A 112942-nucleotide genomic window follows, 5' to 3' on the forward strand; every position below is an offset into this window, starting at 1 on the left:
TGCGCTGCAGCTCGTCGATCACGCCCTCGGCCTCGGCCGTGGACAGCTCGCGCGGGTCGCGGCGGCCCGAGGAGGACAGGCAGTGCGCGCACGCCAGGTTGCAGGCGTAGGTGAGCTCCCAGGTCAGGCAGATGGGGGCGTCCAGGCCGTACTCGAACTGGTCGATCAGCTTGCCGCCGGTGGGCCGTTGGACCGGGGCGCGCGTGGGGAGGACGGCAGTCACAGCGAGCGACCTTCTTCCGGTTGCTGGTCGGCCTCGGTGCAGGGGCCCACCACGAGCTCGCTCGTGGTGGGGGACACCGAGGTCCTGATCTCGATCATCTGGGAGCGCGAGAGCGTCGCGAGTGCGGTCACGTAGGCCGGGTGCTGGGCCTCCGGGACGTCGCAGGCGCGCAGCGTGCTGGGGACGTCGGGGTGCTCCTCGAGGGCCTTCACGACCGCGACCAGGGGCATCGACTTCAGGAACGACAGCTTGCGGTTGCCGAAGTGGTAGACCAGCGCGCCGAAGGGCTCGGGGCGCAGCGCCACCGACCGGGACTTCCGCCAGGGCAGCGCGGGGTCGAAGGGGCGTTCGTCAGCGGGGACCGTGACCTCGCCCGCGGCCGGCGTGGCGCCGGCCGCGGGGTCGGTGACGAGTGCGGTGTCTGCCAACGGCTCAGTACACGCCGCACATGCCGTCGATGGAGACCTCCTCCACCAGGGAGTCCTCGACGAGGACCTCCTCGGTGGCTGCAGCCTGGGCGGTGGTCTCGGCGGCCTGCGTCTGCTCCGGCACGGGTGCCTCCTGGTGAGCTGGGTCACTGACTCCCCGGACGCTATGGCACCGAGTGTCACCGGGCAAGAGGGGGGCGCCACGGTCGGCGGGTGTCGGCGGCGCCGGTGCCCGGGAGCATGATCTGCGCGTGACCGAAGCAGCCGGGGACGCACGCGAGGCCACCCGGGCCCGGATCGAGGCCGCCGCACTGGAGCTCTTCACCGGCCGCGACTTCGAGACGGTGACCGCCGACGAGGTCGCCGACGCCGCCGGGATCAGCCGCCGGACGTTCTTCCGGCACTTCGCCACCAAGGCCGACGCGGTGTGGGGTGACTTCCACGCCCACGTCGTCCGGCTGGAGGAGCTGCTGGCCGGCACCGACGACGCTCAGCCGGTGCTCGCCTCGATCTGCGCGGCCTACGTCGAGGTCAACGACTACGCCGCCGAGGACCTGCCACTGCTGCGCCAGCGGATGCGGCTGATCCTCACCGAGCCCGCCCTGCAGGCGCACTCGCAGGTCCGGTACGCCGACGTCGACCGGGTGGTCGCCGAGCACGTGGCCCGGCGGACCGGGGACGACCCGCACTCGCTGGTCCCGCGCCTGGTCGCCACGGCCACCCGGGCCGCGGCGACGACGGCGTTCGAGACGTGGCTCATCGGCGAGGGGTCCCTGGCCGAGGACCTGCACACGGCCTTCGACCAGCTGGCCGGGGGCTTCCCGGGACTGCGCCGACCGGACTGACCGGACGGGTCAGGCGGGGACGGGCGAGGTCATCGACAGGACCTGGCTCAGGTAGCCGGGCAGCATCCGGCCGACCTGCTCCAGGGACTCCGCCAGCGGGGTGCCGGCGATGACGCGCTGCCGGTGCTCGTGGGCGTGCACCCGGGTGGTGGCCAGCAGCAGGGCCGCGGTCAGCCGGGGGTGCGAGCTGACCCCGGCGGTGGCCAGGTGCCCGGCCAGGGACTCCTCGGCGCGGGTGTGCACGGCCCGCTCGTAGCGGTTGAGCGCCGGCACCGACTCCACCTGCGCGGCCATGTCCAGGTAGGCGGGGTCGGCCAGGCCGCCCAGGTAGCCCACGGACGCCTCGGTCAGCTGGCGGACCAGCGCCTCGGCCCAGTCCTCACCGGGCGCGGGGCAGGGCGCGGAACCGATCATCACCGCCCACGGCACGCGGTCGGCGAAGAAGAGCTCCTCCTTGCTGGACACGTGGTTGAACACGGTCTGCACGGCGACGTCGGCGGCGCGGGCGACGTCCTCGATCGTGGTGTGCTCGAAGCCGCGGTCCCGGAAGAGCTCCTGGGCCACGGTCACCACGGTGGAACGGGTGCGGGCGCGTTTGCGCTCGCGCCGACCCGGCTCGTCCGTCACACCAGGCTCCCCCCGCGGAGAGTCCGCCCCGGACCACTCGCCGGGACCTGCCCGCACGACTTTAGACCCTTCAGTGCCGCTCCACACCGGTGAAGTCCCGCAGCCCCGCCAGCAGGCGGTCCACGTCGTCGGCGTCGGTGTAGGGCGCCAGGCCGACCCGCAGGCCGCCCGCATCACCCAGCCCCAGCCAGCGGGAGGCCTCCAGGGCGTAGAACGACCCGGCCGGGGCGTTGACCCCCCGCTCGGCCAGCGCCCGGTACGCGTCGCCGGCGTCCCGGTCGGCGAAGGTCAGCAGCAGGGTCGGCGTCCGGTGCGCGGCCCGCGACCACACCGTCACGCCGGGCAGCTCGGCCAGGCCCTCCTCCAGCCGCACCCGCAGGGCGTCCTCGTGCTCCTCGAGGGCGGCCATGGCGGCCAGCAGCCGGGTCCGGCGGGGCCCCTCCGGACCGGCGATGCCGGCCAGGAAGTCCACGGCCGCCGTGGTGCCGGCCAGCAGCTCGTAGGGCAGGGTGCCCACCTCGAACCGCTCGGGGACGGCGTCGGTGGAGGGCAGCAGCTTGTCCGGGTGCAGCGTGCCCAGGAACGCGGGGTCGGCGACCAGCACCCCGCAGTGCGGGCCGAGGAACTTGTACGGCGAGCAGACGAAGGTGTCGCAGCCCAGCTCGGTCAGGTCGACCGGCGCGTGCGCGGTCAGGTGCACCCCGTCGACGTGCAGCAGCGCACCGGCGGCGTGCACGACCTCGGCGATCGCGGCCAGCGGCGGGCGGGTGCCGATCAGGTTGGACGCGCCGGTGACGGCGACCAGCCGGGTGGCCGGGCCGACCTGTGCGGCGACGTCGGCGGCGGTGAGCTCACCGGTGGCCGGGTCGAAGCCGACCCAGCGCACGGTGGCGCCGGCCCGCTCGGCGGCCTGCACCCAGGGCCGGACGTTGGCGTCGTGGTCCAGCCGGGTGACCACGACCTCGTCGCCGGGACCCCAGCCCGCGGACAGGGTGCGGGCCAGGTCGTACGTCAGCGCGGTGGCGCTGCGGCCGAACACCACCCCGCCGGGGACGCCGCCCACCAGGTCGGCGACCGCCTGCCGGGCGGCCAGCACCACGGCGTCGGCGGTGCGCTCGGCGGCCGTCACCGAACCGCGGTTGGCGATCGGGGACACCAGCGTCGCGTGCACCGCGTCGGCCACCGGCAGCGGCACCTGGGAGCCGCCCGGGCCGTCGAAGTGCGCGGTGCCCGACCGCAGCGAGGGGAACGCGGCCCGCACCGCGGCGACGTCGTAGGTCATGGGCCCAGTCTCACCGGCGGGACACCGCGGCCACCACCCGGTCCGGGCGCACCAGCACCCAGTCCCGGTGCAGACCGGGCCCCAGCGGGGGCAGCGCGGACGCGTCCAGGACCCTCGGCCGGACCCCGCGCGGCAACCGCGGCCGGGCCCCGGACCGGGTGAGCAGCGCCCACCCCTCGCCCAGCAGGTCGTCGAGGCGACGGCCGTCGGGCAGGGTCGGCTGGGGCAGCAGCACCCCGACCGGCCCGGCCGGCCCCAGCCGGGGACGGCGGACCAGCGGCCCGCGGCGCAACGCCGGTGTGCGGCTGGCCAGCACCTGGGAGGACAGCCCCGGCACCCGGCGGGCCACCGCCAGCAGCAGCCGGCGCAGCACCGCCGTCCGGTCCCCACCGCCGGTCATCAGCCAGCCCAGCAGCACCGCGAGCCGGACCAGCGCGCGGGCGTGCGGCTCCCGCTCGGCCCGGTGGGTGTCCAGCAACGACCCGTCGGCCCCGGCCAGCACGGCGTCGAGCTTCCAGGCCAGCTGGTGCACGTCCCGCAGGCCCAGCCCCAGGCCCTGCCCGATGAAGGGCGGGGTCAGGTGCGCGGCGTCCCCGCAGAGCAGCACGCGGCCGGCACGCCACCGGGCGGCGACCCGGGCGCCGTAGGCGTACTCGACGGCGCGCAGCACCCGGGTGTCCGCCGCCCCGAAGCGGGCCAGCAGCGCGGGCAGGTCGACGTCGCCGACCTGCTCGCCGTCCCGGAGCCGGAACTCGGCCCGGTACCGGTCGCCGGCGACCGGCATGAAGGTGGCTGCCCGGTGCGGGTCGCAGACCTGGTGCACCCCGGGCCACACGTCCAGCGGGGCGTCGGCCTGCAGGTCGGCCACCAGCCAGCGGTCCGGCCGGCCCAGCGGCACCTCGCCGGCGCCGATCAGCCGGGCGACGGTGCTGCGGGCGCCGTCGCAGCCCAGCACCGCCTCGGCCTCCAGCCGTGCACCGGACCGGTCCGTCACGGTGACGCCGTCCGGGTGGAGCACCAGCCCGGCGACCTCCACCCCGGTGCGCAGCTGCACCAGCGGCCGGCGGGCGACCTCGGCGCGCAGCAGCTCCTCCAGGTCGGGCTGGGAGAACATCGAGGCCTGCGGCCAGCCGTGCACCCCCGCCCCGGGCGCCCGGGCGAACTCGACCAGCACCCGGCCGTCGGCGTCCAGCAGCCGCAGCCCGGCCATCGGACGGCTGACCCGGGCGAAGGCCTCGGCCACCCCGGCGGCCTGCAGCACCCGCACGCACTCGTCGTCCAGGTGCACGGCGCGGGGCAGCCCGTAAGGGTGCTCGTGCTTCTCCAGGACGGTCACCTCGCGGCCCCGGCGGGCCAGCAGCAGGGCTGCGGTGAGTCCCACCGGCCCGGCCCCGACCACCACGATCAACCGGTGACCGCCTGCGGGTGCCGGTAGAGCATCAGCGCGACGTCGTCGTCCTGGTCGTCGCCCAGCAGCTGGTCGACCAGCACCGCGGCCAGCACGTCGGGGGACAGTTCCCGCCCGGCGACGACGGCGGCCACGGCGCGGGCGATGCCCTCGTCCAGCGCCTCGTCCCGGCGCTCGACCAGGCCGTCGGTGTAGGCCAGCAGGCTGTCCCCCGCGGTCAGCCCGACGACGCCCTCGGGCCGCGGCCACCCCGGGACGACGGCCAGCGGCAGCGACGAGGCGCCCTCCAGCAGGCGGCTCGAGCCGTCGGCACCGACCAGCACGGCAGGCAGGTGCCCGGCGCTGGACCAGGTCAGCGTGCCCGCGGCCTGGTCGACGACGGCGCAGAACACGGTGCTGCAGGTGGCGCCCTCGACCAGGCCGGCGAACCGGTCCAGCGCGCCGAGCACCTGAGCCGGGCCGTTGGCCTCCAGCAGCAGGGCCCGGCCGGCGCTGCGCAGCTGGCCCATCACCGCGGCCGCGGCCAGGCCCCGGCCCACGACGTCCCCGACGACGACGCCGAAGACCCCTGCCGACAGCTCGACGACGTCGTACCAGTCGCCGCCGACCTCCAGCGCCGACGCAGCCGGCTCGTAGCGGACCGCGAAGCCCTCGGGCAGCTCGACCGGGCCCAGGATGGAGCGCTGCAGGGTCACCGACACCTCGGTGGAGAACCGGGCGGCCTCGCGCTCGGCCTCGGCCCGCTCGGCGGCCCAGCGGCGCTCGGCGGCGTGCGCCTGCGCGTCGGCGACGACGGTGGCGACCTGGCCGGCGACCAGCTCCAGGAACGCCCGGTGGTCCTCGTCCAGGCGCAGGTGCGGGTCGACCCCGGCGACCAGCACGCCCACCGGACGGGTCTGCCCGGCGACGACGAGCGGCAGCGCCACGGCCGTGTCCACCGGGACCCGGCCCACCCCCGCCGACGACGTCAGGCCGGGCACCCGGTCGATCAGCCCGGTGACGGTGGTGGCCGTGCCGCTGGTGAGGGCGTCCCACACCCAGGCCTCGTCGGGGCCGGCGGGCAGCCGGGGCACGACGCCGTCGGGGACGGTGTCGGGCAGGCCGGTGGCGGCGGCGAGGTGCGCGCCGGCGCCGTCCTCGTCGAGCAGGTAGACCACCGCGAACGGGACGTCGTCCCCGGCGCCGGCCAGGGCCTGCACGGCGGCGGTCGCGGCCCGGTCGCTGTCGCCGTGCCGGCTGGAGCCGATGGCGCCGAAGGCCTGCAGGGCGGTGAGCCGGCGGGCGGTGAGCACCCGGGCGGTGGTGTCGGTCGTCGTGTTGAGGACCCCGGCCACCCGCCGGACGCCGTCGGCCCCGAGCTCGAGGACCGGGGAGTAGGCGAAGGTGAACCAGGTGGCCTCGTCGAAGCCGTGCCGGTGCATGAGCAGCGGCAGGTCGACGTCGTAGGTGGCCTTGCCCTGCAGGACGCCGTGCAGCCGGCCACTGATCTGCGGCCACAGCTCGTCCCAGACGACCTCGCAGCTGCGGCCCATGGCGGCGGGGTGCTTGTCGCCGAGGATCGGGGCGTAGGCGCCGTTGTAGACCATGGTCAGCTCGGGGCCCCACATGAGGAGCATGGGGAACGGGTTGTTCAGGCAGATGCCGACGGCGGTGCGCAGCGTGTCCGACCAGCTCCCGACCGGGCCCAGCGGGGTGGCCGACCAGTCGGTGGCCAGGACCAGCTCGTGCATCGGGTCGCCCTCGCCGACGGAGGTGAAGAGCTGGCGTGTCGCCTCCGGCACACGACCACCTCCCCCGTCAGGTCCGCAGACCGCTCCGGCCCGTTCCGATCATCGTAGGTCCGGTGCCGCGGGTCCCCGTGTGCCGCGGCACCGGCGCGGCGACCGGCCCCGCCGGCCCCGCCGTCCACGCGGGACGACGGGGCCGGTGGGTCAGCCCAGCGAGCGGGCGGTGCCGCGCGGCAGGTCCAGCTCGACCCGGGTGGGCAGCCGCTGCACCTCCAGGGCCTGCCGGGCGTGCTCGAGGACCTGGCCGCTGACGTCGCGGTGCACCTCGGCCGGGTCGACCCGGCCGTCCAGCCGCACCCGCAGGTGCAGCCGGGGCGCCGACGACGTGCCGGACAGGTGCGCGGAGGCCCGGGTGACCCCGGCCAGGCCGGACACCTCGTCCTCGATGGCGCGGGTCAGCGCGGCGCCCTCGAGCATCGTGCGACCGGTGGTGGCGTCGTCGTCCAGGCGGAGCCGGGCGAGCCGGTCGGTGCGGGCCTGGGCGACCAGCCACCAGCCGCTGAGCACGGCCACCAGCAGGGCGACCACCCCGACGACCGGCCAGAACCAGCCCATCCGGGCGACGTCGTCCACGGCCGGGTCCACGACGGTCCGGTCGGCCTGGCCGGCACCCAGCACGCCCAGCCCGAGCAGCAGGGTGGCGACGCCGGCTGCGGTGAGCAGCAGGCCCAGGACGGTGAGCACCGTCCGGTTGGTCCGCACCGCACCGGGGGTGCGGGTGACCGGTGCGAGGGCCGCGGGGCGGCTCATGCCGACACCCGCCGCAGGTCGACGTGCAGCGTGGGGCCGGCCACCAGGTCCAGGCCGGCGAGGGCCTGCGCGGCCCGGTCCCGGACCTGGGTCTCCAGGTCACCGGTCTCGCGCAGCGCGGTCCGCACGGTCAGCTTCGCGCTGCGCCGGCGGACCACGGAGGAGGTGCCGTCGACGCCGGAGAGCCCGGACACCGACTGCTCCAGCGCACGGCCGACGCCGGTGCGGGACACCGCGGTGACCACGTCGTCCTCGGGTTCCCCGTCCAGGACGAGCAGGGTCTTGCGGCGGGGCTTGAGCTCGGCCAGGACGAGCAGCAGGCCGACGGCGACGAGGACGCCGCCGATGGTCAGCACGGCGCCGTCGGACCAGGCGTGCTCGCGCAGCCAGGAGGCGGTGCCGCTGTAGGGCAGGACCAGGTGGCCGGGGCGGCCCAGCAGGCCCTGCACGACCTCGGCGGCCACGACGATGCCGAGCCCGAGGCCTGCCAGCCCCAGCACCAGTGCCAGGACGCGGTCGACGGTGCGCATCAGTGCACCCTCTTCTCTTCGGGGGAGCGCTCCAGGGGGAGCGCGGCGACGTGGACGTCGACCCGCGCGCTGCGCAGGCCGACCAGGGAGACCAGCCGCTCGCCCACGTGCTCGCGGACGCGGCGGGTGACCTGGCGGACCGGGGCCGGCCAGGAGACGGACATGTCGATCTCGACGGTGGCCTCGTCGCCGTGCACGCGGGCGGTGACCCGCGGCCGGTCGGCGCTGCTCACCGCGACGCCGAGCACCCGCCGGGCGGTGCCGGTGGCGGCGTCGACCTCGGCGGCGGCCGCTGCGGCGATCCGCTCGACCACCCGGTCGGCGACGGTGGTGCGGCCGCGGTCCGCACGGGGCGCCAGACCGTCGTCCAGCCGACTGTCCCCGCCGTCGAGGGCCGGGTCGGCCGCGGTGGGGGCGGTCACCGGTCCCGGCGGGATCGGTCGCCGGAGCCCATCAGCGAGGACAGGTCGAGCTGCCCCTCGACGACCTTGCCGGCGACGAAGCCGAGCGCGGCGAGGACGGCGACGAGGACGAAGGCGCCGAAGCCGCCGAAGGCGCCGGCGAGGCCGAGCACCATCCCGACGACGAGGCCGACTGTGCTGGGACGCATGGGTGTCTCCTGGGGTGTGTCGCGGGGGGTCACTGGAGCCGGGTGGAGCGGCGGGAGCGCTGTCGCGCCCGGCGCCAGCGGTGGAACAACCGGGTCGGCGCGCTCCGCAGCCGCCGGGTGGCGACGACGGTCACCGACCCGGGCGGGGTCGGGGTCCGACCGGCCCGGAGGGCGGCGAGCCCGGCGGCGAAGGCCGCCGGGTCACCGCCGACGTCGGGGTGGTGCGCCCGGACGAACGCCCGCTCCGCCGCGCGCCGGGAGCGCTCGTCGTCGGGGGTGTCGGGTCCGGGGGTGCTCACGGGTGGCTCAGACGCCCGGGGCCGGGGGCCCCGCGGGTGGCACCGGGTCCTCGACGGGAGGTGCCGCGTGGTCGACGTCGTCGACGTGCACGTCGACCCGGGAGCCCGGGGCCGCGGCGGTGACCGCGGTGCGGACCTGCCCGGCGACGTCGGCGACGGGCACGCCGTAGAGCGAGACGACGTGCACCGCCACGTCCGGCGGGCCGTCGGTCTCGCGCACGACGACGCCGGTCACCCGGTCACCGGGCAGGTAGGTCGCCGCGGACCCGAAGGGCCCACCGGAGAGCCGGACCACGCCCGGGCACGCGAGGACCGCCGCGGCGACGACCCGGGGGTCGACACCGCCGACGAGGGCGCGGCCCGGGACGGTCACTGGACCCGGCTGGGCGTGGGCTCGGACTCGTCGCCGTTCGAGGACTCGTCGGAGGGCAGGTGGATGTCGTCGACGGCGATGTTGACCTCGACGACCTGCAGGCCGGTCATCGACTGGATGCTCTGGATGACGTTGCGGCGGATGCCGGCGGCCAGGTCGGCGATCGCGACGCCGTACTCGACGACGACGTCGATGTCGATGGCGGCCTGGGTCTCGCCGACCTCGACGGAGACGCCCTGGCTGACGTTCGGGCCGCCGGAACCCGGGATGCGCTCGCGGATGGCGCCGAAGGCGCGGGCGGTGCCGCCGCCGAGGCGGTAGACGCCGTTGACCTCACGCGCGGCCATGCCGGCGATCTTGGACACGACGGTGTCGGCGATCGTGGTCTTGCCCTGGCTGGAGACCAGCTCGGTGCTGCTGCTGGTGCTGGCGGTCTTCGTGGACTCGGTCATCGGACGTCCTCTCGGTTGCCGGCCCGAGCTCAGGCCGTTCTGTGCTGCTCAGGGGGTTGGAGTCGGCCTGCGCCGGATCCTCACGGCCCGTTCAGGTGACCTGCGTCACTCAGCCAGGTCGGTGACGTGCACGTCGACCTCGACCACGTCCAGCGCGGTCAGCTCGCGCACCCCGGTGACCACCGCGCGCCGGACCGCCCCGGCCAGCCCGGGCAGCGGCACCCCGGGCCGGGCGGTGAGCTGCACGGTGACGACGACCTTCCGGCCGGCGACGCCGATGCCCATCGCGCCGGCCCGCTGCGCCGGGGTGGGGCCCGCGTCGGCGTACTCGGCCCGGACCGCGGCGACCGCCGCCGGGGGCGGGGTGGCCTGCCCGCGGACGTCCCCGACGCCGTCCACGGTCAGCGCGGCGCGGCGGGCGACCAGGGCGACGACCCAGGCGGCGATCCGGGTGGTGCCGTCCCGCTCGGGCACGACGGCGTGCCAGCCGTGGGTGGCCATCACCCCGACGCGCTCCATCACCCGGTCGCCCAGCCCCGTGGGGGGCGGCGCCGGCTCGGCGGCCAGCCCGCGCAGCTCGTCGTCCAGCTCGCGCAGGTCGGCCAGGGCCGCCCGGCAGTGCGGGCAGACCCGCTGGTGCGCGGGGTCCTCAGGCCGCCGCCCGTCGGCGACCTGGGCCACCAGCGCGTCGAGCTCCACGCCGCACGGCAGCACGCCCTCGGACGGGCGCGCACTGCTCCCCGGGGTCGTCACTGCCACCCCCGCATGCTCTGCAACAGGGCCCGGCGGGCCCGCGCGACCCGGCCGCGCAGCGTCGGCTCGGGCACCTCCAGGGTGCGGGCCGCCTCCTCGTAGGACAACCCCTCGAACTGGACGAGCACCAGCGCGGCCCGCTGGTCGAACGGCAGTGCCCGCACCGCGGCACGCAGCGCCTCCGTGCGCGCCGCGGCCACCACCCGCTCCTCCGGGAGATCCCGCTCGGGGACCGGCTCGTCGCCGTCCAGGGGCGCGGTGGGGCGTCGGCGGGTGAGCAGCTGGCGGGCGGCGTTGGTGGTGATCCGGTGCAGCCAGGTGCCGAACGCGGAATCGCCACGGAAGCCGGGCAGCGCCCGCCAGGCCGACACGAGCGCGTCCTGGGCGACGTCCTCGGCGGCGGCGCGCTCGCCGATCAGCCGGTGCGCGACCCGGAACACCTGCTCCTGGTGCCGGGACACCAGCACCTCGAAAGCCGCCGTGGACCCCTGCTGCGCGCGCCGCACCAGGTACTCGTCGTCCAGGTGCCGGCCGTCGGTGAAGACCGCGTCCAGGTCCGCCGGGACGGCGGGGCCGGTGTCGGGGGGCGGTGCCGTCATCAGCACGGACCGGTCCGCTCGAGCACACCCGCCCGGACGCCCGACACGCCCTGCACCTGCCCCGATGCGGCCCCTGCCAACCCCCGCGGCCGGGGGCGTCGGTCAGGAGCTGGGGACGGCGACCTTCGCGCCGGACTGCAGCAGCGCGGCCGCCTGGACCAGCGGCACGGGACGGGACCACAGGTAGCCCTGCCCGAAGGTCGCACCCGCCGAGGTCAGCCAGGCCGCCTGCCCCTCGTCCTCGACGCCCTCGGCGACGGTGGTCAGCCGCAGCGAACGGCCCATCGAGATGATCGCCTCGGCGAGCGAGGCACCCTGCTCGGAGGAGACGACGTGGTCCACGAAGGACTTGTCCACCTTGAGGACGTCGACCGGCAGGTCCCGCAGGTAGGACAGCGAGCTGTAGCCGGTGCCGAAGTCGTCGATGGCGATCCGGATGCCGAGCTCGCGCAGCCGGGACAGCTGCGGGGCGACGACGTCCATCCCGGCCAGGACGGCGGTCTCGGTGATCTCCAGGACCAGCAGCCGCGGTGACAGACCGCTCTCGGCCAGGGCGGCGCGGACCAGGTCGACGAAGCCGGGCGCGGTGAGCTGCGCGACGGCGACGTTGACCGACATGGCCACGTGCGGCCGACCGGGCTGCTGGAGGGACACCGCGGCGCGGCAGGCCTCCTGCAGGACCCAGGTGCCCAGCGGGACGATCAGGCCGGACTCCTCGGCCAGCGGCACGAAGTGGTACGGGGCGAGGAGCCCGCGGACCGGGTGCTGCCAGCGGACCAGCGCCTCGAAGCCGTGCACGGTGGGCCGGCCGTGGTCGGGCACGTGCAGGTCCATGGTCGGCTGGTAGTGCAGCACCAGCTCGCCGGCCTCCAGGGCCCGCTCGAGGTCCGCGCGCAGCTGCAGCCGGTCCAGGGCGGCCGAGTGCAGGGAGGGCTCGTAGACGGCGGTGCCGTGCTTGCCGCCGTCCTTGGCCATGTACATGGCGACGTCGGCGTTGCGCAGCAGGTCCGCACCGGTGATCCCCTCGGCGGGCACCTCGGCCAGCCCGATGCTGGCGCTGACGGTGAGCGAGTGACCCTCCACCAGCACCGGCCGGGACAGCCACTCGTGCACCCGGGCCGCCACGGCGCGGGCCTCCTCGACGTCGGAGCCCTCCAGCAGCAGGGCGAACTCGTCGCCCCCCAGCCGGGCCACGGTGTCGCCCTCGCGGGCCACGGTGCGCAGCCGGGTGCCCACCTCGGTGAGCAGCTGGTCCCCGACGTCGTGGCCGAGCCGGTCGTTGACGTCCTTGAAGTCGTCCAGGTCGATGAACACCAGGGACAGCCCGGCGGCCTGCTGTCCGCGGCGGCGCAGCGCGTGCTCGAGCCGGTCGCCGAACAGCCGGCGGTTGGACAGCCCGGTGAGCGGGTCGTGCAGGGCCTGGTGGGTCAGCTGGGTCTCCAGCTCGACGCGGGTGGTGACGTCGCGGACGGTGAGCACCAGCCCGGCGACGGCGGGGTCGTCGAGCAGGTTGCTGAACACGCCCTCGACGTGCACGACCCGCCCGTCGGGGCGCTGCAGGCGGAAGCCCACGTCGGAGTCGCCCTCGGGGCGGGCGTCCAGCAGCGCGACGAGTGGTTCGACGTCGGCCGGGTGCACCCGGCCGTGCACGGTGGAGCCGACCAGGGACTCGACCTCGGCGTCGAAGAGCCGGACGGCGGAGCCGCTGGCGTAGGTGACCCGCGCGTCGGTGCCGAGCACCACGATGACGTCGGAGCTGCGGCGGACCAGGCTGGCGAGCCGGCTCTCGCTGACGGCGAGGGCCTGCTGCTCGGTGACCTCGGCCTGCAGCCGGCGGTGCCGGGAGACCAGCCGGCGGAACCAGGCCATCCAGCCCACGGAGGCGACCACGAGCATGCCGGCGTAGATCAGCCCGGCCTGGACGTCGAGGACCGCGGCCCGGTCCGCCAGCTCGGTGGACAGCTCGGCGACGGCATCCCGCGCGGCGACGGGGGAGTCCACGCCGAGCGCCAGGGAGGTGGCGGCGGAGGTGAGGCTCGCCGCCTGCTCCGGGGACGCACCGAGGTCGCGCAGCTGCGCGGCGGCGTCCTGCAGCGAGCGGGACAGCGCGGCGGTGTCCGTGGGGGTGGCCATCGACAGCTCCCCGGCGACCCGGGAGACGACCTCGCGCTGGTCGGCGACCGGGCTGGACCGGACGTAGACGCCGAAGAGGAGCAGGAACTCCACGCCGATCACCGTCAGGGTGCCCAGCAGGGTGAGCACGACGCGCACCCTGGAGGCGCGGGGTGCGCTCTCGTCGACCGACCTGCTCATGCTGCCCTCCGCTGGGCGCACCGGTGGCGCCGTCGCGGAGGACATCGGGCGGTCGGCCGGCGGACTGCACCCCGGCGCGGACGGGATGCCCCGGCCGGGTGAGACGGATGCGTTCCGGTGTGTTCCGGATCAGGTCCGGTGCCGGAACGCTCCCGCCGGTTCCACGTGGAACGGTCTCAGCCGCGCAGGTCCGGGAAGTCGGTGTCGCTGAACTCCCGGCTCCCGCCGGCGCCGGCCTCCTCGCGTTGCCGCAGCTCGACCCGGCGGATCTTGCCCGACACGGTCTTGGGCAGCTCGGCGAACTCGATCTTGCGGACCCGGAGGTAGGGGGCCAGGTTCGCCCGGGCGTGGGCCAGGATCGACCTCGCGGTCTCCGCCGTCGGCTCGTGCCCCGCCGCCAGCGCCACGTACGCCTTGGGGACGGCGGCCCGCACCGCGTCCGGAGCCGGGACCACCGCGGCCTCGGCGACGGCCGGGTGCTCGATCAGCACGCTCTCCAGCTCGAACGGGCTGATCTTGTAGTCGCTGGCCTTGAAGACGTCGTCCGTGCGCCCGACGTAGGTGATGTAGCCGCGGGCGTCCCGGGTCGCGACGTCCCCGGTGTGGTACCAGCCGCCGGCCATCGCCTCGGCGTTGCGCACCGGGTCCCCGGCGTACCCGGTCATCAGCGGGAGCGGGTGCGCCGAGAGGTCCAGGCAGATCTCGCCGTCGTCGCCGACCTCGCCGGTGACCGGGTCGACCAGCACGACCGGGCAACCCGGCAGCGGCCGGCCCATCGACCCCGGGGTGACGTCGGAGCCCGGCGTGTTGCCGACGACGGCGGTCATCTCGGTCTGCCCGAACCCGTCGCGCAGGGTCAGCCCCCACGCCTGCTGCACCTGGGAGATCACCTCGGGGTTCAGCGGCTCCCCGGCTGCGATGACCTCGCGCAGCGAGCCCGGCCCGCCGGACAGGTCGGCCTGGATGAGCATCCGCCACACCGTGGGCGGGGCGCAGAACGTGGTGATGCCGGCCGACCGGATGCGGTCCAGCAGTGCCGCCGCGTCGAAGCGGGCGTAGTTGTAGAGGAACACCGTGGACTCGGCGATCCAGGGGGCGAAGAAGCAGGACCAGGCGTGCTTGGCCCAGCCGGGCGAGGAGATGTTGAGGTGCACGTCGCCGGGCTGCAGGCCCAGCCAGTACACCGTGGACAGGTGCCCGACCGGGTAGGAGACCTGGGTGTGCTCGACCAGCTTGGGCCGCGACGTCGTCCCGGAGGTGAAGTACAGGAGCAGCGGGTCCCCCGGCGCGGTGCCCGGGTGCTCGACCGGGGCGTCGTCGGCGTCGGCCGCGTCGGCGTAGGACAGCCAGCCCGCGGCGCCCCCTCCGACCGCGATGCGGGTGTAGTCGCCGTCGACGCGCTCGAACTTCGCCACGTCGGCGGCGTTGGCCACCACGTGTGCGGCCCCGCCCCGCTCGATCCGGTCCGCCAGGTCCGCCGGGCCCAGCGCGGTGGTCGTCGGCATGATGACCGCGCCGATCTTCATCACCGCCAGCATCGACTCCCACAGCTCGACCTGGTTGCCCATCATCAGCACCACCCGGTCGCCCCGGCCGATGCCGACCGAGGAGAACCAGCGGGCCACCTGGTCCGAGCGGCGGACCACCTCGGCGAAGGAGAACCGGGCCTCGCTGCCGTCCTCCTCCACGATCCACAGTGCGACCCGCTCGTTGCCCCGGGCGTAGGTGTCGAACCAGTCGTGCGCCCAGTTGAAGCGGTCACCCAGGTCCGGCCAGGAGAACTCCGCGACCGCCCGCTCGTGCTCGCCCCGCAGGCCCAGCAGCTGGTCGCGGGCGGCGCGGTAGACGTCGGTGACGCTCATCGGCGGTGTCCTCCTGGGGGCGGTCGGGACGCGATCGTCACCCGTCGTGGGGAGCGCCACCACCCCCGGACGTGCCGGACGGTTGCCTGCGCCCTGGCCCGGGTAGAGAGGGTCCACCCGCGCGGCCGCACTCCCGGCCGCCGCCTCACGACAGGAGCACCACCCCATGGGGATCATCGGATTCCTCGTCTTCGGACTCGTCGTCGGCGCCGTGGCCCGCCTCATCAAGCCCGGCAAGCAGAACCTCTCGATCCTGGCCACCCTGGGCCTGGGCGTCGTCGGTTCGCTGATCGGCGGCGTCGTCGCCACCCTGCTGGGCACCGGCCGGTTCACCGAGCTGAACATCCTGGGCGCGATCGTCGCCATCGTGGCCGCCGTGCTGCTGATCGGCGTCGCCGAGAGCGTCACCGGCAAGCGCTCCGTGCGTCACTGACCCACCCCCAGCCCGACGGGCCCGGACACGTGCTGGTGTCCGGGCCCGTCGTCTGCCCGGGTCCGGCCGGGATGGTCTCGTTACGCCTCGGGGACGGCGGGTAGGCGGCGGTCTCACCCCGTCCGCGACACCCCCGGAGGTCCCCGTGGCCCGCAACACCCTCTCCCGCTCCCTGCACGACGTCGGCCTCGCCGCCTGGTTCGGCGGCACCCTCGCCAACGCGGTCGCCCTCAACGCCGCCGCCTCCGAGGCCGGGGGTGACCAGGCCACCGGCGACGTCGCCAACGCCGGCTGGGACCGCTGGACCCCGGTCAACGCACTCGCCATCGGTGCCCACCTGGTCGGCAGCATCGGCCAGCTGGCCGGGAACAAGGGGCGGGTGGCGAACCAGCAGGGCGTGGCCGGCATGTCCACCGCCAAGACGCTGCTCACCGCCGCCGCGCTGGGCGTCACCGGCTACAGCCGGCTGCTGGGCCAGAAGGTGTCGGCCGCCGGCGCCCCCGGCCGCGCGGGCACCAAGCCCAGCAAGAAGACCCGGTCCGACGCGGCCGCGGCCCAGCTGCAGCTGGACCGGCTGCAGTGGGTGGTGCCCGCCCTGACCGGCGCCCTGGTCGTGGTCAGCAGCTACGCCGGGGAGCAGCAGCGGCCCTCCGAGGTGTTGAGCGGCACCCGCGCCTGAGACCCGCAGCCGGCGGACGGGGCCCACCTGCCCCGTCCGCCGGGCCTGGAACCGGACCGGGCGACCACACAGTTGCGCGGTGCAACATGTGGGTCGTGTCGACGACGATCCCGACCCGCCTGGCCCTGGCCCTGCCCCTGCTGGTGACCGGTGGTCTGCTCCTCAGCGCCTGCTCCTCCGGGGGTGACGGGACGGGACCCGCGGCGAGTCCCACCAGCTCGTCGGTGGCCACCCACGCGGCGACGGGCACGACCGGCCCGGCCACGGCACCCGCTCCCACCGCCGCCCCCGAGCCCAGTGGCGCGGACCCGACGGCCGCCGGCGGTCCGGACCGCTGTCACACCAGCGAGCTCACCGGCCGCCTGACCCCGGGCGACTCGGGCGCCGGCCACACCGGCGCGACGCTGACGCTGACCGACACCGGCGGCGAGGTCTGCACGGTCTACGGCTACGGCGGCCTGGGGCTCATCGCCCAGGACGGGGCCGCCGCCCCGACGGTGCAGGACCGGGTGGCGAGCCCCGCACCGCGGACGGTGACCCTGCAGCCCGGGGACGCGGTGTCCTCGACCCTGTACTGGAGCGACGTCGCCTCGGGCTCCGAGCCGACCACCGGCGACTGCGAGCCGCAGCCGGGCCAGCTCACCGTCATCCCGCCGGACGAGACCGACGCGCTGTCGGTGACCTGGCCCGGCGGCCCGGTGTGCGGGGGCGGGGAGATCCAGCAGACCGCCTACGTCGCGGCCTGAACGGGCGGGCGGGGTTGCACCGACGTGGCACCCGGTGCCGCCCGGCGTTGACCCGCCGGGACCACGCGTGGTCCAGTGACCGTGGTCACTGCTGGTGCCGACGACGACGTCGGCGGGTGGAGAGGGGTGCCGGTGCGGTCCAGCGCCACACACGGGACGGACGCCGGGGTGCACCCCGACAGCACGCGGCCGCACGACCGGGACGCGCTGCGCGCCGTGCTGCGCGACGTGGTGGGCAGCTCGGGGATGGCCATCGCCTTCGGCGGGCAGGTCGCGACCTCCCGCGGTCAGGTCGCGGCGTCCGGGGTGCGGGACGCGGTGGTGATCAGCGAGCTGCTGGGCACCCGGACGGCGTCGCTGCGCGGGCTGGCGGTGCACGCCGGCGCCGGGCTCGGCGGCCGGGTGCTGGCCGAGGGCCGGCCCGCGGGCGTCGAGGACTACGGCGTGGCGCGCGGCATCACCCACGACTACGACGTGCCGGTGCTGGCCGAGGGGTTGTGCACCGTCGTCGCCACGCCGGTGCTGGTGCAGGGCCGGCCGCGGGCGGTGGTCTACGCGGCCAGCCGGGAGCGCGGGTCGGTCGGGGACCGGGTGCGCGACTCGCTCACCCGCGCCGCCGGCCGGATGGCCGCCGAGCTCGCGGTGCGCGACGAGGTGGACCGCCGGGTCGAGATGCTGCAGGCCGTCGCCGTGACCGCGCGGTCCGACGGTGCCGACGCCGCCCGCCTGGAGGAGGTGCGCGCCGTGCACTCGGACCTGCGGCTGATCGCCCAGGACCTCACCGACGACGCCCTCCGTGATCGCGTCCACGCCGCCTGCTCCCGGCTCGCCGCCCTCGGCTCGCCCCCGCGGAGCACCGTGCAGCTCAGCGCCCGCGAGACCGACGTGCTGGCCCAGGTCGCGCTGGGCTGCTCCAACGCCGAGACCGCCCGCCGGCTGAGCATCCGGCCCGAGACCGTGAAGAGCTACCTCGGCTCGGCGATGGGGAAGCTGGACGCGCACACCCGGCACGAGGCCGTCGTCCGGGCGCGGGCGGCGGGGCTGCTGCCCTGAGGGCGGGCGGCAAGCCAGCGCAGCCGACCCCCGTTCAGGCGAGTCGACCTGGCCGGCCGCGCGATGAGCTCCCTCGTGGAGCTGGCACCGGCGTTCACCTTCCCTCGGCACCACGGGGCCAACTGGGACGCCTTCGACGACTGCACCGACGACCTCGTGGAGCCCCTGTAGGCAGCTGGGTGTCGTGTGGGACATGGTCACCGAGAACGAGCTCACCCCCGTCGCCGCGGGTGGAAACTGTCGAGCGTGACCAGGCACCCGAGCACTGCCCAGAACGTGGTCGGCATCGTGGGCCTGCTGATCATCGCCGCCCTGAGCTTCGTGTTCGACGGCCCGTGGTGGCTCCTCGGCCTCATCGTCGCCGTCCCCTACGGCCTGGCCCTGTGGCTGGCCGGCCGGCATCGCAGGAGTGCCGGTCCCACCGCCGACCTGTGAGCATCGGAGCGGTGGTGGCACCCACCCGGACCGCCACCACCTCACCGATGCTTCCCAGCCACAGGCCGCCGCGTCTGGGTCGAGCCCGATCCCAGAGCTCGAGGCTCACCGCGCGACAGAGGGAGTGGGTTACCGGACAGTCGGTCGGGGCAGGGTCTACTGCAGTCCCCGAAGACTCTGAGATCTTTTTCGGATGATCATCTGGATCAACGGGGCTTTCGGCGCCGGCAAGACAACCCTCACCGAGCGACTCCTGTCGGCCATCCCGCACGCGATGACATTCGACCCGGAGTACGTGGGGTTCATCCTCACCCGATGGGTGCCCGCGGCTGACAGCGGCGACTTCAGGGATCTACCCGTGTGGCGCCGACTGGTCGGCGACTTCGCCATCGGGCTGTGCCAGGAGTACCGCCGACCTCTTATCGTGCCTATGACCCTGGTCAACGGCGAGATCCGCGACGACATCTTCGATCGCATCCGTGCCAGCGGAGAAGACCTCTTGCATGTCTGGCTGGACGTCTCCGCCTCCGTGCTTCGTCGGCGGATCGAGGAGCAGGTCCTGATCACAGACGACGCAGCCGCCGACCAGGAGGCAAGGCAGTTTCGACTGGCCGCTGTGGATCGCTGCAGCGCAGCGGCTAACCAGTTGCCCCCATAGACGATCGTCCTGGACGCGGAGCATCAATCAGCAGCAGCGTTGGCCGACGGCCTCCTGACCCGCCTCGCACTGCCACCAGTCAGCTAGCGACCAGTTGCGTTGACCCAAAGCCGACCGTCTACCGGGACGCCGGCGGGTCGTCCTCGTCGAATGACAGGTGCAGCCGACTCATGTAGGCCTCGGAACTCGCCTGGGAGACTTGCTCGCCCTCGGCGTCGAAAGAGACCCCGACAGGGCAGCACCGCGTCGCGCGGAAGTCGTACCCGTCCTGCTCCCCCACCTCCGCGACCAGCCAGACGGTGTCGCCCGCAGTCAGGCGACGGAAGCCGGGGACAGCAAGGACGGAGTAGTGCACCCAGCACCCGCCCGGGAACTCCTCGGCCGAACACACGCCCCAACCCTCAACGTCATCCCACGTCTGCACGACGGCGAGCACTGCGTCCATAGATGGAGCCTGCCCCAGCGGGGGTCCCGGAAGCCACCGTCCACTGGACACTGCACGTCCACCGACTCGAGGCGAGGCAATGCCTTGGGCAGCGAGCATGACAAGATCCACGTGTGCCCAATGCGAAACAGGCTGCGATCGCACAATGCCTGGAGACCATCCGTTCCGCGGGGGGAGCCTGGGCTTGGGGCTCTGAAGGCGGCCTGATCCCTTGGGAAGACTCGCAAGGGCACATGATCGCTGTCCTGTGGTCCACCGCCTCAGCTGCCCGAGCAGAATCCTGGGATGGGCAGGCCCGTGACGAAAGCGCGATCTTTAAGACCCTGGGGGAGATCTGGGCTCGATATGACCGTTGGCATGAGGCCGGCGTCGAAGAGATAGGTCTAGAACCCACAAACGGACGGATTCTGCTGACGTGCTCCTTGGACGAGTTTCGACAGGTCGTCACGACAGGGCGCATGCGCAAGGATTCGTTGCCCTAGCAGCGTCCACCGTTCGCTGATGACCGTCTACCGGGGACGGAGCGTCGCCGTCGGGTGGGCGGACAGGACGCTGACCGCCGCTCTCGACCGCACCGAGGCTGCCGCCAGCGATGGCGACACTCGCCGACCGCGCGAGTGGCGGCCACGCCCCGCCGCCTCGGTGCGGCATCCGGCCGTACGGATCCCCTCCGCACTCGTGATGAAGTGAGGTCATGAAGGTCATGACTGCCGCCATGGCGGAGGCCCTGTCTGAACGGGGTTTCGTGCAACGGAAGAGACGGTGGGTGGCGCTGCGTCCCACCTTGCCGGTCCAGGTCTACGACGAGAAGGCGCGGTTTGGGCCCCACCATGGGATTGGCGTTCTCTTCGGCGGTCCAGGTATCAATGACCACGTCGACGAGAACGTGTGCCTACAGATCAGCCAGCGCGAATCCGCGGGTGACCGCCTAACCTTCTACTACGACTTCGCCGACCCTCAAGGGGCTGCGCGATGCGAAGGGACTGCTGCACAAGGTGGTGACATCTGATCTGTGGTGCCGAGAGGTGCCGCTGGAAGGATGTTCACCGTGCCTAAGCCTTACCCGCAGGAGTTCCGCGACGACGTGGTCAACGTCGCCCGCAACCGTGAGCCCGGCACCCATCTCAAGCAGGTCGCCGCGGACTTTGGGATCAGCGAGTCGTGTCTGACCAACTGGATGAAGGCCGCCGATGTCGAGGCCGGGATCAAGCCCGGGACGACCGCGGCGGAGAACACCGAGCTGCGTGATGCCCGCCGGCGGATCCGGCTGCTGGAGCAGGAGAACGAAGTGCTGCGCCGGGCGGCTGCCTACCTGTCGCAGGCGAACCTGCCGGGAAAATGATGTACCCGCTCGTCCGTGAACTGGCCGCGGTCGGCACCCCTGTGCGGGTGCCGGTCACGGTGACGTGCCGGGTCCTCAAGCTGGCCCGCCAGCCCTACTACCGGTGGCTGGCCGCCCCGGTCACCGACGCCGAGCTCATCGAGGCCTACCGGGCCAACGCCCTGTTCGACGCCCACCGCGATGACCAGGAATTCGGCTACCGGCTGCTGGTCGATGAGGCAGCAGATGCCGGACAGCCGATGGCAGCCCGGACCGCATGGGCGATCTGCTCGGCCAATGGCTGGTGGTCAGCGTTCGGCAAGCCCCGCCGCGGCAAGTCGAAGAGGCCCGGCCCGCCGGTCCACGACGACCTGCTGGCCACCGTCGATTCCCACGGGGTGACCCGGCACCAGTTCGCCGCCGAGGCACCCAACACCGTGTGGTTGACCGACATCAGCGAGCGCAAGACCGGCGAGGGCAAGCTCTACCTGTGCGCGGTCAAGGACCTGCACTCCAACCGCATCGTCGGGTACTCCATCGACTCCCGGATGAAGTCTCGACTCGCGGTCACCGCCCTCGCGAACGCGGTCGCGATGCGTCGCACTGCCGGTGCGGACGTGGCCGGCTGCATCGTGCATAGCGACCGCGGATCTCAATTCCGGTCCCGAAAATTCGTCCGGGTCATCGGCGCTCACCAGATGGTCGGCTCGATGGGCCAAGTCGGGGCCTGCGGGGACAACGCGGCCATGGAGAGCTTCTTCGCGCTGCTGCAGAAGAACGTCCTGGACCGCCAAACCTGGACCACCCGCCAGCAGCTGCGAATCGCGATCGTCACCTGGATCGAACGGACCTACCACCGCCGACGACGACAAGCCGCCCTCGGCCGACTGACACCCATCGAGTACGAGATGATCGACCCCACACAGGCAGCTCAAGCCGCCTGACCCAACCTGTCACCTATCCGTGCAGCAGTCCCGAGGTCTTCGACCGAGCGTCCGAGTCGGTCGATTCGCCACACCGCGAGGGTGTCGCCGGAACGCAGATACTCCAGGCAGGCGATGAGTTGCGGCCGCCGCGCCGTGGCACCGGACGCGAAATCCGTGAAGACCTTCTCGGCGCCGACGGCGGCCAGGGCATCGTGCTGGAGCGCAGGGTCCTGCTCGAGAGTGGACACCCGCGCGTACCCGACGATCGTCATGCTCCGACGCTAGCGGATGCGTCGATCCACAAGACGTCGCGCACGGGTTTCTGGGCCGTTGATTTCGGAACGGGTTTCGGGCCTAGGGCGCGGGCAGGTGGCCTGGGGTTCTTCGGACCCTCGACTGCGTGCGACACGTCGTTTCACAAACGGGGGTTTCTGGTCCTACGTCAGTGCGTGTAACAACGTCCTCCCTGTGAGTAGCAGCGAAGCATGGCGGCAGGTCAACAGACCTCGGTGGCGGGGTTCAGCTTCCTGACTTGGTCGTGGAGCCCTGCCCGAACCGCAGGACTCCGGTAGTTAGCGAACTGCGCCAGAACGGATTGCCGGTGGCATACGTGGTCTAGGTGACGGAATGCCGGTGGGCCGCAGCCATGCGCGTGATGGCTTCGCGGAGAACGTCAGGGTGGCAGGCAATGTTTAGACGGATGAAGCCGTGCCCGGCTGGCCCGAAATCCGCACCAGCGCTGACCGCTACTCGGCCGTGGTCAAGGAAGACAGGAGCCGGATTAGATCCCAACCCCAGATCGCGACAATCAAGCCAAGCCAGGTAGCTGGCCTGCGGAACGCCGAAACGAACTTGAGGCAAGTGCTGCTGGAGCAAATTTGCCAACAGTAGGTAATTGCTTGCAAGGGCGCCCAGTAGGCCGTCCAGCCACGACTCACCCTGCTCGTAGGCTGCGGCTGCGGCCAACATCCCGAAGTGCCCCACTGACCACGGAACCTCGTGCGGGAGAGCGCCCAACCGTTCCAGTTGCCTAGGGTGGGCCGCGGTGATGAGCGCGCTCTTGAGCCCAGCTAGGTTCCATGCCTTGGACGCGCTGTGAAAGGCGATGCCAGTCGCAGCAGCGTTGTCCGAGACGGCTAGGTAGGGACTGTACGAGGATCCGGGCAGGGTCAGCGGGGCATGAATTTCATCGGCCAGAACGGTGACATCGTGACGAGCGGCGAGGGTGGCCAGTGCGCGCAGATCGTCAATTTCGTGTACCAGCCCCGTGGGGTTGTGGGGGGAGCAGAGCAACATCACTTTGGAGCCCGCGGCCATTGCTTGATCAATAGCGGCCAGATCTAGACGCCCGCCGTTGAGCGACTCAAGCAGAGGTACCTCTACTGGTGTGGCTCCGACGGCTTGCAGCCAGCTCCAGAAGGGGGGATAAACCGGCGGTGTCAGGATGACCTTGTCGCCCGGAACGGTCAACAGCCGCAGAACCTCAGTAACCCCGGCCGCCACGTCTGCGCATGTGCGCACAGAGGACGGGTCTACATCCCAGTGCCACCGACGAGCCGCGAAGCCAGAAAATGCCCCACGAAGGGCGGTCGCGTCGCCACAGTAACCAGTATCAGACTGTTGGACTGCTGCATGCAGCACGGCGGCGATCGGCGGGGCCAGATGGACGTCCATCTCGGCGACAGGTAACGGAAGTACGTCGACCGGGTAAGACGTCCACTTCGCACTGCGACGAGTACGCAGCTCGTCTAGACCGACATCAAGCGGCGCGCTCACAAGGTCATACTGCCATCCCCCACTCGCCCGCCACACCACCTCGCGGATTGAACGCACACGCCAGCAGCGGCCGGTGAACTCCCAGTGGCCTATACTAACGTTTTCGCTACAAGCTGCTGAACCGGCGCGTTCGAGCTCATCCAAGCAGGACGATTTGTAGCGGAACCCAGTCCCGCTATCTACGTGCCAGGACTACCTCGGGCGGATGGGTTTCGCTACGTTCTGGGGGTGGGTCATCTGCTGGGGTAGGCCCGGGTGTCGACAACCGATCAGGACGCGGCGCTGCAGCTGGACGCCCTGACTGGCGCCGGTTGCTACCGGGTATTCGTCGACACGATGTCCGGGTCGCTGGAGCGGCGCCCGGAGCTGGACAAGCTGCTCGACCAACTTCGGCCCGGCGACACCCTGGTGGTGTGGCGGCTGGACCGGTTGGGTCGCTCCATCCGGCACCTGATCGACCAGCTGCAGGCGCTCGCCGACCGCGGGATCGGGTTCCGCTCCCTCCAAGAGACGATCGACACCACCTCGCCGGGCGGCCGGCTGGTGTTCCACGTGTTCGCCGCACTCGCCGAGTTCGAGCGCGACCTGATCCGGGAGCGCACCAACGCGGGCCTCTCTGCAGCCCGGGCCCGCGGCCGCAACGGCGGGCGGCCCCCGCAGCTGAGCGCCGATCAGGTGAAGACAGCTCGGCGGATGTATGAGCAGCAGGACATGACCGTCGCCCAGATCGGCAACGTCCTGGGCGTCAGCCGCACCACCATCCACCGCACCCTGAACCGGCAACCCGAACCCACCGCACCCCGGCGGGCGTCCCGGACCGGCACGGCCGGGTAGCGGTCGTGGACGCCGGTCAGCGGTGGCAGGTCCTTCGACTGCACGTCGAGGACCGGATACCGCTGACCACCCTGTCCCGGGACTGCGGCATCGGCGAGCGCACCCTGCAGCGCTGGCACGCCCGCTACCGAGCCGGCGGGTACGCCGCACTGGGCGATAGACACCGGGCTGACCGCGGCCGTCGGCGCACCGACCCGGAGCTGGTGCAGCTGGTCGAGCGTGTGGCGCTGACCAGGCCGCGCCCGACCGCGGCGACCATCCATCGCGCCGTGCTGGAGCACTGCGCAGCCACCGGGACGCCCGCGCCGTCCTACTCCACCGTCCGGTCGGTAATCGCTGGGCTGGACCCGGGCATGGTGACCCTGGCGCTGGAGGGGCCAGCCTCCTACCGCAACCGGCACGAGCTGGCGCTGAGGCGTCGCGCTGACCGGCCCAATGCGCTGTGGCAGGCCGACCACACGATGCTCGACATCCACGTCCGCGACCAGCGCGGTGACCCTGTGCGGCCGTGGCTGACGATCGTGCTCGATGATCACTCGCGGGCCGTGTGCGGTTACCTGCTCGCCACCGGCGCACCGTCGGCGGCCAACACCGCGCTGGCACTGCGGCAGGCGATCTGGCCCAAGACCGAACCCGACTGGCCCCAGTGCGGTGTGCCCAACGCGCTGTACACCGACCACGGCTCGGACTTCACCAGCCACCGCATCGGCGACACCCTTGCTGCCTTGCACGTCAGGGTCATCCACTCCGCCGTCGGCCGGCCCCAGGGCCGCGGCAAGATCGAGCGGTTCTTCGGCACCGTCAACACCGAGCTGCTCGCCCGCCTGCCCGGCCACATCGCCCCGCGCCGGCCGCCAGCACCGACCCTCACGTTGACCGAGCTCGACGCCGCCCTCACCACCTGGCTGCGCACCTACAACGCCAGACCCCACCGCGAACTGCGGCAACCCCCGAACACCGCGTGGGCCGCCGACGGGTGGCTGCCCAGTCTCCCCGACACCCTCGAGGAGCTCGACGGGCTGCTGATGACGGTGCCGACCTCCCGGGTCGTGCAGCGCGACGGCATTCACTTCCAGGGCCTGCGCTACACCGCAACCACCCTGGCCCCCTACGTCGGAGCCGCGGTCACCATCCGATACGACCCCCGCGACATCACCGAGGTGCGGGTCTTCCACCAAGACGCATTCCTGTGCACCGCCATCGACGTCGAGCACTCCCGGCAGACGATCAGCCTCCGCGACATCCAGGCCGCCCGCACCGCGCACCGACGCCGGCTCCGCGAGCAGATCCGCGAGCGCGTCACCGTCGCTCCCCTCGGCGCAGACAGGTCCCCAGGTGGTGAGGAACCTGCGGCGTCTCGCCCCGGCCCGCGGCCCAAGCTGCGCACCTACCAGGAGGGCTGATGACAGAGCACTTCATGGCCACCCGCGAACACCGCCGCTTCGCCGAGTTCGCCGGGGCCGTCCGCAAGCAACGCACCATCGGGATCTGCTTCGGCCCCGCCGGAGTCGGCAAGACCGTCTCGGCCCGCCGCTACGCCCAGTGGGAAGCCGTCGGCCCCGTCGCCGACACCTGGGGTCCACGCAGTCGCGACGTCGACCAGAAGGCCTACACCGCCGCCAGCCGAGCCCGCACCGTGCTCTACACACCCCAGGTCGGCGGCACCCTCAAGGCCCTACGCGAGGACATCCAACGCGGCCAGCGACGCGTCGACATCTGCATCGGCGAAGCCCTTGCCGACCAGAGCCAGTCCATCCAGACCACCCACGCGGGGTCGTCACAGGTCGAGATGATCGTCGTAGACGAAGCCGAGCGCCTCAGCTCCACCGGCATCGAATGGCTCCGCGATCACCACGACCGCACCAGCATCGCCCTCATCCTCATCGGGATGCCCGGCATCGAGAAACAGTTCGCCCGCTATCCCCAGCTCTACAGCCGCATCGGGTTCGCCCACCAGTACCGGCCCCTCGGTAACGATGAACTCCTCTTCGTTCTCGACCGCTACTGGCGCCGCCTCGGCCGGACCCTGAACCCCGAGGACTTCACCGACGCGCAAGCCGTCGCCGCCATCCAACGCATCACCCGCGGCAACTTCCGACTCCTCGAACGCCTCCTGCCCCAGATCCAACGCATCCTGAAGATCAACGAACTCGACACCATCACCGACGACGTCATCGAAGCCGCCCGCAGCACCCTCGTCATCGGAACCACCTAACGACCCGCCACCCACCAGTGCCGAGACGCCGCCACGCATCGCTGCTGCTCACACCTACGGGTCGACGTCGGCCCGAGGTGCGTCGGAAACGACGGTTTATGATGACCGCAGGTTGATCAGGTGCGCCCGATCATCGAGCGAACGCAACGTTCGATTGCCGAAGGGCCCCCCATCGACGAGGGTCGTTATCCCTCCCGATCCCAGCTCGAAATGGGCGTAGCTGCAGGCCTCTACAGGCAGGCGCAACCACGCCGCGATGACCCAGTTCGCCGTCCCGGCGTGGGTCACCACCACCCGTTGCTCTGCGCCATCGCGCTCGATTTCCTCGAGAGCTCGATAGGCCCTGGTGACCCACTGCAACTTAGTCTCCGCCCCCTCGATGCCCTCATCGTGGGCCATGCGTTCACCCACCTCCGGCGGAAAAATAAAACGCTCATCAAGCCACCGCTGGGGTCGACCTCCGGCGACCCCGTATGACTTCTCCCGCAGGTCGGCGAGCTCCACCACCTCGACGCCCAGCCGCTCACCAATTGGGGCCGCGGTCTGCAACGTGCGGGTGAGCGTCGAGCTGTACAGCGTCGTCTGCCGCCCCTCGAGCAGCTCTACGAGACGCCGCGCAATGGATTCGGCTTGCCGATGACCGCGGGTAGTCAGTGTGGAGTCGAACCAGCCGCCCACCAGCCCATCGGTGTGATGACTGGCCTCGGGATGGGTCACGACATAGACGGTCGACACGCATCTAGCTAACCCTGGGACCCAAACCATTAGAGAGCCCGCCATCAACCGCTGGCAGAACACCGCCACCAGGCGCTGCTGCCCACATCCTCCCCGACACCGCCAAGGCCGCCCTCCACGCCCAAGGTGCGAGGCCCGGCCTGGCCTCGATCTGACCAAAGCCCCGCTGCGCCCCCACCTGGCGACGTTGTCCACCGCTGTCGCCCCGCGGCGACCAACGCCCGCGGAATAGCCTGCTGACGTGCGGTTCGCTGATGCCGGGGTCGAGGTGGCCGTCCACCACCCCACCTCCGGAGGCTTCACCAGGCACAGCCACGACGAGTTCGTGATCAGCGTCAACCTCACCGGTTCCGAGCGGGTCCGGCTCGACGGGCGCGTCTTCGACGTCGGCACCGACGCAGTGACCACCTACAACCCCGGACAGGTCCAGTCCTGCACGACGGACGTGGCCGACGGCCAGCGGTGGGGCTGCGCCTCCATCTACGTGGACCCCGGCGCGGTGACGCGATGGACAGGCCGGGACACCGTGGACATGCCGACCGCTGTCCTCCCCTCGGCCCAGCTGCACACAGCCGTCGTCCAGTTCGTCCGCCACTGGCGGACCCAGCCGCAAGGCCAGGAATCCGAGGAACGCCTGGCCCAGGACACCGTCGCGCTCCTCGCCCGCCTCATCCCTGCTGACGCGGCCAGCCCCGGCCCCGTGCCGCCAGGCGACGCGCGCGTCCAGCGCCTGCTGGACCGGCTACGCGGGGATCTGGCCAACCCGATCCGCATCGCCGACCTGGCCGACGAGGAGGGCTGCAGCCGAGAGCAACTCATCCGAACCTTCACCGCCGCCACGGGAACCCCGCCCTACGCATGGCAGCTCCAGACCCGCCTGATCGAGGCACGCCGACGCCTGCGAGCCGGCGGCCACATCGCGACGATCGCCGTGGACCTGGGATTCGCCGACCAAGCGCACCTGACCCGTCACTTCACGTCGGCCTACGGCCGGAGCCCCGCCCGCGACCGGCGCGGCTGAAGCCACCCCCGAACGTCAACAACGGACAAGACCGCTCCCCCGACCAGCCCGCAGTCTTCCCACGCCGGGCACGTCGCCCGGGAGACGGGGGTTGTCGATGGGCGAGGTCTTCCTGCTGGCGATGGGTATCGGGCTGATCTTCAACGCAGCCCCGGGAGCAGTGTTCACCGAGTCCCTGCGCCGCGGTGTCCGCGAGGGCTTCCCGGCCGCCCTGGCGGTCCAGCTGGGCTCCCTGGTGGGCGACGCGGCATGGGCAATCGCCGGGCTGGCCGGCATCGGTGCACTGTTCACCGTCCCCGGCGTCCGGGTCGGTCTCACCGTCACCGGCTGCGCGCTGCTGTGCTGGCTGGGCATCAGCAGCATCATCGGTGCCCTCCGAGCCCCAGCGCCTGCACCAGAGCAGCAGTCGGGGCGCGGTCGGGGCGGGGTCCGTGAGGCCACCGTCGTCGGGGTCACCATGTCCCTGGCCAACCCCTGGAACATCGTCTACTGGGCGGGGGCAGCCAGCGCCGTCAGCGGCCTGTCGGACACCGGCGGGAGTCCGGGCTGGACGGCCCTGTCTGTCTTCTTCGCCGGGTTCATGACCGCCTCGGTGGGCTGGGCCGTCATCTGCGCCGCTGGCATCGCTGTGCTCCGCCGGGCCCTCAACCCGACAGCGGTGCGGGTCGTCGAATTCACGTGCGGCATTGCCCTCCTCGGGTTGGCCGTGGCCCTGGCACTGCGCTCAGCATCGGGAGGGTGAGAGATCCTTGTTTGCCGCCTCAAGGGACCTGGCCGATAAGGCGCGGTCGCGTGCAACCCGCTCCAGTACCTCCAGGCCCGCGTCGACCCAGGCCCGCCTTCTAGGCGACCAACGACCGACGGCTGATGTCGTCCGGCCAGCACCTATCGATACCTCGCAGCACACCAAGCCTTCTCCGCTCGTTACCAGGTCTGGTTGACAGCCCATTGAGTGCCACCTGCGTCACTCGACAGCCTGGGGTTTTGGAACTGCTTTCGACACGGATTCCGTCGATCCGCATACGGGGGTTTGTGAGCCTCTACGCCACCGGTGGTGCCAGCGGTCCATCGATGGCAAGTCCCGGAAGTCGATGCTCTGGCCTCCGGGACCTACCCGGCCGTCGGACGGTGCCGCTAGCTGCGGACGGAGCGCTTGCCGCTGATGGTCTCGGCGACGCCGATGAGCAGGACGGCGGCGACGATGGCGACGATGGCCCCGATGATGTTGAGCTCGAAGATGCCGCCGGTGCCCAGCAGGTTGGCGACCAGGCCGCCGATGATGGAGCCGACGAGGCCCAGCAGCAGGGTGGCCACGATGGACAGGTTCTGCTTGCCGGGCTTGATGAGGCGTGCCACGGCGCCGACGACGAGGCCGAAGAGGATGAACCCGATCATGGGGTGCTCCTGTCGTGAGGTCGCCAGCCGGGATCCCGGTTGCGCTGAGATTGGCTGGTACCCGATCCGGTGGTCCCCAACCGGACCCGTGACCCTGCCGAGTGATCTCTGAACGCTGACGAGTGCTTGACAAGCCTCAGGAAGTGAACGGTTCCGTTCCGGGTAGCCCCCGGGCATGAGTGCACTGGACAAGATGAAGAACAAGGCCGAAGAGCTCGTCGGAAAGGGCAAGGAGGCCGCCGGTGAGGCGACCGACAACCCCGACCTCAAGGCCGAGGGTCAGACCGACCAGGCCAGCGGCAACGTGAAGCAGGCCGGCGAGAACGTCAAGGACGTCTTCAAGTAAGACCCCCCGGGGCCCCAGTAGCCCCGTCGTGTCGAGCCGCAGCGGGCCTCCGTTGCGGCTCGACGCGTTTCTGGTCCCCCGGCTGTGGGGCGGCTGGGAACGAGGTGCCCCGGCGGTTCGTTGCCCAGGCGATCTCCGCAGTCCTTCCGTGCCGGCCATCCCCCTCTTGAAGAGAGTCATGAGCGAACCTCACAGTCCTTGCACCGGTCACCAGCCCGTCGTCTGGCTGGTGGGTGACCGGTGATTTCGGCGGTTCTGACTCTCCTGCTCGGGGTGCTGGTCGTGGTGGCCATCACCGCGGTGACCGGCTACTTCGTGGCCCAGGAGTTCGCGTACATGAGCGTGGACCGCTCCCGCCTGGCGGCGCGGGCCGAGGCCGGGGACGCCGCGGCGAAGCGGGCCCTGACGGTCACCAAGCGGACCTCGTTCATGCTGTCGGGCGCCCAGCTGGGCATCACCGTGACCGGTCTGCTGGTCGGCTACGTCGCCGAACCCCTGATCGGGCAGAGCCTGGGCACGCTGCTGGGCGGGGTGGGTATCCCCACCGCCGTCGGCATCGGCGTGGGTGCGGTCGCGGCACTGTTGCTGTCCACCCTGGTGCAGATGCTGTTCGGCGAGCTGTTCCCCAAGAACCTCGCGATCGCCCGCCCGGAGCCGGTCTCCCGGTGGCTGGCCACCTCCACGGTGCTGTACCTGAAGCTGTTCGGCTGGCTGATCTGGTTCTTCGACCAGTCCTCGAACCTGCTGCTGCGGGCCCTGAAGATCGAGCCGGTGCACGACGTGGAGCACGCCGCCACCGCGCGGGACCTGGAGTCGATCGTGGAGGACTCCCGGGACAGCGGGGACCTGCCCGGTGAGCTGTCGGTGATGATCGACCGGATCCTGGACTTCCCGCACCAGGACGTCGAGCACGCCATGATCCCCCGGCCCCGGGTGGACGTCGTCGCCGACACCGACACCCTGGGCGACCTGCGCGCCCAGATGGCCCACGGCCACTCGCGCTACCCGGTGCTGGCCGACCAGGGCGGGGACGTCGTCGGCGTCGTACACCTGGAGGACCTGCTCGCCACCGAACACGGCGACGACGCACTGGTCACCACGATCACCCGCCCGGCACTCGTTGTCTCCCACCTGACCTCCCTGCCCGACCTCGTCCGCGAGCTGGCCGCGACGAAGAACCAGCTGGCGTGCGTGGTCGATGAGTACGGCGGGTTCGCCGGTGTCATCACCGTGGAAGACCTCGCCGAGGAGCTCGTCGGGGAGATCACCGACGAGCACGACCCCGACGTCAGCCCCCAGTACGTGCCCGTGGAGGGCGACGGGGTGTGGGAGATGGCCGGTGACGTGCACGTCGACGAGGTCGAACGCGCCGTCGGGGTGGACCTGCCGACCGGTGACTACGAGACCGTGGCCGGCCTGGTGATCGCCGCCCACGGCGGACTGCCCGAGCAGGGCACCCGGCTGCGCATCGAGCTGCCCCCGGACCCCGCCGACCTCGTGCATGACGACAAACCGACCGTGCGCCACATCGACATCGAGGTTCTCGCCGTCGACCGGTACGTGCCCTCCCGGGTCCGCATCGAACTGCCCGACCCCCAGAAGACCACCGGGGACGGCGCGACCGATGCCACCGCCGATGGCGCGACCGAGCACACCCAGACCGTGGAGCAGGCCCGATGAGCAGTAGCGCGATCACCACCATCGGCCTCACGATCCTGTTCGTTGCCCTCAGCGCGTTCTTCGTGGCGGTGGAGTTCGCCGCGCTGGCCGCCAAGCGGCACCGCTTGGAGGAGGCCGCGCCGCGCAGTCGCAGCGCCCGAGCAGCATTGCGCAACTCCTCCGAGCTGACCCTGGTGCTCGCCGGCTCGCAGCTGGGCATCACCGCCTGCACCCTTGCCCTGGGCGCGATCAGCAAGCCCGCCGTGCACTACGCCCTGACCCCGGTCTTCGAGACCTGGGGCATCCCCGAGGTCGCCGCCGATGTCGCCGGGTTCGTGCTGGCGCTGTTGTTCATCACGTTCATCCACCTGGTGGTCGGGGAGATGGCCCCCAAGTCCTGGGCGATCGCTCACCCGGAGAAGTCCGCGACCCTGCTCGCCCCGCTGATGCGGGCGTTCATGGCCCTGTTCCGCCCGGTGCTGCGGCTGCTCAACGCCTCGGCCAACGCCATGCTCCGCAAGGTCGGGGTGACCCCGGTCGATGAGGTCGCCTCCGGACACAGCCCGGCCACCCTGCGGCACCTGGTCGAGCACTCGGTGAACGTCGGCGCCCTGGACCCCGGGTTCTCCACCCAGATCTCCGGTGCACTGGCCATGCAGGACCTCACCGTCGCCGAGCTCGTGCGGCCCGGCGCGCAGGTCGCCTCCGTCCCGGCCGACGCGACCGTCGGTGACGTGCGCGCGGCGACCCGGGCCACCGGACACCTGCGGATCCTCCTCGGCGACGCCGGGGCGTTGGGCACCGTCGTGCACGTCCGGGACACCCTGACGCTGCCCGATGACGCCCCGGCCGCCCCGGTCGGCCGACCGGTGTACGCGCTGGCTGCGGGTACGACGATGCACCTGGCGCTCAAGCAGATGCGCGAGACCCGCAACCACCTCGCCGTCGTCACCGAGGACGACCGGGTCGTCGGGGTGGTCACCATGACCGACGTGCTGCGTCGGCTGTTCCCCCAGCCCGAACCGCAGCCCGAGCCGGTCGCCTGAGCCGGTCGCCTGACGTGGGCGGCTCCCTGCAGGACTGGTGGCCCCGGGTGCCCGCGGAGACCCGGGCCTGGCTGGTCGAGCACAACGGGGAGCCGCTCCCGCCCCGACGTGGTCGCAGCCATCGTGGGTGCAGGTGGTCTCGTCACCACTGATGCATGGTGGGTGGGGTCGACCGGCCCGACCGGGCTTGCCCTGTCCGACGCTGCGGTCGACTGGGTGGAGGCCATCGCCAACGGGGAGGACCCACCCGCTCCGAGCAGCTGAGCGGGTTCGCCCTCGGCGGCCGTGGCCTCGGCGGCCTCGCCGAGGCCCCGGCTGAGTCGGACTAGAAGTCCCCGAAGTCGCCTCCGCCGAAGTCGCCTCCACCGGAGAAGTCCCCGCCCTCACTGCCGGAGTCCATCCCCGGGTCCCCGCCGCCGTCGGCGTAGGACTCCTCACCGCCGAACTCACCGCTGTCCCCGGCGCCGGTGTCGAACAGCGCGTCGGCCACCGCGGTGCCGACGACGACCCCGGCGACCGTGCCCAGCAGGCTGGCCCCGAGCATCGACCCGAAGCCGGCCCCACCGCGGCCGCCCATCGGACCACCACCGGAGAAGGACCGCTCCAACGTGCCGGGCTGTCGCACCTCGGCGCGGGTCGCGGCCCGGGCGAGCTGCTGCGGGTCATCCCCGGTCGGGCGCTCGTGAGCGGGGACCGCGTCACCGAGCTGGGTCAGCACCTGCTGCCGCTGCTCGGGGGTGAGCTGGGCGAAGGCCTCGGCGTGCGCGGCCTCGACCTGGTCCGGGGGTGCTGTGCGCAGCAGGTAGCGGTAGCGCTCGACGGCCTGCTCATCGGTGCTGGGAGCCGGCCGCGGCGCAGCTGTCTGCTGCGCCGGGGCACTGGCGGTCGGCTGGGGGTCACGGCCCAGGAGCCGGTCAAGGAATCCCATGTCGTCCTCTCATCTGCCGCGTTGATCACTCCGGATGACACTTCCCGTCCCGCACTCTCCCGACACTCGGGTTCGCGCTGCGCCCCGGTCAGCGGGCTCCGACGCCAGCCAGCCCGTCGTCGTCATCGTCGTCCCGGCGGGACCGCCCGTGCTGCGGCCGGTCGTCGGGGTCGGTCGCTTGGCGGTGGTCGTCCTGGGTTGGTGGGGCGTCGGCGACGCCGGTGCCGTACAGCCAGCGGGTGAGGCGGTCGCGGATGCTGCTCATGGCGGTCTCCGGGGTAGCTGCGGCCCGGCGAGGTGCCGGGTCGTGCACAGCCAACGCTCAGCCGCCGGACGCTGTCCCCCACACGCATGCTCTACTATCCGCGAATGGATGCAGATAGCGGGGCAGGGCGACCGGTGTTGCCAGGCGAGCAGGTGGACTTGGCGGTCGAGGTGTTCCGGATGCTGTCCGATGCCACCCGGATCCAGCTGCTGTGGGCCCTCATCGACCGTGAGCTGTCGGTCAACGAGCTCGCCGCGCAGGTGGGCAAGACCCCCGCCTCGGTCTCCCAGCACCTGGCCAAGCTGCGGATGACCCGGCTCGTGCACACCCGGCGGGAGGGGACGTCGGTGTACTACCGGCTCGAGAACGACCACATCGCCCAGCTGGTCACCGACGCGGTCTACAACGCCGACCACGCCACCGCCGCCGTCCCCGACCACCACCGCCCCGACACCGGCCTCACCGCTCTCCCCACCCACCGGGGCGAGGTCACCTCGTGAGCACACCAAGCGAGTACCGCTACGACGGCGTCGAGGACCCCACAGGCCCCCCGGTCTCGAGACGACACGACCACGGGTCGCACGACCACCCCCACGACCGCTCTCACCAGGCAGCCGGGCACGAGGACTACGACCACCCTCACCCGCATGCCCCGGGGGCAGGCCACAGCCAGGACGACCCGCGCAGCGGCGGCGACCACGACCACCCGCACCACGGTGGCGCCGACGACCACGGGCACGACCACCCCACCGGCCTCAAGGGCTTCGTGCTCGGCATCGTCCGACCACACAGCCACGACTCCGCCGACTCCATCGACACCGCCCTGGAGTCCAGCGCCGAGGGCATCCGCGCGCTCAAGATCAGCCTCGTCGTGCTCCTACTGACCGCCGTCGCCCAGGCCGTGGTCGTCTGGTTCACCGGATCCATCGCCCTGCTCGCCGACACCGTGCACAACTTCTCCGACGCACTGACCGCCGTCCCGCTGTGGATCGCGTTCGTGCTCGGCCGCCGCGCCGCCTCCCGCCGTTACACCTACGGCTACGACCGGGCCGAGGACCTCGCCGGGGTCTTCATCGTCGCGATGATCGCCCTGTCCGCCGTGCTGGCCGGCTACGAATCCATCCGCCGCCTGCTGGACCCCCAACCCATCACGAACGTCGGGGTCGTCATCGCCGCAGGCCTCATCGGCGCCGCCGGCAACGAGCTCGTAGCCCTCTACCGGATCCGCGTCGGGCGCCGGATCGGCTCCGCGGCACTGGTGGCCGACGGCCTGCACGCCCGCACCGACGGCCTCACCTCCCTCGCCGTCGTCGTCGGCGCGCTGGGGGTGCTGGCCGGGTTCCCGCTCGCCGACCCCCTGGTCGGGCTCGCCATCACCGTGGCCATCCTGCTGGTGCTCAAGAGCGCAGCACGCGACGTCTACCGGCGCCTCATGGACGCCGTCGAACCCGAAGTCCTCGACACCGCCGAAGCCACCATCCGCGCGACCCCCGGAGTCCTGGACGTCGAACGGCTCCGGGTGCGCTGGACCGGCCACCGCATCCGCGCCGAGGTCGCCGTCACCGTCGACCATGCCCTCACCGTCAGCGCCGGCCACGACATCGCCGTCGACGTCCACCACCGACTGCTTCACGACGTCCCCAAGCTCGTCGACGCCACCGTCCACATCAGCCCAGCCACCGCAGATCACGACCCGCACCACGCCCTCGCCCACCACCACAGCGGCACCTAAAAGACGCCAGTGACCCCCGTCGAACTTTCAGAACGACTTGTGGGCCGGAATCCGTAGAACCGGATACCGGGGTTTGTGGGCTGCTCTCATCAGCAGCTTGCGTCCACGGCACCACTAGATGGCGGGGCTACTACCTCGTGGGGCACGTCCAGGTCGTAGAGGCCGCTGTGCCATCGCGGGGTGTGGTCACAACCACCGTGAGGGCCGGTGGTCCGTCGGCCCCACCGGTGGGCTGTCCACCCAGCCCACCCACGGTCCGATCGTGGCCAGCGAGGCCCGCCCCTCAAGGAGACGAACTCCTCGACCACGACGAGTCGGCCTCCACCGGGTCCGCTAGGGCTCAAGATCGACGCGGTGCGGTCCGTCATCACCGCGACGGTGGCCGAGACCACGGGTACCAGGACGCCCTGACCGTGAGGGTCACCCGCAGGTCATGCCGCCGAGGTACTTCCACCCCTTCGAACGCGGCGGCCGACCCTCGCCGCCGTTCTCTGCAGAAGACGGGAGCTGCGCCTGCGCATTGGACGGTCTTCAGTGGTGGCCGACGGAGATGGCTCGGTCAGCCGGCAGCCGCGATGTGGCGCACGTCGTCCGCGGTCAACCGTGCCTCGTACGGGTCGCTCATCGAGCTTGGGATCGTCGGGCTCGCCCAGTCCATGATCTGAACCCAGGTCTCGTCATCGGGGTCGTCAGACCGCAGGTGGTCGGGAAGTTCGAGGGCGTCGAGGCCAGCGGTCGCCATCTCCCGGTCAGGTAGGAGCAGGTAGTAGGCGGTCCACGCTCGAAGGAACGCATTGAGGTCTTCCCCGACGATGCTCATGCAGCCGGGCTCGAAGATCGCACCGATTCTCACGACGATCGGCCGTGTCGGGGAGGCCGGTAACCACAGTCCCACCGGGTCTCCGCCCCCGTCGCTCCCGAACAACACCAGCTCGTCTGGGACCGGCCAGTCCCATTCGCGATGCGCTCCCGATGCCTGAGCGACGCTGAGCTCACCGCCGGTCTGCAACGGCAGCAGGACGCAATCGCCCCCGAGCCAGGAACCGCCGTCGTGTCGCTGGTACAGCTCTCGGAACGCGTCCGGCAGGGGGCGCCCGATCGACTGCTCGACGGAATCCAACTCGTCGGGTGACGCGGGCGGCCGAGGCTCGTGGAGCCACCCGGTCGCCATCCAGGCCCGCCAGACGCGGTCGTCGAGGTGGGACATGCTGGGACCCTAGGCCGACGCGACCCCGCTCGCGCGCGAGCCATCACGTCGCCACGGGCTACATGAGCGACGCCTTCCGGAACCCGCGCAGAAGCCGTTCCAGTTTCGAACCAGGTTCTGAGCCGGGTTCATCAGGACCGCACATGGGGTTGGTGAACTGACCGGGGCCACGTGGTCAGCCGCGGCCGCTGCCTGGAGAGGCGGCGGCCGCTACTCCACGAGCGTCCCGCACGCCGCCCCCGGGCAGCAGCGCTGCAGGTCCAGGTCACGTCGGTGTCACCCGGGGCCAGGGAGCACCCGGTGTGCCAGAACGCGTCGTCGGTGTCACCCCAGGGCAGTTGGCCCAGAGCAGCGCCGCGATCGGGCCAGCAGGAGCAGGGCGGCCCCACCCACGCCGGCCTGCAGGCGGCGGTGCAGCGGCGCCAGGCGCTCCGGCTTCCCAGCGGACCGTGGTCCTTCGTCGGGCACGGTCACAATCGATCTGCAGATGGCATCTGCCGCCCCGTCCAGGCCGGCGCCGGGTGGTGGGGCTCGACACGGGGCCAACGCAGACCTGGTCCGGCCCCCGGGCCTGCTCGCCTGCCGTGGGGGGTCAGGGGCGGATGAGGACCTTCAGGGCCTGCCGGTCGTCCATGAGGCGGTAGGCCTCGGCGATGTCGGCCAGCGGCATCTCCCGGTCGAAGACCCGGCCGGGCTCGATGGTGCCGTCCAGCACCTGGGGCAGCACGGTCTCCAGGTAGGCGCGCACGGTGGCCGGCCCGCCGGTGAGGGTGGCGTTCTTGCCGAACAGGCTCATGAAGCCGACGGGGGCGTCCTCGTACTGAGGGACGCCGACCCGGCTGATGGTGCCGCCGGGACGGACGACGCCGTAGGCCTGCTCGTAGGCCGGCATGTGGCCCACGGCTTCGAGGACGACGTGGGAACCCTCACCGCCGGTGATCTCCATGACCTCGGCGATGCCCTGCTCCCCGCGGGCCGCGACGACGTGGGTGGCGCCGAACTCCCGGCCCAGGTCGGTGCGGTCGGTGTGCCGGCCCATCAGGACGATCGTCTCGGCGCCCAGCTGGGCCGAGGCGAGGACCGCGGACAGGCCGACGGCGCCGTCCCCGATGACGGTGACCGTCTTGCCCGGTCCCACGCCACCCTGCCGGGCCGCGTGGTAGCCGGTCAGGTAGACGTCGGACAGGGTCAGCAGCGAGGGCATCAGGGACTCGTCGGTGCCGGCCGGGATGACGACGGCGGTGCCGTCGGCCTGCGGCACGAGCAGCTTCTCGGCCTGCGTGGCCGAGGGGGCGCCGTCGAAGAAGCCCCCGTGCACGCAGGAGGTGGTGATGCCGTCCCGGCAGAACGCGCAGGTGTTGTCCGACCAGGCGAAGGGCACGATGACCGTGTCCCCCACGGACAACCGGGTGACCGCGGAGCCGATCTCCTCGACGACGCCGATGGCCTCGTGACCCATCCGGCGACCGCCCGGGGTGTCCTCCAGGTCGTGGTAGGGGTGCAGGTCCGAGCCGCAGACGCAGGCGAAGGTGACCCGGACGAGGGCGTCGGTGGGGGCGGTGAGAACCGGGTCGGGGACCTCCTCGACCCGGACGTCGCCGGCGGCGTACATGACGGTGGCGCGCATGGTGGTCTGCTCTCTCTCGATGGGTGTGCCGGTGCCCGGCTCAGGCCGGGTAGCTGTACTCGTCGTCGGTGACGTGATCGCCCCAGGCGGTCTCGTCGCCCTCCCACAGCGCCTGGTGCGCCATGGCGTGGTCGGGGGCCGCGCCGTGCCAGTGCTCCTCGCCCGGCGGGGTCCACACGACGTCCCCGGGGCGGATCACCGTCACCTCACCGCCGCGGGACTGCACCAGGCCGACGCCGTCGGTGACGATGAGGACCTGTCCGCGGGGGTGTGAGTGCCACGCGGTGCGGGCGCAGGGCGTGAAGCGGACCAGGTTCATGCGGACGGCCGAGGGTTCGGGGTTGCGGACGACGACGTCCATGTGGACGTCACCGGTGAACCACTCGGCGGGGCCCTCGGCGGTCGGCTGGGGGCGGGAGAGTTCCATGGGGGTGCTCCTGGTGGGGTGGGTGGGAGACGGTGCCCGGGAGGCGGCCGCGAACCCGCTCGACCGCCCGCGGACTCCACGTCATGGCGCGCGGCAGACCTGGTCAGGGCCACAGAGGGGGGCGCTCGTCCCCCCTTCAGCACTCCCTCTGATCAGTCGGTGAGGCGTTCGTAGGTGACGCGGAACCCCTCGCTGGGGTCGGTCGGGGTGAGGACCAGTTCGTCGTCGATGACCTCGAACGTGCGGGTGAGGGTCTGGCCGACGAGGTCCCGGGCCGCGGCGGACTCGACGTCGATCGCGAAGACCCCGGCGGCGTCGTCGACACTCAGGCCGCCGTAGTAGGCCTCGTAGCCGGCGACGGCGTACGGGGTGTCGGGGGCCGCGGTGTCGGGGTTGCTGGCCTGGACGGCCACCGTGTCCGCGGTGAACGCGATCTGCCCCGAGTAGGGCACCGGCTCCCCCGCGACCGTCAGGGAGGTCATCTCCCACACCCCGGTGAGCGGGGAGCTGTCGGCGGACGGCACGGCGTTCGTGGTGGCTGCGGCGCTGGAGTCCTCCACCGGTTGCGAGCAGGCGGACAGGACGACGGTGAGGCCGAGGACGGCGGCGCCGAGGAGGGACTTCTGCTGCACGGGGCGGACTCGCTTCCGTTCGGGGTGGTCGCTGCTACATGCCAGCCAAACCCACCGGGGCCCGTCGCGGCAGGGCGCGTCGATGGGGGGATCGGCTCCACCCCCCTGCGCGCCTGGACCCTGGGTGACTCAGTGCCGGGTGACGTCGTGCCGGATCGCGAGGATGGCCAGGTGCACCCGGTCGGGGCTCCCGGCGCGGTCCATCAGGTTGCCGACGTGGGTCATCACGGTGGTGACCCCGATGTGCAGGCGGGTGGCGCGTCCCCGACCGCGGGGCGCACCCCGTGAGGGGACACCGGCGGACCGGTCAGGCCCGCTCGTCCTGGGAGGTGACGGGTCCGCTGACCCGTCCGGGCTCGGTGACCGCCCAGCTGGCCAGCATCGCCAGGGTGTCGGCGGCCGCGGACCCCGGCTCCCCGGTGTAGGCGGTGAGGTTCAGGCCCCACAGCTCGTCGGTGGGCAGGTCGAAGGCCTCGAAGGCCAGGTCCATCGTCCCGACCACCGGGTGCACGAAGGTCTTGGTCCCGGTGTGGTGCAGCCGCACGTCGTGACCGGCCCAGCGGCTGCGGAACTCCTCGCTGCGGGTCGCCAGCTCACCGACCAGGTCGGTGATCGCCTTGTTGCCCGGGTCCCGGCCGGCCGCGGTGCGCATGATGGCCACCGTCGTGCTCGCCGCCGCCGGCCAGTCGGCGTGGAAGTCCTGCGCCCGGGGGTCCAGGAACTGGAACCGGGCGATGTTCACCGGTCCTCCCTGGGCGAACGCGTAGACCGGTGAGTACATCGCCCGGCCCAGCGGGTTGGCCGCCACGATGTCCATGCTGCCGGTGCGCACGATGGCGGCCGCCTTCGTCATCGAGTCCAGCATCCACTGCACACTCGGGCGGATCTGGGTGCTGGCCCGGCGGCGCGGAGCCCGGGTCGGGCGGGCAGCGCGAGCCAGGTCGTCCAGATGGGACCGCTCGGCCTCGTCCAGTCGCAGCGCCCGGGCCACCGCGGCCAGCACGTCCTCGGAGACCTCGGCGATGTGCCCGCGCTCCAGCCGCACGTACCAGTCGGTGCTGACCCCCGCGAGGACCGCGACCTCCTCCCGGCGCAGACCTGGCACGCGGCGACGCCCGGAGGTCGGCAACCCGACCTGCTCGGGTGTCAGCCGCCCGCGGCGGGTGGCCAGGAAGTCACTGATCTCGGCCCGGTTGTCCATGTCCACGACCGTAGGACGCCCCCTGCTCCGCGTGGAGTCTCGACGGGGGGAGAGCTCCTCCCCCTGTGGACCGCCCCTCCCTCACGCCCCGCCGACCAGCTTGGCTGGGCGGCGACCCGCCCGAGACGAGAGGCCGACTCGTGGACCAGTGCCCGCGCCCCCATCCGGCAACGGCCGTCGTCCTGGCCGCAGCCGCACTCCTGTCCGGCTGCTCCGCCGACCCGAGCACCCCGGCAACCGCGACGGCAGCACCGACCGCGTCGCCGTCCGGCATTCCGACCGTCGAGGTCAGCGACCCGGCTGCTGACCCCTCGCCCGCCCCCATCCAGGAAGGCAGCACCGTGCAGATCCGACTCACCACCAGCGACGTCGTCCTGACCGCCACCCTGGCTGACAACCCCACCGCGGAGGCCTTCGCGGCCCAGCTCCCCATGACGGTGCCGATCAGCGACCACGCCGACACCGAGAAGGTCTTCCACCCACCGTCTGGACTGACCACCCAGGGCGCCTCCGATGGCTACGACCCCTCGGCCGGCGACATCGCCTACTACGCCCCCTGGGGCAACGTCGCCGTCTACTACCGCGACTTCTCCTGGTCGGCCGGTCTCGTGCCTGTGGCCCGCCTCGACGGTGACCCCACGGTGCTGGCCGCACTCCCCGATGACACCCAGATGCGCATCGACCTGCTCTGAGCGCGGCGCCCAGAGGGGTGGAGCCCCTCCCCCCATGAGCTCGCCTCCCCCAGGCAGGCGTGGCTCGTCGGGTCCGGGACACCTCAGACCCCAGCAACGGCTGCACCCAGCCGCCCCCCACCCAGGAAGAGGACACCGTGTCCGAGTCAGCAGCGCAGCGTTTCACCGACAAGGTCGCTTTCGTCACCGGCGCGGGCACCGGCATCGGTCGGGCCACGGCCCTGGCCTTCGCCGCCGAGGGAGCCCGGGTCGCGGTCGCAGGACCGGCCGACAGCGGCATCACCGAGACCGCCGACCTGATCACCGCGGGCGGTGGGCAAGCCCTGGCCCTGACCCTCGACGTGACGGTCGAGGCCGACGTGCAGGCCGCCCTGCAGCAGACGGTGCAGACCTTCGGCCGCCTCGACCTCGCCTTCAACAACGCCGGCGTCGAGCAGTCCCGGACCCCGCTCGCCGAACTGCCCACGACGGACTGGACGCGACTCATCGCCGTCGACCTCACCGGGGTCTACCACTGCATGAAGCACCAGATCCCGCTCCTGAAGGCCGCAGGCGGCGGGTCGATCGTGAACACCTCCTCCGGCGCCGGCGTCATCGGCATCCCCGGCCAGGCCGCCTACGCCGCCGCCAAGTGGGGCGTGATCGGGATGAGCAAGTCCGTGGCCCTGGAGGTCGTCACCGACGGGATCCGGGTCAACGTGGTCGCCCCCGGGATGATCGACACCCCGATGATGGGTCGGGTGTCCGGTGGCACCGACGAGGGCTACGCCCACATCGTCAGCCAGGAGCCGATCGGCCGGATGGGCCGCCCCGAGGAGATCGCCTCGGCCGTGCTGTGGCTGTCCTCCGACCTCGGCGCCTTCACCGTCGGCCACACCCTCGTCGTCGACGGCGGCCAGACCGTCGGCTAAGCCTCCGGCCCGAGCCGGATCTGTGGCCGAGTGACGGAGCCACCACCCAGGGCCAGCCGGGCCGGCGCCAACCGATCTGCCGCGGTGCTGCCGGCGGGCGACGCCGGTTTCGGGACGAGTCGTGGGACGAGATCTGCAGGACCGGACATCGGGGTCGGTGGTCCAACAGGTCTCCGCGGCCGTGGCGCAGGAAGGCCCCCGACCTGCAGCAACGTCGTCAGGTGGGGGCGCGCCTCCCGAGCGCGCCATGGCATGCCGGCCACAGACCGATGGCGGGGTCGGACGCTCCCACCGCACACGACTGACGGCTGGGCCACGCCCACGGCCACCACCCCCCAGGAGCAGCCGGCGCGACGCACTGACACGGTGGCTGCACGGGTACGACCGCCACCGACCCCGGACGCCTGCGGGAACGAGGTCACTCCACGACGAGGTCCAGGGCGGTGACGCTCCCCGCACGCAGGGTGGCCGTGGTCGATCCGCTGCCGCTGTCGCACGTGGCCGTCACCTCGTAGGTGCCGGGCGGGAGGGGGTAGGAGAACCGACCTCGACCGTCGGTGACCGCAGCGAACTCGGGGACCGGGCCCTCGACGTCGGTGCCGGCGACCACGTTCACGCGTCGGGCGACGTACCCGCGACGGCCCCGGCGGCCGCCGTCGACGAGGCGTGTTCCCTGCTCGCAGCGCGGCTGGTCCTGATCACGACGACGGCGATGCCCAGCGAGACGGGCACCGTCATGAGGCCCTGCACGGCGACTCCCCACAGCGCTGACCGCTGCTCGGCGACGGTCCAGGGGAACCGCAGGGCGACGAGGGGTGCCAACGCACACGCCACCACGCCCCCGTACACCAGCGGCCCCCGCCCCGGGAACCGACCCCGGCTCCTCAGGGCGTGCATAACGACACCGGCGAGGACGGCGTTCCCCTGGGCGGCCACGCCGGGCATGAGGGCGACGCCGGACTGCCCGCGGGCCCGGCGGACGAGGGGCACGGCCAGCTCCGCAGGGGCCGCCAGCAGCCGGGCCACCTGGACGACGGCGAGCTGCACCCCCACCCGCTCCGTGACGGCGGCCTTCGCGGCATCCCGCTCGGCCTCGCGGCCACCGGACGGGGAGGCGGGTCCACCGGGTGCATCCACCGCCCCAGCCTGGCATCCCCGCGGGCGCTCGAGCCACGCGCGCCGGTCCCGTGACCGAGCTGGCAGGACGGCAACGGCGACGCGCCGGCGCGCGGGGTGTCGGCGTTGCCGATGTGCGATCTCGGCCGGCGGGAGGGGCTCAGCCCAGCAGCCGCGTCAGCGCCGGCCCGATGTCCAGCAGCGTCCGCACCATCTCGGCCCGTCCGGCGCCGCGCGCGGCGAGCGCCCGGGCCGCGGTCTCGGCCTCATCGGTGGGCAGCGGGCACAGCACGTGCAGCCGGTCGATGCCGCCCAGTGCGGTCTCCGGCGGGGCGCCGGTGGTGTGCAGGCAGTCCGACAGCAGGACGACGACGCGCTCGTCGGCGACCGCGGGCAGCAGCTCGGTGCGGGCGGCCTTGAGGGCCCCGGCGAGGTCGGTCATGCCGTGCCCGCGCAGGCTGACCAGCTGCCCGACGAGGTCCTCGGCCGAGCGGCGCTGGCCCAGCCGCTGCAGCTGGGTGACGTCGGAGGCGAAGGTGATGACGCTGGTCTCCAGCTTCTCGTCCGAGGCCAGCACCACCCCGGCCGCGGCGACGGCGGCGATGGCGACGCCCAGGCCGTTCATCGACCCGGAGCTGTCCACGACCAGGCAGACCGCGCGCCGGTGGCCGGTCCAGGTCCGGGTGACCAGGTCCTCGGTCGCCGGGGGCCACTGACCGGTCCAGCGGTCCAGCGTGCGGTCCAGGTCCAGGTCGCCGTCCGAGCGGCGGTTGTGCGCCAGCCGGCGGGTGCCGCGCGAGCGCGTCGTCCCGACCCGGCCGACCTGGATGAAGACCCGGCAGGCCAGCCGCTTGGCCGCCGCCCGCAGCTCGCGGTCGGTGGCCAGCGCCATGTCGGCGAGCATCGCGGCCGCGGCGTCGGGGTCCTCGGCCATCAGCTGGGCGAAGGCCTCCTCGTCGAGCTCGCCCACCTCGGGGCTGACGTCGTCGAAGGACTCGTGCTTGGCCTGCATCTCCCGCCGGCCGTTCTGCCGGCGGGACTGGGAGCCGCCCTTGCGGTCGCGCCGCAGGGAGCTGGCCGACTCCGGGCCCGCAGGCTGCTCAGCCTGCGGGCCACCCCCTTTTGGGTCTGCCCCACCCTGCTCGTCCTGGTCGGGGGAGTCCGGGTCCGAGGACTCGTCCGGTGGTGGCGCGTCCTCGGGCCAGACGTCGTCCAGGATGTCGTCGATCACCGACTCCGGTGTCCGCTCGACGCCGTCGACGACCTTGATCCGGCCCGACAGGGCGGCGTGCGCGGCGTCCCGGGCGGTCTCGCGGGCGCCCTCGGCGCTCAGGCCGTAGCCGCCGCGGACCCGCAGCAGGCCGCCCAGCAGCAGCACCAGGTCGATCGCCCCGCGCACCGAGGAGCCCATCCGCAGGTCGCGGTGGTCCCGGGTGGCCCGCACCATCCGCACGCTGAGGCCGATCGGCGAGGGGTCGGCGCCGGTCACCTGGGCGACGATCGCCCGTTCGGCCGCGGCGTCCTGGTAGCCCAGCACGACCCGGCACATCCGGTCGGCGATGGCCTGCCCGACCCGGGCGGTGCCGATCGCGTCGAAGGGGTTCATCGCGGCGATCAGCCGGAACCCGGCGGCTGCGCGCACCCGGCCCAGCCGCGGGACCGCGATCTCGCCCTCGGTGAGGACGGTGATCAGGACGTTGAGGGTCTCCTCCGGGATCCGGTTGAGCTCCTCCAGGTAGAGCAGGCCCGAGCCGCGCATCGCCGTCAGCAGCGGACCGTCGGTGAAGCTGGAGGGCACGTAGCCGTCGGTCATCACCGCGGCCGGGTCGTACTGGCCGACCAGCCGGGCCGGGGTCAGCTCGGCGTTGCCCTCGACGAAGACCACCTCGGTGCCGACGTCGGCGGCGATGGAGCGCAGCAGGGTGGACTTCCCAGTGCCGGGCGGGCCCTCCAGCACGACGTGCCGGTTGGTCTGCAGGGCGACGGTCAGGACCTCCCGTTCCTTGCGGAGCCCGATGACGGCGCTCACGGGGGCGGGGGGTGTGTCGAGGTCGGTCACGTCGCTCCAGGTCAGAGGGGGCCGGACGGCGACCGTGGCCGCACCCCCGCAGGGGTACGGCCACGGCTGGTGCTGGGTCTCAGGCGCTGGCGCCCTCGAGCGGTGCCGTGTCGAACCGGATCACACCACGGATGTTCTTGCCGTTCACCAGGTCGTCGTAGCCCTGGTTGACCTCGTCGAGCGTGTAGTAGGTGGTGATCAGCTCGTCGAGCTTGAGGTCGCCGGACTGGTAGAGCTCGACCATCTTCGGGATGTCGTGGAAGGGGTCACCGGAGCCGAACAGGCTGCCCTTGACGGTCTTCTCGAACAGGGTGAGGGCCGCGCTGTTGAGCTCGATGTTGTTCTTGGTCGGGTCGGCCAGCCCGGTGATGACGACGGTGCCGCCCTTGCGGATGGTGTTCACCGCGTTGCTCACCACGGCGGAGTCGACGACGCCGACGGTGATGATCGCCTTGTCCGCGCCGAGGCCGTTGGTGAGCTGCTGGATGAGCTCGTGGGCCTCCTCGGCGGTCTCGCAGGTGTGCGTGGCGCCCATCTGCTCGGCGGCCTCCCGCTTGTTGGCCAGCGGGTCGATGGCCACCACGTTGCGGGCCCCGGCCAGGGACGCGCCCTGCACCGAGTTGATGCCGATGCCGCCGATGCCGTAGATCGCGATGGTGTCGCCGGCCTCGGTGGCGGCGGCGTGCACGGCCGACCCCCAGCCGGTGGGGACGCCGCAGCCGATGAGCACGACCTTCTCCAGGGGCAGGTCCTTGTCCACCTTGACCGCGGAGTTCTCGCTGATGACGGCCCGCTCGGAGAACGTGCCGAGCATGCACATGCCGCCGAAGTCCTCACCGCCCTCGCCGTGGAAGCGGTAGGTGCCGTCGGTGAGGCAGCCGTCGAGGATCGTCGCGCCCATGTCGCAGAGGTTCGACTTGCCGGTGGAGCACCAGCGGCAGTGCCCGCAGACCGGCAGGAACGAGCAGATGACGTGGTCGCCGACGGCGAGCCGGCTGACGCCGGGGCCCACCGCCTCGATGACGCCGGCACCCTCGTGGCCGCCGACGATGGGGAAGCGCGGCACGATGTCGCCGTGCCGCAGGTGCTCGTCGGAGTGGCACAGACCTGCGGCGACGAAGCGGATGAGCACCTCGTTGGCCTTGGGCTCGTCCAGTTCCAGTTCGACGATCTCGAACGGGGTCCCGGTCTGCTTCAGCACGGCTGCTCTGGTCTTCATCGACCCTCCAGGTGTGCGCAGCCCCCGGAGGACTGCTACGGCGGAACGCCCCACCGTCACCCGACTGTCGCAGATGCTGGGCCGCGATGGCCGGGAGCGGGGCGCCCAGCCATCGTGTCCCGCGCATGTGAGCCCGGCCACCCCCGGTCGGGGGTGCCCGCGCAGCCCGGCTCAGACGCGGGCGAGCCGGGGGCCCAGCAGGGCCGGCAGCAGCACCTCGTCGGCGAGGTGCTCGGTGCAGGCGGCCGGCAGCGGGCCGGTCGCCAGCCGGTGGGCCAGCAGGGCGCGCAGCGCCCGCGAGGCCGGCGCGGTCAACCGGACGGGCTCGTCGCGGGCCAGGGCGCGGGCGGCCAGCTCGCCGAGGAGCGCCTGCAGGGCGCGGTCGAGGGCGGCGGTGAGCTCGGGAGAGCAGTGGCGGTCCCCCAGCAGCGCGGCGACCGCCTCCTCGGTGGCGCTCAACGGCCGGCCCAGGCCCTCGGCGACGGCGACGAGGTCCGCCCGGAGGGAGCCCCGGTCGGCGGGGGCGGGCAGCAGGTGCGCGGTCGCGACGACCTCCACCGCGAGCGCGCTGCGAGCCGGCCACCGGCCCAGGACCACGTCGGGGGTCACCCCGGCGCGGCTGGCGAGGAGCCCGGGGGTCACGACGGACCAGCCCTCCTCGGCCGCCAGCCGCACGGCGGCGGCACGGAGGGGGTCGGGCGCACGGGAGGTCATGAGCGGGTCTCCGTTCCCGGGCTCGCTACTCGGCCCGTGTGGTGCCGGAACGTACCGGATCCGCAACTCACCGTCCGGACCTCAGACCGGCGTGGCGCACAACTCGGCGGGGCCCAGCCGGATCGTCCCGGTCGACTCCGGCCGGCACCGCACACCGCCGCGCCCGCGCATCCCGCGGTGCGCACCCGGTGCCAGCACGACGTCCATCCACCGGCACGGGTTCGCCGCCCGCCCGCCGACCAGCCGGACCACGCCCAGCCCGCAGTCCAGGCTGAACTCCCTCCCCCGCAGCGCGTCGACGTCCACCCCGCGCAGCACCACGTTGCGCCGGGCCAGCACCGGGTCGAAGGGCGGGACCCCCAGCTCGGCGGCGAGGGCGTCCAGCGCGTCGGCCGAGACGACGGTGACCGAGGCGTCCCGGTGCGCGGGCCGCCCGGCGTACCGGTCACCCACGACGCCGTACCCGGCCCGGACCTCCAGCTCGGTGCGCCGGTCCTCGGCCTGCTCGGGCGTCGTCGTCCCGGGGCGACCGTCGTACCGGTGCCCCGGGGACGCCACCAGCGCCACGACCTCGACCTGCACGGCGACCCCGGTCAGCGGTCGGCGGTCGCGTGGATCGGGCCCTCCGCGCCGGTCAGCCGCTCCCCCGACCCACCCCAGCGCCCGGCGATGATCTCCGCCGCGATCGAGATGGCGGTCTCCTCCGGCGTGCGGGCACCCAGGTCCAGGCCGATCGGCGAGGACAGCCGGCCGAGCTGCTCGTCGGTCAAGCCCGCCTCGCGCAGCCGGTCCAGCCGCTCGTCGTGGGTGCGCCGCGAGCCCATCGCACCCACGTAGGCGACGTCGAGGTCCAGAGCGACCTCCAGCAGCGGGACGTCGAACTTCGGGTCGTGGGTGAGCACGCAGAGCACGGTGCGCTCGTCGATGCGCCCGGCGTCGACCTCGGTCTGCAGGTAGCTGTGCGGCCACTCCACGACGACCTCGTGGGCGTCGGGGAACCGGCGGGCGGTGGCGAACACGGGCCGGGCGTCGCAGACGGTGACCCGGTAACCCAGGAACGCCCCCACCCGGGCCACGGCGGCCGCGAAGTCGATGGCGCCGAAGACGACCATCCGGGCCGGCGGTGCGAACGAGGAGACGAACAGCGTCAGGTCGTCCCCGCGGCGCTCGCCGTCGTGCCCGAAGTCCAGCGTGGTGGTCCGGCCGGCGGCCAGCATGCCGCGGGTGTCGGCGGCCACGGCGTCGTCCAGGCGCTGGGAGCCCAGCGTGCCCGAGGTGCGGTCGTTCCAGACCACCAGCCGGTTGCCCAGCCGGTCGTCGGCGCCCTTGACCACCGTGACGACGGCGACCGGCTCGTGCCGGCCCACCGACTCGGCGACCTCACCCAGCTCCGGGAAGGACTCCCGGGAGATGGACTCGACGTAGACGTCGAGGATCCCGCCGCAGGTCAGCCCGACGGCGAAGGCGTCGTCGTCGCTGACGCCGTAGCGCTCCAGGGTCGGGGCGCCCGACGCCACGACGTCCTTGGCCTCCTCGTAGACCGCGCCCTCGACGCAGCCGCCGGACACGCTGCCCACCGCGGTGCCGTCGGGGCCCACCAGCATCGAGGCGCCGGCCGGGCGTGGGGCCGACCGCCAGGTGGCGACCACCGTGCCCACGCCGACGGTCTCCCCCGCCTGCCACCAGCCGACCAGGTCGTCCAGGACATCACGCATGGGTCGTCTCCTCCGAGGGGTCGTGTGGTGGGCAACACTCAGGCACGCTCGATCACTCCCGCGAGCTGCTCGAACGCCGCCAGGCTGTGGCCGGCGACGAAGTGGTCGACGGCCGGGAGCGCGGCCTGCATGCCGCCGGTGAGCGGCTGGTAGCCGACCCGGCCCTTGTGCGGGTTGACCCACACGACGCTGTGCGCCAGCCGGTGCAGCCGGGTCATCTGCTCGCCCAGCAGCTCGGTCCCGCCGCGCTCCCAGCCGTCGCTGCACACCACGACGACGGCGCCGCGGGCCGTGCCGCGCTGGCCCCAGCGGTCCAGGAAGGCCTTGAGCACCTCGCCGATCCGGGTGCCGCCGGACCAGTCGGGGATGGCGTGCCCGCTGGCGGCCAGCGCCTTGTCCGGGTCGCGCAGCCGCATCTCCCGGGTGACCCGGGTGAGCCGAGTGCCGATGGTGAACACCTCGGTGGACGCCGGCCGGGCGCGGACGGCGGCGTGCGCGAAGCGCAGCAGCGCGTCGGCATAGGGGCTCATCGACCCCGAGACGTCGACCAGCAGCACCACCCGGCGCGGCCGCGGCCGGGCACGGCGACGGGCCAGCGAGGTGATCTCCCCGCCGTCGCGCAGCGCGTGCCGGATGGTGCGCGCCATGTGCACCTGGCCGTGCAGGTCGGGACGGCGACGCCGGGAGGGCCGCATCGGCGCGGCGGGCACCAGCAGCGCGAACAGCCTGCGCAGCTGGTCCCGCTCGGCGATGGACAGCTCGGAGACGTCCCGGTGGCGCAGCACCTCGGACTCGCTCGCCGCGGCCTTCAGGTCCGGCGCCTCCTCGGAGTCCTCACCGGCACCCTCGTCGGACGCCGACAGCGGCGCCGACTCGGCCATCCGCTGCTCCTGCTGCGCCGAGGACTGCGGGCGCCGCGGCGCCTCACCGGCGAAGTAGGCGGCGAAGGCGGCGTCGTAGCGGTCCAGGTCGTCCGGGCTCGCGCACAGCGTCAGCCGGCCCGACCAGTAGACGTCGGTCGGGTCCAGCACCCGCAGGTGCGCGACCGCGGTCAGCATCGCCTCGACCCGGTCCGGGGACGCCCCGACCCCGGCGTGCCGCAGCGTGCGCGCGAACCCCAGGACGACGTCGACGACGTCCCGTTGCCGGGGAGGTGCGGTGGCTTCAGCCGCCACCGAAGAGGGCTCCCCGGGTCAGCGCGTGCACCCGGTCGGTGTCCTCGCGGTACTTGAGGACCGCGCCCAGGGTGCGCGCAGCGGTCTCGGGGTCCAGCTCGCGGGCGCCCAGGGTGTGCAGCGCGGTCGCCCAGTCCATGGCCTCGGCGATGCCGGGGGGCTTGAGCAGGTCCAGGCTGCGCAGCTTCGCCGTCGCGCGGGCGACCTGGCGGGCGAGGTCCTCGGTGACCTGGGGCAGCCGCTGGCGCAGGATGGCGACCTCGCGCTCGAAGTCGGGGTGCTCCAGCCAGTGGTAGAGGCAGCGGCGCTTGAGGGCGTCGTGCACCTCGCGGGTGCGGTTGGAGGTGAGCACCACCAGCGGCGGGGTGGTGGCCCGGATGGTGCCGAGCTCGGGGATGGAGATGGTGAAGTCGCTGAGCAGCTCGAGCAGGAAGGCCTCGAACTCGTCGTCGGCACGGTCGATCTCGTCGACCAGCAGCACCGAGGGCGCGTCCTCCAGGGCCTGCAGCAGCGGCCGGGCCAGCAGGAAGCGACGGTCGTAGAGGCCGGCCTCGAGCGTGGCGGTGTCGGCCCCGGAACCGGCAGCCTCGGCGGCGCGCAGGTGCAGCAGCTGGCGGCCGAAGTCCCAGTCGTAGAGCGCCTGGCTGGCCTCCAGGCCCTCGTAGCACTGCAGCCGGTACATCGGCCGGCCGGTGACCTCGGCCAGCGCATGGGCCAGCGCGGTCTTGCCGACCCCGGCCTCGCCCTCCAGGAACAGCGGCCGGCCCATCGCCAGGGCGAGGTAGGCCGCCGTCGTCAGGCCCTCGTCGGGCAGGTAGCCGGTGGCCTCCAGGGCGACGGCCAGGGCCTTCGGGTCGGCCGGGAGCACCTCGGCCGGACGGGGGGTCGCTGTGGGCTGGCTCACCGGCCCACTCTCCCACCTCGCCCAGCAGCGCGCGTTGCAGCGTGGTTGCACACCGGGACTGCTAGCGTCGCTCGTCTCATCGAAGTCACTAGCACAATCGGAGCACCCGTGTTCATCGCCACCGTCGCGGTCAGCGTCCTGCTGTCCCTCGCCCTGCTCGCCTCCGCCGCGGGCAAGCTCACCAAGAACCCGGGTGCCACCCAGGCGGTCCTCGGCGTCGGCGTGCCGGCCGGGCGGATCCCCGTCCTGGCCGCGCTGGAGATCGCCGGCGCGCTCGGCCTGCTGGTCGGTCTGGCCTGGGCACCGCTGGGCATCGCCGCCGCCGGGGGCGTCGTCCTCTACTTCGTGGGCGCCGTCGTCGCACACCTGCGCGTCCACGACAGGCAGTTCGGGCCCGCGGCCGGGCTGATGGTCCTCGCCGTCGTCGCCCTGGTCCTGCGGGTGCTCACCGCCTGACCCGGCACGTACGAGAGGCCCAGGACCGTCGCGGTCCTGGGCCTCTCGTCGTCCTGGATCAGCCCAGCGGGGCGTTGGTCCAGTCGCTGGAGTACTCCAGGCCCGAACGCTGGAACATCTGGGTGACCGGGCAGCGACGCTCGGTCTCGGCCTGGAACCGGGCGAAGGTCTCGGCGTCGGCGTCGGTCTCGACGGTGGCCCGCACGGTGACCGCGTCGAAGTTCGCGTTGCCCTCGGCCCCGGTGACCATGACGGCGGTGTCCAGGTCGCCCTGCACGTCGAAGGTCCAGGCGCCGGTGGTGATGCCCAGCTCCGCAGCCACGATCGAGGCGGTGACCTGGTTGCAGGAGCTCAGGGCCGCCAGCAGGTAGGACAGCGGGCTCGGGGAGGCGTCCTGGCCGCCGAACGCGGGGTAGGTGTCGACGTCGACGACGTGGCCGGCGTCCCCGCCGACCGTGACGCGCTGCGCGACGCCGGTGCCCTCGGCGTGGTGGGTGAACGGGACGACGGACGACTTGGGCCGGGTGGCCATGCGGTTCTCCTCGGGTGGGCGGGACGGGTCTGTCCCGGTGTTCGGGTCGGGCTGGTCCACCGGTCGGGGTGACGGTGACCACCGCGACCAGCGACGGTCGGCGTGGGCAGCGGGCCCACCACCGAGCGGGTGGACCAACCCCACCACTCCGATCGAGATGGTGCACATCGGAGCGCCGACCGGACTGTCGGTGCTCCGGGGCAGACTGCGCGGCGTGGAGGTGTCCCCGGAAGCCGTGCTCTCCCGACTGCGCCCACTGCTGCTCGCGGTGCACGAGGCGCTGGCGGCCGGGGTGGCGGTGAGCCACCAGATCCACCGGCAGCACGGCTGGCAGCCCTCGGCGGACCCGCACCTGGACCGGCAGCTGGTCCGGCGGCACGCCATGGAGCAGCTGCGGCCGTGGGCGGCGTCGGTGGGCGAGCAGCTCACCTTCGACGTCGGGGACAGCGGGGCCGAGAGCCTGGGGCTGCCGATGTCCGGGCTGATCGTCACCACCGACACCGACGTGCTGCGCGTGTGGCACTCCGAGGACGGCGAGCTGCCCCCGGGGGACACCCGGGCCCTGCAGGCCTACTACGACCAGTCCCCCACCCGGCAGACGCAGCTGGTGCTGGAGGGCGCACCCCCGGCCGGCAACCACCTGGCGCTGCTGTGGGCCGACCGCGCCGGCGCACTCAGCCGGCTGGAGCTGGTCCGGCCCTGGTGGCGCGGGGGCCGACACCCCGAGGCCGACTGGCGGGTGGACCTGCTCCGCCAGCCGGCCTGAGGACGCGCCGGGAGGTCAGACCACGTGCGCCTGGTCCGGGGTGCCCAGCACCCGCGGCCAGTTCGCCGGGACGACGACGTCCTGCGGGCGGAGGTCCTTGACGTCGCGGTGGCCCAGGCCGAGCACGGCCGAGTCGATGCCGCTGCGCAGGATGTCCAGCACGTTCTCCACCCCGGCCTGCCCGTTGGCCGCCAGGCCCCACAGGTAGCCGCGGCCGATCATCGCGGCCTTGGCGCCCAGGGCGAGGGCCTTGACCACGTCGGAGCCGCGGCGGATCCCGCCGTCGGTGACGACCTCGACCTGGTCGCCGACGGCCTTGGCGATCGCCGGCAGCGCCCGGATCGAGGCCGGGGTGCCGTCGAGGTTGTTGCCGCCGTGGTTGGACACCGAGATCGCGGTGACCCCGGCGTCGACGGCGCGGTGCGCGTCGTCCACGCGCATGACGCCCTTGAGCATGAACGGGCCGCCCCACTGCTCCCGCAACCACTGGACGTCGTCCCAGGTGGGGAGGGGGGTGCCCATCCACTCGCCGTAGGCGCCGAAGAACGTGGGGGCCTCGCCGCCGCCGGGCGGGGCCAGGTTCGGGGTCTTCAGGTCCGGGATCCTGCCGGTCTTGGCGAAGGTGTAGAGCCACTGCGGCCGGAGCAGCACCTCGGGGGCGAACTTGACCGCCGTCTTCAGGTCGATCTTCTCCGGGATCGAGGGGCTGCCCCAGTCCCGGCCCATGGAGAACGACCAGTCCAGGGTCATGATCAGCCCGACGCAGCCGGCGGCGCGGGCGCGCTCCATCCGCTGCACCAGCACGTCCCGGGACCCGACCCAGTACATCTGGAAGAAGGTCTGCGGGCTGGCCGCGGCGACCTCCTCGACGGACTTGGAGGCGAAGGAGCTCAGGCCCATGGTGATCCCGCGGGCCGCGGCGGCACGGGCGACGGCGACCTCGCCGTCGGGGTGCACGGCCTGTACGCCGGTGGGGCTGATCATCACCGGCATCGACAGCGGCTGGCCCATGACCGAGGTGGTCAGGTCACGCTCGCCCTGCAGGCCGGCCACGTGCGGGGCGAAGCCCAGCTCGGAGTAGGCGAGGGTGTTGTCCTCGACGGTGGTGCCGCGCTCGGAGCCGGCGATGAGCGCGCCGTAGACCGAGGCGGGCAGGCGCTTCTTGGCCCGGCGCTGGGCCTCGGCGACGGTCTCGAACCACTGGTTGGCCATGGGGTGTCCTCCTCGAGCGGCTGCGGTGCCGCTGTGCTGTGGGTCTCAGGATGCCCTGTGACACTCAGTGCCACCACCCCTCGGGCGGACCGTCCTCCCGCGTCCGCGGACCGGCCCCCGTCCCGGCGCAGGCCAGGCCGGGGGCCGGGGGTCAGCGGCCCTTCTGCGAGATGGCGTCGACCGTGGCCTTCGTGCTCGGTGCCGAGGCGTTGGTCTTGGCCTTCGCGGCCTTGGGCTTCTTGGCCTCGCGGCCGCCCTTGTTCTTGCCTGCCATGGGGACTCCTCACCGCCGGCGCACCGGCGGGGGTCGCGGAGCGCGGTCCGTCGGCGGGGTGCACCTGCGGTTGGAGTGCGGACGGTACGCCCGCAGACCACGAGGCCGGGGGCCGGTGACCCTGCTGACGCCGGCGCCCGCCCCGACACGAGGTCGGGACGGGCGCCGGCGGGTGGTGCGGGGGGTGGGTCAGCGGGTGGTGTCGCGCCCGGTGACGCCGGTGCCGCGGGTCGTGTCGCCCTCGACCTGCTCGATCTCCTCGTGCGCGACGGTCTCGTTCACCGTCTGCTGCTCGGTGACGGTCTGGGTGTCCAGGCGGACCCGCTCGACCGGCACGGTCTCCTTCTCCACGACCGGGCGCTCGGCGTGCAGCGTGACCTCGTGCTCCTCCTCCGACAGCGCGGGGCCGTCGAGGGCGTCGCCGCGGTTGGCGTCGGTGATCGGCTCGCGCTCGATGCGGACCTCCTCGTGGGAGACCGGCACGGTGCGGGTCACGTTCTCGGTGACGACCTCCTCGGAGCGGGTCATCGCGTCGTCCGTCGTGGGGCCGGAGGTGTCCCGCCCGACGGTGCCGCGGGAGTCGTCGTCGCGGGTGTCGGCGCTGTGCTGACCGGTCAGCGTGGCGTCCCGGTCACCCGTGCGGCCCACGCCCCCGGCGGCGGGGCCGGCGGCAGCCTGGCCGGTGGTGGTGGTCTCGGCGGTCGTGGTGGTGTCGCGGCCCGTCAGGGTGTCCTGGCCGGAGACGCTGTTGCCCTCGAAGCCGTAGTGCCGGTACAGCTCCTGCTCCTCCTGCGGGGAGAGGTGCTGGTCGGCGTCCACCTTGGGGGCGTCCTTGACGGCGGCCTTGGACACCGGGACCCGCAGGCCCTCGCCGGTGAGGTCGGCGTCGCGCAGGGGCACGAAGGTGGACTTGGTGCCGAAGAGGCCGGTCTTCACGGTGACCCACTCGGGGTTGCCGGACTGGTCGTCGAGGAAGACCTCGTTGGCGGTGCCGATCTTGTCGCCGTCGGCGTCGTAGACGTCGCTGCCGATGACCCGGTCGATGCTCTCGGTGGTGATCACGGTGGTGTGCTCCTCAGCTCGGGGCGGTCTGTGGTCGTGCAGGGGTGGTGCGAAGTCGTGACCCCCAGGTGCCCCGCCGAGCCGGAGGTGGAAACAGGATCGCGGAACTCGAACTGTCTAAACACCGTCCGGGCGTGTCGTTCCCGCGGCCCCGCGGGGGTCGTGCGCAGACTCGGTCGGTGCCTCCCCGCTCCCCGTACGACTCGCTCGTGCACCCCCGGACGCAGAAGAAGCCGCTCCCGCAGGTCGAGGCGGACAAGGACCTCGTCGTGGAGGACCCGAGCTCGGGCTTCGTCGGCGCCGTCGTCCGCTGCGAGAAGGACGTCGTCCACCTCGAGGACCGCTTCGGCCGGGTGAAGGGCTACCCGCTGGGTCCCGGCTTCTGGGTCGAGGGCCGCCCGGTGGTGCTGGTGCGCCCGAAGCAGCAGGGCCCGGCCGGCCCCTTCCGCAGCGCGTCGGGCTCCACGTACGTCGCCGGTGCGCGGGCCCGGGTCGCCCGCGAGGGCCGCGTGTACGTCGAGGGCAAGCACGACGCCGAGCTGGTGGAGAAGGTGTGGGGCCACGACCTGCGCATCGAGGGCGTCGTCGTCGAACCGCTGCACGGCGTCGACGACCTCCCGGCGATCGTCCGGGAGTTCCGCCCGGCGTCGGGACGACGGCTCGGCGTGCTGGTCGACCACCTGGTGACCGGGTCCAAGGAGTCCCGCATCGCCGGGCAGGTCACCGGCGCGCACGCCCTGGTCGTCGGGCACCCGTTCATCGACATCTGGCAGGCGGTCAAGCCCTCCGTCGTCGGCATCACGGCCTGGCCGACGGTGCCCCGGGGCGAGGACTGGAAGACCGGCGTCTGCCGCCGGCTGGGCTGGGAGGACGACACCGGCTACGTCTGGGCGCAGCGCATCCTCGCCCGCGTGCAGACCTGGACCGACCTGGAGCCCGAGCTCATCGGCCGCGTCGAGGAGCTCATCGACTTCGTCACCACCGACTGACCCTCTCGGCCACCTCCCGGCCACCCCCGGCCGTGATCATGGGGTTGGTGCACGACGACACGCCGGCCCCGGCGTGTCACCGTGCACGAAGCCCATGATCACCGCCGGCGGGAGGCGGGCCGGGGACGACGGAGGGCCCGCCCCCCGTGCGGGGAGCGGGCCCTCTGGGCGTGCGGTGTCAGCTGGGGATCATGTTGAACGTGTCCGGGTCGGGGCCGGTGCGCTCGTTGCGGTCCAGGGCCGAGATCGCCGTCATGTCGTCCTGGGACAGCTCGAAGTCGAAGAGCGCGAAGTTCTCCTCGACGCGGCTGCGGGTGACCGACTTGGGGAAGACGATGTCGCCGCGCTGGACCGCCCAGCGCAGGGTGACCTGGGCCGGGGTGCGGTGCACGCGCTCGGCGACGCGGACGATCGCCGGGTCGTCGAGGACCTTGCCCTGCGCGATGGGCGACCAGGCCTCGGTGAGGATGCCGCGCTCGGCGTTGTAGGCGCGCAGCTCGTCCTGGGCCAGGTAGGGGTGCACCTCGATCTGGTTCACCGCGGGGGTGATGTCGGCCTGGTCGCGCAGCCGGTTGAGGTGGTTGGTCTGGAAGTTGGAGACGCCGATCGCGCGGGCCTTGCCGTCGCGGTACAGCTGCTCCATGGCCTTCCAGGTCTCGACGAAGTCGATGTCGATGCCCGGCAGCGGCCAGTGGATGAGGAACAGGTCCAGCTGCTCGACCTGCAGGTCGGCCAGCGACTGGTCGATGGCCTTGGCGACGTCGGCCTCGGCGTGGAAGCCGTTGTTCAGCTTCGAGGTGAGGAAGACGTCCTCGCGGGCGAGCCCGGAGTCGCGGAAGCCCTCACCGACCTCCTTCTCGTTGCCGTACATCTCGGCGGTGTCGATGTGCCGGTAGCCGACCTCGAGGGCCACGCGGACGGCCTCGCGGGTGTTCTCGGGCTCGATCTGGTAGGTGCCGAAGCCCAGCTGCGGGATCTCGACGCCGTTGTTGAGGGTGATCGTGGGGACGGTCATGGAGCTCCTCCTCGTGGTGGTGCGGGGTGTGTGGGGCACACGCCATCGGCGCGGCCGCTCCCTCCCGCCCTACCCGGTGGTGTGCCGCTCAACCAGCGAGGAACCCCACATGACCTGTGGGAACACCCTCAGAAGTAGTCGCGCAGCTCGGCCCGCGGCCCGGAGGCGAGCAGGTCCAGGGCGGCGGGGTCCCCGGCGCCCCCGGTGAGGCCGGTCTGCGCCAGCGCCCGGCCCGACGTCGCCGAGCAGTAGAGGACGGCGAACCCGCGGACGTCGAGCCACCGCTCCGGCTCGGTGCCGGTCCGCCGCAGGGTCGCCGAGCCGCCCTCGACCTCGAGCTGCCAGTCCCCGGCGTTCCACGGCGCGACGTCGTCCCGGAGCCGGAAGGCGACCCGACCGGTGACGTGCGTGGGCCAACCGCGGTCGGCCACCGCCCGGACGACGTCCACCGGCCGGTGCATCCAGGGCACGGCGGACCCCTCACCGCCGGGCCAGGAGGACCGCTCCAGCGGCAGCACGGTGGAGAACACGTCACCGGCCAGCAGCGGGACCCGCACCGATCGGGTCACCGTCGTCCAGCCGGCGAGGACGCCGACCAGTGCGCGGGCGGCCGCCGGGGTGGTGGCGAGCAGGTCGTGCACGGTGAGCCGGGCGTCGGTCCCGTAGCCCTTGCCGCGGCCGAAGACGAGGGCGCCGACCAGCCGGTCGCCCTCGTGCACCAGCGAGAGCCCGTCGACGCCCTCGGGCAGCGGGGTGTCGGTGGGGGCGTCGAAGAACCCGCCGCGGCGGGTCAGCAGGCCCTGCCGGTCCCGGGCGACCTCCTCGTACAGGCCGGTGACGGCGGCCAGGTCGTCGGCGCCCCCGGGCCGGACGACGAGCCCGTCCCCGGCGCGGGTGCGGGGCAGCGCGGCGGTGTCCAGCTCGGTGGCGGTCAGCGTGCCGGCGACCTCCCAGCCCAGCGACCGGTACACCGCGGAGACCGTCGGGTACAGCGCGCTGACCGCGGCCCCCCGGTCGCGGGCCCGGACCAGCAGCTCGGTGAGCAGCCGCCGGGCGTGCCCGCCACCGCGGGTCTCGGGTGCGACGGCCACGCCGCTGACGGCCGCGGTGGTCACCCGGCGGCCGCCCCACCAGGACTCGAGTGCGTGGTCGGTGACCTTGCCCAGCAGCCGGCCGGCGTCGTCGAAGGCGCCCAGCCGGTGCACGCCGGGATCGGCCCGCAGGGCCCGGGCCGGTGCCTCCGCCGGGCCGCCGAAGGCCAGCCGGCCCAGTTCCCAGGCGTCGGGGAGGTCGTCAGCGGTCAGCTCGCGGATGGTCGTGGGCACGACGTCGACCCTCTCAGGCGGCCCGGTCAGGCGGCGGTGCGGGCGGCCCACAGGTCCGGGAACACCTCGCGGGCGGCGCTGCGCTCCAGCCACGCCAGCCCGGCCGAGCCGCCACTGCCGGGCTTGGCGCCCATCGCCCGCTTGACGGCGGTGACGTGCCGCTGGCGCCAGACGGTGAACTCCTCGGCGACGTCGGTCAGCGTCTCGGCCAGCACGAAGAGCTCGTTGCCCGGCCGGGGGTCGCGGTAGACCGTGGCCCACGCCGCGGTGACGGCGTCGTCGGCGGGGTGCGTGACGGATCGGTCCCGCTCCAGCACCGCCGGGGGGACGGCGACGCCGCGGCGGGCCAGCAGGGCCAGCACGTCGTCCTCGACGGAGTCGGCGGCCAGTGCGCGCTGCAGGTCGGCGTGCACGGCGGGCAGCCCGCGGTGCGGCCGGACGACGGACTCGGCCTTGAGCCCCAGCAGGAACTCCACGTGCCGGTACTCGTAGGACTGGAAGCCCGAGGCCTCCCCGAGCTGGTCGCGGAAGCCGTTGAACTCCGCCGGGGTCAGCCAGGACAGCGACCCCCAGCAGGCGTTGAGCGCCCGCAGGTGGTGCACCGAGCGGCGCAGCGAGGCGATGGCGCCGTCCAGGTCGTCGGCCCGGAACTGCCGCTGGGCCAGCTCCCACTCCCGGCGCAGCAGGGTGAACAGCAGCTCCATCACCTGGGTGACGACGAGGAACGCGGGCTCGGCCGGGGAGTCGGTGACCGGCCGGACGAGCGCCTGCAGCTGCCGCACGCCGACGTAGGACTCGTACGGCGTGGCCTCGGCGAACTCCAGCGTGGGCTCCCCGGCGTTGGCCGCGGCCCGGGTGAGCCGGGTGCCGGCGTCCAGCGGGCGGGGGGCGGTCGGCACGGTGCGGGTGGTCACCGGGAGATCGTCGTCGCGGCGGGGGGTCCCCCGGAACGGCCGAGCGCACCCGGCAGCGCCGTGCCGCCTGACGGGTGCGAGGGATCTGCGGGGGTCAGCCTGACAGCGGCCGCACCGGCGCCGCAGGCAGTGGGCTGGCCAGCACCATCGTGGAGCTGGGCGGCCCGAAGACGGCGAGCCGGTCGACCAGGGCCTCGAAGCCGGCCATGGTCGCCGTCCCCACCTTGAGCAGGGAGCAGGCGTCGCCGGTGACCCGGTGCAGCTCGAGGACCTCGGGCCAGCCGGCCACCTCGGGGTCGCGCAGCACGCAGCGCGGGCCGTAGCAGGACAGCCGCACGTAGGCGACGACGCCGCGACCGGCGGCGGCCAGGTCGACCGTGGCCCGGTACCCGGTGAGCACCCCGGTCTCCTCCAGCCGGCGCAGCCGGTCGGCGACCGAGGGCGCCGACAGGTGCACCCGGCGGGCCAGCTCGCGCAGCGAGAGCCGGGCGTCGTCCTGCAGCTGGGCCAGGATCGCCCAGTCGGTGGCGTCCAGCGGGCGGGTCACCGCACCGCCTCCGCGGGCGCCGGCTCCACCAGCTCGGCGGGGCGGCGCAGCAGCAGCGCGCCGGCCAGCGCGAGCACCCCGGCGGCAGCGGCACCCAGCGCGGGCACGAGGAAGGCGTCCTGCGCGCCCCAGGAGTCGACGGCAGCGCCGGCCAGCGCGGCACCGGCGGTGACGCCCAGGGTGAGCCCGGTCGACGTCCAGGTCAGGCCCTCGTTGAGCGCCGAGCGCGGTACCCGGGACTCCACCAGCGACATGCCCGAGACCAGCACCGGGGCGATGGCCAGCCCGGCCAGGAACGCCGCCGGCACCAGCCAGGCCAGCGACCCGACCAGCAGCAGGCCCTGGGCGGCGAGGCCGAAGAGGACCGCGCAGCCCACGAACCGGGCCAGCAGCGTCCCGGGCAGCCGGACGACGCCGTAGGCCAGCCCGGACACCAGGCTGCCCCCGGCGTAGGCGGCCAGCGCGACCCCGGCCATCACCGGGGCACCCTGCAGCTCGGCGAACCCGACGACCACGACGTCCATGGCGCCGAAGACGGTCCCCACGGCCAGGTAGGCGGTGGCCACGACCAGCAGGGTCGGGCTGAGCACCGAGGTGCGCGGGCGCGGCTCGTCGGAGGTGTCCCGGTGCACGGGGGGCTGGGTGGCCTGCTGGCGGGCCAGCCAGACGGCGCCGGCGACCCCGACGACGAGGCCGACGACGAACCCCGCCGGCGGGGCGACCAGAGCGGCCAGGAAGGTGATCGACGGGGGCCCGACGACGAAGACGACCTCGTCGACGACGGACTCGAAGGCGAACGCGGTCTGCCGGTCCTCGGCGTCGGGCAGTGCGTTGGCCCACCGGGCCCGGACGGCGGCACCGACGTTGGCCCCGCACGCGCCGGTCAGGGCAGCGAGCACGAACCAGGACCAGCGGGGGCCGTCGAGCACGACGGCCGCGACGAAGACCAGACCCAGCAGCAGGTAGGCCGCCGAGGACACCACCAGCACCCGGGCCTGGCCGACGCGGTCCATCCCGCGGGCCCACTGCGGGCTGCCGACGGCGAAGGCCAGCGCGAGAGTGCCCGCGACGGCACCGGCCAGGCCGTAGCTGCCGGACTCGCCGGCGACCATCAGCACCGAGCCCAGCCCGACGGTGGACATCGGCACGCGGGCCAGCCAGCCGGCGAAGGAGAAGGACCGCGAGCCCGGGACGGTGAAGATGCGGGCGTAGGGCGAGAGGGGGTTGTGCACGGGGATCGATCTCGACTTCCTGGCCACAGGCGGAGACAGGGGGGCCTGCCGTGTTCCCGGGTGGCAGCCCGATCCTAGGAGAGGTCCGGGGAGGATGCCCCGGTGACCGAGTCCCGGGTGTGGCGCCCGCTCACCCGCCGCCGTGACGACGTCGACCCGCACCGCGCGCAGAGCCGGGTGGCCGCCTACGTCTACGGGAACGTCCTGGTGCTCGCCGCGGTCGTCGGCACGTCGCCGGCCGCGGTGGACTCCGGTGCCGCCGTGACGATCGTCGTGGGCACCGTGCTGTCGACCTACGTGGCCCACGTGCTGGCCCACTCGGTCGGGGCGCTGTTCACCGGCGGGGAGCGACGCGAACTGCGCGACGCCGCCCGGGACGCGACGCCGGTCCTGAGCTCGGGTGCGCTGCCCGCCGCGGTCCTGGCCGCGACCGCACTGGGCTGGCCACCGGAGGTGTGGGGCCAGTCGCTGGCGGCCGCGGTCGGGCTGGTCCGGGTGGCCGGCATCGGGCTGGTGTACCGCCGGCTGCAGGCCGACGTGCCGCTGGGCCGGGCGCTGCTGGTGGGTGCCGTCGCGGCGGCGGTCGCGCTGGTCGCCGTCGTCCTCAAGCTGGTGCTGACGCACTAGCGCCCCACGGGTGCTGACGCACCGGGGCAACCTCGTGCAACCCGCTCGTGCGGCGGCGCACCGACTCTGGACCCGCAGGCGCGGGAGCGCGGGTGACGACGGCCACAGCCGCCGGGGGAGCCGCCCGGCGCGGCTCTACAGTCGGGAGGGTGACGACGCCGAGCCCGCTCCCCGACCCGGTGGTCCGCGTGCCCGAGCCGGCCCCGGGTGCGCCCGGCAGCGGCGGGCTCGTCGACCGGCACGGGCGCACCGCGACCGACCTCCGGGTCTCCCTGACCGACCGGTGCAACCTGCGCTGCAGCTACTGCATGCCGCCCGAGGGCCTGGACTGGCTGCCCAAGGTCGAGCAGCTCACCGACGACGAGGTCGTCCGGCTGGTGCGCATCGGCGTCGAGCACCTGGGCATCCAGGAGGTCCGCTTCACCGGCGGCGAGCCGCTGCTGCGCCCGGGCCTGCCCGGCATCGTCGCGGCCACCACGGCGCTGCTGCCCCGTCCCGAGGTCAGCCTGACCACCAACGCCGTCGGGCTGTCCCGGATGGCGCCGGCACTGGCCGCCGCCGGGCTGGACCGGCTCAACGTCAGCCTGGACACCCTGGACCGGGACCGGTTCAAGCAGCTGACCCACCGCGACCGGCTGCCCGACGTGCTGGCCGGGCTCAAGGCCGCCAAGGAGGCCGGGCTCACCCCGGTCAAGGTCAACACGGTGCTGCTCAAGGGCATCAACGAGGACGACGCCGTCCCGCTGCTGGAGTACTGCCTGGAGCACGGCTACGAGCTGCGCTTCATCGAGCAGATGCCGCTGGACGCCCACCACGCGTGGACCCGCGCCGAGATGGTCACCGCCGAGGACATCCTGGCGAAGCTGTCGGCCACCCACACCCTGGTGCCCGACGTCGAGGAGCGCGGCGCGGCCCCGGCCGAGCGCTGGCTGGTCGACGGCACCGGGCTGACCGTGGGCGTCATCGCCTCGGTGACCCGCAGCTTCTGCGGCGCCTGCGACCGGACCCGGCTCACCGCCGACGGCCAGATCCGCAACTGCCTCTTCGCCCGCGACGAGTCCGACCTGCGGACGGCGATGCGGGACGGCGCCACCGACCAGGAGCTGGCCGACCGCTGGCGGATCGCGACGCTGACCAAGCTCCCCGGCCACGGCATCGACGACCCGTCGTTCCTGCAGCCCTCCCGCCCGATGTCGGCGATCGGGGGCTGAGCGTGACGACCACCGAGGCCGGCACCGAGACCGGCACCGTGACGGTGCGCTACTTCGCCGGTGCCCGCGCCGCCGTCGGCGTGGACACCGAGACCCGCCACGCCGGGTCGCTGGAGGAGCTGGTGGGCCAGATCGTGGCCGACCACGGTGAGAAGCTGGAGCGGGTGCTGACGGCGTGCTCGTTCCTGGTCGACGGAACGTCCACGCGTGATCGTGCGTTGGTGCTGTCGCCCGGGGCAGTCGTCGACGTGCTGCCCCCCTTCGCCGGAGGTTGATCCACCCCGCTCGTGAGCTCGCTGCCTCACCTACCTGAGACACCTGCCCGTCCCCAGCCGGGGTGCACGCCGTGATCGAGTGGCTGCTCGTCCTCGTCGGCGTCCTGCTGATCGCCGCCTGCGCCGCCTTCGTGGCCTTCGAGTTCGCCCTGGTGACCGTGGACCGGGCCACCGTGGAGCGCCACGCCGCCGACGGTGAGCGCGGCGCCGACGGCGTGCTGGCCGCGATGCGCACGCTGTCCACCCAGCTGTCGGGTGCCCAGCTCGGCATCACCGTCACCAACCTGGCCATCGGCTTCGTCGCCGAGCCCTCCATCGCCGCGCTGCTGGCCGGGCCGCTGGAGTCCGTCGGGCTCTCCGGCGGCGCCGCCCGCTCGGTGTCGATCACCCTGGCGCTGGTCCTGGCGACCGCGCTGACCATGGTGTTCGGCGAGCTGGTGCCCAAGAACCTGGCCATCGCCGAGCCCTTCCGCGTCGCCAAGGCCGTCTCGGGCTTCCAACGCGGGTTCACCAAGGGCACCGCCTGGGTCATCCGGGCGCTCAACGGCTGGGCCAACGCGATCCTGCGCCGGCTGTTCAAGGTCGAGCCGCAGGAGGAGCTGGCCTCGGCCCGCTCGGCCGAGGAGCTGACCTCGCTGGTCCGCCGCTCGCGCACCACCGGCACCCTGGAAGCCGGCACCGCCGCCCTGCTGGAGCGCGGGCTGGCCTTCGGCGAGCTACGCGCCAGCGACGTCGCCACCCGGCGGGTGCAGATGTCCAGCGTGCAGGCCACCGACCCGGTCGCCGTCGTGCTGGCCACCGCCCGCGACTCCGGGCACTCCCGGTTCCCGGTGCTGTCCGCCGACGGCGTCGACGACGTCGTCGGGTTGGTCCACGTGAAACACGCCCTCGGGGTGGAGCGGGCCCACCGGACCACGGTGACCGTCGCCGACGTGATGGTCGAGGCGCTCTTCGTGCCCACCTCCCGCCAGCTCGACGACCTGCTGGTCGACCTGCGCCGCGGGTCGCTGCAGATGGCCGTGGTGGTCGACGAGTACGGCGGCACCGACGGCGTCGTCACCATCGAGGACCTGGTCGAGGAGCTGGTCGGCGACCTGACCGACGAGCACGACGACGACGCCGACGAGGTCGACGTCGAGGACCTGGGCGACGGCACCTGGTCGGTGTCGGGCCTGCTGCGTCCCGACGAGGTCGCCGCGGTCACCGGGCTCACCGTCCCGGGCGACCGGCACTACGAGACGATCGGCGGCCTGGTGCTGCACCAGCTGGGCCGCATCCCCGAGGTGGGTGACCGGGTGGAGGCGCTGCGCCAGCTGCCGCCCGAGCTCGCCGAGGAGGCCGAGGGCCACCCCGGTGGCGTCTGGGTCGAGGTGACCCTCGTCGACGGCACCCGCGTCGAGCGCGCCCGCCTGGGCGAGCTGCTGCCCGAGACCGCCGACGACGAGACCGAGGTGTCCGCGTGAGCGACTGGATCGGCGTGCTGGTGGCCGTCGTGCTGCTGGGCGCCAACGCCTTCTTCGTCGGCGCGGAGTTCGCCCTGATCTCCGCCCGGCGCTCCTCCATCGAGCCGCTGGCCGAGGCCGGCAGCCGCCGGGCCCGGACCACGCTGGGCGCGATGGAGCAGGTCTCGATGATGATGGCCGGCGCCCAGCTGGGCATCACCGTCTGCTCGCTGGGCCTGGGCGCCATCGGCGAGCCGGCCGTGGCACACCTGCTGGAGCCGGTGTTCGACGCCGTCGGCGTCCCCGAGGGCGCGGTCTACCCGATCAGCTTCGTGATCGCGCTGACCGTCGTCGTCGCGCTGCACGTGGTGATCGGCGAGATGGTGCCCAAGAACCTGGCGCTGGCCGGCCCGGACAAGGCCGCCCTCGCCCTGGCGCCGCCGCTGCTGCTGGTCGTCACGGTGCTCAAGCCGGTGATCTTCGTGCTCAACGCCCTGGCCAACGCCGTCCTGCGGCTGCTGAAGGTGGAGCCCAAGGACGAGGTGACCAGCTCCTTCACCCGCGACGAGGTCGCCGGGCTGCTGGACGAGTCCCGGGCCGGTGGCCTGCTCGACGACGCCGACCACGACCTGCTCACCGGCGCGCTGACCCTGGAGGACCGGGAGACCCGGACCGTGCTGATCGCCCGCGCGGACCTCACGGTGCTCAGCCCCGACGACGACGCCCTCGCCGTCGAGCGGGTCGCGGCGCAGACCGGGTTCTCCCGCTTCCCGGTGGTCACCGACGGTGAGCTGTCGGGCTACGTGCACGTCAAGGACGTGCTGGTGGCCGACGGCGAGCCCGACGTGCGGGTCGCCGACATCACCCGTCCGCTCCCCCGGGTCGAGGCCTCGGCGGACCTGCGGAGCACCCTGCAGACCATGCAGGCCGACCGCGCCCAGTTCGCCGCCGTCGTCGACGGTGGTGCGGTGCTGGGCGTCGTGGCCCTGGAGGACATCCTCGAGGAGCTGGTCGGCGAGATCCGGGACAGCGTGCACCGATGAGAGCGACACCGACCAGGAGGACCGTGCGATGAGCGTGTTCGACAAGGCGAAGGCCAAGGCCGAGGAGCTGCTGGGCCGGGCGACCGAGGTCTACGGGGAGTCCCACGGGGACGCCGCGGCCGAGGTGGCCGGCGAGGCCCGACGCCTGGAGGGCGAGGCCGAGGAGGAGGCGCTCGAGCGCGCCGAGGGCCGCGAGTCCGGGCACCGCGACCCCGACGACGACGGGCTCGCCGGCGCCCGCTGAGCCCCGCCCTGCGGCTCAGGGTCCGGCGGGGTCACCCGGGACCTCGTCGGGCACCCGGCGGGGCCCGGCCTCCGGCGGGCGAGGTCGGTCCTGCGGGTGCAGCCGGACCGCGACCAGCGCCACGTCGTCGTCGGGACGGCCGTGCACGAGGCGCTCGACCAGCTCGTCACAGAGCACGGTCAGCGGCTCGTCGGCCAGCTCGGCGACGACGGCCCGCATCCGGGCGAGCCCGGTGTCCAGGTCCTCCCCGCGCCGTTCGATGAGCCCGTCGGTGAACAGCAGCACGGTGGACCCGCGCACCAGCACCAGCTCCTGCTCCCTGCGCAGCGCGGTGCTGTCGACGCCGAGCAGCAGGTCGCCCTGCCAGCTGGCCGGCTCGGTGATCGAGCCGTCCGGGCGCAGCACCATCGGGTCCAGGTGGCCGGCATTGGCCCAGCGGAGCACGGTGCGGTCGGCCGCGACGTCCTCCGGGGTCTGCTCCAGCCGGGCGACCGCGGCGGTGGCCAGGGTCTGCAGGTCCAGCAACGACATGGCGGCGTCCAGCCCGCGGAGCACCTCGGCGGGCCCGGCGTCGGAGTAGGCGGCGATGCCGCGCAGCAGGCTGCGGAGCTGGCCCATCATCGCGGCGGCCGCGGTGTCGTGGCCGACGACGTCGCCGATGACCAGCATCATCGTGCCGCTGGGCTGCAGGAACGCGTCGTACCAGTCCCCGCCGACCCGGGCCGCCTCGACGGCCGGGGTGTACCGGACGGCGACCTCGGCGTGGTCGGGCTGGAAGGGCTGGGTGAGCAGGCTGCGCTGCAGCTCCTCGGCCAGCTGGGCCTGCTGGCGGTAGAGCCGCCCGTTGTCCAGGGCCAGGCCGATCCGGTCGGCGACCTCGCGGGCGGCGGCCAGCTCGTCACCGGCCAGCGCCCGGCCGGACTGGCACCACAGGGTCAGCAGGCCCAGGGTGCGTCCGCGACCCAGCAGCGGCAGGTAGACCCCGGTGCCGTCGGCGAGCTGGCGCTGCAGGTCCCGGGCCTCGCCGGGGGCGAGCGTCTCGGCCACCTGCTGGCCCGTGACGTGCACGGGCGCCTCGGTCGTGAGTGCCTGGATCAGCGGTGCGGTCACCGGCAGCGCGGACAGCCGCAGCTCCACGTAGCGCGAGAGCACCTCGCGCAGCCGGGCGTCGGCGTGCCAGCTGCCCACGTCGGCGGGCCGGCCGTCGTCGTCGATCACCGTGACGACGGCCCAGTCGGCGATCGCCGGGACGACCAGCCGGGGGATCCGGGCCATGCTGTCCACCGGGTCGGGGTTGCCGGCCAGCTCGGCGCTGACCAGCGCGAGGACGGCGAGCCGCTCCTGGGCCCGGCGCCGCTCGCTGACCTCGGCGAAGAACAGGTCCAGCCCGTCCCCGGCCGGGACGGCGGTCACCTCGAACCAGGTGTTCAGCGGCTCGGGGTACCAGGCCTCCAGGGACTCCGCGACTCCCGTCTCACGGACCCGGCGGTAGCTCTCGCCGAACGCGTTGTGCCGGTTGTCCGGGAAGGACTCCCAGTAGTCGGCGCCCAGCAGCTCCTCGCGGGTCTTGCCGATGACCCGCAGGCCTGCTGCGTTGACCCCGCGGACCACCCAGTCGGCGTCCAGCGCCAGCCAGCCGACGGGCATCCGCTCGACGACCTGGTCCCTGCAGCCGTCCACCGGTCCGACTCCCTGCCGCTCGTGGGTCGTCCCGTCCTCGGACCCGCCCGGACGAGTTGTGTCACACCGGGGCGCCCCGGGGCAAGCACCGCAGGTCAGCGCCCCGTCACGGACAGGCGACCCACTCCTCCTGCCCGTCCCCGAACACCTGCCGCTTCCAGATCGGCAGCCGGGCCTTGACCTCGTCCACCAGCTCCGCGCAGGCGGCGAAGGCCTGCCCCCGGTGGCTGGTGGCGACCGCGCAGGCCAGCGCGACGTCGCCGATGGCGAGCAGGCCGACCCGGTGGCTGACCGCGACGCTGTGCACCTCGGGGCGGGCGGCGAACTCGGCGGCGATCTCCTCGATCAGCGCCTGGGCGGTGGGGTGCCCGACGTACTCCAGCTCGGTGACCGACCGGCCGCCGTCGTGGTCGCGGACGACGCCGGCGAAGGACACGGTGGCCCCGGCGGCGGGGTGCGCGACGGCGTCCTCGTGGGCGGCGACGCTGATCGGCTCGTCGGTGACCAGGGCGATGGCGGGGGAGACGGTGGGCGCGCTCACGTCTGGACGCTACCCGGCGGGACGTCCCAGTCGGTCGGGTCGGCGAGCCCGGTGCAGTCGACCTCCACCACCTCCGCGGCGTGCTCGGCCAGGTAGGTGCGCGCACCCTCGTCCCCGGTGGCGCCGGCGAGCACCCCCGCCCAGTGGTCGCGGCCCAGCAGCACCGGGTGCCCACGCACCCCGTCGTAGGTGGGGACGACGAGCGCATCTGCCGCGGCGTGCCCGGCGAGGCGGTGCAGCGTCTCCGGCGTCATCCCGGGGACGTCGACCAGCAGCACCAGCACGGCCTCGATGCCGCTGCCCAGCGCCTGCAGGCCCTGGATGCCGGTGCGCAGCGAGGAGGCCATCCCGGTCTCCCACTCCCGGTTGCCCACGACGGTGGCGCCGTCGAGGTCGGCGCGCTGCCAGACCTCCACCATGGCGGCGCCGAGCACGACCAGCACCGGGTCGCACGCCGCGCGCGCCGTCCGCACGGCGCGTTCGACGAAGAGCGACCCCTCGTGCTCGACGAGGGCCTTGGGCATGCCGTACCGGCGGCCGCCGCCGGCGGCCAGGACGAGGGCTGCGACGGACACGCCCCCCACCCTCTCAGGAGGTCCCCGAGGCCACCTTGCCCACATACTCCTCGAAGGTGATCACGCCGCCCTCGCCCTGGGTGCGGTCGGCGTCGGGCAGCACGTCCTGGACGACGTCGAGCCGCTTCCACGACGGGCGCGGGGCGCTGCCCCCGGCGTCCGGGACGTACTCGCTGGCCCGGACCCGCTCGTGCACGTGCACGTACCGGCCGCAGTTGGGGAACACCTCGTCGACGACGGCCCGGGTGACCAGGGTGGCGCCGGGCCAGCGGGCGAGCAGCTCGTCGTCGGCGCTGACGGTGGCGGTGGCCTGGACGCGGACCCGGTTGGGCGTCTCCAGGTCGATGAACAGCAGCCCGACCTGCCCGGTCTCGGTGGCGTTGCCCATCGACAGGAACATGCCGTTGCCGTCGTAGTGCGGGAAGGCCAGCGTGCGCTCGTCCAGGACGGCGACGACGCCGGTGGGACCGCCCTTGTAGGACACGGTGGGCCGGCCCGCCCCGTCGACGGTGGACAGGAAGAAGAAGTCGCGGGAGGCGATGAAGGCCGCCGACCCGTCGTCGAGCCGGTCGGCGACGATCGCGGCCTCGAGCCGGTCGGCCAGCGGCCGGGAGTCGAAGTGGTCCTGCCAGGAGCGCTGCTGCTCGGTGTAGAACGCGGTCACGGGTGCCTCCGTCCGCGGCCCGCGACGCTGCGGACCGGCTCCTGCGCACCCTGCCCCAGCGGCAGGGGCCCCGCCCGGTGGAGGGGGTCAGGCGTCGGTGCGCGAGCGGGTGCGGTGGTCGGCGTGCGACAGGGCCTGGCGGACGAGCTCGCCGATGTGGGAGTCGGCGAGAGCGTAGAAGACGAAGGTGCCCTCGCGCCGGTTGGCGACCAGGCCGGCCAGGCGCAGCTTGGACAGGTGCTGACTGACCGCGGTGGGGCTGGTGCCGGCCAGCTCGGCCAGGCAGGCCACCGACGTCTCGCCCTGCATGAGGGCCCACAGGATGTTCAGCCGGGTGGGGTCGGCGAGCATGCGCAGGGCGTCCGCCGCCCGACGCACGTCGTCGGGGGCGGGCATGTCGAAGTCGTCGATGCCCTGGTGCACCCCCGCAGCGTACCGACGTGGTCCCGGAACGGACGCCGACCACCTGCACACCTTCACGCATGCGCAGGTAGTGTCCCGTCTGTGACCGCCCCGACCCTCACCCGGCCCGTGCGCGCCGCCCTCCCGCCGCGGCTCACCGTGGCCTGGACGCTGCCCGAGGTCCGCTGGGCCGCGCTGTCCCTGGGCCTGTTCGCCCTGGGCGGCCTGCTCCAGCTCGGCGGGGCCCCGACGCCCCTCTACTGGGCCGTCCACCTGGCCTGCTACGCCGCCGGCGGCTGGGAACCGGCCGTCGCCGGTGTGCAGGCGCTGCGCGAGAAGACCCTGGACGTCGACCTGCTGATGGTCGTGGCCGCGATCGGGGCCGCCGCGATCGGGCAGGTCGTCGACGGGGCGCTGCTGATCGTCATCTTCGCGACGTCGGGTGCCCTGGAGGCCTTCGCCACCCGGCGGACCCGCGACGCCGTCCGGGCGCTGACCGAGCTGGCCCCCGAGCAGGCCTGCCGCCTGGAGGACGGCGTCGAGGTCGTCGTCCCCGCCGCCGAGCTCGCGGTGGGCGACCGGGTGCTGGTCCGGCCCGGCGACCGGCTGCCGGCCGACGGCGTCGTGGTGGACGGCGCCTCGGAGGTCGACCAGGCCTCGGTGTCCGGCGAGCCGCTGCCGGTGGACAAGCAGCCCGGGGGCGAGGTCTTCGCCGGCACCGTCAACGGCACCGGCACGCTGACCGTGCAGGTGGCCAAGGCAGCGCACGACAGCGTCGTCGCCCGGATCGGTGCCCTGGTGGAGCAGGCCTCGGAGACCAAGGCCGGCACCCAGCTCTTCATCGAGAAGGTCGAGCAGCGCTACTCGGTGGGCGTCGTAGTCGCCACGCTGGCGGTGTTCGGCATCCCGCTGCTGCTGGGCGCGGACCTGCAGAGCGCCCTGCTGCGGGCGATGACGTTCATGATCGTGGCCTCGCCCTGCGCCCTCGTGCTGGCCACCATGCCGCCGCTGCTGTCGGCGATCGCGACCGCCGGCCGGCACGGCGTGCTGGTCACCTCCGCGGTGGCCATGGAGGGGCTGGGCAGCGTGACCGCGGTCGTGCTGGACAAGACCGGCACCCTCACCGACGGCACCCCGACGGTCGTCGCCGTCGGCGCGACCGGCCCGCACACCGAGGACGAGCTGCTCGCCCTGGCCGCCGCGGCCGAGGGCCCCAGCGAGCACCCGGTCGGCCGGGCCGTCGTCGCCGCCGCCCGGGAGCGCGGCCTCACCGTCGCGTCCTGCACCGGGTTCCGGGCAGCCGTCGGCCGCGGGGTCACCGCCACCGTCGGGGGCCGGGTCGTGGCCGTCGGCTCCCCCGGTGACGCCTCGGGTCCCGACGTCGCGGCCGAGCAGGCCCGCGGCCGCACCGTCGTCGTGGTGACCGTGGACGGCGTCCCGGCCGGCCACCTGTCACTGGCCGACCGGCTCCGCCCCGCCGCGGCCGACACGGTGCGCGCGCTGCGCGACTCCCTGGGCCACTCCCCCGTGCTGCTGACCGGCGACAACGCCCGCGCGGCCAGCGCCCTGGCCGCCGAGGTGGGCATCACCGACGTCCGCGCCGGGCTGCTGCCCGAGGACAAGGTGGCTGCGGTCCGCGAGCTGCAGGCCCAGGGCCACCGGGTGCTGGTCGTCGGCGACGGCGTCAACGACGCCCCGGCCCTCGCCGCCGCCGACGTCGGGGTGGCCATGGGCGGGATCGGCTCCGACCTCGCCGTCTCCAGTGCCGACGTGGTCGTCGTCCGGGACGACCTGGCCACGCTGCCGGCGCTGGTCGACCTGTCCCGCCGGGCCCGGCGGCTGGTGGTGCAGAACCTCGTCGTCGCCGGGACGGTCGTCCTCGCGCTGGTCACCTGGGACCTGGTGGCGCACCTGCCGCTGCCGCTGGGGGTGGCCGGGCACGAGGGCTCGACGATCCTGGTCGCCCTGAACGGGCTGCGACTGCTGCGCCGGGGCGCCTGGCGCTGAGCGCCGCGACCGGCGCAGCGGCTCAGTCGGCCCGCCGGGCCGCCCGCCGGTCGGCGAGCAGACCACGCAGCTCGTGGCGACGCCGGGACGTGCGGGCGTGGTCGGCGGCCGACCGCCGGGCGTGTGGCTCGGCCTCGTCCAGCAGCTGCCGGGCCGCCAGCAGGGACGGCGAGGGCTGACCCACCGCCGCCGCGCGCGTCACGGTCACCAGCCGGTCCTCGGCCCCGTCGGTCAGGGGGTCGGGCACGGGCGGCTGGGCCACACCGGTCTCCGGGAGGGGGGTGGACGCGAGGGTGGTGCTCATGGGGACCGGCCTGACCGCAGCGGTCCGGCGCGGCCGAGGGCCGCACCACAGAAGACCGGAGACGCCTCCGAACGTACGCGCCCCGTGGTCAGGAGCGGACGAGCCGGTCCGCACCCGGGAGCCCGGAGACGGCTGCGTCCAGCGCCCCGGGGACCGCGGAGTACCAGGCCCACACCCCCCGCTTCTCCCGGTCCAGGAGACCGGCGTCCACCAGCACCTTGAGGTGGTGGGACACGGTCGGCTGGGACAGCCCCAGGGGCTCGGTCAGGTCGCAGACGCACGCGGCGGCGGTCGGGCTGTCGGCGATCAGCGACAGCAGCCGCAGCCGGGCGGGGTCGGCGAGGGCCTTGAGGACGTGGGCCAGCTCGGTGGCGGCCTGGGCCGTCATGCCCCCGGTCAGCGGCCCGGCCGAGCAGCCGGCGTCGGGCAGGACGGCGAGCCCGGGGTGTGCCGACGGGGTCCTCCGGCTGCTGTCCACCGGCCCATCGTGGCGCAGTGATTGACGTCTGTCGATGCCTGCTGCACAGTGGCGACCGCATCGACGTGTGTCGATCCCCTGTCGTGCCCCCGTCGTGTGGAGGACCCGCAGCATGAGCGACCCCGTCGCCGAGACCGCCCGCCCGGGCACGGACCTGGACACCCCGGTGCTGGCCAGGCTGTCGACCCTGGACCGTTTCCTGCCGGTGTGGATCGTCGCCGCGATGGCCGTGGGCCTGCTGCTGGGGCGTTTCGTCCCGGGCCTGGCCACGGCCCTGGAGGCGGTGACGGTCGGCGACGTCAGCCTGCCGATCGCCGTCGGCCTGCTGCTGATGATGTACCCGGTGCTCGCCAAGGTCCGCTACGACCAGCTGGACCGGGTCACCGGCGACCGGAAGCTGCTGCTCGCCTCCCTGGGGCTGAACTGGGTCCTCGGCCCGGCGCTGATGTTCGCCCTGGCCTGGCTCATGCTCCCCGACCTGCCCGAGTACCGGACCGGGCTGGTCATCGTCGGGCTGGCCCGCTGCATCGCGATGGTGCTGATCTGGAACGACCTGTCCTGCGGGGACCGGGAGGCCGCCGCCGTCCTGGTCGCGATCAACTCGGTGTTCCAGATCGTGGCCTTCGCCGCCCTGGGCTGGTTCTACCTGCAGCTGCTGCCCGGCTGGCTGGGCCTGTCCACGACGTCGGCGGAGTTCAGCGTCTGGGCCATCGTGGTCTCGGTGCTGGTGTTCCTGGGCATCCCGCTGGTGGCCGGGTTCCTGACCCGCACCATCGGGGAGCGCACGAAGGGCCGGGACTGGTACGAGAGCCGGTTCCTCCCGACGATCGGGCCGGTCGCGCTCTACGGGCTGCTGTTCACGATCGTGATGCTCTTCGCCCTGCAGGGCGAGGCCATCACCTCCAAGCCCTGGGACGTCGTCCGGATCGCGCTGCCGCTGCTGGCCTACTTCGCGCTGGTGTTCGGCGGGGCGTTCCTGCTCGGCATGCGGCTGCGGCTGGGCTACGCCAAGACCGCGACCCTGGCGTTCACCGCCGCGGGCAACAACTTCGAGCTCGCCATCGCCGTGGCCATCGGCACCTTCGGCGTCACCTCCGGCCAGGCCCTGGCCGGGGTCGTCGGCCCGCTCATCGAGGTACCGGTGCTGGTGGCCCTGGTCTACGTGTCGCTGTGGGCGGCGCGCAGGTGGTTCCCCGGCGACCCCACGGTCCCGGCGCCCACCCCCACCCGTCGAGAGGCCCGGTCGTGACCCCCAGCGTGCTCTTCGTCTGTGTCCACAACGCCGGTCGATCCCAGATGGCCGCCGGGTGGCTGACCCACCTGGCCGGGGACCGGGTCGAGGTCCGCTCCGCCGGCTCGCTGCCCGGCGACCGGGTCAACCCGGCCGCGGTCGCCGCGATGGCCGAGGTCGGCATCGACATCTCCGCCGCCACCCCGAAGGTCCTCACCACCGAGGCGGTGCAGGCCTCCGACGTCGTCATCACCATGGGCTGCGGCGACGCCTGCCCGGTCTTCCCCGGCAAGCGGTACCTGGACTGGGCCCTCGAGGACCCGGCCGGGCAGGGCGTCGAGGCCGTGCGACCGATCCGCGACGACATCGAGGGCCGGATCCGCGGCCTGCTCACCGAGCTCGGCGTCGCACCGGCCTGAGGCCGTCCGCGCTCAGCGCAGGGTGGTGTCGTGCCCCAGCTGCTCGGCGAGCGAGGCGATCTCGGCGGCGTCGTCGGCACGGACGACGACCAGCGGGTAGGCGTCGGAGTCCTCGTCCAGGTACACCAGGCACAGCCCGGCCGGGGCCAGTGCGGCGTCGGCGGCCCGGACGGCGGTGGGGACGTCGCCGTCGGTGTCGGTGACCGGCCCCAGGTCGACGCCGGCCGCGCGGACCCGCGGGATGCCGGCGAGGGCGTCGGCCAGCTCGGAGCCCTGGTCGGCCCGGTCCAGGTAGGCCAGCGCCCCGGCGTCGTCCAGGCCGTCGACGAGGGTCACCCAGGGGTCGATGGCAGCGGGGTCCTCGATGCCGCGGTCGGCCAGCGCCTCGGCGTGCTCGGCGAACGAGGACGCCGGGTCCAGCAGCGCCTGGCGGACGGCGGGCCACAGCTGCGGGTCCTCGTCGAGCAGGGCGCACAGGCGTTCCCAGAGGGCGAGGGTGGCGCCCTCGGGGGGCACGGGGAGGGGTCCGGACACCTGGACGACGGTAACGGCCCCCACGTTGGCTAATTGTGATAGCTTCTGGCTAACGCACTGAGCCGGTGCGTCCGACACCCGGAGGACCCCGTGACCCAGTTCCTGACCACCGAGGGCGGCACTCTCGCCTACGACCTGACCGGCACCGAGGGCCCGCTGGTGGTGCTGGCCCACGGCATGGGCGACACGCGCCGCGCCTACCGCTCCCTCACCCCCGCCCTGGTCGCCGCCGGGTACCGGGTCGCCGCGGTCGACCTGCGCGGCTGCGGGGAGTCCAGCGTCGAGTGGGACTCCTACTCCCGCACCGCCATCGCCGGGGACCTCGTCGCCCTGGTCGCCCACCTGGGCGGCCCCGCCGTCTTGGTCGGCCACTCCATCGCCGGGGGCGCCGCCACCATCGCCGCGGCCACCGCGCCGGAGCTGGTCAGCGCCGTCGTCGAGCTCACCCCGTTCACCCGCGCGCAGAGCATCGGGCTGGGCGTCCTGCGGGTGCCCCGCGTCCGCCGCGGCATGACCCGCCTGCTGCGCGCCACCCTGCTGGGCAGCATCCCGCAGTGGGTCGCCTACCTGGACGTGGCCCACCCCGGCGCCAAGCCGGCCGGTTGGGAGGCCCGGATCGAGGAGATCCGCCGCTCGCTGGCCGAGCCCGGCCGGATGGCCGCGCTCAAGGCCATGGGGGCGTCCAAGCCCACCGACGCCGGCGCCCAGCTCGCGCACGTCACCTGCCCGGTGCTCGTCGTGCAGGGTTCCGAGGACCCCGACTGGGTCGACCCGCGCGCCGAGGGCGAGGCCATCCTGGCCGACCTGCCCGCCGGTCTGGGCCGGCTCGAGGTCGTCGAGGGGTCCGGGCACTACCCCCACGTCCAGCACCCCGACCGGGTCGCCGCACTGATCGTGGACTTCCTGGCCGACGCGCGTGCCTAGGGCCGGCCTGCACCCCGACGCCGTCGTCGGCGCCGGGGCGGCGCTGGCCGACGAGACCGGGTTCGCCGCCCTCACCATGGGCGCGCTCGCCGAACGCCTCGGGGTCCGGACGCCGTCGCTGTACAAGCACGTCGCCAGCCAGGAGGACCTGCACCGCCGGATCGCCGCACTCGCCCTCACCGAGGCCGGCGACGCCGTCGGCGCCGCCATCCAGGGCCGCTCGGGACGGGACGCGCTGGCCGCGGCCGCGCACGCGCTGCGCGACTTCGTCGTGACCCACCCCGGCCGGTACGCCGCCACCGTCGGCCTGACGCCCACCGGCCCCGACGACCCGGTCGCCGTCGCCGCCGCCCGCGGCCTGGCCCCCTTCGAGGCCGTCCTGCGTGGTTACGACGTCGCCGCGGAGGACCGGGTGCACGCCCTCCGCGCGCTGCGCAGCGTGTTCCACGGCTTCGCCACGCTGGAGGCCGACGGCGGCTTCCAGTTCTCCACCACCGTCGACGACAGCTTCGACTGGCTCGTCGACCTGGTGCACCGGGGCCTGGTCGCGGCGGGCGGCACGGCACAGGTGCCGCAGCACGGGGCCTGAGGGCACCCGGCAACACCGGTGCCGACCCACTCACCAGCGGACGGGCAGGGACTCCAGACCGAAGACGATCGACCGCTGGCGGAACGCCGGCCGGCCGGCGGGATCGGCCAGGGCCAGGCCGGGGAACCGGTCGAGCAGCGCGGGGAGTGCGATCTGCAGCTCGAGCCGGGCCAGCGGCGCCCCCAGGCAGTGGTGGATCCCGTGGCCGAAGGCCAGGTGCTGCAGGACCGGGCGCCCCAGGTCCAGCGTCTCCAGGTCCGCCGCCCAGCGGGGGTCCCGGTCGGCACCGGCCAGCGAGCACAGCACCAGCTCGCCGCCGGCGATCGGCTGGCCGGCCAGCACCGTGTCCGCGCGGGCGAAACGGGGGAAGGCAACCTGCACGACGCTGAGGTGGCGCAGCAGCTCCTCGACGGCCCGCTGCACCGCCTCGGGCCCCTGCCGAAGCCGGTCGGCGGCCGCGGGATCACGGAGCAGCACCAGGCTGGACAGCGCCAGCATGCTCGCCGTCGTCTCGTGCCCGCCGACGAGCAGGCCGTCGACCAGACCGGCGAGCTCGGCGTCGCCGACGGTGTCACCGTGCTCGCGGACCAGGTCCCCCAGCAGGCCGGGCCGCGGCTGCTGGCGCACCCGGGCCACGAGCTCGCCCAGCACCACCAGCGACCGTGCCGCGGAGTCCAGCGGGGCCACCACGGACTGCAGCAGGTCGAAGCGGCCGGCGGCCAGGGCCGCGACGTCGACCCCGTCCTCCGGGGTCAGCCCCAGCAGCTCCCCGATGACCAGGGCCGGCACCGGTTCGGCGAACCCGGCGACCAGGTCGGCACCGGGCCCGGCGGCCTCGAGGGCGTCCAGCCGGGCCTCGACGACCCGCCGGACGGCCGGTGCCAGCGCGGCGACCGATCGCGCGGTGAACGCGGGGGCCAGCATGCGGCGCAGCCGGGTGTGGTCCGGCGGGTCCCGGAACCCGAGGCCACCGGGGTCGGCGAGGCCCAGGTCGCCGTCCTCGTCGGCCGCGGCCAGGTGCGCGAAGTCGTTGCTGAAGGTCGCGGTGTCGGCCAGCACGGCCCGCACGTCGGCGTGCCGGGTGACCAGCCAGACCGGGTTGCCGAAGAGGTCCAGCCGGGTGACGGGCCCGGCCTCCCGGTGCCGGGCCAACCAGGGCAGCGGGTCGACGTCGGTGCGGGTGAGCGGTCCGAAGACGTCGTCGGGCGCGGGTCCGGGCAGTGCGGTCGGACAGCCGGTGGTGGTCAGGGTCGGGCTCCTCGGGGTGTTGCGCGTGGTGCGGTCCGGACGGGTGGGCCGGGGCGTGCTCGGTGACGACCGCCGTGGTGGCGGCCCGGGTCAGGTCCCCTGGGCCGCGTCCACCGCAGCGGTCAGCCCGGCCGCGGTCCGGTCCGTCAGCGGCCGGCCGTCGACGAGGACGGTGGGGGTGCTGCTCACCCCGTCCTGGCTGGACTGCTCGGTGACCCGCTCGGTCCACCCCTCGAAGCGCAGGTCCCGGATGCCCTCCTCGACGGCGGTCCCGGTGGCGCCAGCCTCGGCGGCCAGCTCGACCAGGCGGTCGTCGCTCAGGCCCGCCCCGCCCTCGGCCGGCTGCTCGGCGAACAGCGCGTCGTGCAGTACCGGGAACGCCTCCGGTCCCGCGGCGTCGACGACCACCGCGGCGGCGTTCAGCGACCGGGTCGAGTAGTCGTCGGTCGAGGCGCGGTCCAGGATCGCGATCGGCTGGTAGCGCAGCTCGATGTCGCCGTCGGCGGCCAGCTGGGTCAGCGTGTCGCCCACCGTGGACTCGAACTGCCGGCACGCCGGGCACAGGAAGTCCTCGTAGACCTGCACGACGACCGGGCCGCCCTCGTTCACGACGACCGCACCGTCGGTCACACCGGCGGGCGAGGCCGCGTCCTGCTGGCCGGAGGTGCGGGCGGTCTGCACGACGATGACCACGATCATCGCCACGGCCACGACCACGGCCGCCGTGGTCGCGCCGATGATCCCGCGCCGCTTGCGGGCCGCGGCGTCGGCGGCGGCCCGCTCGGCCGCACGCTTCTGGTCGATGCGCTGGCGGGCAGCGGCGCGCTTGCCGGGGGCGGGCCGGGCGCCGGGCCCGCGGGTGGGGTCAGAGCTGGGAGACACGGACGTGGTCCTCATCGGTCGGGGACGCGGCACCGGGGCCGGCGTCGTCGGGGTCGGTGTCATCGGGGTCGGGGTCATCGGTGCCGTGGTGGATCGGGGGCCCCGCCAGGACGGAGCGCAGGGCGAGACGGGTGCGCGGCCACCGGGCCAGCGCTGCCGCGACGGCGAGGAGCGCCACGTCTCTCAGCACCTCGCTCAGGTACGCGGTCTCACCGGCCTCCACCTGACCGCCGCCGCCGAAGCACCCGCAGTCGATCTGCAGGCCCCGGGCCCAGGCCGAGGAGACCGCGGCGATGAAGACCACCAGGACGACGGCCGACGTCACCGCGGCTGCGCGCACGGCCACCCCGGCGACCAGCGCGAGGCCGACGAGGACCTCCAGGGCCGGCAGCCCGAAGGCCACCGGACCGACGAGGGCCTCGGGGAGCAGCTGGTAGGCGCGGACCGCTCGTTCGGCGGCGGCCGGGTCGGGGAACTTCAGCGCGCCGGCGACCAGCCACACCACGCCCAGTCCGATGCGGGCCGTCGTCCCCAGCCAGGGGGTCGCTCTGCTCAGGTGCACGGTGGAGTGGTCGTCGGCCGGGGCCCAGGAGTTCCCGGCGATCGGTCGTGTGCCCCTCGGGTCGCGCCTCCGGGGTCCTCGGCCCGGATCGGGGCGCCAGCACCCCGGCAGTGCACCCCACCAGCATCAGTGCACTTGACGTAACCGGTGCATGGCATGCACCAATGGTGGCCATGACCTACATCGTGCACGGCGCCACCGGCGCCCAGGGCGCTCCTGTCCTCGCCGCCCTCACCGCCGCCGGACTGTCGGCCACGGCCGCCGTCCGCAACACCGCAGCCGTCCAGAGCCACCCCGCCGTGGCCGTCGACAGCACCTCGGCGGACTCCCTCGTGGCCGCCTACACCGGCGCCGACGGCGTCTTCGTCCACCTGCCCGTCGGCTCCCCCGAGCAGCAGATGGCGGCCGCCCGGGCCATCGGCGAGGCCGCCACCCGGGCCCGCCCCGGACGCGTGGTCTTCTCCACCAGCGGCTTCCCGATCGGCGTCCCCGGCCAGGAGGGCCCCGGTGACGTCCTGCTCGGCCTGCTCGCGGCCGGCGGGGTGTCCCACGCCGTCCTCGCCCCCAAGCTCTTCCTGGAGAACCTGCTCCTGCCCGTGGTCGTCGGGCCCGCCCGCGAGGAGGGCGTCCTGCCCTACCCCCTGCGCGAGGACTACGCGGTCTCCTGGTGCTCCCACCTGGACGTCGCCGATGCCGCCGTCGCCCTGCTGACCGACACCTCGGTGTCCGGGACGATCGGGGTCGGCGCGCTGCCCGCCCTCCTCGGTGCCGACCTCGCCGCCGGCTTCGCCGGCCACCTCGAGCGCGACGTCCGGTTCTCCCCCGTCACCCCGGAGGAGTTCGGCCGGCAGATCATCCCGATGTTCGGTGAGGCGGGTGCACGCCCCGTCATCGACTCCTACGTCTGGCGCGCGACCCAGTCCGGCGAGGTCATCGACACCGCCACCTCGGCGCAGACGGTCCTGGGCCTGACCCCCCGCACCGTCGGGCAGTGGCTGCGCGACCTCGGCCTCTGAGCAGCGGCCGCCGTGGGCACGGGGCCCACGGCGGCACCTCAGTGCGCCGAGCCCAACTCGATGAGCAGCACACCGCTGACGATGACCGCGATCCCGGCGACCATCGTCCGGGTCAGCGGCTCGGCGAAGAGGACCCGGCCGGCCACCGCGGTGAGGGCGACGCCCGAGGCCGCCCAGATGCCGTAGGCCACGCCCAGGCCGATGCCCTCGCGCAGCACGAGCGCGAGCAGCCCGAAGGCCACCACGTAGCCGACGACGACCGGCACGTACCACCGCCGGCTGCCCCGGGACGCCATCCGCAGCGACAGGGTGGCGCTGACCTCGGCCACGATCGCCAGCACCAGGAAGAGGTACCCCATCAGGCGGTCCCACCCGGGGCGCGGGCGGCCTGCTGGCTGCCGATCTCGACGGTCAGCACGCCGACGACGACCAGGCCGATGCCCACACCCGTGAGCGCGGACAGCGGCTCGCCGAAGACCGCGGCCGACAGCAGCGCCGTCGCCACCACACCCGAGGCCCCCCAGATGCCGTAGGCCACCCCGACCGGCATCTGCCGGCGCAGCACACCGACGAAGAACGCGAAGGACACCAGGTACCCGAGCACGACGGCGGCGTACCAGCCCGGGTGGTCCTGGGCGGCCTTCAGCGACAGCGACGCGGTCACCTCGGCGGTGATGGCGCCGACGAGGAACGGCCAGGCGCCCATGCGGTCCCTCCTGGTGGTGGGGTCCTCAGCTGGTCGCCGAGACGACCAGGTTCGAGCCGGCCAGCGCGCTGCCGGTGCCGAGGGCCGCGGTCCAGCCGTCGGTGTCGGTGACGGCGGCCCAGTTGGAGTTCAGCAGCGCCATCAGCGTGGTGTGCACGGTCCGCGCGTCGACCGAGCCGGCCTCGTTGCGGATGTTGATGGCGCCGGTGGCGTCGGAGAGGACCTCGACGGACAGTCCGTGGGTCTCGGCCTCGGCGGCCGAGGCGAGCACGCAGTTGTTGGTCATGTAGCCGACCAGCGTGATGGTGTCGACCTCCCGCTCGCGCAGCCAGTCCACCAGGCCGGTGCCGGCGAACACGGTGCCGAACTGCTTCTCGGAGTGGAACGACCCGGCCGGCACGCGCTGGGCGACCTCGGGGTGCAGCTGCCACTCGGGCGTCGTCGGGTCGAAGACGGGGGCGCCCTCACCGGTCGTGTGCTGCAGCACGGCGACCGGGACGTCGGCGGCGGCCGCGGCGTCCAGGGCGGCGGCGATGCGGGGCAGCGACTCGGCGTGCGGCGGGAACTGCACCTCCAGGGGGCCGGCGAAGTACTGCTGCTGGACGTCGATGACGACGAGGGCGCGGCGGGGCTGGGTCACGGGGTGCCTCCAGGGCTGGGTGGACGGTCGGGACCCACTCTGCGGTCGTGCCACCGATCCGACCACTGGCACGGCGGCAGTCTTACGATGGTTCCGTGCCAACCCCCACCCGGGTCGCCGTCTACGCCTTCGACGGCGTCACCACCTTCCACCTCGCCGTCCCCCAGATGGTGTTCGACGAGGTCCGCCGCCAGGGTCTCGGCGACTGGGAGACCGTGCTGTTCGGCGACCGGCCCGGCAGCATCCGCACCGACGAGGGCCTCACGCTGGGCGAGGTCGCCGGCCCGGAGGCCGCCGCCGGCGCCGACCTGGTCGTCGTCCCCTCGTGGTCCGCCGACGGCCGCCGAGCCCAGCCGGACCTGGTCGACCTGCTGGTCACCGCCCACGCGCGCGGGGCGACCGTCGTGGGGCTGTGCCTGGGCGCACTGGTCGTGGCCGACACCGGCCTGCTGGCCGGGCGCAGCGCCGTCACCCACTGGCAGGCCTTCGACGCGATGGCCCGCCGGCACCCCGACGTCGCCCTGGACACCTCGGTCCTCTACATCGACCACGGCGACGTCCTCACCTCGGCGGGCACCGCCTCGGGCATCGACGCCTGCCTGCACCTGGTGCGCACCCGGCTCGGTGCCACCGCCGCCAACCAGGTCGCCCGCAGCCTGGTGGTCGCCCCGCACCGGCTCGGCGGGCAGGCGCAGTACATCGAGCGGCCGCTGCCGGCCTCCACCGAGCGCGACCCGATCGCCGACGTGCAGGAGTGGGCGCTGACCCGGCTCGAGGGGTCCCTCACGGTGGCCGAGCTGGCCGCGGCCGCGCACATGAGCCGGCGCACCTTCATCCGGGCCTTCCAGGCCTCGACGGGCACCACCCCGGCGGTGTGGGTCCGCTCCCGCCGGCTGGACCTGGCCCGGCGCCTGCTGGAGAGCACCGACCGCCCGGTCGACCAGGTCGCCACGGCGTGCGGCTTCGGCAACCCGGTGACCCTGCGGCAGGCCTTCGCCGCGGCCTTCCGCACCTCGCCCTCGGAGTACCGGCGGCAGTTCAGCACCCGGGCCGGGACCGGAGCGGCCTGAGCAGGCACGGTCGGGCGTCGAGCGGTCAGGCGTCGGGCGGGCCGACCAGCCGGCGGGCCGTCCGCACGCCGGGGTGCAGGGCCTGCAGGTCCCGCTCGAGGGCGTCTGCGGCCGCGGTCAGCCCCTCGACCCCCAGCGGTCCCAGCCCGTCCAGGACGAAGACGGCGCGGGTGGTCGCGTGCGTGATGCGGGTGCGGGTGCCCTGGCGCCAGTTCCACCGCCGGCAGGTCACGCCGGCGTCGTCGCGCCAGACCACCTCGCCGGGCTCCGGGTGCTCGACCACGGCCTCGCCGCCGGCCGTCGTGTCGAAGACCTCGGTCCCGTCGGCGCGGACCAGCGCGGCCGGGCCCTCGTAGTGGTCCAGGTCCTCCCCACCGATCGGCAGCAGGTGGGCGATGGACACCGCGTTGTAGGCGTCGGTGACCCGGTCGACCCGGGGCAGACCCGGGTCCAGCCGCCGCAGCAGGGCCTCCACGCTGGGTCGGGTGCGCTGCGGTTTGGCACCGAACGCGCGGTAGGCCTCCCGCCAGGCGGCCGGGTGCGGCAGCGCCTCGGGCGCCCCCTCCCCGACCAGCGCCCGGGCGCGGGCCTCCGCGGCGCCCAGCAGCCGCTCGCTGTCCTCGTCCGGGGGACCGCCTCGCAGTCCCTCCGCGACCAGCAGCAGGGCGCGGTAGTCCGGGCGCAGCGCGAGCACCGCGTCGTCCACCGAGGCCGCCGCCAACCAGTCCGCGGCCGCGGTCACGACGCCACCCCCGCACCGACGCCGGGCTGGAAGACCGTCAGGGTGAACCGGCAGCCGTCCCCGTCGGCGGGCGCGGCGTACCCGTGCGCGACGTCGCCCGGGAAGGCCGCGGAGTCGCCCACGGCCAGCCGCTCGACCCGCTCGCCGACGTGCAGGTCGACCGCCCCGTCGCGGACCAGCAGCAGCTCCTGGGTGCCGGCGCTGTGCGCCTCGCTGCGGTGCTCCTCCCCCGGCTGCATCGACCAGTCCCACAACTCGACGACGTCCGGCGGGTGCGTGCCGGCGACCAGCACCGCACGGCCGCCGCGGGCCCCGCGCCACAGCACGGGGGCGTCGCCGTCCCGGGTGACGGTGGTCGTGCGGGCCTGGTCGACGTCGACCAGGACGGGCAGGCCGACGCCGAGTGCGTCGCTGAGCCGCAGCAGGGTGGCGATGCTCGGGTTGCCCTCGCCGTGCTCGATGGTGATCACCATCCGACGGCTGACGCCCGACCGCTCCGCGAGCTCGTCGAGGGTCCAGCCGCGGGCGGTGCGGTGCCGCCGCACCCGGTCCCCGATGAGCTCGTTGACCACCAGGGTGTCCTTCACGCCGACGCCGCCTTACGCTGCCTCATGTGGTGCAACATAATGCACTCACCGGACGGACGTCGAGGAGATCGCGGATGGACACCGAGCAGCCCCACAGCCTCCGGGTCGAGACCCGGCTCGTCGGCCTGGGACGTGGACAGCACCGGGCCGGCCAGCCGCTCAACGTGCCGGTCGTGCTCGCCTCCACCTTCCGCGCCCCCGGCTCCAGCGAGGTCGGCCGCGAGTACGCCCGGGACGACGGCACCCCCGGCTGGGAGGCGCTGGAGGAGCTGGTGGACGACCTCGAGGGCGGCCCGGCGGTCGCCTTCTCCTCGGGCATGGCCGCCATTGCCGCCGTGCTGGAGCTGCTCCCGGTCGGCGCCCGCGTCGTCGTCCCCCAGGACAGCTACACCGGACTGCGGGGACTGCTCGCCGACGGCGCCGCGGCGGGAGGGCGCTGGGACGTCGTCGAGGTCGACGCCACCGACACCGACGCCCTGCTGGCCGCCGTGGCCGAGGCGGACCTGGTGTGGGTGGAGAGCCCCAGCAACCCCCTGCTGCACCTGGTCGACATCGAGGCCGTCACCCGTGCGGCACACGCGGCCGGCGCCCGGGTGGCCGTGGACAACACCTTCGCCACCCCGCTGCTGCAGAACCCGCTGCAGCTGGGCGCCGACGTCGTGGTGCACAGCGCCACCAAGGCCATCGGCGGCCATTCGGACCTGCTGCTGGGCCTGGTCGCCGTACGCGACCCCGCCGACCGCGAGCGGCTCACCCGCCGCCGGGAGGTCGGTGGCGCCACCCCGGGATCGCTGGAGTGCTACCTGGCCCTGCGCGGCGCCCGCACCCTGGCCCTGCGGGTGGAGCGCGCCCAGGCCTCCGCCGGCGAGCTCGCCCGGCGCCTGGCCGCCCACCCGGCCGGCCTCCCGGTGGGCTACCCGGGCCTGCCGGACCACCCTCAGCACGCCCTGGCCGTCCGGCAGATGCGCGGGCCGGGGATCGTGCTGACCCTCGAACTGCCCGACGCCCGGCTCGCCGATGCCTTCTGCGAGCGCGTCACGGTGGTCGCCCACGCCACCAGCCTCGGCGGTGTGGAGTCGACCCTGGAACGGCGCGCCAAGCTCCCCGGCCAGGAGCACGTGCCCGCTGGACTGGTCCGGATCAGCGTCGGGTGCGAGCACGTCGAGGACCTGTGGGCCGACCTGTCCGGGGCGCTGGACGCCGTCCTCGGGGAGCAGACCCCCCGCCACTGACCCGCCGCCGAACCGCCCCAGCACCCCCAGGACAGCCCCGGACCGACGCCGTCGGCCCGGGGCTGTCTTCGCTGCGGGCACCGTCGGTGACGGCGTCACCCGGCCACTCCCTCTGTCGCGGTCATCTCCGGGAAACGCTTTCGGTGTTGCACAGGTCACTGCTAGGTTCCGCTGACCTGCACTTACTCGTGCACGTGCCCCGCCTCATCAACGACGAAGAGAGCTCCGTGAAACTCTTTCGGTATCGACCCGTGATGGCCACGGCCGCCGTGACCGCCGTCCTCGTGACCCTGACGCCGGCGTCCACCGCCTCCGCAGCCGACCCCTGGGACCCCTACGGCGAGGGGCTGTCCAACACCGTCGCCGACCTCGACTACCCGGTCTTCGTCAACGGCGACCAGGCCGTCCCCGACACCGGCCTGGACATCGACCCCTCGACGTCCTACCTGCGGGAGGTCTTCGACGCCGACGTGGCCGAGGGCGCCGGTTCCCGGCCCGGGCAGGACTTCTGGGTCGACGAGATGCTGTCCCGGGACGGGGCGCCGCCGGACGAGCCCGGCGGGCTGTCGTTCAACACCAGCCAGCCGGAGAACATCAACTACGACAACAACGCGGTGCTCTTCTCCCGCGGTCGTGCGCTGTACATGGAGGACTCGACCGCCGGCCTGGGCTTCCAGGGCGACGTCGCCTACATCGAGAGCCTGGGCAACCGCTCCGCCTACACCCTCACCCTCACCCTCACCGTCGGCGGCCAGACCGTCACCCTGACCGAGGACACCGCGAAGCGGCACAACACCCCCAGCTACTGGTCCGGTGAGTTCACCGGGTCCGGGCTGCGCGTGGTGCAGGCCAAGTTCATCGATGCCGAGAACGTCCTGGCCGAGTGGGTCTCGATCAGCACGACCGACGGCAGCACCAGGGACGTCACGCTGACCGCGGCCTCGCCCTTCACCGACCGGGCCGAGGGCGACGAGCTGCGCGGCAGCGTCACCACCCCGCACAACGTCACCCGGGTCGAGACCCGACTGTCCGGCGACGGGTTCACCGCCTCGGGCAACCAGCTCACGCGCACCGTCCAGGCCGGCTCCACCGGCACCGACGTCAAGGTGCAGATGGGCTTCCTGACCACCGAGATCCCCGCGGCCGGGCAAGCCTACGACCGGATCCGCGCCGCCGCCCCGCAGGCCGCGTACGCCGCGCAGACGACGTCGTACAACGAGTGGTGGGTGGAGAACGTCCCCTACCTGGAGACGCCGTCCCCCGAGCTGGACAAGTCCGCCTTCTACCGGTGGTGGCTGCTGCGCACCAACTACCTGGACGCGAACGTCTCCGGCAACGACTTCCAGTTCCCGACCGCCATCGAGGGCGTCTTCGGGCAGGCCTACAACAACGCCATCGTGCTCACCACGGGCATGTTCGTCGACGACCTCAAGTACTTCCGCGACCCGGCGTCCTCCTACGGCTCGTGGCTGTCGGCAGGTGAGGTCGCCCGGCACCAGGCCTTCATCGACAACCCGGGCAACCCGGTCAACTGGAACGCCAACTACTCCAACTACATCGCCGAGTCCGCCTGGGAGAGCTACCAGGTGCACGGCGGTGACAGCTCGATCGCCGAGCAGATCGCCGACTACGCCCGCGACGACGTCACCGGGCAGCTCGCCCGCTTCGACAGCAACGACAACGGTCTGATCGAGTACACCAGCCCGGCCTGGCCCGGCAACGACACCGACGCGGTGTCCTTCTCCTGGCGCGGCCCCGACCCGTGGCACTCGACCGCGATGGACCGCCCCGAGAGCGCCTACGTCTACGCCGGCGCCATGTCCGCCGCCGAGGCCTACGAGCTCGCCGGCGACACCGCCGCGGCCGCCGAGATGCGGGCCCAGGCCGAGCAGATCAAGGCCTCCGTGCTCGACGTCCTCTGGGAGGACCAGCGGACCACGCCGGACGAGGCGGGCCTGTTCGGCAACCTGGTCAAGGCCTCCTACGCGGCCAGCGACTACGGCGCCGTCGCCGGGGAGCAGATCCCGTGGAAGGAGGTGAACATGTACTACCCGTACACCGTCGGCCTGATGCCGCAGCCCGGTGACGCGGACTTCGACCCCAAGTACCTGGAGTCCTTCCGGCTCTTCGTCGACGAGGCCCAGTACTCGCCGTTCCCCTTCTACACGGCCAACCAGGTCGACGCGCAGGCGCGAGCCGAGCGCGACCCCGGCCGGGTCTACTCGAACAACTTCTCGACCATCAACTCCACGGTCATGTTCCGGCTGCTGTCCTCGACGATCCGGGACTACCCCAACCACTACCTGACCTCGGAGTACTACAAGAACCTCCTCTACTGGAACGCCTGGGCCTCCTACGAGGAGGGGGACGTCACCCGGCAGAACGAGAACGAGTTCTGGGCGCACGGTTCCACCGAGGACGGCGGGTCGATCCAGTACCGCTCGTGGATCCACCAGACCCAGCTCGGGACGACCAACTTCACCCTGATCGAGGACGCGATGGGCCTGCAGACGCGGGCCGACGACCTGATCGAGGTGTCCCCCATCGACATCGACTGGGACCACTTCGCGGCGAACAACATCCGGTACCACGACCAGGACCTGAGCATCGTCTGGGACGCCCCCGGCGGCGAGGACCACTACGAAGCCGCACCGGAGGGCTACTCCGTCTACCTCGACGGGGAGCTGGCGTTCACGCTGGACTCCCTCCAGCCGGCCGTCTACGACCCCTCGACCGGTGAGGTGACCACCGAGGCCGGCGTCACGACCTCGACCACCAGCACCCTCGCCAGTGCCGACGACGTGCGGTTCGACTCCGACGACCGGGTCGTGGACCTGATGGCCCTCGCCGGTGTCGACATCGACCCCGCGACCTCCGAGGCGCCCGACCTGGCCACCGGCCGGCCCGTCACGGCCTCCTACTCCGCCGGGGGCAACACCCCCAGCGGCAAGCCACTGGCCCCCGCCGGTGCGGTCGACGGCTCCACGGTCAACGAGCCCTTCTGGGGCACGGCCGGCTCGCCCGACGAGTCCGACTGGATCCAGATCGACCTCGGTGAGCCCACCGCCGTCGACGAGGCGCAGGTGCACTTCTACCGCTCGTCGTCCTCGACCACCGTCCCGGGCTACGCGGCCCCCAGCCGCTACGCCGTGCAGTACCAGGACGCCACCGGCGCCTGGGTCTCGGTGGCGAACCAGGCACGCACGCCGGTCACCCCGCAGGGGAACCTGAACACGGTCAACTTCGAGGAGGTCACCGCCCAGCAGTTCCGGGTCCTGGCGTACCACGCCCCGGGTGCCCGCACCGGTGTGAAGGAGGTGCGGCTGCGCGACACCGGTGCCGAGTACACGCCGGCGACCAACGCCGCACCGGTCGTGAGCTTGGACCGCGACGCCGCCGAGGGCTCCCCGCGGGTGCGCTTCACCGGCAACGTCACCGACGACGGGCTGCCCTCGGGCGCGCTCACCTCGTCGTGGACCGTGGTGAGCACGCCCTCCGACGACGCCCGGGTCTCCAACACCAACCCGACCAGCCCCAGCACGGTGCTGACGTTCTCGGAGAAGGGCGACTACCGCCTGGAGTTCACCGCCACGGACGGGGAGTCCACCACCACGGTGCCGGTCTCGGTCACCGTCAGCGGCGACCTGCCCCCCGGCCCGGACATCAGCGGGACGTCGCAGGCCACCGCGAGCCACACGGCGGCGTGGAACCGGCTGGCGGCCCTGGCCGACGGCCGGGTCGTCTCGGCCACCGACCCGGCACAGACCGAGCTCTGGGGCACCTACCGTGACGGGGCCCGCCCCGCACAGGACACGGTGACCCAGACCTGGGCCTCCCCGCAGCGGGTGTCCGGCGTCTCGGCCTGGTTCTGGAACGACACCGCACCGGGCACCGGTACCGGTGTCGCCCTGCCGCAGAGCTGGCGGGTCGAGCACCTGGCCGCCGACGGGTCCTGGCGGCCCGTGGACGCGACCACGTACCCGACGTCCCCCCGGGGACAGGAGAGCCGGGTCGGCTTCACCCCCGTGGAGACGACGGCCCTGCGCGTGGTGTTCACCGCGAGCCCGGGCAACGGCAACAACGCCGCGATCGCCCTGTCCGAGCTGGACGTGTTCACCACGGCCGTCGACGAGGTGGAGCCCATCGCCCTGCGGACCGCCGCGGGGACGCCGGCCACCCTGCCGGCGACCGCCGTGGCCGTGTACGCCGACGGTCGGCGGGTCACCGTGCCCGTCGACTGGGAGGCCGTCGACGCCTCCCGGTACTCGGTGCCCGGCCAGCTGGTCGTGAACGGCACCCTCGCCGGGTCCGCCACGGCCGTGACGGCCACCGTCAGCGTCGGTGCCAGCTCCAACGACATCGCGTCGCTGCAGCCGGCCACCGCGCGGACGTACGTGGGTTCGGCCCCCGACCTGCCGCGCACCGTCGTGGCGGTCTTCGCCGGGGGCAGCGGGGCCCAGGAGAGCCGTCCCGTGGTCTGGGACGCCGTCGACGCCGCGCGCTACGCCCAGGAGGGCACCTTCGACATCGCGGGCACCGTGGCCGGCACCGCCGTCCGGGCGCTGGTCACCGTGACCGTCGAGCAGAACCCGGACGGTGTCGCACCCGCGGCACCCGAGGGGCTGCGGGCCGACGTCGCCGGCACCGACGTGACGGTCTCCTGGACCGCCCCCGCGGCGGACTCCGGCGTCACCTCCCACGAGGTCGTGCTGACCTCGCTGGCCGGCGGCACCCCCGTCGTCCGGACGGTGCCCGCCGACGCCCGCCAGGTGGTCTTCACCGGCACCGCGGTCGGTGAGTACACGGTCGCGCTGCGGGCCCAGGGCGAGAAGCTCTTCTCGCCGGTGGTCTCGGCCCCGGTGGGCGTCGTGGCCCGGCCGGGTGCCCCGGTGGCGACGGTCGCGCCGGCCGCCGCCGACGGAGCGGCCGGGTGGTACGTCACCGCCCCGACCGTGCAGGTCCGTCCCTCGGCCGGTGCCCTGGCCGGCACCGCCGCGCCCGCCGCCGCCTACACGGCCCCGTGGAACACCCTCGCGGCCCTGGCCGACGGCCGGGTGTCCTACACCGGCGCGACCAACCCGGTCTGGGGCACCTGGTCCCCCGACCGACCGGCCAGCCGGACCGTGGAGTACCGCTGGGCGACCCCCAAGGTGCTCACCGGCTCGACGGCGCACTTCTGGAGCGACACGACGGCGGCCTCCCCCGGTGACGGGGTCGGCCTGCCCGCCGGCTGGTCCCTGCAGCAGCTGGACGCCGCCGGCCAGTGGGTCGATGTCGAGGGGGCCTCGGCCTACCCGGTCGCGGCCGGCCAGCCCAACACGGTCGCGTTCCCAGCGGTGACCACGACCGGGCTGCGGATGGTCCTGCAGGCACGCGGCAACGGCACCTCATTCGCCGGTCTCGCCCTGAGCGAGTGGACCGTCGAGGGCTGGGACGCCGGGACCCGGGTGCAGCAGCTGCGCGAGGGAACCTGGACCGCCGTCACCGACGGCGCCGTCACCCTCGACGGCGCACCGGGCCCGCAGGAGCTGCGGACCCGCTCCGTCGCCTCCTCCGGGCTGGTCTCGGAGGAGACCACGACGACGGTGCAGGTCGACCGGGTCGCCCCGGTGTCCTCGGCCAGCACGAACCCGGCCGGCGGCTCCGTCCCCGAGGGCACGACGGTCACGGTGACGTTCGCCGCGACCGACGCCGGCTCCGGGGTGGACCGGGTGGAGTACTCCACCGACGCCGGGACGACGTGGCAGCCGGCCACGGCGGCCGGGGTCGGCTTCACCGCCGTCGGCCCGCACGTGGTCCAGTACCGGGCCGTCGACACGGCTGGGAACGTCGAGGCGGCCAAGCAGGTCACCGTGACCGTGACGGCGCCGCAGAGCGCTGCCGCGACGGTCGCGATCACCTCGGCGGACCAGCCCAGCGACGCCGGGTGGTACCAGCAGGACGTGCTCGTGCGGCTGACGCCGCCGGTCGCCGGCCAGCGGGTGCAGTACCAGGTGAACGGTGGGGCCTGGCGGACGGTGACCTCCTCGATCACCGTCAGCAGGAACGGCACGACGGTCATCGGCCACCGGGTACTGAGCTCCAACGTCGTCGTCGCCGGATCGGAGGCCGAGACCGTGGTCAAGCTGGACAAGGTGGCGCCGACGGCCGCGGTCACGCGGACGCCGACCAGCGGCACCATCACCCCGCGCAACCCGCTCTCGGCGGTCTTCGCCGCGACGGACGCGCAGTCCGGGGTCACCCGGGTCGAGTACCGGGTCAACCAGGGTGACTGGCAGGCCGCGACGGCCGACCCGGTCGTCTTCGACCGGGTCGGGGACTTCGTGGTCACCTACCGGGCCACCGACGCCGCGGGGAACACCTCCACGGCGAAGGCCTTCACCCTCACGGTGAAGGAGGACGTCCCGACCCGGGTCACGACCAGCTCCAGCCGGGTCGCCCCCGGGGCGGCGGTCACGCTGAGCCTGACCGGGCACGCCCGCTGGGACGACGTGGCGGTGACCGTCGGCGGCGTCGAGGTCGCCCAGGTCCTCACCGACGTGAACGGTGCGGCCCGGGTGACCGTGCGGGTGCCCGCGACCGCTCCCGACGGGGCCACGACCGTGGTCACGACGGGGACGACCACCACCGCCCAGGTGGTGATCACCGTCCGGCGCTGACCCGGCGCCCCCGACCGGGGCGACGAGGAGACACCTGCTGCAGCCCCTGGCCGACACCGGCCAGGGGCTGTGGCGTTCCTGGGGGCTGTGACGTTCCCGGGGGCTGTGGCGTTCCCGGGGTCAGCCGACGGGCACCCCGGCCAACCCCGCCGCCAGGCCCAGGACCGCACACACCCCGAGCGTCGTCAGCACTGACGTCCGGACCCGGAACAGCAGCACGGCGGCGACGACGACCAGCGCGACGGCCAGCGGCCGCAGGGTCGACAGGTCGGGCACCTCGAGCGCCACCGGCCCCCAGGAGGTCTCGCTGCTCTCCCGGAACAGGGTGTGCACCGCGAAGTAGACGCCCAGGTTCGCGATCACCCCGACGACGGCGGCGGTGATGCCGGTGAGCGCCGCGGACAGACTGCGGTTGCCGCGCAGCCGCTCCATGTAGGGGGCACCGAGCAGCACGAAGAGGAAGCTCGGCACGAACGTCACCCAGGTGACCAGGAGGGAGGCCAGCACCGCGGCCACCCAGGGGTCCAGGTCGCCCGGGGACCGGTAGGCGCCCAGGAACGCCACGAACTGCACCACCATGATCAGCGGCCCGGGCGTGGACTCCGCCAGCGCCAGGCCGCGGACCATCTCCCCCGGTCCGAGCCAGCCGTAGACCGACACCGCCTGCTGCGCCACGTAGGCCAGCACCGCGTACGCGCCGCCGAAGGTGACCACCGCGGCCCCGGAGAAGAAGAGGCCCTGGTCGGTGAGGGTGCTGCCCGCCCCGGTGAACGCCGCGACCAGGGCGATCGGCACGCCCCAGGCGACGAGGCCGACGACCAGCACCCGCAGCGTGCGCCGCCACGAGGGCGCCTCGGTGTGCAGCACGTCGTCGGACACCACCGGTGGCGGCCCGTCGTCGACCTGGGCGGCCTTGGGGCGCTCGGCGAGCAACGCGGGCCGGAACCGCCCCATCGCCCACCCGACGGCACCGGCCAGGCCGACCACCACCGGGAAGGGCACCGCCAGGAGCGTCAGCGCCAGGAAGGCGCCGACGGCGACCGCCACCAGCGCCGGGCTGGTCAGCGCCCGCTTGCCGACCCGGGTGACGGCCTGGGCGACGACGGCGAGCACCGCCGGTGCGAGCCCGGCGAACACGGCCAGCACGGCCACCGTGGTGCCGAAGGCGACGTAGACCGCCGACAGCCCCAGCAGGGCCAGCAGGCCCGGCAGCACGAAGAGGCCACCGGCCACCAGCCCGCCGCGGGTGCCGTGCAGCAGCCAGCCCACGTAGGTCGCCAGCTGCTGCGCCTCGGGGCCGGGCAGCAGCATGCAGTAGTTCATCGCGTGCAGGAACCGCCGCTGACCGATCCAGCGCTTGTCCTCCACCAGGCTGCGCTGCATCACCGCGATCTGCCCGGCCGGCCCGCCGAAGGTCTGCAGGGAGATGGCGGCCCAGGCCCGGACGGCGGTCCGGAAGGGCACCACCTGCCCGACCGGGTCGGGCGTGCGGTCGTCGACGTCGTCCATGGGGTCCCCCGTCACGTGGTCAGGCCGGCTCGTGGCCCGCGGAGCAGCCGCTGGTGGTGGAAGGCGTACAGGCCGTCGAGGACCGCATCGGTGACGGCGAGGGTGGCGGGGTCGGTGCCGGTCATCGTCAACCCGCGGACGACGGCGTCCAGTCCGGGGGCCTCAGGGGCGTCGAAGAGGTCGTCGTCGAGGTCGGCGACGTGCACGACCTCGGCGATCCGCCACAGCACCGGGTCGTGCAGCTGGTGCAGCCGCAGCAGGGTCTCGAAGGTGCAGTCCCGCCCGCGGTGGCCGATGCCGACGCCGGGGACGTCGAAGAGCACCAGGTCCGCCGGCAGGCTCGCCGGGTCCGACCAGTCGTCGAGGAAGACGAACTCGGCCGCGGGGTCGATGTGCCGGCGGACCAGCCAGGCACAGGCCGCCCGGTCCACGTGCACCCCGGCCCGGGTCGCCCACCTCACGGGGCACCCCCCGCGGGCGCGGTGGCCCCTCCCGCGGGCGCGGCGGCCTCGTCGGCCAGGGTCTCCGCCAGGTCGGCCAGCGCCCGCTCCGCGGCGTCCCGGCCGGGCGGTGCGGTGAAGTCCCGCCGGGTGACGGCGCGCAGCTCGCGGCGCAGCCGGCGCAGCTCGCGGACCCGCTCGTCCCGGCCCCCTGCCCACGTCAGCGCGGCGCGGGCGGCGGCGGCCAGCTCGGCGTACTCGGCCTCCCGGGCGGCGCCCATCTCGGCCAGCAGCGTGCGCTCGTGGTCCGCGGTGACGGCCCGGGCGACCCAGACCCCGGCCCGGCCCCCGCCGGCGACGACGTCGGCGGCCAGCCACTCGAACTCCTCACGGGTGCGGGGGTCGGCCGGCAGCGCGACCACGCCGTCCCCGAGGGCGGCCACCCCCAGCCTGCGCAGCCGCCGCCACAGCGTGGTGCGCGGTCCGGAGGGCTCGCGGGGCAGCCGGTGGCTGAGCACGACCCACTCACGGGTCGGGACGTCGTCGGGCACGGCGGGATGCAACCACGGTTGCATCGCCGACGTCCAGTTCGCTGGGGCTGGGCTCAGCCCAGGGTGGACTCGCGCAGCACCAGCCGGGTCGGCAGCCGCTGCACGCCCGCGCGCGGAGTGCCTTGGACCGCCTCCAGCAGCGCCCGCGCGGCGGTCTGGCCGACGGCCTCCAGGTCGGGGTCGATGCTGGTCAGCGGCGGGCGCGACCCGGTGGTCATCGCCTCCCAGTTGTCGTACCCGACGACGGCGACGTCCTGCGGGATGCGCAGACCCCGGTCGCGCAGGGCGTCGGTGACGCCGCGGGCGATGGCGTCGCTGCCGCAGAAGACCGCGTCGACCTCCCCGGCACGCAGCACCATGTCGGTGGCGACGCGGCCCCACTGCTCGGTCCAGTCGCCCAGCAGCGGCCCGGGAGGGACCAGCTGCAGCCCCTGGGCGGTGAGGGTGCGCTCGACGGCGGCCGCGCGGCGGCGGGTCGCGGCGAAGTCCACCGGGCCGGTGACGTGGGCGATCCGGCGGCGGCCCAGGGCCAGCAGGTGCTCCACCGCGGTCGCCGCCCCGGCGTCCTCGTCGGGGACCACGGAGAAGTCGGCCGGGTCGGTGGAGGCGCCGTAGGCGTAGACCACCGGGACCCCGATGTCACCCAGCGAGGGCTGGTCGTCGGTGGTGGAGGCCAGCGTGATCAGCCCGTCGATGCCGTGCTCGAGCAGGGTGTGCAGGTGGTGCCGCTTGCGGATGTCGTCCCCACGGGAGTCGCACAGCAGCACGGACATGCCCTCCGCGCCGACCGCGTCGCCGGCACCCAGCAGGACCGGGGTGCTGAACCGACCGACGCTGTCGCTGGTGAGCATCCCGACCGTGCGGGAGTACCCGCTGCGCAGCCGCCGGGCGTTCCCGTTGGGCCGGTAGCCCATCTCCGCGGCCAGTGCCCGCAGGCGGTCCCGGGTGGCCATGCTGACGTCGTTGCTGGACCCCAGGGCCTTCGACACGGTCCCGACCGACACCCCTGCGGCCTGGGCGACGTCGCTGAGCCGGACGCTCACCGGCGCCGTCGGGCCGGGGGGTGGGCGGGGCGGTGGTCCCGGCCGCCGGCGGTGCGTGCGGCGCCGTCAGCGACCGGGGACATGGTCCCGCCAGGTGTGGGCCGGCACCCAGCCCAGCACCCGCCGCGCCTTCTCGGTGCTCATCAGGGCGGTGTGCTGACCCAGCTCGCAGTGCACGGGGACACCGGGGAACTCCAGGGCAGCGAGCTCCGCGGTGGGCCGGCTCATCACGGTGTCGCCGTTGGCGATGACGAACACGTCGGCGCCGCGGTCGGGGTGCCGCAGCCCGGCCGAGATCGCGCGGGCGGCGTCCCGGGCGTCGATGTAGCTCCAGCCGTTCCAGCGGCGCAGCGCCGCGTCGGCGTCGAAGGAGGGGAAGGCCGCGTAGTCCTCGACGGCCATCACGTTGGACAGCCGCAGCCCGACCAACTTCATCTCCGGGCACCACCGGGCGAACTGCCGGGCCATCTCCTCCTCGAGGGTCTTGGACAGCGAGTACGAGGTGGTGGGGGTCGGCCCGGTCTCCTCGTCCAGCGGGAACGAGGGCGGCGGCACGTCCAGCGGCAGCCCCAGGACGGTCTCGCTGGAGGCCCACACGACCTCGGTGATGCCCACCCGGCGCGCGGCGGCGAAGACGTTGTAGGTCGTCGTGATGTTGGTGGCGAACAGGGTGGCGTCGGGCAGCAGCCCGGGCGCGGGGATCGCCGCCAGGTGCACGACGGCGTCCGGGCGCTCCCAGCGGTCGTCGATCCCGGACAGCACCTCCAGCGCCTGGCCGGGGTCGGTCAGGTCCGCCCGGGTCCACGGGACGTCGGGCCGGTGCGGGGCCACCAGGTCCACGACGACGACCCGGTGGCCCTCGGCGAGCAGGTGGTCCACCGTGGCCCGTCCGAGCTTGCCGCTGCCGCCGGTGACCAGCACCAGCGACGACGGTCGGGTCCCCCCGGCCGAGGCGTCGTCGCCAGCCCCGGCCGGGGTGGTCTCGTCGACGTCCGCGGTCCCGTCGAGGGACGCGGGGGTCGGACCGGGCGCGGCCGACACCAGCACCGGTCGCACCGCGCCCGGGTTCTCTGCGCCCGGGGTCTCCGCGCCCGGGGTCTCCGGGACCGTCCGTCGTCGGCTCAGCGACTGGGCCGCCTCGTTGGGTGACCACCCGAGCACCTCGATCGCGGCCAGCACCCGGGCGCGGGTGCTGGCCCGGACCGGACCGGAGGCGTTGATGACCCGGGAGACCGTCTGGTAGGACACCCCGGCCTCCCGGGCGACGTCGGTGATCACGGGGAGGTCACCGTGCTGCGCGGCGGTCACCGGGTCAGCCCAGACGCAGGCCGGAGGCCGGGTCGAAGAGGTGCACCTGGCGGGGGTCGACGTCCAGGTGCAACGTCTGTCCCGCCCGGGGCACGCCGCGACCGGGCACCCGGACGACGAAGGGGGTCTTCTGGTCGGTGGCGTGCTGGGGGCGCCCGTAGACGAAGGCGTCCGCGCCGATCTCCTCGACCACGTCGATCTCGACGGCCAGCCCGGTGGGTGCGTCGGCGGGCCAGACGGCCTCCGGGCGCATGCCCAGCAGGACCTCACCGGAGGCCTGCACACCGGCGGGCAGCGGGATCGGCAGACCGCCGACGACGACCTCACCGCCCTCGACCCGGGCGGGGAGCAGGTTCATCGCCGGGGAGCCGATGAAGCCCGCGACGAAGGCGTTGTCCGGGTGGTCGTAGAGCTCGCGGGCGGTGCCGACCTGCTGCAGGACGCCGTCCTTGAGCACGGCGACCCGGTCGCCCATCGTCATCGCCTCCACCTGGTCGTGGGTGACGTAGACGGTGGTGACCCCCAGGCGGCGCTGCAGCGAGGCGATCTGGGTGCGGGTCTGCACGCGCAGCTTGGCGTCCAGGTTGGACAGCGGCTCGTCCATCAGGAAGACCTGGGGGTTGCGGACGATGGCCCGGCCCATCGCGACCCGCTGCCTCTGACCACCGGACAGCGCCTTGGGCTTGCGGTCCAGGTACTCGGTGAGGTCGAGGATCTCAGCGGCGTCGGCGACCCGCCGGGAGATCTCGGCCTTGTCCATCCCGGCGATCTTCAGCGCGAAGCCCATGTTCTGCCCGACGGTCATGTGCGGGTAGAGGGCGTAGTTCTGGAAGACCATCGCGATGTCGCGGTCCTTGGGCGGCAGGTCGGTGACGTCCCTGCCCCCGATCAGGATGCTGCCCTCGGTGACGTCCTCCAGGCCGGCCAGCATGCGCAGCGAGGTGGACTTCCCGCAGCCCGACGGGCCGACGAGCACCAGGAACTCGCCGTCGGCGATCTCCAGGTCCAGCCCGTCGACGGCCGGGCGGTCCGACCCGGGGTAGCGCTGGGTCGTCTGGGCGAAGGTCACTGCGGCCATGTCAGGCCTCCTGGGGGGTCGTGGTGGCGGGAGCGGTGGTGGAGGCCGCGGGCAGGAAGACGCGCATGGTCGTGGGACCGCGCTCGGCCCAGTCCGCGTAGGGGGCCAGGCGGACCGGCTGCGTCGGGGTCGACGCGGCGGGCGCCGGCTCCCCGGGCGTCCCGTAGGGCCAGGCGGCGTCGGCGTGCGGCCGCAGCCAGCCCTGCACCTGGACCTCGCCGTCGACCTCCACCGGGGGCTGGGAGGTGTCCACGACGAGCTCGTCGACGTGCACCCGGCCCGGCAGGTCGACGGACTCCACGCAGAGGACCTGCGGCCCGCGCTCGACGGCCACGGTGCCCCGGACGGCGTCGATCCGGCCGTCGGCCACGGTGAACCGCGGGGCGACCGGCAGGTCGAGGCGGACGACGTCCCCGGCGGCGAACACCCGGGTGACCGCAGCCGACCCCGGCGCCACCGGGGAGGTGGTGCCGCCGTCGGACAGCGTCGCGCCCACGGCCCAGGACGGCACCCGCAGGGTGAGCGTCACCGGGGTGCCCGGGGCCTCGTCGACGACGACCTCGACCCGACCGCTGCGCGGGTAGTCGGTGACCACCCGGACGGCCATGCGCCGGTCACCGGGCAGGTCGGCGGTGAGGGTGGCCGGGGCGTACTGGTGGACCTGCACGCCCTCGTCGTCGGTGGTGGCCAGCAGGGTCTGCAGGCTGGCGAAGGTGCGGGCCACGTTGGTCGGGCAGCAGGACACCGCGAACCAGGGGGCACGCAGCGAGGAGGCCGCGCGGGGCACCGCCTGGTCGGGGTCCGGGACGGTGCCCAGGACCCGCTGGTGCAGCGTGTTCGTGTAGAAGAACGCGGTGCCCGAGGCCGAGGGACCGGCGTCCACGACGTTGTAGAGGGTGCGCTCGATCAGGTCGGCGTAGCGGGGGTCGCCCTGGGCCAGCAGCAGGCGCCAGGCCAGCTGGACCGAGCCGATGCCTGCGCACGTCTCGGAGTACGCCCGGTCCGGGGGAAGCACGAAGTCCTCGCCGAACGCCTCGTCCTGGTGCCGGGAGCCCATGCCACCGGTCAGGTAGGTGCGGCGGGCGACGGTCGCGTCCCACTGCCGCACGACGGCGGCCAGCAGCTCGTCGTCACCGGTCTCGACGGCGAGGTCGACGGCACCCGAGGAGAGGTAGGTGGCGCGCACGGCGTGCCCGCGCAGCACCTCGGCGTCCCGGATCGGCTCATCGTCCTGGAAGTAGGAGCGACCGAACTCGATCTCGGAGAGCACCTGGTGGCCGCGGCGTTCCAGGAAGAGCCGGGCCTGCTCCAGGTAGCGACGCTCACCGGTGACCCGGTAGAGCTCCACCAGCGCCGGCTCGATCTCCGGGTGCCCGCAGACCGACTCGATGCCGCCGGGTCCGAAGACGTCGCACACCAGGTCGGCGGCGCGGGTGCACACCTGCAGCAGCAGGTCCGGGCCGGCCGTCCGGGCCCGGGCGACACCGGCCTGGAACAGGTGGCCCAGGCAGTAGAGCTCGTGGCCCCACTCCAGGTCGGTCCACCGGTCGGGGGTGCCCGGGCGCCCGAAGGCGGTGCTGAGGTACCCGTCGGGGGCCTGCGCGGCCGCGACCCGGGCGACGATCGCCTGCAGTCGCGCGTCGAGCTCGGCGTCACCGGTGCGGCCGTGCTCCCAGGCCATCGCCTCGAGGAGCTTGTAGGTCTCGCTGTCGGCGAACTCGCGGCCGGCCCGGTCGGCGCCGGAGGCACCGGCGGCGGTGGCGTCGAAGTTGCCCAGCCAGCCCTCGCGCTCGAGCCAGTGCTCGACGTGGGCCAGCGTGGCATCCGCGTTGACGTCCTGCCGCCGGCCCCAGGGGCCGCCGGTCACCGCGACCTGGTCCAGGCGCAACGGCTGCAGCGTGCCGCGGGAGGGGGCCACCGGTCCGCGGGCGGACGGCGTCCGGACGACGTCGTCCGATGTGGTCGTGGAAGTGAGGGTCACGGTCATCCCTTGAGTGCGCCGGACATGAAGCCGCGCACGTAGTGGCGCTGCAGGAGGAGGAAGATCAGGACGCAGGGCAGCGCGAGGACGACGACGCCGGCCTCGGTGGCGCCGTAGTCGACGATGCCCATGGTCTGGCCGCGCAGGTTGGCGACTGCCAGCGGCAGCGGCACCTTGGTGGAGTCGGAGATCAGGATCAGCGGGGTGATGAAGTCGTTCCAGGCCGCGAGGAACGCGAAGATCCCCACGGTGATCAGGCCGGGCCGGACGGCGGGCAGGAGCACCCGGACGAGGGCGGTGAAGCTCCCGCAGCCGTCGACGAGGGCCGCCTCCTCCAGCTCCTTGGGCACGGCCTCGAAGGAGATCCGCATCATGAAGGTGGCGAAGGGGAGCTGGAACATCGTCAGCACCAGCGCCAGGCCGACCAGCGAGTTCTGCATGCCCAGGTCGTTGAGCAGCACGTAGAGCGGGATCAGCAGGGTCGCGTAGGGGACCATGAGGATCGCCAGCGTGCCCAGGAAGAGCAGGTTCTTGCCGGGGAACTGGAAGCGGGCGAAGGCGTAACCGCCCAGCAGCGAGACCCCGACGGTGAGCAGCACGGTGAGCACCGAGACGATCGTGGAGTTGAGCAGGTACTGCCCGATGCCCGCCTGGTAGTTGGCCAGCGTCTCGTAGTTGGCGAAGCCGTAGCCGTCGGTCTGCGCGGTGCCGCCCTGCGGGGAGACCGAGGAGACGGCGGCCCACAGCATCGGGAAGAGGAACAGCAGCGCGAGCCCACCGGTGAAGGTCCGCTGGCCCATGCTGGCCAGCGAGGCCGAGGGACGTCGGGGGCGCCGGCCCATGCTGGCGGTGGTGGGGGTGGCGGCCGGGTCGGCGCCGTCGGTCAACGGCGCGGCAGAGGCCACGGGTGTGGTGGTCATGCGTCCTTGTCCCCTCGCAGACCGAGGAACTGGACGGCGTTGAGCACGATGAGCCCGCCCAGCACGACGATCGACAGGGCCGCGGCGCGGCCCAGGTCGTTGGAGCCCTGGAAGGCCATGGAGTAGACGAGCTGGACGATGGTGACCGTGCTGTTGTCCGGCCCGCCCTTCGTCAGGATGTAGAACTGGTCGAAGGCCAGCAGCGAGCCCGTGACGCACAGGATCGTGCAGAGCGCCAGCGAGGGCTTGAGCAGCGGCAGGGTGATGCGGCGGAAGGTCTGCAGCGCGCTGGCGCCGTCGAGGCGGGCGGCCTCGTAGACGTCGCCGGGGATCGACTGGAGCCCCACGAGCAGCAGCAGCATGTAGAAGCCGGCGAAGCGCCAGACCACCAGCGCGACGGTCGACCACAGCGCGCGGTCCGGGCTGCCCAGGAAGGACACCGGGTCCTCGCTGATCCCGGTCCACTCCAGCACGGCGTTGAACGGGCTGGCCTGCGGTGAGTACAGCGCGTAGAACAGCAGCGACGCCGAGGCCAGGCCCAGCGCGCTGGGCACCAGGAACGAGGTCCGCACGAAGGCCGACCAGCGGCCGGACTCCTGGACGACCAGGGCCATCGCCAGCGCCAGGCCCAGCAGGATCACGGTCGTCACGACCGTGTACTTCAGGGTGAACCAGACCGCCGGCCAGAAGAGCCGGTCGTCGAGGGCCTTGGTGAAGTTCTCGGGCGCGTTGAGCCCCAGGTCCCCCGTGAACAGGCCCCAGTCCGAGACCGACATCCGGAACACCAGGATGACCGGGACGACGAAGAAGACGATGAGGAACAGCGCGGTCGGGGCGGCGTAGAGCGCGCCCTGACGTCGTCGCGCACGGGCCCGGCGGGTGACGCGCGGGCGCACGGCCGGACGGCGGGGACCGTCCTCCGTGGGGGGAGGGGCCGTGCTGTGGGTGGTCGCCATGGAGTTCTCCTCGTCCAGGTCGGCGCTCGGTGGGGCTGCAGGGTGCCGCCGGCCCGGAGGCCGGCGGCACCGTGGGAGCGCTACTGCTGGAGTGCCTCGGTGATGGCCTCGTTGTCGGCCTCGAGGGTGGAGGCGTCGCCGAAGACCTGGTTGCGGAACAAGGTGCTCCACGGGCTGCCGACGGCGTTGAAGGCCTGCTGGAAGTTCAGCGCGATCGGGGTCTGGCTGTCAGCGGCGGTCGAGACCTCGTTGATCAGCTGGACCCGGGGGTCGGTCGCGTAGGAGTTGTCCAGGAAGTCCGCGCGGGCCGGGGTCACGTTGTTCGCGGCCAGCACCTCGACCTGTGCGTCCTCGCTCATCAGCCACTGCATGAAGTTCCAGGCCTGGTCGGGCGTGTCGGAGTCCTTGCTGATGCCCAGGCCGTCACCACCGACGAAGGTCGAGGTGCCACCGTCGATCCCGGGGATGGCGGTCACGCCGACGTCCACGGTCTCGTCGGCGGTCTGCAGCAGGGTGGCCGGGTACGGCATGACGCCGATCTGGCCCTCCTGGAACGCGGCGGTCCAGGTCGCACCGGTCTCGTCGGCGGCGCCGGGCGCGATGGCGCCGGCGTCCTCGAGGTCGCGCCAGATGCCGTACACGTCCTGCGCGGTGTCGCTGGCCAGGTTGGCCGTGGTGCCGTCGTCCTCGAGGACCTCCTCGCCACTGGCCCAGAGCATCGGGAACCAGGTGAAGACGCCGCAGCCGCCGCAGTTGCCACCGAAGTAGGTGCCGTAGGTGTCGGGCTTGTTCAGCGCCTGCACGGCCAGCGCCTGGTCACGGAACTCGGTGAGGGTCGTGGGGCCCTGCTCGGGGTCCAGACCGGCCTCGCGGTAGAGGTCCTTGTTGTAGAACATGACCGAGAGGTCCAGCACGAAGGGCAGCACGTACTGCTGGTCCTCGTAGGTGCCGGCGTCCAGGACGGCGGGGTTGATCTGGTCGGCGTAGTCCAGGTTGCCGATGCGCTCGGTGATGTCGCTGAACAGGCCCGCGGAGGTCCAGTTCGGCAGGTAGACGACGTCGGCGGCGAACAGGTCGGGCAGGTCGCCGGAACCGGCGGCCGCGCCGACCTTGGCGACGTAGTCGTCGTTGGGGACGACGGTCAGCTCGACCTGGTTGTCGTGGCTGGCGTTGTAGGCGTCGACCAGCAGGTTGGCCTGGGCCTCCAGCGGGGCGCGCGTCCAGAGCGTGAGGGTGGTGCCGTCGTCGACGCCCTCCACGTTGGAGGCGTCACCGGTGGCGGCGGGCCCGTCCGAGCCACCTCCACAGGCGCCCAGTGCTGCGGTCATGGTGGCCACAGCGAGCGCTGCGGCAACCCGGGTGGTGCGGCGGCGTGGTGTCCACGTCATCGTGTCGTGCCTTCCTGTCAGCGGCGTGGTCTCGCCGCACCTGTACTTCAGAAAACAGTTTCGGACGAGCATGGCGCCCCAGGCGGTCGGGATCGAGCTGCCCTGTTGGTACAAGACCCCTCGACGCCGCGCTCGTGATCCACGTCGCTAAAACGTTTTCGGACCATATCGACGACACGGCATGCGGTCAAGGGCCTCGCGCTAGAGTCCCGATGTGTCGCAGTAGACACTCGGCAGGGAGGAGATCCGTGACGCTCGACGAGGTCGTCCCTGCGCGCCGTGGGCGGGCGGTGACCCTGCGGGAGGTGGCTGCCCGGGCCGGGGTCTCGATCGCCACGGCGTCCAAGGCGCTCAACAACCGCCAGCACGTGGGCGCGGCGACCAGGCTCCGGGTGCAGAACGCTGCCGAAGAGCTGGACTTCTCCCCGAACGCGATGGCGCAGGGCATGGTGTCCCAGCGCAGCGGGACCGTGGGGCTGCTGACCTCCGACCTCGTCGGCCGGTTCAGCATCCCGGTGATGCGCGGCGTCGAGGACGCCTTCGGCTCGGAGAAGATGTCGGTGCTGCTGTGCGACGCCCGCGGTGACCGGCTCCGCGAGCAGCACCACCTGCGCGCTCTGATCTCCCGACGGGTGGACGGGCTCATCGTGGTGGGGGCCCGGCCCGACCCGCGGCACTCGCTGGGGCACCTGGGCGTCCCCGTCGTCTACGCCTACGCCCCCTCAGACGACCCCGCGGACATGTCAGTGGTCGTGGACGAGCAGGCCGGCGGGCGGATGGCCGTCGAGCACCTGGTCACCTGCGGCCGGCGCCGGATCGCCCACATCACCGGGGACCCCAGCTACGGCGCCTCGCACGATCGGGCCGCCGGCGCACTGGGCGCCCTGTCCGACGCCGGGCTGGCGCTGGCCGGCGGCGAGGTCATGTACGGCAGCTGGAGCGAGGCCTGGGGGCGCGGGGCGACCCGGCTGCTGCTGGACCGGGACCCGGACCTGGACGCGGTCTTCGCCGGCTCCGACCAGATCGCCCGAGGCGTGCTGGACGCCCTGCTTGAGGCCGGTCGGAAGGTGCCCGAGGAGGTGTCGGTGATCGGCTACGACAACTGGGAGGTCCTCAGCCTGGACTCCCGGCCGCCGCTGACCACCGTGGACCCGGGGCTGGAGAACCTGGGCCGGGTCGCCGCGCTGCGGCTGGCCGCGGCGATCGAGGGCCGCGAGGGGCACGGCGTGGAGATCCAGGCCGGCCGCGTCGTGACGCGCTCGTCCACCGCGCCGCTGCACTGACCGCTGCCGGCTGAGCCGGCAGGCAGGCGGGCGGGACGTCGAGACGCCCCACCCGCCCGGCCATCCCGGCTCAGAACACCTGCCACTCCTTGATGCCCAGGCTGCCCTTGCCGCTGACCGTGCCGCGCGCGTTCAGCACCAGCCGCAGCTTGGTCGTCGTCACCGGGGTGAACGTCGCGGTGTTGTAGGTGTTCGCCGCGGTCGGGTAGCCGCTCGCGCCGGCGACGGCGCGCCAGGTGCTCGTCCCGGCGTCCCACCACTGCACCGACCAGGACGCCGGCACCGTGATGCCGTTGCCGTTGGCGTCCAGGTTGTCCACGAAGTAGACCCCGACCCGGCGCAGGCTCCGCACCGCGGGCCAGGTGTACTCGACCCACTGCTGGCTCACCTGCGGGTAGGCCCCCCAGGTGGTGGCGTTGTCATTGGGGGACACGTCGCGGGAGGTGGTGGGCTGCGCGCCGTCGTTGAGGCCGCCCACCCGGTTCCAGGCGGCGGTGAACGAGGCGGCCGCCGCCGCGGCCCCGGCGACGTTGGTCTGCGCCGTCAGCGCCACCACGCTCGAGGCCCCGGTGAGGCCGGGCACCTCGACGGTCGCCCGCCGGCCGTCGCTGACCAGCTGCGTGCCGGTGACCGCACCGTCGACCGAGACGGCGTAGCTGCCCGCGGGCAGGTTGGTGACCGTGATCCGCGGGGAGTACGTGCCGCCGGAGACGTTCTGCAGCGTGAGGGTGATCCGGCTGCGGTCGGTGGCGACCTCGGCCCGGGTGTAGCGGGTCCGGGCCAGCTGCACACCCAGGGTGCCCAGGTTGTACATCGTGAACGCGGTGCGGACGCCGTCCTTGGGCACGATCGTCTGCACGCCCGAGGTCAGCGTCAGGTCACCGCCGTAGGCGTAGAGCCCCACGACGTCGTCGTCCACGACGTTGACCGACGCCGACCTCAACCCGCCCCAGAAGCCCAGGTCGGCCTCGCCGGACCAGGCCCACCAGCCGTCCAGGATCGGGATGTTGCTGTAGTTGGCGATCGCGCCCTTCTCGCTCTGGAAGATCCAGGCCGCCGCCCCGGTGTTCACCGCCGCGGGGCTGATCTGCCCGGAGTTGATCAGCGCCCACCCGGCCAGCCAGGCACCGTAGGTCGAGCGCATGGCGTCGTCGAAGTCGCGGTCGGTGGGTGCGGCGTAGGTGCTCAGGTAGTCCTGCTGCTGCCAGGCGCCGAGCTGGCACTCGTAGCCCAGGTTCCACCAGGACTCGCCCATGTGCCGGTTGTCCGAGCCGTAGAAGTACCAGAGCGGCTGCATGCCGCGGCAGGCCAGCGACGCCGTCATGCACTTGTCGGCCAGCGCCCGGTTCCCGTACGTCTTGGCCAGGGTGTAGTTGGACTCGAAGCCCGTCGTGTCGATGCTCATCTCGGACGCGAAGGGGTACTCCTGCCCGAAGAGGTAGTCGCGCTTGGCCTCGATGAGCGAGCGCAACCGGGCGGACTGGGTGGTCTGCCCCTCGGCGTCCAGCGCCGCAAGGATGTCCGGGTAGGTCGACTCCCCCATCATCCCGTGGATCCGCGCCGCGTCACCGATCGGCGTGGGCAGCGGGATCTTGGTGAACATGGCGTTGAGCGTCTGGTAGGCCATGTCCAGGTACTGCGCCGGCGTGAACGCCGTGGTCAGGGCCGGGTAGGCCTTCTTGACCTGGTACATCAGGTAGTACGTGTTCGCGATGTGCACGTAGTTGTAGGCGCGCCACACCTGCTGGTCGTTCGGGGTGTCGTCGCGGCCGTCGTACCAGCGGTACACCTGCCAGGTGCGCTGGCCGTTCTCGGTGCGACTCTGCATGTAGCCCAGGATGAAGTTCTGCAGGTAGTAGTCGATCGAGGTGATCTCGGCCTGCTTGGGCGAGCGCAGGTTCTTCTCGGCCAGGAAGACGGCCGGGCCCAGCCCGAGGTCGTCGGAGCCGCCGGCCATCCACTCCTTCCAGCCACCGGGGGGGTAGTCGTCCCAGGTGATGAGCCGCTCGCGGGTCATGTCCCACTGCAGGTAGGCGCCGTCGTACCCGCGGGTCGTACGGGCCTGCTGCTTGGTGGTCAGGAAGGTGGTGCGCGACTCGATGAGCTCCTCGATCGGGCGCATCGAGGCGTACTGCAGGACCGACTCCCGGCCGGTGCCGTACTGCACGGTCACGAAGCGGGGCCCCAGACCGGTGAACCGCAGCTCGTAGAGCTGGTACCCGTTGCGCGTGCCGCGGGGGGTGATGGTCGTCTGGGTGCCCTGGGCCACGACGCCGGTGATGCCGTCCTTGGCGCGGACCGCGAGGGTGGCGGCGGTGTCCTGCGGGATGACCATGCCCGGCAGCGAGACGACGTCGACGACGCCGGCGTCGAACAGGACGTCGCGCAGGTCCTTGTAGTCCCCGGCCCAGCGGAAGGTGAAGCCCCAGGTCCTCTCGGCGCCGGGGGCCAGCGTCGTGGAGGTCGCCGGCAGGTACTGGGCGGCGTCGTTGCGGCGGGCGAAGGCGACGGCCTTGGAGTGGATGTAGAACTCCACGACCCCCTCGAAGCTGGGGGTGACCTCGCCGAAGGGGCCCTCCCCCTCCCCCGCCTTGTTCTTGAACTCCAGCCCGGTCCCGGGCTGCGGGGTCATCACCAGGTAGGGACCCACGCCGTTGGGGCGCTGCCAGTACACGTAGGAGCCGTCCTTGCCGACGAAGGAGTGCCGGCCGACGTTCTGCTCGTAGATGCCGGTCTGGTCACCGGCGTTCCAGAAGGCGTTCATCAGCACCGGGAACCCGAGGTCCTGGATCTCCAGGGCCTCGGTCGAGGTGTTCTTCAGGGTGATCGTCCAGGACAGCCGGTCCCGCGCGGTGCCCGTGAGGCTGTAGGCCGACGTCAGCGACAGACCGCGGATCCCGTTGGCGTTGGCCGGGGTGCCGGCGTAGGTGACCTGCACGCCGGCAGCGCTGGAGGTGACCTGGCGGATGTCGTCGGACAGGCTCGTCGTCATCGGGGTCCCCGCCGTCGCGCTGGCGCGACGCACGTTGAGCAGGACGTCCCCGGTCCACCGGGAGTCGTTGATGTCGAAGGCGGGCCGCGACGTCGGGTTGGCCACGTAGTTCGTGCGCAGCCCGTCGGCGGGGTTGACCAGCGTGTGGATCGCCCCGGTCGCCTGGTCGATCCGGACGTCGAAGACGCCGGAGGCCAGGTCGAAGCTGGGCCCCGCGGCCAAGGCCGCCGTGGGCAGCGCCCCGGCCATGGTGACGGTGAGCCCGGCAGCGGCCGAGCCGGCGAGGAAGCGGCGCCGGGACAGGTCCCGGGAGGGCAGGGTGGTGTCGGACATCGGTGTCCTCCAGGTCGATGGGGGCTCGTCCCCGCGGGCACTGCGGGGGCCGGCCGACGCGGGCTCCCGTCGGGTCGACGGGGCCAGGCCTGAGAGCAAGCTATGTCACACCACTGGGGTCAGGAAAGGCTTTTCGGACTTTCGCTGACCACCGCGCAGGTTGCGGTGTTTGCGCTGATCAGAGACGACTCGGTCCGCCGGCGGGCGGCCCTCTCAGCGCGGGTAGACAGCGACCTCGGAGGCCTTGACCGAGGCCCAGACCGAGGACCCGGGCACCAGGCCCAGCTCCGCGAACGCCGTCGCCGTGACGTCGGCGGTCAGCGGCACCTCACCGCCCAGGTCGCAGCGCACCGTCGAACCGTGCGGCGTCGCGCCGACCAGCCGGACCGGCCAGACGTTGCGCGGGCTGCCCTCGGGACGGGCCGGGTACAACGCCACCGTCTCGGGCCGGACGGCGACGAACACCGGTCCCTCGGCCGGCTCCCCGACCGCCACCACTCCCCCGCCGTCCAGCACGACCGTCGTCCCCCGGCCCTGCCCGGGCAGCAACGACAACCCGACCAGTCGGGCCACGTAGTCCGTGCGCGGCATCCGGGCCACCTCGGCCGGGGTGCCCTCCTGCACCACGACGCCGTCCTCGACGACGACGACCCGGTCGGCCAGCGCCATCGCGTCCACCGGGTCGTGGCTGACCAGCACCGTGCAGCCGGCGAACTCGGCCAGGTGCCGGCGCAGCTCCGCGCGCACGGTGAGCCGGGTGCGGGCGTCCAGGGCCGACAACGGCTCGTCCAGCAGCAGCAGCCGGGGCTCCCCCACCAGCGCCCGGGCCAGCGCCGCCCGCTGCGCCTGCCCCCCGGACAGCTGGGTCGGCCGCCGGTCGCCCAGGCCCGCCAGGCCGACGCGGTCCAGCCACGCGCCGGCCGTCGTCCGGGCGGCGGCCCGGCGGACCCCGCGGGTGCGCAGCCCGAAGGCCACGTTGTCGGTCACCGACAGGTGCGGGAAGAGCAGGTGGTCCTGGAACACCACGCCCAGCGGCCGCTGGTGGGGCGGGACGTGCACCTCGTCGTCGTCCCAGACCACCTCACCGCCCGGGACGTCGAGCGCCACCCGGCCGCCGTCCGGGGCGAGCAGCCCGGCCAGCACCCGCAGGACCGTGGACTTGCCGGCGCCGTTGGGGCCCAGCACGGCCAGCACCTCGCCGTCGGCGACGGTCAGGTCGACGTCGACCAGCAGTGCCCCCCGCCGGACGACGACGTGCGCGCGCAGGCTCACGCGACCGGGCTCCCCGAGCGGCCCAGCCAGCGGTCGCGCAGCAGCAGCAGGGTGGCCAGCGAGACCCCCAGCAGCACCAGCGACAGCACGATCGCCGCCTCCGGGTTCGACTGCAGGGCCAGGTAGACCGCCAGCGGCATCGTCTGCGTCGTCCCCGGGAAGTTGCCGGCGAAGGTGATGGTGGCGCCGAACTCGCCCAGCGCCCGGGCCCAGCAGAGCACCGCGCCGGCCGCGACCCCGGGGGCCACCAGCGGCAGGGTCACCCGGCGGAACGTCGTCCACCGGTCGGCCCCCAGGGTGGCGGCGGCGTCCTCGAAGCGGGCGTCGGCGGCGCGCAACGCGCCCTCCACGCTGATCACCAGGAACGGCATGGCCACGAACGTCTCGGCGATGACCACGGCGGTCGTGGTGAACGGGATCGTCAGGTCGAACTGCTCGTACAGGAACCGGCCGACGATCCCCTGCCGGCCCAGCACCAGGAACAGCGCGACGCCGCCGACCACCGGGGGCAGCACCAGCGGCACGGTCACGATCGCGCGCAGCACCGACCGGCCGGGCAGCGTCGAGCGGGCCAGCACCCACGCGATGGGGACGCCGAGGACCAGCGACACCGCGGTCGCCAGGGTCGCCGAGAGCAGCGACAGCCGCAGCGCCTGGCCGACCTGGGGCTCGGCCAGCTGGGGCAGCAGGTCCGACCACGGCGCCCGGACCAGCAGCCCGACCAGCGGCAGCACCAGGAACGCCACGCCCAGCAGCGCCGGGACCAGCAGGGGTGCGGGCACACCACCGCCCCGGGGCCGTCGACGACGGCGCCGGGGCGGGGCGGGCGCGGTGCTCAGTTCGACGGGCTCCGGAACCCGGCGTCGGTGAGCGCCTGCTGCCCGGCGTCGGACCCGACCAGGTCCAGGAACGCCCGGGCGGCCTCGGGGTTGGGCGCATCCGACAGCTGCGCGATCGGGTAGTCGTTGACGGCGTCCTCGGCCTCGGGGAACGCGATGCCCTCCACCCGGCCCGCGGCGGACTGCACGTCGGAGGCGTAGACCAGCGCGGCGTCCACCTCGCCGAGCTCCACCTTGGTCAGCGCGGCGCGGACGTCCTCCTCCAGGGTGTCGGGCTGCGCGGTGACCCCGGCAGCCTCGAAGACCTGCTCGGCGGCCGCCCCGCAGGGCACGTCCGGTGCGCAGACCGCCAGGGTCAGGTCGGCGTCGCCGAAGTCGGCGATGCCGGTGACGTCGGCCGGGTTGCCCTCGGGGACGGCGATGGCCAGCACGTTCTCGGCGAACACCGTCGGGTCGCCGTCGGCCAGCCCGGCGTCGGTGACCACGGTCATCTGGGTCTGGTTGGCGCTGGCGAACACGTCGGCCGGTGCGCCCTGGGTGACCTGGGTGGCCAGCGCGGAGCTGCCGGCGAAGTTGAAGGTGACCGTCAGCCCGGGGTTGTCGGCCATCAGCCGGTCCCCCAGGTCGGTGAACACGTCGGTCAGCGAGGCGGCGGCGAAGACGGTGAGCGTGCCGGTCAGCCCGCCCCCGGCCGCCGTCCCGTCGGCGGGCGACGCGGCGTCCGTGGTGGACCCCCCGCAGGCGGTGAGGGCGAGCAGCCCGGCGGCAGCCAGGGTCAGGGGAGCACGCAGACGCACGGGGCCTTCTCTCGTCGTTCCGGCTCTTGTCGTTCCGGTGGGATCAGGGGACGTCGACGCTGACCTGGGTGGCCTTGACCGTGGCCACGGCGCGCACGCCGGTCTCCAGACCCAGCTCGTCGGCTGCCTCGCGGCTCATCAGCGAGACCATCCGGTAGGGGCCGCACTGGATCTCCACCTGCGCCATCACGGTGTCCCGGACGACGCGGGTGACGATGCCGGTGAGCCGATTGCGGGCACTGGAGCCGCTGGTCGTCCCCGGCGCCGGCGCCTCGCGCAGCTCGGTGGCCACCCGGGCGAGGTCGGCGCCGTCGACCTGGGCCGGCCCGCTCCCGCCCCGGGAGGCGGCGAGCCGGTCGCTGTCGATCCAGCGGCGGACCGTGTCGTCGCTGACCCCGAGCAGCTCCGCGGCCTCGGCGATCCGGTAGGTGGCAGTCACATCGCGCACCATAGACACGCATCTGCGGATCGGCAACGCGTCGTCGACCGCAGCAGCGGATGCGTCGCCGTCCCCGCTGGGTGGCTGAGCCGTCCCCGCTGGGTGGCTGAGCCGCCCCCCAGGTGGATGAGCCCTCCTCGCTGGGTGGCTGAGCCGCCCAGCTGGGGGTTGGGCCGCCGTCTACCGCGGCCTGTCCCCCAGCCAGGTGGCTCAGCCACCCAGCACGGCGGGTTACGGCCGCGGGCGGGGGTCGCGGGCGAGGCGCGGTGGGGACGACGGGGGGCCGGGGGCGGCGGGGAGGGCGGGGACGGCGGGGAGGGCGGGACGGCGGGGAGGGAGGCCGGTGGGACGGCGGGACGGGAACCGGACGGGGACGGCAGCGGGAGAGCGGGCGGGGCTGCGCGGGGCGCTCACCTGCGGGGGGTTTGACGATCAGCGGAACCGGGGCAGCAGCGCCCCGTGACCGACTCTGCCACCGCAGCCACCAGCGCCAGCGCCGTTTCCGCACGACCCACGGCCGGCGCCACGGCCGCAGTGCGCACCCGCCGCATCCGCCAGGCTGCGCGTGAGCTGCTGGGCACCGGCGGCTTCCGGCCGGGCCAGGAGGAGGCCCTGCAGGCGGTCTGCGCCGGGCGGGACACCCTCGCGGTGCTGCCCAGCGGCGCCGGCAAGTCGCTGGTCTACACGGTGGCCGGGGAGCTGCTGGAGGGCCCAGTGGTCGTCGTCTCCCCGTTGATCGCCCTGCAGCGCGACCAGGTCCAGCGCCTGCACGACCTGGGGCTGACCGCGGCGGTGCTGAACTCCACCGAGTCGGCGACCGACCAGCAGGCCGCCCTGGACGGCCTGGGTGACGGATCGGTCCGTTTCCTCTTCCTGGCCCCCGAGCAACTGGCGAAGGCGCAGGTCACCGCCGCGCTGCGGGCGACCGCCCCCGCCCTGCTCGTCGTCGACGAGGCGCACTGCGTCTCCTCCTGGGGGCACGACTTCCGCCCGGACTACCTGCGCCTGGGTGCCGTCGCCGAGCAGCTGGGCGGCCCGACGGTGCTCGCGCTGACGGCGACCGCCGCTCCCCCGGTCCGCGCCGAGATCGTGGAACGGCTGCGGATGGAGGACCCCGCCGTCGTCGTCGCCGGGTTCGACCGGCCGGAGATCCGGTTCGAGGTCGAGCACCACGCCGACGCCGACGCCAAGACCGCCGCCCTGCTGGACCGCGCCGTCGCCGAGGCCCAGCGCGGGAACGGCATCGTCTACAGCGCCACCCGGCGGGGCACCGAGGAGCTCGCCGAGGCCCTCGCCGGCCGCGGACTGCGCACCGGGGCCTACCACGCGGGGCTGGCCAAGAAGGCCCGCACGGAGGTGCAGCGGGCGTTCATGGCCGGTGAGTTCGACGTCGTCGTCGCCACCAGCGCGTTCGGCATGGGCATCGACAAGCCCGACGTCCGCTTCGTCCTGCACGCCGAGCCCGCTGACTCCCTGGACAGCTGGTACCAGGAGATCGGCCGCGCCGGCCGGGACGGCGACCCCGCGGTCGCCGTCCTCTTCTTCCGGCAGGAGGACCTCGGCATCC

At 73.5% G+C, this 112942-nt stretch carries 121 protein-coding genes (2 of these 121 running past the window's edge); 42 read left to right on the forward strand and 79 right to left on the reverse strand.

Features of this window, described 5'->3' with window-relative positions:
• The 3 genes in view from mftC to mftA are tightly spaced (at most 4 nt apart) and all read right to left on the reverse strand, a layout consistent with a single transcriptional unit that may run on beyond the window.
• Positions 1–223, reverse strand: the start of a protein-coding gene (mftC, locus tag ASG41_RS13235; protein ID WP_056295481.1) for a mycofactocin radical SAM maturase. The gene continues 1010 nt to the left of window position 1, outside the view; only the first 223 of its 1233 coding nucleotides appear in the window; it begins with the start codon at positions 221–223; the stop codon falls past the left edge of the window.
• Positions 220–651 (reverse strand): mycofactocin biosynthesis chaperone MftB, encoded by a 432-nt coding sequence (mftB, locus tag ASG41_RS23135; RefSeq protein ID WP_082556906.1) that lies wholly within the window; start codon positions 649–651, stop codon positions 220–222. The genes mftC and mftB overlap by 4 nt, the downstream gene beginning before the upstream one ends.
• A gap of 4 nt (positions 652–655) precedes the next feature.
• On the reverse strand, positions 656–775 hold the full coding sequence (gene mftA, locus ASG41_RS23140; protein WP_082556907.1) for a mycofactocin precursor MftA: 120 nt from the start codon (positions 773–775) through the stop codon (positions 656–658).
• Positions 776–902: 127 nt separating this feature from the next.
• Between mftA and mftR the strand changes: the two genes are divergently transcribed.
• Positions 903–1496, forward strand: a complete 594-nt coding sequence (gene mftR, locus ASG41_RS13245; protein WP_235564780.1) for a mycofactocin system transcriptional regulator — start codon at positions 903–905, stop codon at positions 1494–1496.
• A gap of 9 nt (positions 1497–1505) precedes the next feature.
• Here mftR and ASG41_RS13250 read toward each other — a convergent pair whose 3' ends face one another.
• The 15 genes from ASG41_RS13250 to ASG41_RS13320 all read right to left on the reverse strand — a co-directional run bounded on the left by ASG41_RS13250 (position 1506) and on the right by ASG41_RS13320 (position 15141).
• A complete protein-coding gene (locus ASG41_RS13250) occupies positions 1506–2123 on the reverse strand; it encodes a TetR/AcrR family transcriptional regulator (protein ID WP_056295483.1) in 618 nt (205 codons plus the stop codon).
• A gap of 70 nt (positions 2124–2193) precedes the next feature.
• A complete protein-coding gene (locus ASG41_RS13255) occupies positions 2194–3405 on the reverse strand; it encodes a cysteine desulfurase-like protein (protein WP_056295486.1) in 1212 nt (403 codons plus the stop codon).
• Positions 3406–3415: 10 nt separating this feature from the next.
• Positions 3416–4807 (reverse strand): bifunctional 3-(3-hydroxy-phenyl)propionate/3-hydroxycinnamic acid hydroxylase, encoded by a 1392-nt coding sequence (locus ASG41_RS13260; RefSeq protein ID WP_255352991.1) that lies wholly within the window; start codon positions 4805–4807, stop codon positions 3416–3418.
• A gap of 2 nt (positions 4808–4809) precedes the next feature.
• A complete protein-coding gene (locus tag ASG41_RS23995; RefSeq protein WP_056295492.1) occupies positions 4810–6594 on the reverse strand; it encodes a PP2C family protein-serine/threonine phosphatase in 1785 nt (594 codons plus the stop codon).
• A 150-nt stretch (positions 6595–6744) separates the two neighbouring features.
• Positions 6745–7350 carry a hypothetical protein gene (locus ASG41_RS13270; RefSeq protein ID WP_056295495.1) on the reverse strand — a complete coding sequence of 202 codons (606 nt, stop codon included), beginning with the start codon at positions 7348–7350 and terminating at the stop codon, positions 6745–6747.
• Positions 7347–7880 carry a DUF6286 domain-containing protein gene (locus ASG41_RS13275; RefSeq protein WP_056295497.1) on the reverse strand — a complete coding sequence of 178 codons (534 nt, stop codon included), beginning with the start codon at positions 7878–7880 and terminating at the stop codon, positions 7347–7349. The genes ASG41_RS13270 and ASG41_RS13275 overlap by 4 nt, the downstream gene beginning before the upstream one ends.
• Positions 7880–8302, reverse strand: a complete 423-nt coding sequence (locus tag ASG41_RS13280; protein WP_056295498.1) for an Asp23/Gls24 family envelope stress response protein — start codon at positions 8300–8302, stop codon at positions 7880–7882. Before ASG41_RS13280 ends, ASG41_RS13275 begins: the two co-directional genes overlap by 1 nt.
• Positions 8299–8490, reverse strand: coding sequence for a hypothetical protein (locus ASG41_RS13285; RefSeq protein ID WP_056295501.1), 192 nt, complete (start codon positions 8488–8490; stop codon positions 8299–8301). The genes ASG41_RS13280 and ASG41_RS13285 overlap by 4 nt, the downstream gene beginning before the upstream one ends.
• Before the next feature lie 29 nt (positions 8491–8519).
• On the reverse strand, positions 8520–8789 hold the full coding sequence (locus ASG41_RS24270) for a hypothetical protein (protein WP_056295504.1): 270 nt from the start codon (positions 8787–8789) through the stop codon (positions 8520–8522).
• A gap of 7 nt (positions 8790–8796) precedes the next feature.
• A complete protein-coding gene (locus ASG41_RS13295; RefSeq protein WP_157519408.1) occupies positions 8797–9162 on the reverse strand; it encodes an Asp23/Gls24 family envelope stress response protein in 366 nt (121 codons plus the stop codon).
• The gene (locus ASG41_RS13300; protein WP_056295507.1) at positions 9159–9614 is read right to left on the reverse strand and encodes an Asp23/Gls24 family envelope stress response protein; all 456 of its coding nucleotides are present in this window, start codon (positions 9612–9614) and stop codon (positions 9159–9161) included. The genes ASG41_RS13295 and ASG41_RS13300 overlap by 4 nt, the downstream gene beginning before the upstream one ends.
• A gap of 105 nt (positions 9615–9719) precedes the next feature.
• On the reverse strand, positions 9720–10373 hold the full coding sequence (locus tag ASG41_RS13305; protein ID WP_157519409.1) for an Asp23/Gls24 family envelope stress response protein: 654 nt from the start codon (positions 10371–10373) through the stop codon (positions 9720–9722).
• Complete coding sequence (locus ASG41_RS13310; RefSeq protein WP_056296545.1) at positions 10364–10966, reverse strand: RNA polymerase sigma factor; 603 nt, start codon at positions 10964–10966, stop codon at positions 10364–10366. Before ASG41_RS13310 ends, ASG41_RS13305 begins: the two co-directional genes overlap by 10 nt.
• 102 nt (positions 10967–11068) lie before the next feature.
• Complete coding sequence (locus ASG41_RS13315; protein WP_162245563.1) at positions 11069–13279, reverse strand: bifunctional diguanylate cyclase/phosphodiesterase; 2211 nt, start codon at positions 13277–13279, stop codon at positions 11069–11071.
• 176 nt (positions 13280–13455) lie between these two features.
• Complete coding sequence (locus ASG41_RS13320) at positions 13456–15141, reverse strand: AMP-binding protein (RefSeq protein WP_056295516.1); 1686 nt, start codon at positions 15139–15141, stop codon at positions 13456–13458.
• A 166-nt stretch (positions 15142–15307) separates the two neighbouring features.
• Here ASG41_RS13320 and ASG41_RS13325 point away from each other — a divergent pair, with 166 nt between their 5' ends.
• The 7 genes from ASG41_RS13325 (at position 15308) to ASG41_RS13345 (ending at position 19145) form a co-directional block, all read left to right on the forward strand.
• Positions 15308–15574, forward strand: a complete 267-nt coding sequence (locus ASG41_RS13325; protein ID WP_200938865.1) for a GlsB/YeaQ/YmgE family stress response membrane protein — start codon at positions 15308–15310, stop codon at positions 15572–15574.
• Positions 15575–15719: 145 nt separating this feature from the next.
• On the forward strand, positions 15720–16253 hold the full coding sequence (locus ASG41_RS13330; RefSeq protein ID WP_056295517.1) for a hypothetical protein: 534 nt from the start codon (positions 15720–15722) through the stop codon (positions 16251–16253).
• Positions 16254–16348: 95 nt separating this feature from the next.
• A complete protein-coding gene (locus ASG41_RS13335) occupies positions 16349–16999 on the forward strand; it encodes a DUF4232 domain-containing protein (RefSeq protein WP_162245564.1) in 651 nt (216 codons plus the stop codon).
• A gap of 168 nt (positions 17000–17167) precedes the next feature.
• A complete protein-coding gene (locus tag ASG41_RS13340) occupies positions 17168–18052 on the forward strand; it encodes a LuxR C-terminal-related transcriptional regulator (RefSeq protein WP_056296551.1) in 885 nt (294 codons plus the stop codon).
• Positions 18053–18115: 63 nt separating this feature from the next.
• Complete coding sequence (locus ASG41_RS23145; protein ID WP_082556910.1) at positions 18116–18223, forward strand: barstar family protein; 108 nt, start codon at positions 18116–18118, stop codon at positions 18221–18223.
• 75 nt (positions 18224–18298) lie between these two features.
• Complete coding sequence (locus ASG41_RS23660) at positions 18299–18487, forward strand: hypothetical protein (RefSeq protein ID WP_157519411.1); 189 nt, start codon at positions 18299–18301, stop codon at positions 18485–18487.
• Positions 18488–18680: 193 nt separating this feature from the next.
• Complete coding sequence (locus ASG41_RS13345; RefSeq protein WP_082556911.1) at positions 18681–19145, forward strand: AAA family ATPase; 465 nt, start codon at positions 18681–18683, stop codon at positions 19143–19145.
• Positions 19146–19263: 118 nt separating this feature from the next.
• Here ASG41_RS13345 and ASG41_RS24275 read toward each other — a convergent pair whose 3' ends face one another.
• Positions 19264–19590 carry a hypothetical protein gene (locus ASG41_RS24275; protein ID WP_200938867.1) on the reverse strand — a complete coding sequence of 109 codons (327 nt, stop codon included), beginning with the start codon at positions 19588–19590 and terminating at the stop codon, positions 19264–19266.
• A 694-nt stretch (positions 19591–20284) separates the two neighbouring features.
• On the opposite strand from ASG41_RS24275, the gene ASG41_RS13355 reads away from it, so the two are divergent.
• The gene (locus ASG41_RS13355) at positions 20285–20599 is read left to right on the forward strand and encodes a hypothetical protein (RefSeq protein ID WP_056295523.1); all 315 of its coding nucleotides are present in this window, start codon (positions 20285–20287) and stop codon (positions 20597–20599) included.
• Between the two features lie 39 nt (positions 20600–20638).
• A protein-coding gene (locus ASG41_RS13365; protein WP_157519441.1) for an IS3 family transposase occupies positions 20639–21855 on the forward strand; the annotation gives its coding sequence in 2 pieces (ribosomal slippage) (positions 20639–20923 and positions 20926–21855; 1215 coding nt in all).
• On the opposite strand, the gene ASG41_RS13370 is transcribed toward ASG41_RS13365, so the two are convergent.
• A complete protein-coding gene (locus ASG41_RS13370; RefSeq protein ID WP_056295530.1) occupies positions 21843–22109 on the reverse strand; it encodes a recombinase family protein in 267 nt (88 codons plus the stop codon). The two genes, ASG41_RS13365 and ASG41_RS13370, sit on opposite strands and share 13 nt — an antisense overlap.
• 343 nt (positions 22110–22452) lie before the next feature.
• On the reverse strand, positions 22453–23757 hold the full coding sequence (locus ASG41_RS23150; RefSeq protein ID WP_200938874.1) for a MalY/PatB family protein: 1305 nt from the start codon (positions 23755–23757) through the stop codon (positions 22453–22455).
• A gap of 111 nt (positions 23758–23868) precedes the next feature.
• Between ASG41_RS23150 and ASG41_RS13375 the strand changes: the two genes are divergently transcribed.
• Genes ASG41_RS13375 through ASG41_RS13385 form a run of 3 tightly spaced genes read left to right on the forward strand, consistent with a single transcriptional unit; the run spans position 23869 to position 26662 of the window.
• Positions 23869–24447, forward strand: a complete 579-nt coding sequence (locus ASG41_RS13375) for a recombinase family protein (RefSeq protein WP_235564782.1) — start codon at positions 23869–23871, stop codon at positions 24445–24447.
• A gap of 5 nt (positions 24448–24452) precedes the next feature.
• Entirely contained in the window at positions 24453–25850 is a 1398-nt protein-coding gene (locus ASG41_RS13380) for a Mu transposase C-terminal domain-containing protein (protein ID WP_056295533.1), read from the forward strand.
• Entirely contained in the window at positions 25850–26662 is an 813-nt protein-coding gene (locus tag ASG41_RS13385; RefSeq protein ID WP_056295537.1) for an AAA family ATPase, read from the forward strand. Before ASG41_RS13380 ends, ASG41_RS13385 begins: the two co-directional genes overlap by 1 nt.
• A 96-nt stretch (positions 26663–26758) precedes the next feature.
• Here the strand turns inward: ASG41_RS13385 and ASG41_RS13390 are convergent, their stop codons facing one another.
• A complete protein-coding gene (locus tag ASG41_RS13390) occupies positions 26759–27379 on the reverse strand; it encodes a histidine phosphatase family protein (RefSeq protein WP_200938876.1) in 621 nt (206 codons plus the stop codon).
• Between the two features lie 259 nt (positions 27380–27638).
• On the opposite strand from ASG41_RS13390, the gene ASG41_RS13395 reads away from it, so the two are divergent.
• Both ASG41_RS13395 and ASG41_RS13400 read left to right on the forward strand, forming a co-directional pair.
• Positions 27639–28418, forward strand: a complete 780-nt coding sequence (locus ASG41_RS13395) for an AraC family transcriptional regulator (protein WP_056295539.1) — start codon at positions 27639–27641, stop codon at positions 28416–28418.
• 97 nt (positions 28419–28515) lie between these two features.
• Complete coding sequence (locus ASG41_RS13400) at positions 28516–29160, forward strand: LysE family translocator (protein ID WP_056295542.1); 645 nt, start codon at positions 28516–28518, stop codon at positions 29158–29160.
• A gap of 392 nt (positions 29161–29552) precedes the next feature.
• Here ASG41_RS13400 and ASG41_RS13405 read toward each other — a convergent pair whose 3' ends face one another.
• Positions 29553–29813: a GlsB/YeaQ/YmgE family stress response membrane protein gene (locus ASG41_RS13405; RefSeq protein ID WP_056295545.1), complete on the reverse strand. Its 261-nt coding sequence runs from the start codon at positions 29811–29813 to the stop codon at positions 29553–29555.
• Positions 29814–29988: 175 nt separating this feature from the next.
• On the opposite strand from ASG41_RS13405, the gene ASG41_RS23155 reads away from it, so the two are divergent.
• The 3 genes from ASG41_RS23155 to ASG41_RS13415 all read left to right on the forward strand — a co-directional run bounded on the left by ASG41_RS23155 (position 29989) and on the right by ASG41_RS13415 (position 32864).
• Positions 29989–30159, forward strand: a complete 171-nt coding sequence (locus ASG41_RS23155; protein ID WP_082556913.1) for a CsbD family protein — start codon at positions 29989–29991, stop codon at positions 30157–30159.
• A 240-nt stretch (positions 30160–30399) separates the two neighbouring features.
• Positions 30400–31839: a hemolysin family protein gene (locus ASG41_RS13410; protein ID WP_235564783.1), complete on the forward strand. Its 1440-nt coding sequence runs from the start codon at positions 30400–30402 to the stop codon at positions 31837–31839.
• Positions 31836–32864, forward strand: coding sequence for a hemolysin family protein (locus tag ASG41_RS13415; protein ID WP_200938878.1), 1029 nt, complete (start codon positions 31836–31838; stop codon positions 32862–32864). The genes ASG41_RS13410 and ASG41_RS13415 overlap by 4 nt, the downstream gene beginning before the upstream one ends.
• A 325-nt stretch (positions 32865–33189) precedes the next feature.
• Here the strand turns inward: ASG41_RS13415 and ASG41_RS13420 are convergent, their stop codons facing one another.
• Both ASG41_RS13420 and ASG41_RS23665 read right to left on the reverse strand, forming a co-directional pair.
• Positions 33190–33792 carry a hypothetical protein gene (locus ASG41_RS13420; RefSeq protein ID WP_056295547.1) on the reverse strand — a complete coding sequence of 201 codons (603 nt, stop codon included), beginning with the start codon at positions 33790–33792 and terminating at the stop codon, positions 33190–33192.
• 88 nt (positions 33793–33880) lie between these two features.
• Positions 33881–34057 carry a hypothetical protein gene (locus ASG41_RS23665; RefSeq protein ID WP_157519413.1) on the reverse strand — a complete coding sequence of 59 codons (177 nt, stop codon included), beginning with the start codon at positions 34055–34057 and terminating at the stop codon, positions 33881–33883.
• 152 nt (positions 34058–34209) lie between these two features.
• Here ASG41_RS23665 and ASG41_RS13425 point away from each other — a divergent pair, with 152 nt between their 5' ends.
• Positions 34210–34557, forward strand: coding sequence for an ArsR/SmtB family transcription factor (locus tag ASG41_RS13425; protein ID WP_369800040.1), 348 nt, complete (start codon positions 34210–34212; stop codon positions 34555–34557).
• Positions 34554–35789, forward strand: coding sequence for a cation diffusion facilitator family transporter (locus ASG41_RS13430; RefSeq protein ID WP_082556914.1), 1236 nt, complete (start codon positions 34554–34556; stop codon positions 35787–35789). Before ASG41_RS13425 ends, ASG41_RS13430 begins: the two co-directional genes overlap by 4 nt.
• Positions 35790–36348: 559 nt before the next feature.
• Here ASG41_RS13430 and ASG41_RS13435 read toward each other — a convergent pair.
• The 5 genes from ASG41_RS13435 to ASG41_RS13455 form a co-directional block, all read right to left on the reverse strand.
• Positions 36349–36996 carry an SMI1/KNR4 family protein gene (locus tag ASG41_RS13435; RefSeq protein ID WP_056295554.1) on the reverse strand — a complete coding sequence of 216 codons (648 nt, stop codon included), beginning with the start codon at positions 36994–36996 and terminating at the stop codon, positions 36349–36351.
• 592 nt (positions 36997–37588) lie between these two features.
• Positions 37589–38623 (reverse strand): alcohol dehydrogenase catalytic domain-containing protein, encoded by a 1035-nt coding sequence (locus tag ASG41_RS13440; protein ID WP_200938880.1) that lies wholly within the window; start codon positions 38621–38623, stop codon positions 37589–37591.
• Positions 38624–38663: 40 nt separating this feature from the next.
• Positions 38664–39050 (reverse strand): cupin domain-containing protein, encoded by a 387-nt coding sequence (locus ASG41_RS13445; protein ID WP_056295557.1) that lies wholly within the window; start codon positions 39048–39050, stop codon positions 38664–38666.
• A gap of 152 nt (positions 39051–39202) precedes the next feature.
• The gene (locus ASG41_RS13450; RefSeq protein WP_157519414.1) at positions 39203–39682 is read right to left on the reverse strand and encodes a lipocalin-like domain-containing protein; all 480 of its coding nucleotides are present in this window, start codon (positions 39680–39682) and stop codon (positions 39203–39205) included.
• Positions 39683–39989: 307 nt separating this feature from the next.
• Complete coding sequence (locus ASG41_RS13455) at positions 39990–40883, reverse strand: helix-turn-helix transcriptional regulator (protein ID WP_056296569.1); 894 nt, start codon at positions 40881–40883, stop codon at positions 39990–39992.
• A gap of 341 nt (positions 40884–41224) precedes the next feature.
• Between ASG41_RS13455 and ASG41_RS23670 the strand changes: the two genes are divergently transcribed.
• Positions 41225–41575: a cyclophilin-like fold protein gene (locus ASG41_RS23670; RefSeq protein WP_157519415.1), complete on the forward strand. Its 351-nt coding sequence runs from the start codon at positions 41225–41227 to the stop codon at positions 41573–41575.
• Positions 41576–41712: 137 nt separating this feature from the next.
• Entirely contained in the window at positions 41713–42486 is a 774-nt protein-coding gene (locus ASG41_RS13465; protein ID WP_056295563.1) for an SDR family NAD(P)-dependent oxidoreductase, read from the forward strand.
• 418 nt (positions 42487–42904) lie between these two features.
• Here the strand turns inward: ASG41_RS13465 and ASG41_RS13470 are convergent, their stop codons facing one another.
• From ASG41_RS13470 to ASG41_RS13510, 9 genes are all read right to left on the reverse strand, one after another.
• Entirely contained in the window at positions 42905–43102 is a 198-nt protein-coding gene (locus tag ASG41_RS13470; RefSeq protein ID WP_056295566.1) for a carboxypeptidase regulatory-like domain-containing protein, read from the reverse strand.
• Positions 43099–43623 carry a hypothetical protein gene (locus ASG41_RS13475; protein ID WP_056295569.1) on the reverse strand — a complete coding sequence of 175 codons (525 nt, stop codon included), beginning with the start codon at positions 43621–43623 and terminating at the stop codon, positions 43099–43101. Before ASG41_RS13475 ends, ASG41_RS13470 begins: the two co-directional genes overlap by 4 nt.
• Positions 43624–43762: 139 nt before the next feature.
• A complete protein-coding gene (locus ASG41_RS24810; protein ID WP_157519416.1) occupies positions 43763–45631 on the reverse strand; it encodes an AAA family ATPase in 1869 nt (622 codons plus the stop codon).
• Between the two features lie 109 nt (positions 45632–45740).
• The gene (locus ASG41_RS13485) at positions 45741–46880 is read right to left on the reverse strand and encodes an NDMA-dependent alcohol dehydrogenase (RefSeq protein ID WP_056295572.1); all 1140 of its coding nucleotides are present in this window, start codon (positions 46878–46880) and stop codon (positions 45741–45743) included.
• Between the two features lie 171 nt (positions 46881–47051).
• Positions 47052–47594: a TetR/AcrR family transcriptional regulator C-terminal ligand-binding domain-containing protein gene (locus ASG41_RS13490; protein WP_056295575.1), complete on the reverse strand. Its 543-nt coding sequence runs from the start codon at positions 47592–47594 to the stop codon at positions 47052–47054.
• An 81-nt stretch (positions 47595–47675) separates the two neighbouring features.
• Complete coding sequence (locus tag ASG41_RS13495; protein ID WP_235564784.1) at positions 47676–48176, reverse strand: MOSC domain-containing protein; 501 nt, start codon at positions 48174–48176, stop codon at positions 47676–47678.
• Between the two features lie 11 nt (positions 48177–48187).
• Positions 48188–49309 (reverse strand): XdhC family protein, encoded by a 1122-nt coding sequence (locus ASG41_RS13500; RefSeq protein WP_056295578.1) that lies wholly within the window; start codon positions 49307–49309, stop codon positions 48188–48190.
• A 38-nt stretch (positions 49310–49347) separates the two neighbouring features.
• A complete protein-coding gene (locus ASG41_RS13505) occupies positions 49348–50484 on the reverse strand; it encodes a VWA domain-containing protein (protein ID WP_056295581.1) in 1137 nt (378 codons plus the stop codon).
• Positions 50474–51388: a MoxR family ATPase gene (locus ASG41_RS13510; RefSeq protein ID WP_056295585.1), complete on the reverse strand. Its 915-nt coding sequence runs from the start codon at positions 51386–51388 to the stop codon at positions 50474–50476. Before ASG41_RS13510 ends, ASG41_RS13505 begins: the two co-directional genes overlap by 11 nt.
• Before the next feature lie 108 nt (positions 51389–51496).
• On the opposite strand from ASG41_RS13510, the gene ASG41_RS13515 reads away from it, so the two are divergent.
• A complete protein-coding gene (locus ASG41_RS13515) occupies positions 51497–51844 on the forward strand; it encodes a DoxX family protein (RefSeq protein WP_056295587.1) in 348 nt (115 codons plus the stop codon).
• Between the two features lie 58 nt (positions 51845–51902).
• On the opposite strand, the gene ASG41_RS13520 is transcribed toward ASG41_RS13515, so the two are convergent.
• Positions 51903–52376, reverse strand: coding sequence for an OsmC family protein (locus ASG41_RS13520; protein WP_056295590.1), 474 nt, complete (start codon positions 52374–52376; stop codon positions 51903–51905).
• A 214-nt stretch (positions 52377–52590) separates the two neighbouring features.
• On the opposite strand from ASG41_RS13520, the gene ASG41_RS13525 reads away from it, so the two are divergent.
• Positions 52591–53142: a hypothetical protein gene (locus ASG41_RS13525; protein WP_056296575.1), complete on the forward strand. Its 552-nt coding sequence runs from the start codon at positions 52591–52593 to the stop codon at positions 53140–53142.
• A gap of 15 nt (positions 53143–53157) precedes the next feature.
• Here the strand turns inward: ASG41_RS13525 and mftD are convergent, their stop codons facing one another.
• The 3 genes from mftD to ASG41_RS13535 form a co-directional block, all read right to left on the reverse strand.
• Positions 53158–54354, reverse strand: coding sequence for a pre-mycofactocin synthase MftD (gene mftD, locus ASG41_RS13530; protein ID WP_056295593.1), 1197 nt, complete (start codon positions 54352–54354; stop codon positions 53158–53160).
• Between the two features lie 151 nt (positions 54355–54505).
• Entirely contained in the window at positions 54506–54628 is a 123-nt protein-coding gene (locus ASG41_RS25080) for a hypothetical protein (RefSeq protein ID WP_255352987.1), read from the reverse strand.
• A 189-nt stretch (positions 54629–54817) separates the two neighbouring features.
• Positions 54818–55690, reverse strand: a complete 873-nt coding sequence (locus ASG41_RS13535) for a PRC and DUF2382 domain-containing protein (protein WP_056295597.1) — start codon at positions 55688–55690, stop codon at positions 54818–54820.
• Between the two features lie 179 nt (positions 55691–55869).
• On the opposite strand from ASG41_RS13535, the gene ASG41_RS13540 reads away from it, so the two are divergent.
• Positions 55870–56679 (forward strand): DUF3097 domain-containing protein, encoded by an 810-nt coding sequence (locus tag ASG41_RS13540; protein ID WP_056295600.1) that lies wholly within the window; start codon positions 55870–55872, stop codon positions 56677–56679.
• A gap of 178 nt (positions 56680–56857) precedes the next feature.
• On the opposite strand, the gene ASG41_RS13545 is transcribed toward ASG41_RS13540, so the two are convergent.
• The 5 genes from ASG41_RS13545 to ASG41_RS13565 form a co-directional block, all read right to left on the reverse strand.
• Positions 56858–57694 carry an aldo/keto reductase gene (locus tag ASG41_RS13545; protein ID WP_056295603.1) on the reverse strand — a complete coding sequence of 279 codons (837 nt, stop codon included), beginning with the start codon at positions 57692–57694 and terminating at the stop codon, positions 56858–56860.
• Positions 57695–57822: 128 nt separating this feature from the next.
• On the reverse strand, positions 57823–59019 hold the full coding sequence (gene eis / locus ASG41_RS13550) for an enhanced intracellular survival protein Eis (protein WP_056296579.1): 1197 nt from the start codon (positions 59017–59019) through the stop codon (positions 57823–57825).
• Positions 59020–59045: 26 nt separating this feature from the next.
• Positions 59046–59933, reverse strand: coding sequence for a tryptophan 2,3-dioxygenase (locus ASG41_RS13555; RefSeq protein ID WP_082556916.1), 888 nt, complete (start codon positions 59931–59933; stop codon positions 59046–59048).
• A 94-nt stretch (positions 59934–60027) separates the two neighbouring features.
• Entirely contained in the window at positions 60028–60480 is a 453-nt protein-coding gene (locus tag ASG41_RS13560) for an Lrp/AsnC family transcriptional regulator (RefSeq protein WP_200938882.1), read from the reverse strand.
• A complete protein-coding gene (locus tag ASG41_RS13565) occupies positions 60477–61712 on the reverse strand; it encodes an MFS transporter (protein WP_235564785.1) in 1236 nt (411 codons plus the stop codon). Before ASG41_RS13565 ends, ASG41_RS13560 begins: the two co-directional genes overlap by 4 nt.
• A gap of 102 nt (positions 61713–61814) precedes the next feature.
• Here ASG41_RS13565 and ASG41_RS13570 point away from each other — a divergent pair, with 102 nt between their 5' ends.
• The 6 genes from ASG41_RS13570 to ASG41_RS13595 all read left to right on the forward strand — a co-directional run bounded on the left by ASG41_RS13570 (position 61815) and on the right by ASG41_RS13595 (position 66554).
• Positions 61815–62339 (forward strand): hypothetical protein, encoded by a 525-nt coding sequence (locus ASG41_RS13570; RefSeq protein ID WP_056295606.1) that lies wholly within the window; start codon positions 61815–61817, stop codon positions 62337–62339.
• Between the two features lie 149 nt (positions 62340–62488).
• On the forward strand, positions 62489–63550 hold the full coding sequence (gene moaA / locus ASG41_RS13575; protein ID WP_200938883.1) for a GTP 3',8-cyclase MoaA: 1062 nt from the start codon (positions 62489–62491) through the stop codon (positions 63548–63550).
• 2 nt (positions 63551–63552) lie between these two features.
• The gene (locus ASG41_RS13580; RefSeq protein WP_235564786.1) at positions 63553–63825 is read left to right on the forward strand and encodes a MoaD/ThiS family protein; all 273 of its coding nucleotides are present in this window, start codon (positions 63553–63555) and stop codon (positions 63823–63825) included.
• Positions 63826–63896: 71 nt separating this feature from the next.
• Positions 63897–65288, forward strand: a complete 1392-nt coding sequence (locus ASG41_RS13585) for a hemolysin family protein (RefSeq protein WP_056295609.1) — start codon at positions 63897–63899, stop codon at positions 65286–65288.
• Positions 65285–66310: a hemolysin family protein gene (locus ASG41_RS13590; protein WP_056295611.1), complete on the forward strand. Its 1026-nt coding sequence runs from the start codon at positions 65285–65287 to the stop codon at positions 66308–66310. The genes ASG41_RS13585 and ASG41_RS13590 overlap by 4 nt, the downstream gene beginning before the upstream one ends.
• A gap of 28 nt (positions 66311–66338) precedes the next feature.
• On the forward strand, positions 66339–66554 hold the full coding sequence (locus ASG41_RS13595) for a hypothetical protein (RefSeq protein WP_056295615.1): 216 nt from the start codon (positions 66339–66341) through the stop codon (positions 66552–66554).
• Positions 66555–66569: 15 nt separating this feature from the next.
• On the opposite strand, the gene ASG41_RS13600 is transcribed toward ASG41_RS13595, so the two are convergent.
• The 5 genes from ASG41_RS13600 to ASG41_RS13620 all read right to left on the reverse strand — a co-directional run bounded on the left by ASG41_RS13600 (position 66570) and on the right by ASG41_RS13620 (position 70437).
• Complete coding sequence (locus tag ASG41_RS13600; protein ID WP_056295617.1) at positions 66570–68234, reverse strand: SpoIIE family protein phosphatase; 1665 nt, start codon at positions 68232–68234, stop codon at positions 66570–66572.
• Between the two features lie 106 nt (positions 68235–68340).
• On the reverse strand, positions 68341–68775 hold the full coding sequence (locus ASG41_RS13605; RefSeq protein ID WP_235564787.1) for a molybdenum cofactor biosynthesis protein MoaE: 435 nt from the start codon (positions 68773–68775) through the stop codon (positions 68341–68343).
• Positions 68772–69350, reverse strand: coding sequence for an NTP transferase domain-containing protein (locus ASG41_RS13610; protein WP_235564788.1), 579 nt, complete (start codon positions 69348–69350; stop codon positions 68772–68774). Before ASG41_RS13610 ends, ASG41_RS13605 begins: the two co-directional genes overlap by 4 nt.
• 13 nt (positions 69351–69363) lie before the next feature.
• Complete coding sequence (locus ASG41_RS13615; RefSeq protein ID WP_056295624.1) at positions 69364–70014, reverse strand: pyridoxamine 5'-phosphate oxidase family protein; 651 nt, start codon at positions 70012–70014, stop codon at positions 69364–69366.
• Between the two features lie 87 nt (positions 70015–70101).
• On the reverse strand, positions 70102–70437 hold the full coding sequence (locus tag ASG41_RS13620; RefSeq protein WP_056295627.1) for a metalloregulator ArsR/SmtB family transcription factor: 336 nt from the start codon (positions 70435–70437) through the stop codon (positions 70102–70104).
• Between the two features lie 81 nt (positions 70438–70518).
• Here ASG41_RS13620 and ASG41_RS13625 point away from each other — a divergent pair, with 81 nt between their 5' ends.
• Positions 70519–72423: a heavy metal translocating P-type ATPase gene (locus ASG41_RS13625; RefSeq protein ID WP_056295629.1), complete on the forward strand. Its 1905-nt coding sequence runs from the start codon at positions 70519–70521 to the stop codon at positions 72421–72423.
• 22 nt (positions 72424–72445) lie between these two features.
• Here the strand turns inward: ASG41_RS13625 and ASG41_RS13630 are convergent, their stop codons facing one another.
• Entirely contained in the window at positions 72446–72727 is a 282-nt protein-coding gene (locus tag ASG41_RS13630; RefSeq protein ID WP_056295632.1) for a hypothetical protein, read from the reverse strand.
• An 88-nt stretch (positions 72728–72815) separates the two neighbouring features.
• Positions 72816–73205 carry an ArsR/SmtB family transcription factor gene (locus ASG41_RS13635; protein WP_369800041.1) on the reverse strand — a complete coding sequence of 130 codons (390 nt, stop codon included), beginning with the start codon at positions 73203–73205 and terminating at the stop codon, positions 72816–72818.
• A gap of 112 nt (positions 73206–73317) precedes the next feature.
• On the opposite strand from ASG41_RS13635, the gene arsB reads away from it, so the two are divergent.
• Together arsB and ASG41_RS13645 are read left to right on the forward strand one after the other, a co-directional pair.
• On the forward strand, positions 73318–74454 hold the full coding sequence (gene arsB / locus ASG41_RS13640) for an ACR3 family arsenite efflux transporter (RefSeq protein WP_056295635.1): 1137 nt from the start codon (positions 73318–73320) through the stop codon (positions 74452–74454).
• Entirely contained in the window at positions 74451–74855 is a 405-nt protein-coding gene (locus tag ASG41_RS13645; RefSeq protein WP_082556918.1) for an arsenate reductase ArsC, read from the forward strand. Before arsB ends, ASG41_RS13645 begins: the two co-directional genes overlap by 4 nt.
• Positions 74856–74867: 12 nt before the next feature.
• Here the strand turns inward: ASG41_RS13645 and ASG41_RS13650 are convergent, their stop codons facing one another.
• Entirely contained in the window at positions 74868–75389 is a 522-nt protein-coding gene (locus ASG41_RS13650) for a DUF6630 family protein (protein WP_157519417.1), read from the reverse strand.
• Positions 75390–75479: 90 nt separating this feature from the next.
• On the opposite strand from ASG41_RS13650, the gene ASG41_RS13655 reads away from it, so the two are divergent.
• Positions 75480–76313: an alpha/beta fold hydrolase gene (locus tag ASG41_RS13655; protein WP_056295640.1), complete on the forward strand. Its 834-nt coding sequence runs from the start codon at positions 75480–75482 to the stop codon at positions 76311–76313.
• On the forward strand, positions 76306–76902 hold the full coding sequence (locus ASG41_RS13660) for a TetR/AcrR family transcriptional regulator (RefSeq protein ID WP_082556919.1): 597 nt from the start codon (positions 76306–76308) through the stop codon (positions 76900–76902). The genes ASG41_RS13655 and ASG41_RS13660 overlap by 8 nt, the downstream gene beginning before the upstream one ends.
• 30 nt (positions 76903–76932) lie before the next feature.
• Here ASG41_RS13660 and ASG41_RS13665 read toward each other — a convergent pair whose 3' ends face one another.
• From ASG41_RS13665 to ASG41_RS13675, 3 genes are all read right to left on the reverse strand, one after another.
• Complete coding sequence (locus tag ASG41_RS13665; protein ID WP_235564789.1) at positions 76933–78054, reverse strand: cytochrome P450; 1122 nt, start codon at positions 78052–78054, stop codon at positions 76933–76935.
• A 186-nt stretch (positions 78055–78240) separates the two neighbouring features.
• On the reverse strand, positions 78241–79032 hold the full coding sequence (locus ASG41_RS13670) for a thioredoxin domain-containing protein (RefSeq protein WP_056295647.1): 792 nt from the start codon (positions 79030–79032) through the stop codon (positions 78241–78243).
• Entirely contained in the window at positions 79016–79594 is a 579-nt protein-coding gene (locus ASG41_RS13675) for a MauE/DoxX family redox-associated membrane protein (RefSeq protein WP_235564790.1), read from the reverse strand. Before ASG41_RS13675 ends, ASG41_RS13670 begins: the two co-directional genes overlap by 17 nt.
• A gap of 173 nt (positions 79595–79767) precedes the next feature.
• Between ASG41_RS13675 and ASG41_RS13680 the strand changes: the two genes are divergently transcribed.
• Positions 79768–80610 carry an SDR family oxidoreductase gene (locus tag ASG41_RS13680; RefSeq protein ID WP_056296607.1) on the forward strand — a complete coding sequence of 281 codons (843 nt, stop codon included), beginning with the start codon at positions 79768–79770 and terminating at the stop codon, positions 80608–80610.
• 38 nt (positions 80611–80648) lie between these two features.
• Here ASG41_RS13680 and ASG41_RS13685 read toward each other — a convergent pair whose 3' ends face one another.
• The 3 genes from ASG41_RS13685 to ASG41_RS13695 are packed head-to-tail and all read right to left on the reverse strand — an operon-like array spanning position 80649 to position 81956.
• Positions 80649–80969 (reverse strand): multidrug efflux SMR transporter, encoded by a 321-nt coding sequence (locus ASG41_RS13685; protein ID WP_056295650.1) that lies wholly within the window; start codon positions 80967–80969, stop codon positions 80649–80651.
• Entirely contained in the window at positions 80969–81316 is a 348-nt protein-coding gene (locus ASG41_RS13690) for a multidrug efflux SMR transporter (RefSeq protein ID WP_056295652.1), read from the reverse strand. Before ASG41_RS13690 ends, ASG41_RS13685 begins: the two co-directional genes overlap by 1 nt.
• A gap of 25 nt (positions 81317–81341) precedes the next feature.
• On the reverse strand, positions 81342–81956 hold the full coding sequence (locus ASG41_RS13695; RefSeq protein WP_056295655.1) for an isochorismatase family protein: 615 nt from the start codon (positions 81954–81956) through the stop codon (positions 81342–81344).
• A gap of 95 nt (positions 81957–82051) precedes the next feature.
• Here ASG41_RS13695 and ASG41_RS13700 point away from each other — a divergent pair, with 95 nt between their 5' ends.
• Positions 82052–83026, forward strand: coding sequence for a GlxA family transcriptional regulator (locus ASG41_RS13700; RefSeq protein WP_200938884.1), 975 nt, complete (start codon positions 82052–82054; stop codon positions 83024–83026).
• A 25-nt stretch (positions 83027–83051) separates the two neighbouring features.
• Here the strand turns inward: ASG41_RS13700 and ASG41_RS13705 are convergent, their stop codons facing one another.
• A complete protein-coding gene (locus tag ASG41_RS13705) occupies positions 83052–83768 on the reverse strand; it encodes a B3/4 domain-containing protein (protein WP_056295657.1) in 717 nt (238 codons plus the stop codon).
• The gene (locus tag ASG41_RS13710) at positions 83765–84355 is read right to left on the reverse strand and encodes a helix-turn-helix domain-containing protein (protein WP_056295660.1); all 591 of its coding nucleotides are present in this window, start codon (positions 84353–84355) and stop codon (positions 83765–83767) included. Before ASG41_RS13710 ends, ASG41_RS13705 begins: the two co-directional genes overlap by 4 nt.
• A gap of 74 nt (positions 84356–84429) precedes the next feature.
• Here ASG41_RS13710 and ASG41_RS13715 point away from each other — a divergent pair, with 74 nt between their 5' ends.
• Both ASG41_RS13715 and ASG41_RS13720 read left to right on the forward strand, forming a co-directional pair.
• Positions 84430–85587, forward strand: coding sequence for a PLP-dependent aspartate aminotransferase family protein (locus ASG41_RS13715; RefSeq protein WP_056295665.1), 1158 nt, complete (start codon positions 84430–84432; stop codon positions 85585–85587).
• 254 nt (positions 85588–85841) lie between these two features.
• Positions 85842–92246 carry an Ig-like domain-containing protein gene (locus ASG41_RS13720; protein ID WP_056295668.1) on the forward strand — a complete coding sequence of 2135 codons (6405 nt, stop codon included), beginning with the start codon at positions 85842–85844 and terminating at the stop codon, positions 92244–92246.
• Between the two features lie 120 nt (positions 92247–92366).
• Here the strand turns inward: ASG41_RS13720 and chrA are convergent, their stop codons facing one another.
• The 10 genes from chrA to ASG41_RS13770 form a co-directional block, all read right to left on the reverse strand.
• Positions 92367–93770 (reverse strand): chromate efflux transporter, encoded by a 1404-nt coding sequence (chrA, locus tag ASG41_RS13725; RefSeq protein ID WP_235564791.1) that lies wholly within the window; start codon positions 93768–93770, stop codon positions 92367–92369.
• Positions 93767–94216, reverse strand: coding sequence for a chromate resistance protein ChrB domain-containing protein (locus ASG41_RS13730; RefSeq protein ID WP_056295676.1), 450 nt, complete (start codon positions 94214–94216; stop codon positions 93767–93769). Before ASG41_RS13730 ends, chrA begins: the two co-directional genes overlap by 4 nt.
• The gene (locus ASG41_RS13735) at positions 94213–94746 is read right to left on the reverse strand and encodes a Chromate resistance protein ChrB (protein WP_200938888.1); all 534 of its coding nucleotides are present in this window, start codon (positions 94744–94746) and stop codon (positions 94213–94215) included. The genes ASG41_RS13730 and ASG41_RS13735 overlap by 4 nt, the downstream gene beginning before the upstream one ends.
• A gap of 53 nt (positions 94747–94799) precedes the next feature.
• On the reverse strand, positions 94800–95789 hold the full coding sequence (locus ASG41_RS13740; RefSeq protein ID WP_056295681.1) for a LacI family DNA-binding transcriptional regulator: 990 nt from the start codon (positions 95787–95789) through the stop codon (positions 94800–94802).
• Positions 95790–95855: 66 nt separating this feature from the next.
• On the reverse strand, positions 95856–97097 hold the full coding sequence (locus tag ASG41_RS13745; protein ID WP_082556921.1) for an NAD-dependent epimerase/dehydratase family protein: 1242 nt from the start codon (positions 97095–97097) through the stop codon (positions 95856–95858).
• Between the two features lie 4 nt (positions 97098–97101).
• Positions 97102–98175: an ABC transporter ATP-binding protein gene (locus tag ASG41_RS13750; protein ID WP_056295684.1), complete on the reverse strand. Its 1074-nt coding sequence runs from the start codon at positions 98173–98175 to the stop codon at positions 97102–97104.
• Between the two features lies 1 nt (position 98176).
• Complete coding sequence (locus ASG41_RS13755; protein WP_056295687.1) at positions 98177–100156, reverse strand: glycoside hydrolase family 127 protein; 1980 nt, start codon at positions 100154–100156, stop codon at positions 98177–98179.
• 2 nt (positions 100157–100158) lie between these two features.
• Complete coding sequence (locus ASG41_RS13760) at positions 100159–101076, reverse strand: carbohydrate ABC transporter permease (RefSeq protein WP_200938893.1); 918 nt, start codon at positions 101074–101076, stop codon at positions 100159–100161.
• Entirely contained in the window at positions 101073–102032 is a 960-nt protein-coding gene (locus ASG41_RS13765; protein WP_056295690.1) for a carbohydrate ABC transporter permease, read from the reverse strand. Before ASG41_RS13765 ends, ASG41_RS13760 begins: the two co-directional genes overlap by 4 nt.
• Positions 102033–102112: 80 nt before the next feature.
• Positions 102113–103360, reverse strand: a complete 1248-nt coding sequence (locus tag ASG41_RS13770; protein ID WP_200938895.1) for an ABC transporter substrate-binding protein — start codon at positions 103358–103360, stop codon at positions 102113–102115.
• 308 nt (positions 103361–103668) lie between these two features.
• On the opposite strand from ASG41_RS13770, the gene ASG41_RS13775 reads away from it, so the two are divergent.
• Entirely contained in the window at positions 103669–104703 is a 1035-nt protein-coding gene (locus ASG41_RS13775) for a LacI family DNA-binding transcriptional regulator (protein WP_056295696.1), read from the forward strand.
• A 70-nt stretch (positions 104704–104773) separates the two neighbouring features.
• Here ASG41_RS13775 and ASG41_RS13780 read toward each other — a convergent pair whose 3' ends face one another.
• The 5 genes from ASG41_RS13780 to ASG41_RS13800 form a co-directional block, all read right to left on the reverse strand.
• The gene (locus tag ASG41_RS13780) at positions 104774–108028 is read right to left on the reverse strand and encodes a DUF5695 domain-containing protein (RefSeq protein ID WP_056295699.1); all 3255 of its coding nucleotides are present in this window, start codon (positions 108026–108028) and stop codon (positions 104774–104776) included.
• 213 nt (positions 108029–108241) lie between these two features.
• A complete protein-coding gene (locus ASG41_RS13785) occupies positions 108242–109300 on the reverse strand; it encodes an ABC transporter ATP-binding protein (RefSeq protein ID WP_056295703.1) in 1059 nt (352 codons plus the stop codon).
• Positions 109297–110082 (reverse strand): molybdate ABC transporter permease subunit, encoded by a 786-nt coding sequence (gene modB / locus ASG41_RS13790; RefSeq protein ID WP_200938901.1) that lies wholly within the window; start codon positions 110080–110082, stop codon positions 109297–109299. Before modB ends, ASG41_RS13785 begins: the two co-directional genes overlap by 4 nt.
• A gap of 53 nt (positions 110083–110135) precedes the next feature.
• Positions 110136–110936 (reverse strand): molybdate ABC transporter substrate-binding protein, encoded by an 801-nt coding sequence (modA, locus tag ASG41_RS13795; protein WP_056295710.1) that lies wholly within the window; start codon positions 110934–110936, stop codon positions 110136–110138.
• A 43-nt stretch (positions 110937–110979) separates the two neighbouring features.
• Complete coding sequence (locus tag ASG41_RS13800; RefSeq protein ID WP_304438029.1) at positions 110980–111375, reverse strand: molybdopterin-binding protein; 396 nt, start codon at positions 111373–111375, stop codon at positions 110980–110982.
• 459 nt (positions 111376–111834) lie between these two features.
• Here ASG41_RS13800 and ASG41_RS13805 point away from each other — a divergent pair, with 459 nt between their 5' ends.
• Positions 111835–112942, forward strand: partial view of an ATP-dependent DNA helicase RecQ gene (locus ASG41_RS13805; RefSeq protein ID WP_235564792.1) — the 5' portion only. 626 nt of this gene lie beyond the right edge of the window; only the first 1108 of its 1734 coding nucleotides appear in the window; the start codon lies at positions 111835–111837; the stop codon falls past the right edge of the window.

It is taken from the genome of Modestobacter sp. Leaf380, assembly GCF_001424485.1.
Taxonomy (GTDB): domain Bacteria; phylum Actinomycetota; class Actinomycetes; order Mycobacteriales; family Geodermatophilaceae; genus Klenkia.

Excerpts from the sequence above, each read along its gene's own strand:
- ASG41_RS13500 (WP_056295578.1), bottom strand. The coding sequence starts at position 49,309 with ATGCGTGATGTCCTGGACGACCTGGTCGGCTGGTGGCAGGCGGGGGAG.
- ASG41_RS13345 (WP_082556911.1), top strand. The coding sequence starts at position 18,681 with ATGATCATCTGGATCAACGGGGCTTTCGGCGCCGGCAAGACAACCCTC.
- ASG41_RS23145 (WP_082556910.1), top strand. The coding sequence starts at position 18,116 with ATGAGCTCCCTCGTGGAGCTGGCACCGGCGTTCACCTTCCCTCGGCAC.
- ASG41_RS13545 (WP_056295603.1), bottom strand. The coding sequence starts at position 57,694 with ATGACCGTCCCCACGATCACCCTCAACAACGGCGTCGAGATCCCGCAG.
- ASG41_RS13420 (WP_056295547.1), bottom strand. The coding sequence starts at position 33,792 with ATGGGATTCCTTGACCGGCTCCTGGGCCGTGACCCCCAGCCGACCGCC.
- ASG41_RS13385 (WP_056295537.1), top strand. The coding sequence starts at position 25,850 with ATGACAGAGCACTTCATGGCCACCCGCGAACACCGCCGCTTCGCCGAG.
- ASG41_RS13400 (WP_056295542.1), top strand. The coding sequence starts at position 28,516 with ATGGGCGAGGTCTTCCTGCTGGCGATGGGTATCGGGCTGATCTTCAAC.
- ASG41_RS13300 (WP_056295507.1), bottom strand. The coding sequence starts at position 9,614 with ATGACCGAGTCCACGAAGACCGCCAGCACCAGCAGCAGCACCGAGCTG.
- ASG41_RS13415 (WP_200938878.1), top strand. The coding sequence starts at position 31,836 with ATGAGCAGTAGCGCGATCACCACCATCGGCCTCACGATCCTGTTCGTT.
- ASG41_RS13630 (WP_056295632.1), bottom strand. The coding sequence starts at position 72,727 with ATGAGCACCACCCTCGCGTCCACCCCCCTCCCGGAGACCGGTGTGGCC.
- ASG41_RS13715 (WP_056295665.1), top strand. The coding sequence starts at position 84,430 with ATGGACACCGAGCAGCCCCACAGCCTCCGGGTCGAGACCCGGCTCGTC.
- ASG41_RS13685 (WP_056295650.1), bottom strand. The coding sequence starts at position 80,969 with ATGGGGTACCTCTTCCTGGTGCTGGCGATCGTGGCCGAGGTCAGCGCC.
- ASG41_RS13405 (WP_056295545.1), bottom strand. The coding sequence starts at position 29,813 with ATGATCGGGTTCATCCTCTTCGGCCTCGTCGTCGGCGCCGTGGCACGC.
- ASG41_RS13315 (WP_162245563.1), bottom strand. The coding sequence starts at position 13,279 with ATGAGCAGGTCGGTCGACGAGAGCGCACCCCGCGCCTCCAGGGTGCGC.
- ASG41_RS13285 (WP_056295501.1), bottom strand. The coding sequence starts at position 8,490 with ATGCGTCCCAGCACAGTCGGCCTCGTCGTCGGGATGGTGCTCGGCCTC.
- ASG41_RS23155 (WP_082556913.1), top strand. The coding sequence starts at position 29,989 with ATGAGTGCACTGGACAAGATGAAGAACAAGGCCGAAGAGCTCGTCGGA.
- ASG41_RS13370 (WP_056295530.1), bottom strand. The coding sequence starts at position 22,109 with ATGACGATCGTCGGGTACGCGCGGGTGTCCACTCTCGAGCAGGACCCT.
- ASG41_RS13270 (WP_056295495.1), bottom strand. The coding sequence starts at position 7,350 with ATGAGCCGCCCCGCGGCCCTCGCACCGGTCACCCGCACCCCCGGTGCG.
- ASG41_RS13455 (WP_056296569.1), bottom strand. The coding sequence starts at position 40,883 with ATGGACAACCGGGCCGAGATCAGTGACTTCCTGGCCACCCGCCGCGGG.
- ASG41_RS13720 (WP_056295668.1), top strand. The coding sequence starts at position 85,842 with ATGGCCACGGCCGCCGTGACCGCCGTCCTCGTGACCCTGACGCCGGCG.
- ASG41_RS13445 (WP_056295557.1), bottom strand. The coding sequence starts at position 39,050 with ATGGAACTCTCCCGCCCCCAGCCGACCGCCGAGGGCCCCGCCGAGTGG.
- arsB (WP_056295635.1), top strand. The coding sequence starts at position 73,318 with ATGAGCGACCCCGTCGCCGAGACCGCCCGCCCGGGCACGGACCTGGAC.
- mftD (WP_056295593.1), bottom strand. The coding sequence starts at position 54,354 with ATGGCCAACCAGTGGTTCGAGACCGTCGCCGAGGCCCAGCGCCGGGCC.
- ASG41_RS13690 (WP_056295652.1), bottom strand. The coding sequence starts at position 81,316 with ATGGGCGCCTGGCCGTTCCTCGTCGGCGCCATCACCGCCGAGGTGACC.
- ASG41_RS13485 (WP_056295572.1), bottom strand. The coding sequence starts at position 46,880 with ATGAAGACCAGAGCAGCCGTGCTGAAGCAGACCGGGACCCCGTTCGAG.
- ASG41_RS24275 (WP_200938867.1), bottom strand. The coding sequence starts at position 19,590 with ATGGACGCAGTGCTCGCCGTCGTGCAGACGTGGGATGACGTTGAGGGT.
- ASG41_RS13765 (WP_056295690.1), bottom strand. The coding sequence starts at position 102,032 with ATGGCGACCACCCACAGCACGGCCCCTCCCCCCACGGAGGACGGTCCC.
- ASG41_RS13325 (WP_200938865.1), top strand. The coding sequence starts at position 15,308 with ATGGGGATCATCGGATTCCTCGTCTTCGGACTCGTCGTCGGCGCCGTG.
- ASG41_RS13490 (WP_056295575.1), bottom strand. The coding sequence starts at position 47,594 with ATGACCTCCCGTGCGCCCGACCCCCTCCGTGCCGCCGCCGTGCGGCTG.
- ASG41_RS13770 (WP_200938895.1), bottom strand. The coding sequence starts at position 103,360 with ATGACCGCAGCACTGGGCGCCTGTGGAGGTGGCTCGGACGGGCCCGCC.
- ASG41_RS13310 (WP_056296545.1), bottom strand. The coding sequence starts at position 10,966 with ATGACGGCACCGCCCCCCGACACCGGCCCCGCCGTCCCGGCGGACCTG.
- ASG41_RS13255 (WP_056295486.1), bottom strand. The coding sequence starts at position 3,405 with ATGACCTACGACGTCGCCGCGGTGCGGGCCGCGTTCCCCTCGCTGCGG.
- ASG41_RS13355 (WP_056295523.1), top strand. The coding sequence starts at position 20,285 with ATGAAGGTCATGACTGCCGCCATGGCGGAGGCCCTGTCTGAACGGGGT.
- ASG41_RS13440 (WP_200938880.1), bottom strand. The coding sequence starts at position 38,623 with ATGCGCGCCACCGTCATGTACGCCGCCGGCGACGTCCGGGTCGAGGAG.
- ASG41_RS13520 (WP_056295590.1), bottom strand. The coding sequence starts at position 52,376 with ATGGCCACCCGGCCCAAGTCGTCCGTCGTCCCGTTCACCCACCACGCC.
- ASG41_RS13680 (WP_056296607.1), top strand. The coding sequence starts at position 79,768 with ATGACCTACATCGTGCACGGCGCCACCGGCGCCCAGGGCGCTCCTGTC.
- ASG41_RS23665 (WP_157519413.1), bottom strand. The coding sequence starts at position 34,057 with ATGAGCAGCATCCGCGACCGCCTCACCCGCTGGCTGTACGGCACCGGC.
- ASG41_RS13275 (WP_056295497.1), bottom strand. The coding sequence starts at position 7,880 with ATGCGCACCGTCGACCGCGTCCTGGCACTGGTGCTGGGGCTGGCAGGC.
- ASG41_RS13320 (WP_056295516.1), bottom strand. The coding sequence starts at position 15,141 with ATGAGCGTCACCGACGTCTACCGCGCCGCCCGCGACCAGCTGCTGGGC.
- ASG41_RS25080 (WP_255352987.1), bottom strand. The coding sequence starts at position 54,628 with ATGGCAGGCAAGAACAAGGGCGGCCGCGAGGCCAAGAAGCCCAAGGCC.
- ASG41_RS13435 (WP_056295554.1), bottom strand. The coding sequence starts at position 36,996 with ATGTCCCACCTCGACGACCGCGTCTGGCGGGCCTGGATGGCGACCGGG.
- ASG41_RS13595 (WP_056295615.1), top strand. The coding sequence starts at position 66,339 with ATGAGCGTGTTCGACAAGGCGAAGGCCAAGGCCGAGGAGCTGCTGGGC.
- ASG41_RS13760 (WP_200938893.1), bottom strand. The coding sequence starts at position 101,076 with ATGACCACCACACCCGTGGCCTCTGCCGCGCCGTTGACCGACGGCGCC.
- ASG41_RS13750 (WP_056295684.1), bottom strand. The coding sequence starts at position 98,175 with ATGGCCGCAGTGACCTTCGCCCAGACGACCCAGCGCTACCCCGGGTCG.
- ASG41_RS13780 (WP_056295699.1), bottom strand. The coding sequence starts at position 108,028 with ATGTCCGACACCACCCTGCCCTCCCGGGACCTGTCCCGGCGCCGCTTC.